At 64.8% G+C, this 110,173-nt stretch carries 106 protein-coding genes, 3 tRNA genes, 1 pseudogene and 1 riboswitch; of the genes and pseudogenes, 55 read left to right on the forward strand and 55 right to left on the reverse strand.

Annotation, left to right across the window (positions count from 1 at the left end; all coding sequences use genetic code 11):
* Window positions 1–345: 345 nt before the first annotated feature.
* Window positions 346–1,557, reverse strand: a complete 1,212-nt coding sequence (gene metZ, locus AC1DV8_RS19830; protein WP_477150359.1) for an O-succinylhomoserine sulfhydrylase — start codon at window positions 1,555–1,557, stop codon at window positions 346–348.
* Window positions 1,558–1,596: 39 nt separating this feature from the next.
* Window positions 1,597–1,675, reverse strand: a riboswitch (SAM riboswitch).
* A gap of 118 nt (window positions 1,676–1,793) precedes the next feature.
* On the opposite strand from metZ, the gene AC1DV8_RS19835 reads away from it, so the two are divergent.
* Entirely contained in the window at window positions 1,794–2,903 is a 1,110-nt protein-coding gene (locus AC1DV8_RS19835) for a 2'-deoxycytidine 5'-triphosphate deaminase (protein WP_477150360.1), read from the forward strand.
* On the opposite strand, the gene AC1DV8_RS19840 is transcribed toward AC1DV8_RS19835, so the two are convergent.
* The 5 genes and pseudogenes from AC1DV8_RS19840 to AC1DV8_RS19860 form a co-directional block, all read right to left on the reverse strand.
* Window positions 2,900–3,205 (reverse strand): UBP-type zinc finger domain-containing protein, encoded by a 306-nt coding sequence (locus tag AC1DV8_RS19840; RefSeq protein WP_477158634.1) that lies wholly within the window; start codon window positions 3,203–3,205, stop codon window positions 2,900–2,902. The two genes, AC1DV8_RS19835 and AC1DV8_RS19840, sit on opposite strands and share 4 nt — an antisense overlap.
* A complete protein-coding gene (locus AC1DV8_RS19845; RefSeq protein ID WP_477158635.1) occupies window positions 3,198–4,640 on the reverse strand; it encodes a sensor histidine kinase in 1,443 nt (480 codons plus the stop codon). Before AC1DV8_RS19845 ends, AC1DV8_RS19840 begins: the two co-directional genes overlap by 8 nt.
* Window positions 4,641–4,643: 3 nt before the next feature.
* Window positions 4,644–6,335: an FAD-dependent oxidoreductase gene (locus AC1DV8_RS19850; RefSeq protein WP_477158636.1), complete on the reverse strand. Its 1,692-nt coding sequence runs from the start codon at window positions 6,333–6,335 to the stop codon at window positions 4,644–4,646.
* 3 nt (window positions 6,336–6,338) lie between these two features.
* Complete coding sequence (locus AC1DV8_RS19855) at window positions 6,339–9,455, reverse strand: ATP-binding protein (protein WP_477150601.1); 3,117 nt, start codon at window positions 9,453–9,455, stop codon at window positions 6,339–6,341.
* Window positions 9,456–9,506: 51 nt separating this feature from the next.
* A pseudogene (locus AC1DV8_RS19860) lies at window positions 9,507–9,581 on the reverse strand (zinc-ribbon domain-containing protein); the annotation flags it as partial.
* A 364-nt stretch (window positions 9,582–9,945) separates the two neighbouring features.
* Here AC1DV8_RS19860 and AC1DV8_RS19865 point away from each other — a divergent pair.
* Genes AC1DV8_RS19865 through AC1DV8_RS19885 form a run of 5 tightly spaced genes read left to right on the forward strand, consistent with a single transcriptional unit; the run spans window position 9,946 to window position 14,424 of the window.
* Entirely contained in the window at window positions 9,946–10,767 is an 822-nt protein-coding gene (locus AC1DV8_RS19865; RefSeq protein ID WP_477150364.1) for a cytochrome c oxidase subunit II, read from the forward strand.
* Between the two features lie 55 nt (window positions 10,768–10,822).
* A complete protein-coding gene (locus AC1DV8_RS19870; RefSeq protein WP_477158637.1) occupies window positions 10,823–12,592 on the forward strand; it encodes a cytochrome c oxidase subunit I in 1,770 nt (589 codons plus the stop codon).
* Window positions 12,589–13,293 (forward strand): cytochrome c oxidase subunit 3, encoded by a 705-nt coding sequence (locus AC1DV8_RS19875; protein ID WP_477158638.1) that lies wholly within the window; start codon window positions 12,589–12,591, stop codon window positions 13,291–13,293. Before AC1DV8_RS19870 ends, AC1DV8_RS19875 begins: the two co-directional genes overlap by 4 nt.
* An 18-nt stretch (window positions 13,294–13,311) precedes the next feature.
* Window positions 13,312–14,025: a heme-copper oxidase subunit III family protein gene (locus tag AC1DV8_RS19880; RefSeq protein ID WP_477150367.1), complete on the forward strand. Its 714-nt coding sequence runs from the start codon at window positions 13,312–13,314 to the stop codon at window positions 14,023–14,025.
* Between the two features lie 9 nt (window positions 14,026–14,034).
* Entirely contained in the window at window positions 14,035–14,424 is a 390-nt protein-coding gene (locus AC1DV8_RS19885; RefSeq protein WP_477158639.1) for a cytochrome C oxidase subunit IV family protein, read from the forward strand.
* Window positions 14,425–14,440: 16 nt separating this feature from the next.
* Here AC1DV8_RS19885 and AC1DV8_RS19890 read toward each other — a convergent pair whose 3' ends face one another.
* Window positions 14,441–14,848 (reverse strand): c-type cytochrome, encoded by a 408-nt coding sequence (locus AC1DV8_RS19890; protein ID WP_477158640.1) that lies wholly within the window; start codon window positions 14,846–14,848, stop codon window positions 14,441–14,443.
* Window positions 14,849–15,039: 191 nt separating this feature from the next.
* Between AC1DV8_RS19890 and AC1DV8_RS19895 the strand changes: the two genes are divergently transcribed.
* A tRNA-Gly gene (locus AC1DV8_RS19895) sits at window positions 15,040–15,113 on the forward strand.
* Window positions 15,114–15,312: 199 nt separating this feature from the next.
* Entirely contained in the window at window positions 15,313–16,608 is a 1,296-nt protein-coding gene (locus tag AC1DV8_RS19900) for a glycosyltransferase (protein ID WP_477158641.1), read from the forward strand.
* Here AC1DV8_RS19900 and AC1DV8_RS19905 read toward each other — a convergent pair.
* The 3 genes from AC1DV8_RS19905 to AC1DV8_RS19915 all read right to left on the reverse strand — a co-directional run bounded on the left by AC1DV8_RS19905 (window position 16,605) and on the right by AC1DV8_RS19915 (window position 19,703).
* Window positions 16,605–17,696 carry a glycosyltransferase family 4 protein gene (locus AC1DV8_RS19905; RefSeq protein WP_477158642.1) on the reverse strand — a complete coding sequence of 364 codons (1,092 nt, stop codon included), beginning with the start codon at window positions 17,694–17,696 and terminating at the stop codon, window positions 16,605–16,607. The two genes, AC1DV8_RS19900 and AC1DV8_RS19905, sit on opposite strands and share 4 nt — an antisense overlap.
* A gap of 66 nt (window positions 17,697–17,762) precedes the next feature.
* Window positions 17,763–18,755 carry a GHMP family kinase ATP-binding protein gene (locus tag AC1DV8_RS19910; RefSeq protein WP_477158643.1) on the reverse strand — a complete coding sequence of 331 codons (993 nt, stop codon included), beginning with the start codon at window positions 18,753–18,755 and terminating at the stop codon, window positions 17,763–17,765.
* Window positions 18,756–18,764: 9 nt separating this feature from the next.
* On the reverse strand, window positions 18,765–19,703 hold the full coding sequence (locus AC1DV8_RS19915) for an NAD-dependent epimerase/dehydratase family protein (RefSeq protein ID WP_477150373.1): 939 nt from the start codon (window positions 19,701–19,703) through the stop codon (window positions 18,765–18,767).
* A 174-nt stretch (window positions 19,704–19,877) separates the two neighbouring features.
* On the opposite strand from AC1DV8_RS19915, the gene AC1DV8_RS19920 reads away from it, so the two are divergent.
* Window positions 19,878–20,450: a D-sedoheptulose-7-phosphate isomerase gene (locus AC1DV8_RS19920; RefSeq protein WP_477150374.1), complete on the forward strand. Its 573-nt coding sequence runs from the start codon at window positions 19,878–19,880 to the stop codon at window positions 20,448–20,450.
* Entirely contained in the window at window positions 20,447–21,169 is a 723-nt protein-coding gene (locus AC1DV8_RS19925) for a sugar phosphate nucleotidyltransferase (RefSeq protein WP_477158644.1), read from the forward strand. Before AC1DV8_RS19920 ends, AC1DV8_RS19925 begins: the two co-directional genes overlap by 4 nt.
* Here the strand turns inward: AC1DV8_RS19925 and AC1DV8_RS19930 are convergent.
* Window positions 21,153–21,818 (reverse strand): D-glycero-alpha-D-manno-heptose-1,7-bisphosphate 7-phosphatase, encoded by a 666-nt coding sequence (locus AC1DV8_RS19930; protein WP_477158645.1) that lies wholly within the window; start codon window positions 21,816–21,818, stop codon window positions 21,153–21,155. The two genes, AC1DV8_RS19925 and AC1DV8_RS19930, sit on opposite strands and share 17 nt — an antisense overlap.
* Entirely contained in the window at window positions 21,818–23,014 is a 1,197-nt protein-coding gene (gene lhgO / locus AC1DV8_RS19935; RefSeq protein ID WP_477158646.1) for an L-2-hydroxyglutarate oxidase, read from the reverse strand. The genes AC1DV8_RS19930 and lhgO overlap by 1 nt, the downstream gene beginning before the upstream one ends.
* A 121-nt stretch (window positions 23,015–23,135) precedes the next feature.
* Here lhgO and AC1DV8_RS19940 point away from each other — a divergent pair, with 121 nt between their 5' ends.
* Window positions 23,136–24,236, forward strand: a complete 1,101-nt coding sequence (locus tag AC1DV8_RS19940) for a glycosyltransferase family 4 protein (protein WP_477158647.1) — start codon at window positions 23,136–23,138, stop codon at window positions 24,234–24,236.
* 153 nt (window positions 24,237–24,389) lie between these two features.
* A complete protein-coding gene (locus AC1DV8_RS19945) occupies window positions 24,390–25,619 on the forward strand; it encodes an acyltransferase family protein (protein WP_477158648.1) in 1,230 nt (409 codons plus the stop codon).
* A 261-nt stretch (window positions 25,620–25,880) separates the two neighbouring features.
* Here AC1DV8_RS19945 and AC1DV8_RS19950 read toward each other — a convergent pair whose 3' ends face one another.
* The 6 genes from AC1DV8_RS19950 to AC1DV8_RS19975 all read right to left on the reverse strand — a co-directional run bounded on the left by AC1DV8_RS19950 (window position 25,881) and on the right by AC1DV8_RS19975 (window position 35,514).
* A complete protein-coding gene (locus AC1DV8_RS19950; protein ID WP_477158649.1) occupies window positions 25,881–27,050 on the reverse strand; it encodes a hypothetical protein in 1,170 nt (389 codons plus the stop codon).
* 50 nt (window positions 27,051–27,100) lie between these two features.
* On the reverse strand, window positions 27,101–28,078 hold the full coding sequence (locus AC1DV8_RS19955; protein WP_477158650.1) for a class I SAM-dependent methyltransferase: 978 nt from the start codon (window positions 28,076–28,078) through the stop codon (window positions 27,101–27,103).
* 110 nt (window positions 28,079–28,188) lie between these two features.
* Window positions 28,189–31,176: a glycosyltransferase gene (locus AC1DV8_RS19960; RefSeq protein WP_477158651.1), complete on the reverse strand. Its 2,988-nt coding sequence runs from the start codon at window positions 31,174–31,176 to the stop codon at window positions 28,189–28,191.
* On the reverse strand, window positions 31,173–32,087 hold the full coding sequence (locus AC1DV8_RS19965) for an NAD-dependent epimerase/dehydratase family protein (RefSeq protein WP_477158652.1): 915 nt from the start codon (window positions 32,085–32,087) through the stop codon (window positions 31,173–31,175). The genes AC1DV8_RS19960 and AC1DV8_RS19965 overlap by 4 nt, the downstream gene beginning before the upstream one ends.
* On the reverse strand, window positions 32,084–33,289 hold the full coding sequence (locus AC1DV8_RS19970) for a methyltransferase domain-containing protein (RefSeq protein WP_477158653.1): 1,206 nt from the start codon (window positions 33,287–33,289) through the stop codon (window positions 32,084–32,086). The genes AC1DV8_RS19965 and AC1DV8_RS19970 overlap by 4 nt, the downstream gene beginning before the upstream one ends.
* 692 nt (window positions 33,290–33,981) lie before the next feature.
* Window positions 33,982–35,514: a hypothetical protein gene (locus AC1DV8_RS19975; RefSeq protein WP_477158654.1), complete on the reverse strand. Its 1,533-nt coding sequence runs from the start codon at window positions 35,512–35,514 to the stop codon at window positions 33,982–33,984.
* Between the two features lie 147 nt (window positions 35,515–35,661).
* On the opposite strand from AC1DV8_RS19975, the gene AC1DV8_RS19980 reads away from it, so the two are divergent.
* On the forward strand, window positions 35,662–36,918 hold the full coding sequence (locus AC1DV8_RS19980; protein ID WP_477158655.1) for a D-amino acid dehydrogenase: 1,257 nt from the start codon (window positions 35,662–35,664) through the stop codon (window positions 36,916–36,918).
* On the opposite strand, the gene AC1DV8_RS19985 is transcribed toward AC1DV8_RS19980, so the two are convergent.
* The gene (locus AC1DV8_RS19985) at window positions 36,906–38,675 is read right to left on the reverse strand and encodes a glycosyltransferase family 2 protein (protein ID WP_477158656.1); all 1,770 of its coding nucleotides are present in this window, start codon (window positions 38,673–38,675) and stop codon (window positions 36,906–36,908) included. The genes AC1DV8_RS19980 and AC1DV8_RS19985 overlap by 13 nt on opposite strands.
* A 232-nt stretch (window positions 38,676–38,907) precedes the next feature.
* On the opposite strand from AC1DV8_RS19985, the gene AC1DV8_RS19990 reads away from it, so the two are divergent.
* A complete protein-coding gene (locus AC1DV8_RS19990) occupies window positions 38,908–39,720 on the forward strand; it encodes a transporter substrate-binding domain-containing protein (RefSeq protein WP_477158657.1) in 813 nt (270 codons plus the stop codon).
* Here AC1DV8_RS19990 and AC1DV8_RS19995 read toward each other — a convergent pair.
* The gene (locus AC1DV8_RS19995; RefSeq protein ID WP_477150389.1) at window positions 39,717–40,121 is read right to left on the reverse strand and encodes a tellurite resistance TerB family protein; all 405 of its coding nucleotides are present in this window, start codon (window positions 40,119–40,121) and stop codon (window positions 39,717–39,719) included. The genes AC1DV8_RS19990 and AC1DV8_RS19995 overlap by 4 nt on opposite strands.
* Window positions 40,122–40,322: 201 nt before the next feature.
* Here AC1DV8_RS19995 and AC1DV8_RS20000 point away from each other — a divergent pair, with 201 nt between their 5' ends.
* A complete protein-coding gene (locus AC1DV8_RS20000; protein WP_477158658.1) occupies window positions 40,323–41,933 on the forward strand; it encodes a lysine--tRNA ligase in 1,611 nt (536 codons plus the stop codon).
* Between the two features lie 61 nt (window positions 41,934–41,994).
* Here AC1DV8_RS20000 and AC1DV8_RS20005 read toward each other — a convergent pair whose 3' ends face one another.
* Window positions 41,995–42,639: a S24 family peptidase gene (locus AC1DV8_RS20005; RefSeq protein WP_477150391.1), complete on the reverse strand. Its 645-nt coding sequence runs from the start codon at window positions 42,637–42,639 to the stop codon at window positions 41,995–41,997.
* A gap of 111 nt (window positions 42,640–42,750) precedes the next feature.
* Between AC1DV8_RS20005 and AC1DV8_RS20010 the strand changes: the two genes are divergently transcribed.
* From AC1DV8_RS20010 to AC1DV8_RS20020, 3 genes are read left to right on the forward strand one after another with little or no spacing between them, the layout of a single operon-like run.
* Window positions 42,751–43,998, forward strand: a complete 1,248-nt coding sequence (locus tag AC1DV8_RS20010; RefSeq protein WP_477158659.1) for an MgtC/SapB family protein — start codon at window positions 42,751–42,753, stop codon at window positions 43,996–43,998.
* Between the two features lie 49 nt (window positions 43,999–44,047).
* Entirely contained in the window at window positions 44,048–44,401 is a 354-nt protein-coding gene (locus AC1DV8_RS20015; protein ID WP_477158660.1) for a DUF952 domain-containing protein, read from the forward strand.
* Window positions 44,402–44,430: 29 nt separating this feature from the next.
* Window positions 44,431–45,507: a quinone-dependent dihydroorotate dehydrogenase gene (locus AC1DV8_RS20020; protein WP_477158705.1), complete on the forward strand. Its 1,077-nt coding sequence runs from the start codon at window positions 44,431–44,433 to the stop codon at window positions 45,505–45,507.
* A gap of 148 nt (window positions 45,508–45,655) precedes the next feature.
* Here the strand turns inward: AC1DV8_RS20020 and AC1DV8_RS20025 are convergent, their stop codons facing one another.
* On the reverse strand, window positions 45,656–46,996 hold the full coding sequence (locus AC1DV8_RS20025; protein ID WP_477158661.1) for an MATE family efflux transporter: 1,341 nt from the start codon (window positions 46,994–46,996) through the stop codon (window positions 45,656–45,658).
* 2 nt (window positions 46,997–46,998) lie between these two features.
* Window positions 46,999–47,679, reverse strand: a complete 681-nt coding sequence (locus AC1DV8_RS20030) for a nucleoside/nucleotide kinase family protein (protein ID WP_477150395.1) — start codon at window positions 47,677–47,679, stop codon at window positions 46,999–47,001.
* Between the two features lie 80 nt (window positions 47,680–47,759).
* Between AC1DV8_RS20030 and AC1DV8_RS20035 the strand changes: the two genes are divergently transcribed.
* The 3 genes from AC1DV8_RS20035 (at window position 47,760) to AC1DV8_RS20045 (ending at window position 51,870) form a co-directional block, all read left to right on the forward strand.
* Window positions 47,760–50,294 carry a ligase-associated DNA damage response DEXH box helicase gene (locus AC1DV8_RS20035; RefSeq protein WP_477158706.1) on the forward strand — a complete coding sequence of 845 codons (2,535 nt, stop codon included), beginning with the start codon at window positions 47,760–47,762 and terminating at the stop codon, window positions 50,292–50,294.
* Window positions 50,291–51,022 (forward strand): ligase-associated DNA damage response endonuclease PdeM, encoded by a 732-nt coding sequence (gene pdeM, locus AC1DV8_RS20040; RefSeq protein ID WP_477150396.1) that lies wholly within the window; start codon window positions 50,291–50,293, stop codon window positions 51,020–51,022. Before AC1DV8_RS20035 ends, pdeM begins: the two co-directional genes overlap by 4 nt.
* A gap of 137 nt (window positions 51,023–51,159) precedes the next feature.
* Window positions 51,160–51,870 carry a head GIN domain-containing protein gene (locus AC1DV8_RS20045; protein WP_477158662.1) on the forward strand — a complete coding sequence of 237 codons (711 nt, stop codon included), beginning with the start codon at window positions 51,160–51,162 and terminating at the stop codon, window positions 51,868–51,870.
* Window positions 51,871–51,879: 9 nt separating this feature from the next.
* On the opposite strand, the gene AC1DV8_RS20050 is transcribed toward AC1DV8_RS20045, so the two are convergent.
* The 3 genes from AC1DV8_RS20050 to AC1DV8_RS20060 all read right to left on the reverse strand — a co-directional run bounded on the left by AC1DV8_RS20050 (window position 51,880) and on the right by AC1DV8_RS20060 (window position 54,696).
* Window positions 51,880–52,638 (reverse strand): TIGR02186 family protein, encoded by a 759-nt coding sequence (locus tag AC1DV8_RS20050; protein ID WP_477158663.1) that lies wholly within the window; start codon window positions 52,636–52,638, stop codon window positions 51,880–51,882.
* Window positions 52,638–53,570: a sulfite exporter TauE/SafE family protein gene (locus AC1DV8_RS20055; RefSeq protein WP_477150399.1), complete on the reverse strand. Its 933-nt coding sequence runs from the start codon at window positions 53,568–53,570 to the stop codon at window positions 52,638–52,640. The genes AC1DV8_RS20050 and AC1DV8_RS20055 overlap by 1 nt, the downstream gene beginning before the upstream one ends.
* A gap of 154 nt (window positions 53,571–53,724) precedes the next feature.
* Window positions 53,725–54,696: a GlxA family transcriptional regulator gene (locus AC1DV8_RS20060; RefSeq protein WP_477158664.1), complete on the reverse strand. Its 972-nt coding sequence runs from the start codon at window positions 54,694–54,696 to the stop codon at window positions 53,725–53,727.
* A gap of 120 nt (window positions 54,697–54,816) precedes the next feature.
* Between AC1DV8_RS20060 and AC1DV8_RS20065 the strand changes: the two genes are divergently transcribed.
* On the forward strand, window positions 54,817–55,614 hold the full coding sequence (locus AC1DV8_RS20065; RefSeq protein ID WP_477158665.1) for an alpha/beta hydrolase: 798 nt from the start codon (window positions 54,817–54,819) through the stop codon (window positions 55,612–55,614).
* 129 nt (window positions 55,615–55,743) lie between these two features.
* On the opposite strand, the gene AC1DV8_RS20070 is transcribed toward AC1DV8_RS20065, so the two are convergent.
* Window positions 55,744–59,559: a peptidoglycan-binding protein gene (locus tag AC1DV8_RS20070; RefSeq protein WP_477158666.1), complete on the reverse strand. Its 3,816-nt coding sequence runs from the start codon at window positions 59,557–59,559 to the stop codon at window positions 55,744–55,746.
* Window positions 59,560–59,821: 262 nt separating this feature from the next.
* Between AC1DV8_RS20070 and AC1DV8_RS20075 the strand changes: the two genes are divergently transcribed.
* Window positions 59,822–60,481, forward strand: a complete 660-nt coding sequence (locus tag AC1DV8_RS20075) for a response regulator (RefSeq protein WP_477150403.1) — start codon at window positions 59,822–59,824, stop codon at window positions 60,479–60,481.
* Here the strand turns inward: AC1DV8_RS20075 and AC1DV8_RS20080 are convergent.
* Entirely contained in the window at window positions 60,468–61,163 is a 696-nt protein-coding gene (locus AC1DV8_RS20080) for a TetR/AcrR family transcriptional regulator (protein WP_477158667.1), read from the reverse strand. The two genes, AC1DV8_RS20075 and AC1DV8_RS20080, sit on opposite strands and share 14 nt — an antisense overlap.
* A 192-nt stretch (window positions 61,164–61,355) precedes the next feature.
* On the opposite strand from AC1DV8_RS20080, the gene AC1DV8_RS20085 reads away from it, so the two are divergent.
* Entirely contained in the window at window positions 61,356–61,844 is a 489-nt protein-coding gene (locus AC1DV8_RS20085; RefSeq protein ID WP_477158668.1) for a RidA family protein, read from the forward strand.
* 88 nt (window positions 61,845–61,932) lie between these two features.
* On the opposite strand, the gene AC1DV8_RS20090 is transcribed toward AC1DV8_RS20085, so the two are convergent.
* Entirely contained in the window at window positions 61,933–63,549 is a 1,617-nt protein-coding gene (locus tag AC1DV8_RS20090) for a hybrid sensor histidine kinase/response regulator (RefSeq protein WP_477158669.1), read from the reverse strand.
* Window positions 63,550–63,964: 415 nt separating this feature from the next.
* On the opposite strand from AC1DV8_RS20090, the gene mscL reads away from it, so the two are divergent.
* Window positions 63,965–64,393, forward strand: coding sequence for a large conductance mechanosensitive channel protein MscL (mscL, locus tag AC1DV8_RS20095; protein WP_477150406.1), 429 nt, complete (start codon window positions 63,965–63,967; stop codon window positions 64,391–64,393).
* Between the two features lie 330 nt (window positions 64,394–64,723).
* Window positions 64,724–65,362, forward strand: coding sequence for a response regulator transcription factor (locus AC1DV8_RS20100; RefSeq protein WP_477150407.1), 639 nt, complete (start codon window positions 64,724–64,726; stop codon window positions 65,360–65,362).
* A 185-nt stretch (window positions 65,363–65,547) separates the two neighbouring features.
* Here AC1DV8_RS20100 and maiA read toward each other — a convergent pair whose 3' ends face one another.
* On the reverse strand, window positions 65,548–66,183 hold the full coding sequence (gene maiA / locus AC1DV8_RS20105) for a maleylacetoacetate isomerase (RefSeq protein ID WP_477158670.1): 636 nt from the start codon (window positions 66,181–66,183) through the stop codon (window positions 65,548–65,550).
* 213 nt (window positions 66,184–66,396) lie between these two features.
* Between maiA and AC1DV8_RS20110 the strand changes: the two genes are divergently transcribed.
* Together AC1DV8_RS20110 and AC1DV8_RS20115 are read left to right on the forward strand one after the other, a co-directional pair.
* Window positions 66,397–67,113 carry a glyoxalase superfamily protein gene (locus AC1DV8_RS20110; protein ID WP_477158671.1) on the forward strand — a complete coding sequence of 239 codons (717 nt, stop codon included), beginning with the start codon at window positions 66,397–66,399 and terminating at the stop codon, window positions 67,111–67,113.
* Window positions 67,114–67,288: 175 nt separating this feature from the next.
* Window positions 67,289–67,894, forward strand: coding sequence for a glyoxalase superfamily protein (locus AC1DV8_RS20115; RefSeq protein WP_477158672.1), 606 nt, complete (start codon window positions 67,289–67,291; stop codon window positions 67,892–67,894).
* Between the two features lie 45 nt (window positions 67,895–67,939).
* On the opposite strand, the gene hemA is transcribed toward AC1DV8_RS20115, so the two are convergent.
* Complete coding sequence (hemA, locus tag AC1DV8_RS20120; RefSeq protein WP_477158673.1) at window positions 67,940–69,220, reverse strand: 5-aminolevulinate synthase; 1,281 nt, start codon at window positions 69,218–69,220, stop codon at window positions 67,940–67,942.
* Between the two features lie 397 nt (window positions 69,221–69,617).
* Here hemA and AC1DV8_RS20125 point away from each other — a divergent pair, with 397 nt between their 5' ends.
* On the forward strand, window positions 69,618–70,943 hold the full coding sequence (locus AC1DV8_RS20125) for a WS/DGAT domain-containing protein (RefSeq protein ID WP_477158674.1): 1,326 nt from the start codon (window positions 69,618–69,620) through the stop codon (window positions 70,941–70,943).
* 214 nt (window positions 70,944–71,157) lie between these two features.
* Here the strand turns inward: AC1DV8_RS20125 and AC1DV8_RS20130 are convergent, their stop codons facing one another.
* Entirely contained in the window at window positions 71,158–72,165 is a 1,008-nt protein-coding gene (locus AC1DV8_RS20130) for an endonuclease/exonuclease/phosphatase family protein (protein ID WP_477158675.1), read from the reverse strand.
* Window positions 72,166–72,328: 163 nt separating this feature from the next.
* Here AC1DV8_RS20130 and AC1DV8_RS20135 point away from each other — a divergent pair, with 163 nt between their 5' ends.
* Together AC1DV8_RS20135 and AC1DV8_RS20140 are read left to right on the forward strand one after the other, a co-directional pair.
* Window positions 72,329–73,099, forward strand: coding sequence for an SDR family NAD(P)-dependent oxidoreductase (locus AC1DV8_RS20135; RefSeq protein WP_477158676.1), 771 nt, complete (start codon window positions 72,329–72,331; stop codon window positions 73,097–73,099).
* 131 nt (window positions 73,100–73,230) lie between these two features.
* Entirely contained in the window at window positions 73,231–73,896 is a 666-nt protein-coding gene (locus tag AC1DV8_RS20140) for a YiaD family glycine zipper/OmpA-like lipoprotein (protein ID WP_477150415.1), read from the forward strand.
* Between the two features lie 46 nt (window positions 73,897–73,942).
* Here the strand turns inward: AC1DV8_RS20140 and AC1DV8_RS20145 are convergent, their stop codons facing one another.
* Window positions 73,943–74,218, reverse strand: coding sequence for a hypothetical protein (locus AC1DV8_RS20145; protein WP_477150416.1), 276 nt, complete (start codon window positions 74,216–74,218; stop codon window positions 73,943–73,945).
* A 133-nt stretch (window positions 74,219–74,351) separates the two neighbouring features.
* On the opposite strand from AC1DV8_RS20145, the gene AC1DV8_RS20150 reads away from it, so the two are divergent.
* On the forward strand, window positions 74,352–74,576 hold the full coding sequence (locus tag AC1DV8_RS20150) for a hypothetical protein (protein WP_477150417.1): 225 nt from the start codon (window positions 74,352–74,354) through the stop codon (window positions 74,574–74,576).
* Here the strand turns inward: AC1DV8_RS20150 and AC1DV8_RS20155 are convergent, their stop codons facing one another.
* The 4 genes from AC1DV8_RS20155 to AC1DV8_RS20170 all read right to left on the reverse strand — a co-directional run bounded on the left by AC1DV8_RS20155 (window position 74,577) and on the right by AC1DV8_RS20170 (window position 77,746).
* A complete protein-coding gene (locus AC1DV8_RS20155; RefSeq protein ID WP_477150418.1) occupies window positions 74,577–75,272 on the reverse strand; it encodes a L,D-transpeptidase in 696 nt (231 codons plus the stop codon).
* 88 nt (window positions 75,273–75,360) lie between these two features.
* On the reverse strand, window positions 75,361–76,194 hold the full coding sequence (locus AC1DV8_RS20160) for a sugar phosphate isomerase/epimerase (protein WP_477158677.1): 834 nt from the start codon (window positions 76,192–76,194) through the stop codon (window positions 75,361–75,363).
* Window positions 76,195–76,205: 11 nt separating this feature from the next.
* Window positions 76,206–76,580 (reverse strand): cupin domain-containing protein, encoded by a 375-nt coding sequence (locus AC1DV8_RS20165; RefSeq protein ID WP_477150420.1) that lies wholly within the window; start codon window positions 76,578–76,580, stop codon window positions 76,206–76,208.
* 206 nt (window positions 76,581–76,786) lie between these two features.
* Window positions 76,787–77,746, reverse strand: a complete 960-nt coding sequence (locus AC1DV8_RS20170) for a S1C family serine protease (RefSeq protein ID WP_477150421.1) — start codon at window positions 77,744–77,746, stop codon at window positions 76,787–76,789.
* A 132-nt stretch (window positions 77,747–77,878) separates the two neighbouring features.
* Here AC1DV8_RS20170 and AC1DV8_RS20175 point away from each other — a divergent pair, with 132 nt between their 5' ends.
* Both AC1DV8_RS20175 and AC1DV8_RS20180 read left to right on the forward strand, forming a co-directional pair.
* Window positions 77,879–78,742, forward strand: coding sequence for a S1C family serine protease (locus AC1DV8_RS20175; protein ID WP_477150422.1), 864 nt, complete (start codon window positions 77,879–77,881; stop codon window positions 78,740–78,742).
* Window positions 78,690–79,295, forward strand: coding sequence for a helix-turn-helix transcriptional regulator (locus AC1DV8_RS20180; protein WP_477158678.1), 606 nt, complete (start codon window positions 78,690–78,692; stop codon window positions 79,293–79,295). The genes AC1DV8_RS20175 and AC1DV8_RS20180 overlap by 53 nt, the downstream gene beginning before the upstream one ends.
* 10 nt (window positions 79,296–79,305) lie before the next feature.
* Here the strand turns inward: AC1DV8_RS20180 and AC1DV8_RS20185 are convergent, their stop codons facing one another.
* The 3 genes from AC1DV8_RS20185 to coaBC all read right to left on the reverse strand — a co-directional run bounded on the left by AC1DV8_RS20185 (window position 79,306) and on the right by coaBC (window position 81,979).
* Window positions 79,306–79,752: a cyclic nucleotide-binding domain-containing protein gene (locus AC1DV8_RS20185; protein ID WP_477150424.1), complete on the reverse strand. Its 447-nt coding sequence runs from the start codon at window positions 79,750–79,752 to the stop codon at window positions 79,306–79,308.
* A 71-nt stretch (window positions 79,753–79,823) separates the two neighbouring features.
* Window positions 79,824–80,771 carry a type I pantothenate kinase gene (gene coaA, locus AC1DV8_RS20190; protein ID WP_477150425.1) on the reverse strand — a complete coding sequence of 316 codons (948 nt, stop codon included), beginning with the start codon at window positions 80,769–80,771 and terminating at the stop codon, window positions 79,824–79,826.
* Window positions 80,768–81,979 (reverse strand): bifunctional phosphopantothenoylcysteine decarboxylase/phosphopantothenate--cysteine ligase CoaBC, encoded by a 1,212-nt coding sequence (coaBC, locus tag AC1DV8_RS20195; protein ID WP_477158679.1) that lies wholly within the window; start codon window positions 81,977–81,979, stop codon window positions 80,768–80,770. Before coaBC ends, coaA begins: the two co-directional genes overlap by 4 nt.
* Before the next feature lie 215 nt (window positions 81,980–82,194).
* On the opposite strand from coaBC, the gene AC1DV8_RS20200 reads away from it, so the two are divergent.
* Complete coding sequence (locus AC1DV8_RS20200; protein WP_477150427.1) at window positions 82,195–82,395, forward strand: hypothetical protein; 201 nt, start codon at window positions 82,195–82,197, stop codon at window positions 82,393–82,395.
* 349 nt (window positions 82,396–82,744) lie between these two features.
* Here the strand turns inward: AC1DV8_RS20200 and AC1DV8_RS20205 are convergent, their stop codons facing one another.
* Together AC1DV8_RS20205 and AC1DV8_RS20210 are read right to left on the reverse strand one after the other, a co-directional pair.
* A complete protein-coding gene (locus tag AC1DV8_RS20205) occupies window positions 82,745–82,921 on the reverse strand; it encodes a hypothetical protein (RefSeq protein WP_477158680.1) in 177 nt (58 codons plus the stop codon).
* Between the two features lie 503 nt (window positions 82,922–83,424).
* Complete coding sequence (locus tag AC1DV8_RS20210) at window positions 83,425–83,805, reverse strand: hypothetical protein (RefSeq protein ID WP_477158681.1); 381 nt, start codon at window positions 83,803–83,805, stop codon at window positions 83,425–83,427.
* Window positions 83,806–83,931: 126 nt separating this feature from the next.
* On the opposite strand from AC1DV8_RS20210, the gene AC1DV8_RS20215 reads away from it, so the two are divergent.
* The 16 genes from AC1DV8_RS20215 (at window position 83,932) to AC1DV8_RS20290 (ending at window position 96,237) form a co-directional block, all read left to right on the forward strand.
* Window positions 83,932–84,993, forward strand: coding sequence for a DNA-methyltransferase (locus AC1DV8_RS20215; RefSeq protein WP_477158682.1), 1,062 nt, complete (start codon window positions 83,932–83,934; stop codon window positions 84,991–84,993).
* A 104-nt stretch (window positions 84,994–85,097) separates the two neighbouring features.
* On the forward strand, window positions 85,098–85,316 hold the full coding sequence (locus AC1DV8_RS20220) for a helix-turn-helix transcriptional regulator (protein ID WP_477158683.1): 219 nt from the start codon (window positions 85,098–85,100) through the stop codon (window positions 85,314–85,316).
* 100 nt (window positions 85,317–85,416) lie between these two features.
* On the forward strand, window positions 85,417–85,626 hold the full coding sequence (locus AC1DV8_RS20225) for a helix-turn-helix transcriptional regulator (protein ID WP_477158684.1): 210 nt from the start codon (window positions 85,417–85,419) through the stop codon (window positions 85,624–85,626).
* On the forward strand, window positions 85,623–86,516 hold the full coding sequence (locus AC1DV8_RS20230; RefSeq protein WP_477158685.1) for a hypothetical protein: 894 nt from the start codon (window positions 85,623–85,625) through the stop codon (window positions 86,514–86,516). Before AC1DV8_RS20225 ends, AC1DV8_RS20230 begins: the two co-directional genes overlap by 4 nt.
* Before the next feature lie 156 nt (window positions 86,517–86,672).
* The gene (locus AC1DV8_RS20235) at window positions 86,673–86,867 is read left to right on the forward strand and encodes a hypothetical protein (protein ID WP_477158686.1); all 195 of its coding nucleotides are present in this window, start codon (window positions 86,673–86,675) and stop codon (window positions 86,865–86,867) included.
* Window positions 86,864–87,259, forward strand: a complete 396-nt coding sequence (locus tag AC1DV8_RS20240; protein WP_477158687.1) for a hypothetical protein — start codon at window positions 86,864–86,866, stop codon at window positions 87,257–87,259. Before AC1DV8_RS20235 ends, AC1DV8_RS20240 begins: the two co-directional genes overlap by 4 nt.
* Complete coding sequence (locus AC1DV8_RS20245) at window positions 87,256–87,474, forward strand: hypothetical protein (protein WP_477158688.1); 219 nt, start codon at window positions 87,256–87,258, stop codon at window positions 87,472–87,474. Before AC1DV8_RS20240 ends, AC1DV8_RS20245 begins: the two co-directional genes overlap by 4 nt.
* Window positions 87,475–87,483: 9 nt before the next feature.
* On the forward strand, window positions 87,484–89,397 hold the full coding sequence (locus AC1DV8_RS20250) for an AAA family ATPase (RefSeq protein ID WP_477158689.1): 1,914 nt from the start codon (window positions 87,484–87,486) through the stop codon (window positions 89,395–89,397).
* Between the two features lie 344 nt (window positions 89,398–89,741).
* On the forward strand, window positions 89,742–90,260 hold the full coding sequence (locus AC1DV8_RS20255; protein ID WP_477158690.1) for a hypothetical protein: 519 nt from the start codon (window positions 89,742–89,744) through the stop codon (window positions 90,258–90,260).
* A 92-nt stretch (window positions 90,261–90,352) separates the two neighbouring features.
* Window positions 90,353–90,565, forward strand: a complete 213-nt coding sequence (locus AC1DV8_RS20260) for a hypothetical protein (protein WP_477158691.1) — start codon at window positions 90,353–90,355, stop codon at window positions 90,563–90,565.
* 452 nt (window positions 90,566–91,017) lie between these two features.
* Window positions 91,018–91,464, forward strand: coding sequence for a hypothetical protein (locus AC1DV8_RS20265; RefSeq protein WP_477158692.1), 447 nt, complete (start codon window positions 91,018–91,020; stop codon window positions 91,462–91,464).
* Window positions 91,465–91,696: 232 nt separating this feature from the next.
* Complete coding sequence (locus AC1DV8_RS20270) at window positions 91,697–92,866, forward strand: DNA cytosine methyltransferase (RefSeq protein WP_477158693.1); 1,170 nt, start codon at window positions 91,697–91,699, stop codon at window positions 92,864–92,866.
* Window positions 92,867–92,889: 23 nt separating this feature from the next.
* Entirely contained in the window at window positions 92,890–93,795 is a 906-nt protein-coding gene (locus AC1DV8_RS20275) for an Eco29kI family restriction endonuclease (RefSeq protein WP_477158694.1), read from the forward strand.
* Window positions 93,779–94,210, forward strand: a complete 432-nt coding sequence (locus AC1DV8_RS20280) for a very short patch repair endonuclease (protein WP_477158695.1) — start codon at window positions 93,779–93,781, stop codon at window positions 94,208–94,210. Before AC1DV8_RS20275 ends, AC1DV8_RS20280 begins: the two co-directional genes overlap by 17 nt.
* A gap of 169 nt (window positions 94,211–94,379) precedes the next feature.
* Complete coding sequence (locus AC1DV8_RS20285) at window positions 94,380–95,111, forward strand: hypothetical protein (protein WP_477158696.1); 732 nt, start codon at window positions 94,380–94,382, stop codon at window positions 95,109–95,111.
* 658 nt (window positions 95,112–95,769) lie between these two features.
* Window positions 95,770–96,237, forward strand: coding sequence for a hypothetical protein (locus AC1DV8_RS20290; protein ID WP_477158697.1), 468 nt, complete (start codon window positions 95,770–95,772; stop codon window positions 96,235–96,237).
* A gap of 6 nt (window positions 96,238–96,243) precedes the next feature.
* On the opposite strand, the gene AC1DV8_RS20295 is transcribed toward AC1DV8_RS20290, so the two are convergent.
* The 3 genes from AC1DV8_RS20295 to AC1DV8_RS20305 all read right to left on the reverse strand — a co-directional run bounded on the left by AC1DV8_RS20295 (window position 96,244) and on the right by AC1DV8_RS20305 (window position 99,716).
* Window positions 96,244–97,446: a tyrosine-type recombinase/integrase gene (locus tag AC1DV8_RS20295; protein ID WP_477158698.1), complete on the reverse strand. Its 1,203-nt coding sequence runs from the start codon at window positions 97,444–97,446 to the stop codon at window positions 96,244–96,246.
* Between the two features lie 226 nt (window positions 97,447–97,672).
* Window positions 97,673–97,748 (reverse strand) — tRNA-Phe (locus AC1DV8_RS20300).
* Between the two features lie 132 nt (window positions 97,749–97,880).
* Window positions 97,881–99,716 carry an MFS transporter gene (locus AC1DV8_RS20305; RefSeq protein WP_477158699.1) on the reverse strand — a complete coding sequence of 612 codons (1,836 nt, stop codon included), beginning with the start codon at window positions 99,714–99,716 and terminating at the stop codon, window positions 97,881–97,883.
* 192 nt (window positions 99,717–99,908) lie between these two features.
* Here AC1DV8_RS20305 and AC1DV8_RS20310 point away from each other — a divergent pair, with 192 nt between their 5' ends.
* Window positions 99,909–100,670, forward strand: coding sequence for an SDR family NAD(P)-dependent oxidoreductase (locus tag AC1DV8_RS20310; RefSeq protein ID WP_477158700.1), 762 nt, complete (start codon window positions 99,909–99,911; stop codon window positions 100,668–100,670).
* Between the two features lie 116 nt (window positions 100,671–100,786).
* Window positions 100,787–101,143, forward strand: a complete 357-nt coding sequence (locus AC1DV8_RS20315; protein WP_477158701.1) for an endonuclease domain-containing protein — start codon at window positions 100,787–100,789, stop codon at window positions 101,141–101,143.
* Window positions 101,144–101,336: 193 nt separating this feature from the next.
* Here AC1DV8_RS20315 and yacG read toward each other — a convergent pair whose 3' ends face one another.
* The 9 genes from yacG to murA form a co-directional block, all read right to left on the reverse strand.
* Complete coding sequence (gene yacG / locus AC1DV8_RS20320; protein ID WP_477150431.1) at window positions 101,337–101,549, reverse strand: DNA gyrase inhibitor YacG; 213 nt, start codon at window positions 101,547–101,549, stop codon at window positions 101,337–101,339.
* Window position 101,550: 1 nt separating this feature from the next.
* Window positions 101,551–102,189 (reverse strand): Maf-like protein, encoded by a 639-nt coding sequence (locus AC1DV8_RS20325; RefSeq protein ID WP_477150432.1) that lies wholly within the window; start codon window positions 102,187–102,189, stop codon window positions 101,551–101,553.
* 8 nt (window positions 102,190–102,197) lie between these two features.
* Window positions 102,198–102,416: a translation initiation factor IF-1 gene (infA, locus tag AC1DV8_RS20330; protein ID WP_035082742.1), complete on the reverse strand. Its 219-nt coding sequence runs from the start codon at window positions 102,414–102,416 to the stop codon at window positions 102,198–102,200.
* A 49-nt stretch (window positions 102,417–102,465) separates the two neighbouring features.
* On the reverse strand, window positions 102,466–102,684 hold the full coding sequence (infA, locus tag AC1DV8_RS20335) for a translation initiation factor IF-1 (RefSeq protein WP_055048078.1): 219 nt from the start codon (window positions 102,682–102,684) through the stop codon (window positions 102,466–102,468).
* A 200-nt stretch (window positions 102,685–102,884) separates the two neighbouring features.
* Entirely contained in the window at window positions 102,885–103,850 is a 966-nt protein-coding gene (locus AC1DV8_RS20340) for a UPF0262 family protein (RefSeq protein ID WP_477150433.1), read from the reverse strand.
* Entirely contained in the window at window positions 103,851–105,143 is a 1,293-nt protein-coding gene (gene hisD, locus AC1DV8_RS20345) for a histidinol dehydrogenase (protein WP_477150434.1), read from the reverse strand.
* A complete protein-coding gene (locus tag AC1DV8_RS20350) occupies window positions 105,143–105,571 on the reverse strand; it encodes a DUF2948 family protein (RefSeq protein WP_477150435.1) in 429 nt (142 codons plus the stop codon). The genes hisD and AC1DV8_RS20350 overlap by 1 nt, the downstream gene beginning before the upstream one ends.
* Window positions 105,572–105,675: 104 nt before the next feature.
* Entirely contained in the window at window positions 105,676–105,966 is a 291-nt protein-coding gene (locus AC1DV8_RS20355; RefSeq protein ID WP_477158702.1) for a hypothetical protein, read from the reverse strand.
* Between the two features lie 2 nt (window positions 105,967–105,968).
* Window positions 105,969–107,255 (reverse strand): UDP-N-acetylglucosamine 1-carboxyvinyltransferase, encoded by a 1,287-nt coding sequence (gene murA, locus AC1DV8_RS20360; RefSeq protein ID WP_477150436.1) that lies wholly within the window; start codon window positions 107,253–107,255, stop codon window positions 105,969–105,971.
* A gap of 428 nt (window positions 107,256–107,683) precedes the next feature.
* Here murA and AC1DV8_RS20365 point away from each other — a divergent pair.
* Window positions 107,684–107,758: transfer RNA gene (locus tag AC1DV8_RS20365), tRNA-Thr, on the forward strand.
* A 129-nt stretch (window positions 107,759–107,887) separates the two neighbouring features.
* On the opposite strand, the gene AC1DV8_RS20370 is transcribed toward AC1DV8_RS20365, so the two are convergent.
* Complete coding sequence (locus AC1DV8_RS20370) at window positions 107,888–108,856, reverse strand: response regulator (protein ID WP_477158703.1); 969 nt, start codon at window positions 108,854–108,856, stop codon at window positions 107,888–107,890.
* A 402-nt stretch (window positions 108,857–109,258) separates the two neighbouring features.
* Between AC1DV8_RS20370 and AC1DV8_RS20375 the strand changes: the two genes are divergently transcribed.
* A partial coding sequence (locus tag AC1DV8_RS20375; RefSeq protein WP_477158704.1) for a hypothetical protein occupies window positions 109,259–110,173 on the forward strand: 915 nt, incomplete at its 3' end.

Raw genomic sequence — 110,173 nt, forward strand, 5'->3', positions numbered from 1 at the left:
CTCCGCATCGAGCGACCCTCGCGTGATAGCGGCTTGACCGGCGAACCGGTCCTTGCCGTGATGGTTTCCGCCTGAACTGCAGCGACCCGCAGCCCACCCGGTCTCCTCCGCACCAACCACTCGTCATGATCTCGCTTCGGTGCAGCGGACGGGGGGAGAATCGCATGGGTGGGGAGTGGGGGGATAGCTCGGCGCAAGATTCTCGCAACGCCTTGCCCGGCCTCGCGATTGTGGCTCCGCTCACCCCCTCCCATCCTCCCCCGTCAGAGGGGGAGGTGCCGCATCGCGTTTGGGGCACCATCGAGCCCACCTCGGTGGGTGGGCACCATTCGTGCAGGGCCCCCGCTAGACCTGGCTGAGGCCGTAGTCCAGGTCTCTGATCAGGTCGTCCGCGTCCTCGAGACCGATCGACAGCCTGAGCAGCCCCGGCGTGATACCGGATTCCAGCCGCACTTCCTCGGTGAAGCGGGCATGTGTGGTCGTGCCCGGGTGGGTGATCAGCGATTTGGCGTCGCCGAGGTTGTTCGAGATCAGGATCACCGCCAGCGAATCCGACAGCGTGAATGCCGCATCGCGTCCGCCCTTCACGGTGAATGCGACCAGGGTCGAGCCGCTCTTCATCTGGCGCTTCGCCAGCTCATGCTGGGGATGCGACGGATGGAACGGATAGGAGATCTGCTCGATCTTGGGATGGTTGGCGAGGAAGTCGGCTACCTTGGCGGCGCTTTCGGTCATCTGCTTGACGCGGAGAGGCAGCGTTTCGATGCCTTTGAGCAGCACCCAGGCATTGAACGGCGACAGCGATGGGCCGGTCTGACGGAGCAGCGTGTGGACGTCCCCCTCGATCAACGCCTTGCTGCCGAGCACGATCCCACCAAGCGTGCGACCTTGTCCGTCGATGTGCTTGGTCGCCGAGTAGGTGACGAGGTCGGCCCCGAGCTGCAGCGGCTTCTGGAACATGGGCGTGGCGAACACGTTATCGACGATCAGCTTGGCGCCATGCGCCTTGGCGATCTTGGCCACCGCCGCGATATCGACCAGCTCGAGCGTCGGGTTCGTCGGCGTCTCGATGAACACCACCTTGGTGTTCTTCTGCATCGCCCGCTCGAAATTCTCGGGGTCGCGGCCATCGACCAGCGTCGAAGGCACGCCGAACCGTGGCATCAGATCCTCGACCACATAACGGCAGCCGCCGAACAGCGCCCGCGCTGCGACGATATGGTCACCGGCCCGCACTTGGCTCATCACTGCATTGGTGACTGCCGACATGCCGGTGGAAAACGCGCGAGCCGCCTCGGCGCCTTCGAGCAGCGCCATCCGGTCCTGGAACATCTCCATGGTCGGGTTGGAGAAGCGCGAGTAGTTGTGCGCCGGCTTGTTGATCTTGTTGAGGAACAGGTCCTCGGCATATTGCGAGCTCGGGTAGGAGTAACCCGAGTTCATGAAGATCGCTTCCGAGGTCTCGTTGAACTGGCTGCGCTGCGTGCCGCCATGAACGAGCATCGTAGCCGCCGCGCGGCTCTTGGGGTCATTCAGCGGGTTCTTCGATTTCGACATATCTCGCCTCGAAAACAACAAAGCCGGCACGCGTTCGGGCGGCCGGCTCAACGGGTCTCTTTAGCGACTTGTTTTAGGTGGCTGCAATCAGACCGGCCAAATCACCACCATGTGCCTGAGCGTCACCGCAAAGGCGCATAGCGTCGATATACGACCCGAAGGTAGCGTGCGTCAATTCGGCTTGGCGTCAATCGCTGAGGTTGATAGGGGATGTGCCTAGGGTACGGGGTAGACCATTGGATAGCGAGCTTTGGGCCAAGGGCGTGTTTCCCGCCCGTTTCATCGAGCGACTGGCGGCACGCGGCGGCATCGTCAGCGATCGCCCGTTCGACGCTGACCAGGTCCAGCCGGCGAGTCTCGACCTGCGCCTCGGTAAGGTCGCCTACCGCATTCGCTCGAGCTTCTTGCCCGGTCCCGAGCACACCGTCGCCGAGCGCATCGAGACGCTGAAGCTGCATGAGCTCGACCTGACCAACAGCGCCGTGCTCGAGCGCGGCTGCGTCTACCTGGTTCCGCTGCAGGAAAGCCTCAGCCTCCCCGACACCGTCTCCGCCGGCGCCAACCCCAAGAGCTCCACCGGCCGCCTCGACGTCTTCACCCGTGTCATCGGCGACCATGCTCGCGGCTTCGACACGCTGCCGCACGGCTACAAGGGCCCGCTCTATCTCGAGATCAGCCCGCGCACCTTCCCGGTCCGCGTACGCACCGGCTCGCGCCTGAGCCAGATGCGGTTCCGCGTCGGCGACAGCCGGCTGACCGTGTTCGAGCACAAGTCGCTGCACAATGTCGAAACCCTGGTGTTCGACGCCAATGCTGAAGTCGGAGAGGGCGTGCTGCTGTCGATCGACCTGAAGGGCGAGGATCGTAACGGCCTCATCGGCTTCCGCTCGAAGCGCCATACGCCGGTCATCGACATGGACATCAAGGACAACCTCGATGTGCTCGATTACTGGGAGCCGCTGGTCAAGCGCGGCACCGACGAGTTCATCCTCGATCCCGATGAGTTCTACATCCTCGTGAGCCGCGAGAGCGTCCACGTGCCGCCCGCTTATGCCGCCGAGATGGTGCCGTTCGATCCGCTGGTCGGCGAGTTCCGCGTCCACTATGCCGGCTTCTTCGACCCCGGCTTCGGCCACTCCGCCGCCGGCGGCACGGGCAGCCGCGCCGTGCTCGAAGTCCGCAGCCGCGAAGTGCCGTTCCTGCTCGGCCACGGCCAGACCATCGGCCGGCTGATCTACGAGCGCCTCGCCGAGTCGCCCGATCGGCTTTACGGAACGGGCCTCGGTTCGAACTACCAGGCCCAGACGCTGAAGCTGAGCAAGCACTTCAAGCCCTTCGCGCTCTAGCGCAGGCGCATCAGCTTGCCGGGCGGCAACTCGGTGTCGTCGATGAAGCAGTAGCGCCAGTTCTCGCCGATCTCGTAGGACTGGATCACCGGGTGTCCCGTCGCATGGAAGTGGCGGCGGGCGTGGCGGTTTGGCGATTCGTCGCAGCAGCCGACATGACCGCAGACGAGGCAGACGCGCAGGTGCACCCAGCCGTCGCCGCGCGCGACGCATTCGGGGCAGCTGTCGCGGGAGCTCGGCACGATGTCGCGGATCAGGCTGGCGTGAGCGCAGCCCCAGCTTTCATCGACGCTGTCACTCATAGTGGGCAGGCTCCGTCACTGCCGGGCGGCTGAGCCGCAGCGGCAGCACGATGCGGAACTCCGTCCGCCCGGGCCGCGAAACGTAGCTGATGCGGCCGTGGTGGCGGTTGACCACGATGTTATGCGCGATGTGGAGGCCCAGCCCGGTGCCGACGCCCTGCGCCTTGGTGGTGAAGAACGGCTCGAAGATGCGCCGCCCGACGTCGTCGGGGATGCCCGGTCCGCTATCGGCGATAAGCACTTCGACCTCCTCGCCCAGCCGCTTGGCGCCCACCTCCAGCCGGCCCTCGCCGCCCATCGCCTGCACCGCGTTGTCGATGAGGTTGGTCCACACCTGGTTGAGCTCGCCGGCATAGGCCTCGATGCGGGGCAGGGCCGGCTCGTACATCCTCGTGACCGCAACGCCGTGCTTCAGCTTGTGGTTGAGGATCATCAGCGTGTCGTCGAGGCTCATGGCGAGGTCGACGTCCTGCACCGGCGCCTGGTCGAGATAGGCGTAGGATTTCACCGAGCGCACGATGCCGGAAATGGCCTTGGAGGCGACTTCGATCTCCTCCATCAGCAGTTGTGCGGCGAGGCCCGACCCCAGCCATTGCAGCACCGGGGCCGCATGCGGCTGGGTGAAGGTGGCAAGCAGCGGCTCCAGCCGCTCGACCGACCAGCCATAGGCCGCCATCGCCGGCGCGATCTCCCAGGCGTCGGCGATATCAAGCGCCTCGAGCCGGTGGCTGAGCCGGGACTCCTGCTTCCGCGCTTCGGCGTCGGAACAGCGCGTCGCACGGCAATCGGCGATGCTCCCCTCGAGTTCGACCAGCCCCTGCCGCTCTTCCGGCGTCATCTCCAGCATGGAGAGCTCGACCGTGCGGCGGCGCCACGCCTCGAACGCCTCGCTGAGATATCCGGTCGAGCGCTGGATCGCGGCCGCTGGATTGTTGAGCTCATGCGCCAGCCCGGCGGCAAGGGTGCCGAGCGCGGCTAGCTTGTCCGACTGCACCAGCGAGGCCTCGGTGCTCCGCAGCCGCGATGTGACGGTGCGCAGCAGCGTCGCCGCCGCCTCGGGCCGGCGCGCCAGGAGCTGGCGAAAGGCCTCCCGGCCGATGGCCAAGAGCTCGCTCGGTTCGGTGGCGCGCACCGATGCCGTGCGCGGCGCCTGTTCGAGCAGCGACATCTCCCCCAGGAACTCTCCTGGTCCACGCGTCGCCAGGGTAACGTCGTGTTCGCCCTCGCGCTTGGTCACCTCCACGGCGCCCTTGAGGATGATGAACAGCGTGTCCCCATACGCGCCTTCCTCGATGAACACCTCACCGGGCCCCACGCCGACGCGGTGCCCCGCGTTCCAAAGTTCGCCCGCTTCGGCGTCGGTCAGCTCCGCGAACAGTGGCACCTGCCGGATCAGGTCGTTGGAACGCTCCGCGGTGGCGGCATCGGCGGGCATCGGTCAGCCGCCTTTCGGTCGCTGCGCCGGGGCAGGGCCGCGCAGATGCTGGTGCACGAAGGTCACCGCCATGGCGCCTTCGCCGACCGCCGAAGCGATGCGCTTGGTCGATTGCCGCCGCACGTCGCCGGCCACGAAGATGCCGGGCACGCTGGTCTCGAGCCAGAACGGTTCGCGCTCCGCCAGCCAGCCATTCGGTTTGCGGCCGGGTTCGCGCATCAGGTCCGCTCCGGAGAGGATGAAGCCCTGCTGGTCGAGCTGCAGCTTGTCCTTCAGCCAGTCGGTGCGCGGCGAGGCGCCGATGAACACGAATACGGCCCGCGCCGGCACCTCGGTCACCGCGCCGCTCGCACTATCGAGGACGGCCACTGCCTCGAGGCTCTCCTCTCCGATCAGCGCGTTGATCGAGGCGCCGGTCTGCACCGCCACGTTCTCGGCCTCGTCGATGCGCTCGACCAGGTATTGCGACATGCTCTCGGCCAGCGATTTGCCGCGCACCAGCAGCGTCACCGACCGGGCGTAGCGCGCGAGGTGCAGCGCCGCCTGGCCGGCGGAGTTGCCGGCCCCGACCACGAACACGTCCTGGTCCTTCACCCCCATCGCCTCAGTCATCGCCGCGCCATAGTAGAGCCCCGCGCCCGAGAGGCGCTCCGCACCCGGGACGTCGAGCAGCCGGTACGAGACGCCGGTCGCGACAATCAGCGCCTGTGCGGCGACCTTGCTGCCGTCGCTCAGCGTCAGGATGTGGTAGCCGTCCTGCGTTTCGAGGTTGACCGCCTCCACCGGGGTCAGGATTTCCGCCCCGAAGCGGCGGGCCTGTTGCACCCCGCGACGCGTCAGGTCGGCGCCGCTGAGCCCGACCGGAAAGCCGAGATAGTTCTCGATCCGCGAGCTGGTCCCCGCCTGGCCGCCCGGAGCCTCGCGCTCGATCAGCAGCGTCCGCAACCCTTCCGACGCGCCATACACGGCTGCCGCCAACCCAGCCGGCCCGGTGCCGACCACCACCAGATCGTACGTCTCGGACACCGCATGGGTGTGCAGCCCGACCTTCTCGGCAAGTGCGGCGATGGTCGGCCGCGACAGCGCTGTGCCGTCTGCGAGGATCACCAGCGGCAAAGGCTCCGCCGCGGCGCCCGCGAGTTCGCGCAGCGTCGTCGCTTCCGCGTCGGTCTCGATATCGAGCCAGCGATAGGGGATAAGGTTGCGGGCAAGGAAATCGCGCACCCGGTGTCCGTCCGCCAGCCAGCGGTGGCCCACCACGCGCACCCCCTCGAACACCGGCTGGTAGTTGGCGCGCCAGTCGTCGAGCAGGTCGTCGAGCACGGGATAGAGCTGATCCTCCGGCGGGTGCCACGGTTTCATCAGGTAGTGGTCAAGCTTCACCTCGTTGATGGCCTTGATCGCTGCGTCGGTGTCGGCATAGGCGGTGAGCAGCACTCGCCGCGCGTCGGGGTAGAGCTCCATCGCCTTGGCGAGGAACTCGACGCCGCTCATTTCCGGCATCCGCTGGTCGGCCACGAACAGCGCCACCACCCGGTTGGCGAGCTTCAGTTCGCCGAGCAACTCTATCGCCTCGGCCCCGGATGCGGCGCGCTCCACGTCATAGGTCGCGGCGTAGTGCCGCCGCAGGTCACGCGTCACCGCGGCGAGAACCGAAGGCTCGTCGTCGACTGCAAGGATCACCGGTTTTTCCATCGGCTACGCCTGCATGACGTGCGGCTGGGGCGCAGTGGGCGGTGGTAGCCGGATCTCGTCGCGCAGGCTCGCCGCCTCTTCGCGTGCCTCCGCTGCTGCAGCTTGGTCGTGCAGCGCCTCGGCGATGTCGCCGAGAACGCTCAGCGCGTTGGCGAGGTAAGGCTTGAGATCCATGCGGCGGAAATAGACGATCGCGGCGTCGATCGCCTCGCGCGCCTCTTGCGGCCGGTCGAGCCGCAGCAGCGCCCGGCCGAACGGCATGGCGAGGGCCGCTACGACGAAATCGTCGTCGGTCAACCGGGCATTGTCGATCGCGTTGCGGATCTTGTCGACGGACTCCGCTGAACTGCCCTTCTCGAACTCGGCCTCGGCGACGCCGGCGCGGATCAGGTTGATGTAGTAGTCCATGCCCACGGCGTCGGCGATCTTCAGCGAGCGGCGGAACTGCGTCAGCGCATCGTCGATCCGGTGCTTGTCGAGTTCGCCGCGGCCGACCCCGAAATAGCCGGCGCAGGCGCATTCGAGCCCGTTGGCCGACATCGCCAGGTCCGCCCCGATCTTGGCGTGCTCGAGCCCCTTCTCGACCTCGCCCATGTCGTAGTAGGCCATGCTTGCGCCGATATGGACGTCCGCCCGCTTCACCGGCGAGCCGATAGTCGACACCATCGCCAGCGCCTCGTCGATCAGTGCGTTGGCTTCGTCGAACTCTCCCAGCCGCGCCAGCGCCATCGCCCGATAGGTGAGAGCGTGGCCCAGCACGTCCGGCGCATCCTGCTTGCGCGCCATGTCGATTACCTCGGCAAGCTTCTCCTCGCCCGACCGGGCGTCGCGCTCGACCAGCGACCACGTGGCGATGAACAGCGGCAACAGCAGCACCTGGTCGTCGCCGGTCTCCGCTGCCAGGTCCTGTGCCTCCTGCAGGTACGGAAAGCCCTTGGACGGGAAGCCCGTGACCATGTGGACGTTGCCGTTCCAGGCCAGCGCCAGTCCCAGCCGCCGCTTGTCGCCCAGTTCCCGGGCGATCTGCACGGCCTGTTCGATCTTTTCCAGCACCCCCTCGAACTGGCCGCGCCGATTGCGCACCCAGGCCCATTCGAGGATCGCGTCGACGATGTCGGCCGGCATGGCGCCCGGCATCTTTTCGAGGGTGGCGAGAATCCGGTCGCGATGCTCCAGCTCCTCTCGCACGGCATATAGGCGCCGGGCTGTTTCCGCGGCGATCCGCGCGTATTTCAGCGTTCGCTCGAGATCGCCCGCCTCTTCGAAATGGTGCGCCAGCATCGCGGCGAACTCATCGCGCCGCTCGGCAAACAGCAATTCCAGCGCGCCGCCGCAGCGCGCGTGCAGGTCCTTCCGGCGCGACCGCAACAGCAGATCGTAGGCCGCCTCGCAGGTCAGCGCGTGCTTGAAGATGTACTCCCGCTCGGGCTCGCGCGCCTTCTCGCGCACCAGTTGCTCGTAGGAGAGGGTGGCGAGGTGCGGCTCGACATGCTCGATCCGCTCCGCTTCCGGACCGCCATGCAGCACCGTCTCCAGCACCCGGTGCTGGAACACCCTGCCGATCACCGCCGCTGTCTGCGCCACCCGCTTGGTGGCATCGGGCAGCCGGTCGATGCGCGAGCTGAGCACACCCGCGAGCGTGTCCGGGATCGTCGCCTCGAGGATCGCCCGCGTCGCCCGCCAGTGCTCGCCCTCGTGCACCACCTGACCGCCGTCGATCAGCGAGCGCAGCACCTCCTCGAGATAGAAGGGGTTCCCCTCCGACCGCTCGAGGATCTGCAGCCGGATGCTCTCCGGAAGGTCTTCGATATGGAGGAGGTTCCCCAGCAGTTCGCCCGACGCCGAGGCATCGAGCGGTTCGAGGTCGATGCGCGCAAAGCTCGAGCCCAGGCTCCCCTGCAGCCGGTCGACCAATTGCCAGCTCGCCGCCTTTCGGTCGGGCCGGAGGATGACGACGAGCAGCATCGGCTCGAACGCGGTGAGCGTTGCCACCTGCGCGATCAGTTCCAGCGTCGCGCTGTCCGACCAGTGGAGGTCGTCCAGCACCATGATGTAGGGGTGCATGCCGCCATCGGCGCGCATCACCGTTTTGATGGCGTTGACGATCGCCGCGGCCACCCCGTTCACCACCTGGTCGCCACTCATCGCCGAGAGTGCGATACGGCTCGCCTCGCTTTCGACCGCCAGCATGGTCTCGTAGAACGGCACATCGCTCTGCCGGAGCCCCAGTCGCTCGGCCCAGCCGGCGATCTTCTCGCGCACCTTGGGCGCTGCATCCATGTCGTCCGCGCCAACGATCTGACGACCCAGCTGTCGCCAAGGGTAATAGGGGATCGACTGCCCGTAGGAGATCGCGCGGGTTTCGCGCCAGATCGGCTGCGGCTCGGGCTTGGCGTCACGCAAATGCCTGAGCTCGGCGATGAGCCGCGATTTGCCGAGCCCCGCCTCGCCCAGCACTGCGACGACCCCGCCGATGCCCCTGTCCAGGTCATCCAGCTTGTCCTTGAGCAACCCGAGCTCGTGCTCGCGTCCCACCAGCGGTGAGCTCAGGCCCTCGAGCCCGCGCGTCGGCCCCGGCGCTGCCTTTACGCCCGTTACCTCGAAGCTCTCGACCGCCGCGGTCTTCCCCTTCATCTCGATCAGCCCGCGCGGACGGAAATCGAACAGAGCATGCACCAGCTTGTGCGTATCGACGCTGATCAGCACCGTGCCCGGCTCGGCTGCCGATTGCAGGCGCGCCGCGACATTCGCCGCGTCGCCCAGCGCCGTGTACTCGGTCTTGATCGCATCGCCGACAAAGGCCAGCACCGCCATGCCGGTATTGATCCCGACGCGCAGGTCGAAGTCGATGCCGTAGCGCTGCTTGATCCCCTCCGCGTAGCTCATCGCCGCATTCTGGATTTCGAGCCCGGCCCGCACGGCGCGCTCGGCATCGTCCTCATGCGCAACGGGAGCGCCGAACAGCGCCAGCACGGCATCGCCCATCAGTCGCGAGACCGTGCCGCCATAGCGCGAGACCGCCGCGTTCATGAAGCCGAAGGCGCCGTTCATGATCTGCGCCCAGTCTTCCGGGTCGAGCTGTTCGGCGATCGAAGTCGAGCGCGCCACGTCGGCGAACAACACTGTCGCAAAGCGGCGCTCGCCTTCAATCGGCCGCGCCGCCTCCAGGGGGGATCCACAGTTGCTGCAGAAGCGTGCGCCTTCGGGATTACCGAATCCGCATTTCGAGCAAGTCAGCATTGCCATCTCGTTTCGGGCTCGAGATGTGTCACAGCGGCCGGAATTCTCGAGCGCAACCGGCCGAGATACTTGCGAGCATGATGCTAGCGCTCAACACCGGGCGGCACAAGCGGTGCGGGAATTCGCCGCAATTGACAAGACCGTGTTCGGGTGTATCGTTGCAGGCTAAGTATCGGTGGCTAAAGCAAATATGCCGCCGAATCGCGCTGACGTCTGACTATTCGGGCTGTATTCGGTCCTGCGGAATGCAGGGCGTGTGGCCGGAGACGGACAAGACACACGCCGCCGCATCTCTCGGTACATGGCCCGGACACATGGGTTGTTGCCTTCTGTTTCATCGACGACCCAACCGGGTGAGGATGAACAAGAGATGGTCATAGCAGTCGTTCTCGTCCTGATCGTCGTCGGCTCGGTGGTGTTCCACTTCCTGAGCCCCTGGTGGTGGACGCCGATCGCCTCGAACTGGGGCTACATCGACAACACCATCATCATCACCTTCTGGATCACCGGCGCAGTGTTCGCCGCCGTCGTTCTGTTCGTTGCCTATTGTGTCTGGCGCTTCCGCCACAAGGAAGGGCAGAAGGCGGATTACGAACCCGAGAACAAGCGGCTCGAGAACTGGCTGATGGGCCTGACTGCAGTCGGCGTCGCGGCCATGCTGATCCCCGGCCTCTTCGTTTGGGGCCAGTTCATCAGCGTGCCCAAGGACGCCACCGAGGCCGAGGTGATGGGCGCACAATGGCAGTGGGCCTATCGCCTGCCGGGTGCCGACGGCAAGCTGGGGCTCTCCGATACCCGCCTGGTCGCTGCCGACAATCCCTATGGCATCAAGCCCGACGATCCCAACGGGCAGGACGACGTGCTGATCGAGGCCGACTACCTGCATCTGCCGATCGACAAGCCGGTGAAGATCCTGCTGCGCTCGGTCGATACCCTGCACGATTTCTACGTCGCCGAGTTCCGCTCCAAGATGGACATGATCCCCGGCGCCGTCACCTATTTCTGGTTCACCCCCACCCGCACCGGCCAGTTCGAAGTGCTCTGCGCCGAGCTCTGCGGCACGGGCCATCCCTACATGCGCGGCGGCGTGGTGGTCGACACCCAGGAAGACTACGACGCCTGGCTCGCCGGCCAGCAGACCTACGCCCAACTTTACGCTCCGGAGGTGCTCAAGACGGCCAATCTAGACTAAGGCCGCCGGCCTCCCGGGCGTTCCCCACATCAGACAAGTGCGAGGAGGCACTCTGATGGTCGACGCCACTCACGGGCCCGATGCCCACGCTGCCGAGTTTCCGGATGTCGAACTCTATCATCCGCGAAGCTGGTGGACGAAGTACGTCTTCTCGCAGGACGCCAAGATCATCGCGATCCAGTATGCGAGCACCGCGCTGGCCATCGGCATGCTGGCGCTGGTGCTGTCCTGGCTGATGCGGATGCAGCTGGCCTTCCCCGGCTTCCTCGAGTTCATCGACGCCGCGGCCTACTACCAGTTCATCACCATGCACGGCATGATCATGGTGATCTACCTGATCACCGCGCTGTTCCTCGGTGGCTTCGGCAACTACCTGATCCCGCTGATGCTGGGCGCCCGGGATATGGTGTTCCCCTACGTCAACATGCTGAGCTACTGGACCTACCTGCTCGCAGTGCTGGTGCTGGTGGCCAGCTGGTTCGCCCCCGGCGGACCGACCGGGGCAGGCTGGACGCTCTATCCACCGCAGGCAATCCTCTCCAACACGCCGGGGCAGGAGGCGGGCATCGTCCTGATGCTGGTGTCGCTCATCCTGTTCGTCATCGGCTTCACCATGGGTGGGCTCAACTACATCGTCACCGTGCTGCAGGGCCGCACCCGCGGCATGACGCTGATGCGCATGCCGCTGACGGTCTGGGGCATTTTCGTCGCCACCGTGATGGCCATGCTGGCCTTTCCGGCGCTGTTCGTTGCCTGCGTGATGATGCTGTTCGACAAGCTGCTCGGCACCAGCTTCTTCATGCCCGCGCTGGTCGAGATGGGCGCGCTGCTGCCGCACAATGGCGGCAGTCCGATCCTCTTCCAGCACCTGTTCTGGTTCTTCGGCCATCCCGAGGTCTACATCGTGGCGCTGCCCGCCTTCGGCATCGTCTCCGACCTGATCAGCACCCATGCGCGCAAGAACATCTTCGGCTATCGCATGATGGTCTGGGCCATCGTCATCATCGGTGCGCTGAGCTTTGTGGTCTGGGCCCACCACATGTATGTGAGCGGCATGAACCCCTATTTCGGGTTCTTCTTCGCCATCACCACGCTGATCATCGCGGTGCCCACCGCCATCAAGGTCTACAACTGGGTGCTGACCCTGTGGCGCGGTGACATCCACCTCAATCCGCCCATGCTGTTCGCGCTGGCCTTCATCGTCACCTTCGTCAATGGCGGGCTCACCGGGCTGTTCCTCGGCAACGTGGTGGTCGATGTGCCGCTGTCGGACACTATGTTCGTTGTGGCGCACTTCCACATGGTGATGGGCGTCGCGCCGATCCTCGTGATCTTTGGCGCCATCTACCACTGGTACCCCAAGATCACCGGCCGCATGCTCGACGACACGCTGGCCAAGCTTCATTTCTGGGTCACCTTCCTCGGCGCCTACCTGATCTTCTTCCCCATGCACTATCTGGGCATCATGGGCGTGCCGCGGCGCTACTTCGAGTCGGGCGACATCTCCTTCCAGCCGCCATCGGCGCACGACCTCAACGTTTTCATCACGGTGATGGCGCTGATCGTCGGGGCGGCGCAGTTGGTCTTCGTCTTCAACCTGATTTGGTCGATCCGGCACGGCAAACCCGCCGGCAGCAACCCCTGGCGGGCCACGACACTCGAGTGGCAGACGGCCGAGACGCCTCCGACCCACGGCAATTTCGGCCGCGAACTGCCGGTGGTCTATCGCTGGGCCTATGACTACAGCGTGCCCGGCGCGCCCGAGGATTTTATCCCGCAGAACCAGCCCGGCCCGACGCCCGCGCATCACGAGGGCAACAAATGACCGTGGTCATCATGCTGTTCGCAGGGTTTGCCGCGTTCGCCGGCTGGTGGCTGGCGCGGCAGCGGCTCACCGCCAAACCCTGGCTGGAGCATGGCGTCCTCGAAGGCGTGCCCGATTTCGCGGCCTCGCACGATCCGGCCAAGCGCGCCGGCCTCGGCTTCTTCCTCGCGATCGTGGGCTCGCTGTTCGCACTGCTGACTGGCGCTTACTTCATGCGCCGCGAGCTCGGCGACTGGCAGCCGCTGCCGGTGCCGGGCATCCTGTGGTTCAACACCGGGGCGCTGGTGCTGTCGAGCCTCGCGCTCGAATGGTGCCAGCGGGCGGTGCGTCGCGGCGATCAGACCCAGCTTCGCGCCGGCCTCGCCGTGGCGGCGACCTTTGCCGTGCTCTTCCTCGGTGGCCAGCTCATTGCGTGGCAGGAGCTTACCGCCGCTGGCTACTACGTGTCCGGCAACCCCGCCAACAGCTTCTTCTACCTCGTCACTGGCCTCCACGGCCTCCACATCGTCGGTGGGCTGGTGGCGCTCGGCTTGGCCACGTTCAAGGCCTGGGGCAGGAGCCCTATCGCCAGCGTTCGCCTCAACGTCGAACTCTGCGCCACCTACTGGCTGTTCATGCTGTTCGTCTGGATGGTGCTGTTCAGCCTGCTGGCCGGTTGGGCCAGCGATTTCATCGAACTATGCCGCCAGCTGCTGAGCTGATCGAGGGGAATGTCGACCATGTCTGATCCAGCCCTGACCCAACACCCCGACCCGCAGCCCGGGCTCGCCGGCTTCGTCTCCGATTGGTCGTCGGACAAGACCGCCTTCAAGACCGCGTCTTGGGGCAAGGCGATGATCTGGATATTCCTGCTCTCGGACACCTTCATCTTCAGCTGTTTTCTCCTCGCCTACATGACCGTTCGCATGTCGACGGCGGAGCCGTGGCCCAATCCCAGCGAGGTGTTCGCGCTCGAGATCTTCGGGGTGCATATCCCGCTGATCCTGATCGCCATCATGACCTTCGTCCTCATCTCCTCGAGCGGCACCATGGCGATGGCGGTCAACTTCGCCTATCGCCGCGATCGCAAGAAGACCGCCATCCTGATGCTGGTGACCGCCGCCTTCGGCGCCACCTTCGTCGGCATGCAGGCCTTCGAGTGGACCAAGCTGATCAGCGAGGGCGTTCGGCCCTGGGAGAACCCGTGGGGGGCGCCGCAGTTCGGCTCGGTGTTCTTCATGATCACCGGCTTTCACGGCACCCACGTCACCATCGGCGTGATCTTCCTCCTGATCATCGCGCGAAAAGTCTGGCGCGGCGATTTCGACACCGAGAAGAAGGGCTTCTTCACCTCGCGCAAGGGCCGCTACGAGATCGTCGAGATCACCGGCCTCTACTGGCACTTCGTCGATCTGGTCTGGGTGTTCATCTTCGCGCTGTTCTATCTGTGGTGAGATCCAATCATGGCTGAAGCACACATGAGCTCGGAAACCCTCGCTGTCCCCGCGGCCCATGCCGAGGGCCAGCAGCATCCCATCCGCCTCTATCTCATCGTCTGGTTCTGGCTGTTCGTCCTCAGCGCCTGCTCGTACCTGGTCGACCTGCTGCAGTTCCAGGGCTATCTGCGCTGGGGCCTGATCCTGATGCTGATGCTGGGCAAGGCCGGGTTGATCATCGCGGTGTTCATGCACATGGCCTGGGAGCGACTGGCGCTCATGTACGCCATCCTGGTCCCGCCAGTGCTGGTGCTGATCTTCGTGGTGATGATGGCCTTCGAGGCCGACTACACCTTCTTCACGCGCGCCGAGTTCTTCGGCGCGGGCCCATCTGTGCCCGCGCATGTTGTCGAGTGATGCTGGTGTGGACCGCCTACTGGGCGGGCGGCGCCGGCTTGAAGTCGGGCGAGAACGTCTGCAGATAGGCGATGACGTTGGCGATATCCTCGGGCTTGGCCAACCCCATGAAGCTCATCTTCGTGCCTTTGACGAAATCCTTGGGCTTGACCAGGAACTGTCCTACCGTTTCCGGCGTCCACACCAGTCCACCGGCTCCGGCATCCTTCATCGCCTGCGAGTAGTTGAAGCCTTCGAACGTCCCGGCGGTCCGCCCGAACACCCCATTGAGCACAGGGCCAACCTTGCTCTTGGCGCCTTCGCCAACCGAGTGGCACACGGTGCACTTCTTGAACACCTGCTCGCCGGCCGCCATGTCGCCCTGGGCCAAAGCCCCGCCGGCGCTCAGCATGAGAGCGGCAATTGCAATCGCAGTCCGAACCATCTCACGACCTCCCTGCCTGTCCCCGCGAAGCGAGATCAGCTCCCGGATCGTCGGTCAGCGCGAGGAGTATAGCGCAAGCCGGTGTCCGACGCCAAAACACTGGAGCACGCCGGCATAACGGCTCCCGCAGTGGACGTGGCATAGGCCGCACCTTGACGACGCCATTCGCTTTCGGCACATACAACCCCGTCGCGGGTGTAGCTCAATGGTAGAGCAGAAGCTTCCCAAGCTTACGACGAGGGTTCGATTCCCTTCACCCGCTCCAGCTTCCTCTGGCAAATTAGACCACCAGCGCATCAGGATGCGGAGATCTCTGCTCCCATGCCCGGCATGCGCCTCGCCCCGCGGATAGCGGCTCGCCCTTTGCAGGAGGACGGTGGCCCTGTTTGTGGTGAAAGGGCGACTGCAAGCACCTTTACCGTGCCCTCTTCCAACGGCGCCGATCTATCAGGCATAAGCAACGGATGAACCGATATTCCCGGCGGCTGCTGATCGCCGACCAGTCACTACGCGACCTCGATGGCCACCACTTCGAGTACGATTTCGCTGTCGCGGAGGCGGCCAAAACCCTTGGCCTTGAGCCCGTCATTCTCGCCAACCTTGGCTATCGGGCTGGCGATGCGCTTGGGGCGCCGGTTGTGCCGTGGTTCCGACAGGACTGGCTAGCCGCACGGCGGAGCCCAGCCACGCGTTATGTGCTCTATCTGCTTGCCCGGCTGCCGGTCGGCCTTCGTCGTCCGCTGATCGGAATCGGCGGCGGTGCCAAGCGCCTATTGGCGCGAAACAGCAGCCTTCGAAAGGCTCCGGCGCTGCCGTCATTTGGGCGAGAGCTTCACGCGGGGCTCACTGCACAGGCAGCCGGCGCGGACGATCATGTCCTGGTCCACACCGTCGCCATCAGTGAATTGCACGCCATGGTCGAGGCGCTCGAGGGGCAGTCGGTGCTTCCTCATGTCCACGTCGTGCTGCGCCGCGATGCCGACGAGCCATTCGTGCGAGACGATCCGTGGGGCGGTGTCCGCGCAGCAATCCACCGTGCCAGGGCAACGCCAGAGTTGCGGCGCAAGATCCGTTTCTATTCCGACACGCAACAGCTTGCAGACCAGTACAATGACATCATCGGCGACAGCGACGTCGCCGTGTTGCCGGTTCCGCATGCCCTACCGCACTCGCCAGTTCCAGAACGGACCGCCCAGCCGCCGCTTCGCCTGGTCTACTTGGGCAACGCGCGGACCGAAAAGGGATTCCACCTGCTTGCCGCGGCAATGGACGAGCTGCGGGACACGCACCTCCGGTCGGGACGTATTCGGCTGATCGCCCAGGCAAATTCGCCCTCCAGCCTTGACCAAGAGCTGATCCTCAGCGCGCGGCGGCGATTGTCTTCGTACACCGACGAGCAGGTCCAACTGGTTGATGCGCAGCTTTCCATCGCGGATTTCCAGAATCTGCTGTTCAGCGCGGATATCGTTCTGCTCCCCTATGACGCGCAGCTCTACCGGCGGCGCAGCTCGGGCATCCTGGTCCAGGCGATGGTTGCAGGAAAGCCGGTCGTCGTACCGGCCGACAGCTGGCTGGCCTCGGAGGCGGGCCCGGCGGTGAGCACGCAATTCTCGCCTTCTGTCCCCCTTTCGGCTGCCATTGCCGAAGCGGTGGAAACGTTTGCCGAGCGTAGTGCGATGGCGCAGCGCGGGGCTGCGCAGGCCCGGGTGAAACATAGTGCGGAGGCTTTGGTGACGCAGCTAATCAGGGCCGCGCGCTAGCCTGAAAGGCGGTCGACAATCCGTCGGAGCAGCGTGCGCATCGAGCGCGACTCGGCAGTGGCGATGAGCCGCTCGCGGATCCCTTCGAGCAACTCGGGGTCGCGGGCCAGCCGTTCGATCGCCGTGGCGAGGGCGTGCACATCCTGCCCCGGCGCGAGAACACCCGTCTCGCCGTCTGTCACCTGCTCGACGATCCCCCCGACGGGAAACGCGATAACCGGCAGGCCTGCCGCAAATGCGAGCGCTGCAACGCCCGATTGGCTTGCTTCGCGATAGGGCAGCACGATCGCGTCATGGGTATCGAGGAGTTCAGTGATCTCGGTTTCGCTGAGCCATCTGTCGATGAGGCGCGTTCCGGTTGCTGCCACCAGGGAGGCGAGCGGTTTCGCATCACCTTGTCCCGCAATGGTAAGGCGCGCCACCGGGTCGCTCGTGCCGAGTGACAGCATGGCCTCGAGCAGGGTGTCGACGCCCTTGTAGGCGTGGATACGGCCCAGAAAGAGCAGCGCGAGGGGGCCGCTGCGAGGCGGCCGCTGACGTTTGCCCGATCTTGGCAGCACCTCCATGTCCGGATGGAAGAGCGCCAGAACCCGGTCGCGGGGCGCCCCGGCAGCAACCAGCGTGTCGGCCACGCTCCGGGACAAAGTGATCGTCAGATCTGCTGCGAAGGCCTCGGAACGAAGCCAGCGCGTCAGGCGAGCCGCCGGATCGCCAGGGTGCGGGGCCGCGTCGTGGATGATGGTCGCATAGCGGATGCCAAGCGCGCGGATCGGAGCGATGAGCAGGGGCGTCCAGACATGCGGCATGACCGTGAGCACGACGTCAGGTTTCTCTCGGCGAAGGTAAGCCAGCAGCTTCCGTCGAGCCGCCCAGAAATTGAGAATGGCGCCGATTGGCGCCTGTCGGCTGAACGTCCCGATCGTCTCAACCTTGGCGGCGAAGGGATCGAAGGCGTTGGGCAGTTCGTTCTGGGACGACAGCACCAGACGAACATCGAGGTCGTGCATGTCAGCAGCGGCCCGCAGCAAGCCAAGGCTGAGGTGCAGGGACGCTCCCCGTTTGCCGAGATTGAGGAGCACGAGTTTCACGACATCCTCCGCCTCACGCCTGAGCCCACCTGTGCCGTCACCTGCCTCCCGCCGTTCCCGCCGAACTCAGGCGTTGAGTACGACCGAACCCTGCGTGTCGAGGCCCAATCGGATGACCGAGTGGCCGCGTAGCGCCTCGGTAAAGCTGTCGAGGCGTTCTGCCGGCACAAGCATCAGCAGAAAACCGCCACCTCCGGCGCCACAGAGCTTGCCGCCGAGGGCGCCGGCCGCCCGGGCCGCGGCGTAGAGCTCGTCGATCTGTGGATTCGATACCTTGCTCGAGAGCTTCTTCTTGGTCTCCCAGCCGTCGTGCAGCATCTCGCCAAGATCGATGAGCATGCGGTAGGAACTGTCGCACTCGAGGACGTCCACTGCCTGGCTCGTGAGTGTCAGGAGGTGGCTGAGCTCGCGCTCCACCTTGTTCTCGCGGGTGGCCTTCAGCTGTTCGTTTACGGTGTCGGAGGCCGAGCGCTGCACGCCGGTGTAGACCAGGACCAGCGACGACATCAGACTCGCCTGGCAGTCCGAAGTCATTTGGATCGGAGAGATGCGGATGCGGTTGTCAGCGAAGTCGAAGCGATTGATGCCACCAAACGCCGCGTGCAATTGATCCTGCACGCCGACGTTCTCCTGAAGGATCTCGCGCTCCACCTTGATCGCCATCTTGCCAAGGTCGAGACGGGTCAGCGAGAGCTTCTTCAGTGCCGCAATCACGTTGATGAGGCCGACCGTGAAGCTCGACGAGCTGCCCAGGCCGCTACGCGCGGGCAAATCGGCCATGACGTTGATATCAAGCGGCTCGGTAACGCCGAAATACTCAAGCGTACTGCGGACCACCGGGTGCTGGATCTCCGAAATGGAGTGCACCGTCTCAAGCCGGCTGTAGCTCACCCGGTAGTGGTAGTCGATCAGGTTGCCCAGCCTAAGCGCGCTGACATAGATGTACTTATCTATCGCCATGCCGACGACTGCGCCGGGATGCCGCTCAAAATATTCTGGATAGTCGGTACCGCCGCCAAACAGACTGACCCGGAGCGGCGTACGCGAAGTGAGGAGCATGGGCGCTGGTCAGACGTTGCCGAACTTGGCGTTTCGGATCATCCGATAGCCGCGTATCAGTTCCTGGATGCCGGCATCCAGCGAATGGTCCGGCCTGAAGCCAGTGGCTTCGATCTTGGCGTTGGAGACGATGTAGTCGCGCTTGTCCGGATCCTCGCCGATCGGCGCCTCGATCGGCACGAACTCCGGCACGTACTTCTGGATGCGCTGGCAAAGTTCGTTTTTGGAGAGGTTCGCGTCGGACAGTCCCACATTGTAGGCGTTGCCTCGCATCGTCTCGAAATTCGCGATGGTGTGAAGAAAGGCCTTCGTGACGTCGCGAACGTGGATGTAGTTGCGCTTGAAGTGACCTTCGAAGATCACCACGGCGCGGTCGGTGACGGCGCGATAGGTGAAATCGTTGACCAGCAGGTCGAGCCGCATCCGCGGCGCCATGCCGAAGACGGTGGCGAGGCGCAGGCTTGCGCCGTTCTCGCGCCCGAGCACGGCCTTCTCGGCCTCGACCTTGGTGACGCCATAGAGCGAGATCGGGTTGAGCGGCGTCTCCTCGGTGCAGTACTCGCCCTGCGTGCCGATGCCATAGCCCGAGTTGGTGGTCGGATAGAGGATCCGCTGCGCCGGGCTCATCATGCCGATGATGTCGACGATGGCGTCCTGGTTGATGGTCTGGGCGTTGAGCGGATCCTGCTTGCAGAGCGGCGCACCGACGAGGGCCGCCAGGGGGATCACGATATCTGCCTTGGCGACGAGGCGCTCGACCAGCGGCTTGTCGCGCGTGTCCCCGCGAATCGGTTCGAACGCCGGGTGGGCCGCGACCGCGTTCAGCGCGCCGTCATTGCGAGCAAATGTATCAAGGGCGGTGACGGAAAAGCCTTGCGCCAGCAGTTCCGGCACGAGGATGGAGCCAAGATAGCCCGCCGCGCCGGTGACCAATACCCTATCGCTCATTATGTGCTTGCCCGCCCCGAGGTTAGTAACCGGCGCATGCCTACAGAAAAAGCCTATGGGAGGCAACGTGGCCGATATGTTCGCTTGCCAGCTTCCGATGATGCGTGGCAATGCGATCACGCCTCTACGGCGATGTGACCTTGGCGTCCCGGGAGGGCGCTCGCGGGAGATCAAATGAGCATTTCCGACTATCTTGCGGGTTCGGCGAAGATACTCGACGAAGCTGCCAACTACGCTGGTTCGCGGCGGGTCGACGAGGCCGTGGCGGCGATGGTTGCTGCCGTTCGGGCCGGCGCACCGATCCTGGTTTGCGGCAATGGCGGCTCGGCCAGCGATGCCATGCACATCAGCGGCGAGCTGGTTGGGCGCTTCCTCAGGGAACGCCGCGCCATCAACTGCATCTGCCTGTCGTCAAACACGGCTGTGCTCACGGCCTGGTCGAACGACTACGCCTTCGAAACCGTCTTCGCGCGCCAGGTCGAGGCCTACGGCGCCGCGGGCGGCGTGCTGATCGGGTTGAGCACCTCGGGCAACTCAAGCAACATCATCGCGGCCTTCGAGGCGGCGTCCGCCGCCGGGATGACCACCGTTGCGTTCACCGGCCAGGGCGGCGGCAAGCTTGCGGCAGCTGCCGACGTGCTGATCGACGTTCCGTCGCGTTCCACACCGATGATCCAGCAGGTGCACATCTGCCTTTATCACTACCTGTGCGAGCAGGTCGAAGCCGCGTTGTTTCCAGACGCATGACCGTTGGCGCAAACCTTGATGTTTCGGTCCTTGTCCTCGCCGGGGGCAGGGGGACGCGCATCCAGGCGATCCATCCCGAGACGCCCAAACCGATGATAGCTGTGGCCGGCAAGCCATTTCTCCACTGGCTGACGATGTTTCTCGGCGGCTTCGGCCTCAGCCATTTCGTCTATTCCACCGGCTATCGCTCGGAAGCGATTGAGGCCTGGTGCGCCGATGGTTCCCTCCCCGGGATCGACCGTGTCGCCTGCCGCGAGCCGGCCCCGCTCGGCACCGGGGGCGGCGTGCTCAACTGCCTGCACCTCTGCCGGGATTGGGTGCTGGTCGCCAACGGCGACGGGCTCTGCATTGGCGGCATTCCGGAGCTATTGGCTCTGCGCGTGAAGCCGGGCCTTGCCGGGGGCATTATCGGCGTCGAAGTGCCGGATGCAGGCCGCTATGGCAGCCTGGCCTTCGACGGCACAAATAGGCTGACCGCGTTCCGCGAGAAGGTGCCCGGGCACGGCTACATCAACAGTGGGCTCTACCTGTTCAGGCGGACGGCACTCGAGGCGCTGCGGCGTGACGGAGCCTGCAGCATGGAGCAGGATCTGGTGCCCGAATTGATCGCTGCCGGCGCCGACCTTCGTGTCGTGCCCCTCGGTGAGGCCGCCTTCATCGACATTGGCACGCCGGAAACGCTGGCCCAGGCGGAAGCTTTCGTCAGGCAGAACCTCTAGGCCGCTGGGCAGCAAGCCAATCGCCAATAGCCGTTGCGGCATCGGCGCGAACCGTAGCCTCCGGCCAAGCCGCGAGCGCGCTTCCATGCTCCACCAGGTGTTGCGCACCATGGCCGGTCGTAACCAGCGTCACGAGGCCAAGGCCAGCCCGTCTGCCAGCCTCGAGATCGGTAATGGTATCGCCGATCAGGCAGGAGGCTGCGAGGTCGACGCCCAGCATGCCGGCGGCCGCGACCAGCATGCCGGCCTGCGGCTTGCGCCATGCGTGACCGCTAATTCGGTAGGGCTCGTGGCCCTCGCCGTGATAGGCGCAGGCGAACACGGCATCGAGGTGCGCCCCGCTGGCCGCGAGGTGGCGGGAGATCTCCGCCTGGACCGCTGCAAAGCCGCTCCAGTCATAGTAGCCGCGCGCGATTCCCGCCTGATTGGTCACCAGCACCACAGCGATGTGCCGGCGGTTGACCTCGGCAATGGCTTCGGCAACTCCCGGGATCATGACGACATCCTCGGCCCGGCCCAGGTAGTGCGATTCCTCGACCACCACCCCATCGCGATCGAGGAACAATGCAGGAGCACCAGCATAGTCGATGGCCGACAGCCGCTCTGCCCAACAGCCCGGATCAATCAGTGGGTACGCGCGCTCCACCATCAGGCCACCCGCGCCGTCACCTTCTCGGCGATCATCTGGCCGATCGGCAAAGCCGAGGTCGCGGCCGGCGACGGTGCGTTGCAGACGTGTAGCATCCGGTCGGTCTCCTTGATCAGGAAATCATGGAAGGCCTTGCCGTCCCTGGTGACGATCTGCGCCCTGATCCCCGCCTGATACGGCAGCAGGTCCTCGAGCTCGAGCGACGGGCAGTACTTGCGGCATTCCTCGAGGTAGGCGCGCTTCGAGAGCGAGCCCTTGAGCTCGTGCAAGGCATGCTTGCGGTTGGCAAAGATCAGCTTCCAGAAACCAGGGAAGCTGGCGATGCTCCAGGCGTCGGACGGGTCGACCGAAAACTTCGGGTAGCCCTCGCGCGCCAGCCCGAGCACCGCGTTGGGACCCACCGTCACACTGCCATCGATCATCCGCGTCAGGTGGATGCCGAGGAACGGCAGCTCGGGATCGGGGGCCGGATAGATCAGGTGCTTGATGATCTCGCTCTTTTCCGGTTTGAGCCGGAAGTACTCGCCGCGGAACGGCACGATCCGGAAGTCGATATCGAGGCCCGCGACGGTGGCCAGTCGATCAGCCTGGAGGCCGCCGCAGACGACCAGCCTGCGAGCAATCCAGAGGTCCCCACCGGCACCGATTTCAACGCTGCCTGGACCTTCCTTGATATGGTCGACTGCAACGCCGAAGCGTATTTCCGCACCGGCCAACCGTGCGGTCTCGGCCAGCTTCTCGCAGACCCGCGTATAGTCGACGATGCCGGTTTCGGGGCTGAGCAGCGCGGCGATGCCGGTGATATGCGGCTCGCGGTCGCGCAACTCGGCCTGGTCGATGCGGGTGATCGCAAGGCCGTTGGCCGCGGCGCGCGCGTATAGCGCGTCGATGCGCGCGACCTCGGCGGCATTGGTTGCGACGATCAGCTTGCCGCATTGCTCGAAGGGGATCTGATGCTCGGTGCAGAACGCTCGCGTCATATGCGCGCCGGCACGGCAGAGCTTGGCCTTCAGGCTTCCCGGCTCGTAGTAAATTCCGGCATGGATGACGCCACTATTGTGCCCGGTCTGGTGGACTGCAACCCGCTCCTCCTTGTCGAGCAGGAGCAGGCTGGCGCCTGGATTGGCCTCGAGGATCTTGTTGGCGGAGGCGAGGCCAACAATCCCTGCGCCGATGACGCAGTAGTCGAACCGCATGTGCGTGCATCCAGTTAGGTAGACTCGTCGGCCCGTCTACGCTATCCGAACCCACCGGTCTATCATCGTCGTGGTCGGCCTGAGGGAGTCAGAACCGATCGTGACGGCGCGGAAGAAGCTGGTGTTCCTGCTCACCGAGGACTGGTTCTTCTTGTCGCATTTCCTCGATCGGGCTCACGCCGCGCGCGGTGCCGGCTATGAGGTTGTGGTTGCGGCGCGAGACAATGGCGACGGCGCCACCATTCGGGAGCACGGCTACCGGTTCGTCGAGGTTCCCTTCCGCCGTGGCGGGCTCAATCCGCTGCGCGAGCTGCGAACGCTGCTGGCCATCTGGCGCCTCTATCGCTCCGAGCGCCCGGATATTGTCCATCACGTCGCCCTGAAGCCGATCATTTACGGTTCGCTCGCGGCCGGCAACACCGCGGTGGTGAATGCGCCGGTCGGCATGGGCTTCGTGTTTTCGTCGCAGGCGCCGCTCGCTCGGCTGCTCCGCCCCCTCATCCGCGCCGTGCTGCGCCGGCTGCTGAATCCTCCCCGCAGCCGGGTGGTGTTCGAGAACCCCGACGATCTGGCGATCTCAACAGCGGACGGTTCGGTCGACCCGGCCGAAGCCGTGCTGATCCGCGGGGCAGGGGTCGACATCGAAGCGATCAGGCCGTCGCCTGAGCCGCCGGCGCCGGTCCGGGTGGTCCTCGTCGCCCGCATGTTGAAGGACAAGGGCGTTGGCGAGTTCATCGAGGCGGCACGTCTGCTCGGTGACCGGGGGTACGGCATCCGCTTTACCCTGGTCGGCGCCCCCGATCCGCAGAATCCCTCCTCCATGACCGAAGCCGAGCTCAGGGCGCTCGACCAGGCGGGCATCGTCGAATGGCTCGGCTTTCGCCGCGATGTCCCGGACATCCTGGCCCAGAGCCATATCGTGGCGCTGCCCTCATATCGGGAAGGTCTGCCCAAGACCCTGCTCGAGGCCATGGCAGCGGAACGCGCCATCGTCACCACTGATGTCCCGGGCTGCCGTGAGGTGGTGACCGACGAGGTAACCGGCCTGCTCGTTCCGGCCCGCGACGCCGAGGCGCTTGCCGCCGCCATCGTAAGGCTGGCTGAGGATCAACCGCTACGCCGAGCAATTGCGCGGGCGGGAAGACGCAAGGCGGAGGCCGAATTCCGAACCACCGCGGTCGCCGCCGCAACCATCGCAGTCTATCGCAGCCTGGTTCCTTAGGAGGGGGCGGTTGCCGGTCGGGCAGGAGCTGGGTCCCGGTCCGGGTGCCGCAGGCCCTGCGCACCGGTCGAACGCGCAATTGGGGTGTACCTAAGAGCAACTGGCAGGAGAGCCGATTTGCTGCTAGCAGGATGCTCAAGTGGGGGCACTACTGTGACAGAGCAAGTGACTGAGCCGGCAAGCAACAAGGTTGCTGATATACAGGTTTTGCGCGGTCTGGCGATTCTGCTCGTTTTGGCGCAGCACCTCAGTCTCACTCGAACGTTGCGCGATGCGCTGCCAACACATGTCCAAATGCCGTTCTGGTTGGGCGTTGAGCTATTCTTCTTAATTAGCGGCGTCGTCGTAACGCAAAGTGTGCTGTCCACCTCCCGCTCGCCAATCGAGTTCCTGGTGCGCCGCCTCTTCCGACTTATCCCGGCGATACTGGTCTTCTTGGTGATTAGTGCAGCAGTTTTCTGGATTGCTAGTGCCCTCCCCGCCGACAATTGGGGGCGGCAGAATTTCTCTGGCAGCTGGATCGACTGGCTTCAGCAGGCGGCCGGCGTGGCCGGTGGCTTCTTTATCAATCTCTCCGGCAGCGCACATTACCTCAATGGAGCAATGTGGTCGCTGAGCGTCGAGTTCCAGTTCTATCTTGCGTTCGCTGCGCTGCTTGCACTGTGTACGCGCCTCTCGGTTCTAGCCACGCGGCGAGTGCTGCTGATCAGTGCAACGGCGATCTACGTTCTCTGCTTAGCGCAACGCGTAGGCCTGCTATTCGACTATCCGATACTGTCGGACAGCCCTTTGACCTACCTTCGTCAGTGGCGCTTCGATTTCATGGCGCTCGGGGTGATCGTCGCTTGCCTGCCAACGAGGCAAGTGTCGAAGGGCGGCTCTTTCTCTCCCTACCTGATCCTGATCCCATTGATCATCACGTCCCTTTCAGAGGACATCTTCTCGCCCGAGGCGCCCTTTCTCCATGGCTTCGCAGCGCCGCTTACAGCTATCTGCTTTGCCGCCCTACTGTTTCTTGCGCGGAGCGGATCCGCGTTCCCAAATTCGACCGGATGGCTCTATCGATCGCTCACCTGGATCGGCAACCGGAGTTTTTCGCTGTATCTTCTGCATTTCCCGGTGATGGCGGTCGTTTGGGTTGCCTTCGACCGGCTGGCGCCATGGGCGTTCAGCTCCGGCTGGGCCTACGGCGTAAGCCAGGCCGTGGCTACACTTGCTCTGGCCTTGCCCTGTGCCGATCTTTGCTTTCGTTACGTTGAACTTCCAGGCCAGCGCTTTGGAAAAAGGCTTGCGGCCCGGGGGCGGCTCTTGCAGCCTCGAGTCAGTGCAGACGACGGCGTAGTGGTGCGGCCCTCACCCACACGAGGAGCTTCGTCAGTATGACGGTTGTGGCTACCGCCGCTTCTTCGCGCTCCAAAAGGGCGGCCTGGCCACTGGAGCCGCCGCTGTCGACCCGCTCCGGCCTCCAGAGAGGCACTTTTTCCTAGATTGGGTCATTGCCCCAAAAAAAGGCTCAAAGGCCTGACCCCTGCGACGACGGTGAGACCATTCCTGAACCACAAAGTGGATCCCTCGCTTTGCCACCACTCGACTGGCGCGAGAGGCCCTTGCGGAAAGTTGGCTTCTCACTGCTGCTAGTCTGGCTCAGGCGGATAGTTCCGAGATCAGATGCTCCGCTCGCGCCCATACTTGACCGATGGGCTGAGGCGCCAAGGAGATGCCGGCATTGGAGTCGGTCCTGGTGTCGTTCAGTGTAAGGGACCGCTTTTGATCCGCCTGCCAAAGTACCGGATCAGCATCGACCGTTGCCTGAATATCGGCATAGACGGCCGACAACTCGCCCTCAATGGCGCGAAGCGTCGTGAACGAGTCGGGCACTGTATGCCTCCGACGCTCTGACTGATCTAGTAGGCGATCGGCACCGGTCAAATCGAGGGCGAGGAATTCAGCGAGCCTGGTGATAGTAGCGGGGCTCAGTGGATCGGCGACGGTGAGTGTGTTGGGGAAGGTTCGGACGCAGTCGGCCCAGAGTTGAGCCGTCTTTAGCCAGCCCACGATGTAGGGGCGCAGGGTAGCGTCCTCAGATATCCGGAACAGGCGTGCTGTCGACAGCAAAGTCTGGACGGGATCACGAAAAGTGAAGATGTGGCGGGCGGCAAAGAAGCGAGCCTCGAAGAAGGCTCTTATCTGGTCGGTGGGCATCACAGCGAACTGGTGGTTCGTGAACGCCATCTTGTCGCCAACGCGTTCATAGAACTGAGATGCCGCCTGGAGCCACTCCAGCCAGCCGCCGTCGTTGAAATGGGGCGCGTACGTCGACTTTGAGACTTGGTTGTGGAAGGACCGATGCTGGGTGTTGTACCAAGTGCTGAAGCCATCCTCGTGTTTCGGGGCGTACAGGTTTGCCTCGGCGAGCAGCAGAGCGTCCTTCGAAGTGTTGATGATCTCCGTCAGGATGGTCGTGTTCGACCGTGCTGGTCCCCAGATGAAGATGCAGCGATCAGCGATGGCGCGGCATGCAGTGATCTCGACTGCCGTAGCCCTCTCGACATCGTCCTCCGGCGTAGGCTTGGCGAGGTCGTGCACGGCGGCAATTTGCTCGCGCTGTCGGGACAACACATCGAGAGTTTCGCTTTGAGTTCTCTCTATACCCTCCATGCGAGCCTTGACGAGATCGTGCACGGCGGCGATTTGCTCGTGCTGTCGGGACAGCACATCGAGAGTCTCGCTTTGAGCTCTCTCCAGGCCCTCCATGCGAGACCGCAGCTGGTAAAAACCGGTTGCCCGGCGATAGAGTTCGAGTAATCCGGCCAATGCGAAAAAGCCTCACCTAGCGCCTAGAATGACTTGCGGATCCGGGCTCCCTACGCGGTGTGGGTAAACCACATCGCGCCGCCGCCGCGCCAATCTGCCGGGTCCACGGGTACATCTACAAGCGGGCGCGCTATCTCGCTGCCGAATTGCGGATCATTGCAAATGTATGCTGTGGGAAGGAGCGGGCTGATCCGGTGCCGGTTTCCCATGAGGTATACGGCGAGCATGTACTGCTCGTTCCAGTACCAGTGCTTGAAACTGTCGGGGTAGTCGTACGGCAGCATTATGTCGTGGACGTGGACAATGACCCCGGGCTTGATACGAGGCAGTACCTCAAGGAAGAAAACAGTAACATCGGAATTCATGAATGACCGGTGCGACCCATCCATGAACAGGACATCGCCGGGCTGAAGCTCGTCGAAGATTGCGAGGTCGCAAGTTTCAAGGCCGCCCCGGATAACCTCATCGCAAATCGCGTCAATGCGCGCGCGAGGCTCCGGATCGATGGAGATAATCTTGGTCGACAGTTTGGCATTCTTTACCGCCAAGTGTGCCCAACAAGTCGTAATTCCAGAGCCGATTTCGAGGTATACGGCTGGCTTGTGGCGCTGGATCATGGCGTACAGCGCCACGGCGTCAAAGGCGCAGTAGGGCACTCCGGTCCAGGCGGGCATCGGCAGATTTGCCGGATCAAATGCCATCGGAACGTTGGTCAGTTGCCCGCCGAGACGTCGCATCTCATGCAGGAAGGCGTGGTAGCTGTCGCTATTGGACTCGAACCACGTGTTCAGGCCGCGGATCGGATTCGCTACGTCCCACCGCGGGCGAAAGTCTCGCGATGGTGGATAGTCGACGGGAATGGCGTACCGGCTGTAGGGGGTGCCTTCCAGCGTCTGCAAGGTTGAGCGTCCGTCGCCCAACTCAGCGAGTCTTGCACGAAGCTCGGCATTCTCCTTCGCAACTCGCTGAGCCGCAGGAGAACCGAACGCCAATCGATCAAGAAATTTTCCAACGGCCTGCGTGAGCAACTCTCATCCCCCTTGCTGCAATCTAGCGACGGCGTTCGGCCACGTTACCTAGGCGCCGGCAGACGACGGGCATCCCGTATTTCTGTCTACCTCCGCGCACCAGCGGGCGCTCATACCGACTTCCACAGCCACGAATGCTGTTCGTATCGATTGTCGTTCGACAGTTTGTAGTGCGAGGTACCAACGCCAAGCTCCGGCGGCGTGCGTTCGTGCTCTTTCTGCCAGGAGCGCGCGGTGCGCCACGCACCCGTCATGCGACCGATGGCGTCTCGTCGCGACGTCGAGTGAGGAGAAAATTCGAGACGGCGCAACTGCTCGACCAAGGCGTGCAGCCCAGGCGCAAGAGCTGACGCCAGTGCAGAGTCGGGTTCGCGCGACAAAATATAGTCGGCCAGCAGAGAACCGTACTCAACATCCGTGCTGATGTGACGATAGTAGGACTTGCGATACCCTGTGCATAGGCGAAGCAGCGCCTCCGCGTCCTCGACGGACCGACTATCGAAGGCATAGCGAATACCGCCCGCCGTACGATGGAGGTACCACGCGCGGTTGTCCTCGATCTCAGCCATTGGACTGGCTGTCGTTTGGCCGTCGGGATAGTTGAGAAACAGGCCAAGCATGCGATCGACGAAGCGCACGTTGATATGGGGCAGCAGCCGGCTCTTGAACTCGGTGTCGCCCGCGCCCCGGAAAGTCTCGTCATAGTAGCCGAAGCGATCGTGGATCGACTTGCGGTACATGCCGCCAACCCAGGACAGGTAGCATGTCTCGAGATACACGTTGTCCTTGGTGGCCCCGCTCCGGTCGTAGGGCATGATGTCGTTCTTGTGCAGCCCGTGCTCGTCGACGGCGGTGACCAGCGAATTCGCCATTACCCAATCGGTTTCGGGATGATTGTCGAGTTCGTCCGTCAGGACCTCCAGGGCCTCGGGATACAGCGTTTCATCGACGCCCAGGAACACAAGATGGGGCGCCGTCGCCAGCCTAATTCCTCGGTTCCACGCGGCCTGGATCGTTTCCCGTCCGGCGGAGCGGGCATAGACTATGCTCAAGGGATGTTCGGCATGGAAGCCCTCGAACGCTGCCCTCTCGTCGGTCGGCGAGCCGCTGTCCACCAGGATGATCTCGACCTCACCGCGTTGGATCAGAGACTGCCGGGACAGCGCAGTCAGGAAGAAGCGCAGCTTGTCCGCGGCCTTGTACAGAGAGACGATCACTGCGACCCGAGCTGCGCCGGTCCGGCGGTCATCAACGACCGCCCAAGGCTTCTCGTTGTAGTGGCGCAACTGGTCGAAGCGCTCTTTCAACAGCGCATGCACCCGCTCCGGCGCGGCGGCAGGATCAGCGTATTGAGCTAGCACCCCTTCCGCCTCGCGGGTGAAGCCGTGTTTTTCCAGGGTTTCAACCAGGCGCGGCAGAAGCCCGAGCCGGTCCTCACCGAGGAGCCGCAGCAAGCGAAGCTCGTAGGTCGCGGCCATCAGGTCTTGACCGCGCAGGCGCTCTACGCGCGCGATGTCGAGCCAGAAATTGCAGCGAAACAGAAGGTTTGAGGCGTCATGATATATCCCCCTCAGCTTGTCCTTCAGTTCATTCTGGCTCCGCTCTGACCGCTTGCCCAGGTTGCGCAATCGGTGTGGTACCCTGTGTGCGTCGGCAAGCATGGCGAAGTACTTAGCGTCACCAAAATACCCGGTCCCGCGCAATCGGTCGATCAGGAAGTGCCGCGGCGCGCGAATGAGCGGACGGAGGCGATTTTTCCATTCGGTTGGCGTCGCATGGCGGACCAACTGCACGACGCGATGCCCCAAAGCCGGAGCTTCCTCCTCTTCGTAGCTGGTGCCGACTAAGGCGGGCGCCGTATCCCGTTCTTCCGAGGGGCTCGACCGCCCCGCGAGGCGCAGCTCAAGCCGCCTCGATGACGGCTGAGGGGTGCGCGCCGAGGCGTCTAGAATGCCCTGATAGACACCCTCCATGTCGAGCGGTGTCGCAGGCAAAGGAGGATGCTCTAGGAGGGCCTCATGCAGAGCTCGGCGATGACTGTCATAGTTCTCGACAAGATCTTGCATGGCACCAACGTTGCCATAGAAATCACCCAGATCGAGTTTCAAGTAGGGTAGGTGTGGATGTGCGTCGTCCAGATAGTCGCAAACGCCGGCCTTGGAGGAGACCGCGACGGGGCAGCCGGAGAACAGTGCCTCCAGCGCCACTAAGTTGAGCGTATCATAGCGAGTGGGAAGGACGATGATCGAGGGTGCTGCGTAGATCGCCGAGAGTTCATCGACTGAAAGCGTGGGCTGATACGAAACGTCCAGACCGCGCATCCTGCTGATATTCGCCAGATGATAGGCGGAACTCACGCCATTGGAGACATCGATAGGCCCAACATGCTGTGCCTTGGCGTACGTTGCCGGGTCGAGCCAGCGAACGAGCTCGATGAACAGATCATTGCCCTTCAGCCGCTCGGAGCGACCTATACAGAACAGCGAAGGCGGCGCGGAGTCACTCAAGGGCCCACGTGGCAACCGCGAGCGTACGAAATGGGCCGGATCGATGTACTGGACCTCTCGGTCCACCCGGGCCTGCCACTCACGGATGTAACTGCGAGAGATGCCGTAAACGCCGTCGGCAGCGGCAAACTGCCGTTGCTCGAGGACCGCGTATTCCAGCACCTTGTCGCCGGCCGAACCCCAGTTGAGCTCGATCGAGGTCGAAATATTGCCGTGCATCGACAGCACGAAGCGGCCGACCTTCACGCCACGGTAGGCACACGCCTCCCGCAGGGCGGCACCAAAGGTGAGAAAATCCGGCGTCTCGACGATGTCAAAAGACTGCCCGGCAACCGACCGGGCGATAGCATCCGCTTCCTCGAGGGCATTTCTTTCGTAGTCGAGATGCGGCGGTGGCGTGTTCAGCCGCAGGGTGTTGCGAGACAGCAGCGGGAACGTGCGCGTGTTGGGCGGGCGTTGCTCGTGCTCTGCCTCGGCTTCCCGAAGATAGCAGAACTCTATGTTCGGCGCCGTTTCGATGATCTTGCGGTATACGGTCTGCCCGCCACCTGTATTCCTGTACAGGTCGGACAGCGCCAGAAGAACTCTCATAGATCATGCGCTCCGGCACCGTAGAACCAGCGGATCGTGCTCTCGAGACCTTCGTGCAGCGCCGTCAGTTCATACGGAACGGCCGCTTTGGCCTTGTCGACATTGAGGCATTTCGAGGTCGCGCCGACATAGCGGCTGGTATCATACTGGATCTTGCCGGCGTCGTAGCCGACGATAGTGGAGATCTGTTCGGCGAAAGTGCGGATCGAAAACTCCTGGCCGGCGCCGATGTTGAAGATGTCGTTGTCGAACTTGTCCGTCAGGGCCCAGAGAATGCGCACAAAATCGTCTACCAGCACGATCTCGCGCTTCTGGTGGCCATCACCCCACAGGACGACCGGTTCCCCGAACTCCTTGCCACGGATGATCTTGCGGATCAGATCGAAGATGAAGTGCATCTGCCGTCCGTCCGTATGGTATCCCGGCCCATAGAGGGTGGAGGGAACGGCGCAGAGGTAGCGCAGGCCAAACTGGCGGTGCAACGCGCGAGCGCCCTGGTAGAGCATGCGCTTGGTCATGGCGTAGGTGTAGAGGCTGTCGATCGGCTCACCCGCCATGTAGTCCGCTTCGCGCAGGTCCGATCCCGGCGCGTAGGCGCAACTGGTGCCCATAAAGACCAGCTTGGCCTGCGGCTGCTGGCTGGCCCAGAAATCCAGCACGTGCGTGTTGATCTTCTGGTTGATGATCCACTGCTCACCCGGATGCCGGAGGCAGAAGTCGCCGGCCTGCGTCCAGGCGGCGAGATGAAAGATCAAGTCGTAGCGGTCCGGCGCCGCCGCCGGCAGGCTGTCAGGTTGCGTCAGGTCGCAGTTGCGCGAATTGAGCCGCGTCAGCACCGCGCCCTGCCGCTCGAGGAAGGAGCAAAGCGCCGTTCCCAGGAATCCTGAGGCGCCCGTGACCAGAATATTCATGCACTTACCTTCGGGTCGACCGGAAAGTAGAACTCGACGCCGCTTTCAATCAGGTCACGGTTGTTGGCCAGGATCTCTTTTTTGAAGTTCCATGCCAGCACATAGTAGATGTCGGGCTGCTGCTCGAGCTCGCCTTCGATCTCGATCGGGATGTGCATGCCCGGCGAGTAGAGACCGCGCCGTAGCGTGTTCTTTTCCACCAGACACTGGATGCGCTCGGGCCCCACGCCGAAGTAGTTGAGCATGGTGTTGCCTTTCACTGGGGCGCCCATGCCGAAGACGCGCTTGCCGGCGGCGTGCGCGGTGTCGAGATAGGCAACGTTCTCCAGCTTCATGCGCTTGATGCGCTCGTCGAGGAGCCGATAGGCCCCGATTGTGTTGCACTCGGACGTCTCTTCCTCCGCCCGCATCTGGGCGAGTCGCTCCGAAACGGGGCGTCCGCCGGCATGACCTATGAAGCCGATGATCGAGCCGCCGTGGATGGGGGCGAGACGCGCATCGAACATGGCCAAACCGTGCCGGTTCAACAGCGTCTCGATCGTCTTGAGGGTGTAGTAGAGCAGGTGCTCGTGGTAGATCTGGTCGAACGCCAGATTTTCCATGATGCTCTTCATGTAGAGGAACTGGACGACGAACACCCCATCGTCCTTCAGCCCCTGTTTGATCGCCTCACAGACCGAATGCAGTTCTTCAAGGTGGAAGAACACCCCCGAGGCGTTGAACGCATCGAACTTGTGGCCGATGCCGGCCATCGTCTCGCTGTTGAAAAAGGCATTGAGGGTCGGAACGCCTGCGTCGTTGGCGGCCTTCGCGGTCCCCTTGGATGATTCGACGCCGAGCACCTCATAGCCGAGCTTCTGGAAATGCTTGAGCTGAGTGCCGTCGTTGGAGCCGATATCAAGGATCGACTTTTCCGTCCGGCCCTGGAAGAAGCGCTCGTCCACTTCGCTCGCCACGCTAGCGAAGTGATCGGACAGGGCTTTCGTCACACCTGAAAGATAGGTGTGATCCCCGAACATGATTTCCTTCTTGACGGTGAAGTCGAGCTGCGCCGTCGAGCAGTCATGGCAATAGACGACACGCAGCGGATAGAAAGGTTCGGTGCCAACCTCTTCCTTGCGGAGGAAGTGATTGCACCAGGGCTGCTCACCCAGATCGACCACCGGCTCGAGCCGAAGTCCATCGCACACACGGCACTTCATGCCACTATCCTTCGACGCCATTGGGTCGTATCGCCTTGCTCAAATGTATCGAGCCGCCGCGACGCGCATACCGCGTGCCAGCAGCGCTGGAACAGGATCCTTGCTCGTGACAGACAGCCGGCCCGAAAGTATAGGGCCGATCCGCGGACATCCCCTTTACCTAGCCTAAGCCGCAATGGCAATATGCCTATCCAGCCGGCGGCGCCAAGTTCCGATCAGCACAACTTAGACAACATCTTTGCGAATACACACATAGGTGGTGAATCTTGGTAGTAACACCAATGCGGATATCAATAGATATCAACGAAACGGACGCGATGGATCAAAGATCAGTTCTGATCTATTGAGATAGCGGGAGCTGTCGGGGTTCATGCTCGATTTGGCACAGGCAAACCGCGAGCAGGCGACCTCGGTCTATTGCGCGCAGCAATAAGCTATATGAAGTTCTTGCCGGAGAATTCGATAACTGGCTGATTGCAGCAGATATGTTCACCGCGTCCGCGGCACATTGACCTGTGCCTGGCGTATCCGTTGTTCCGCCTTCGATCGCAGTCACGACACGAGGGGTTACGGCCGTTGTCGACCTGATGCCCACGTCTGGATGCAGACCGTCTGCCGGCAGTGCGAGGTTCTCGCGGCGGGGCGAGCGATGCTCGAAATCCACTTCGAGGCGCCCCTCCGTCATCGCGAACCTAGCCTGCCGGCGCGGCTTCCGTGTCGGGCACCGTGACCCATGCGCGTGGTACGAAGCCGCGCTCGTCGACTGGCCAACGGGCGTCGGTAGGGAGCTGCGGTTGCCCGTCGGCGCATGACCAGGTGCCGCTGGGTGCCATCAGCTGGTCGACATTGGGGTTCCGTTCGCAGAACTCGCGCATTTCGAGCACCGTGGGCGCCATGTCGCAGATCGGCCCGAGATAGGACGTGCAAGCGAGCACCGTGCCGTTGAAGCAGCGCCAGTGGACGCGGTCGCGGGCCGAGCCCAGCGGGATCAGTAAGGTGCGGGTCATCGCCTCGGTAAAGGCGGGGCCCGCGTAGCGATAGTCGACATAGTCGATCGTTCCGACCGCCCGGCAATAGCTCGATGGGTCGTCGTAGAGTTCGGGTGCTGGGGCGGCCGCGACGCGCAGCGGCACGGAGGAGGGGTCGGCGACCACGGCAGCCGGTGCCGCTGCTCCCGATGTGGCGGCCGGCGTTGCGGGTGGCGAGGCGGGAAGGCCGACTTTAGCCGGCTCCGTCGCCGACGCGGCTGCCGCCGCCGGGACGGCCGGCTTCGGCGTCGGCTCTGTTGCAGCCTCCTTGGCGACGGCGCTCGGGGCGGACGGTGATGCACTCGGTAGCGCTGCGAGATTTCCGTCGCGATAGAACAGATAGGCGCCCGCGCCCAGCACCAGGCCGAGCACCAGCACCGCGGCCACCGCTGCCATGGCGGCGATCAGCCCGCTGCCACGGCGTTCGCGCCGGGTTGGGGGCGCCCGCCGGGGACGGGGTTCGGGTTCAGGCTCAAGCTCGGGTTCGGCCCATGTTTCGGCTCGCCGCGCCTCGATCACCGGTTCGGGCTCGCGGCGAGGTCGGGGCGCATCCACTGCCGGCGGTGCCGGCTCGCGCCGGGCTTCGGCCCAGATATCAGGATCGCGGCCGCGTGGTCCCGGCGGCGCGTCGAGATCCTGCCAGCGCGGCGGCTCGGCAGCGGGTCGCGAGGTCACCGTCACGTCGCTGAGCGTCAGCGGGATCCCCCGCTTGGGCGTCGGCAGATCCTGCCGCGGCATCAGCAGTGGATCCGCCCGGTACGCCGCCTCGCGCTCGATCTCGTCATTGGCCGGTGCTGCCTCGACCGCAAGCCTGCGGCTGCGCCTTGCCACGCGTCGACGCCGGATCTGGAGCTCGCCGGCAAGGAACGCCACCGCCGCCGCCACCGCGGCAGCACCCGCCGGAGCGAGCAGGTGGTAGGTGAACAATTGCGGCACCGAAATGCCGATTCCGAGCCAGCCAACCGCAGCGCCTAGCAGCAGCAGCGCCGCAAAGCCCGGCGTTACCGTGGCCAGCAGGCCGCCCAGCATCGCCGCGCCGGCCAGTGCATACCAGCCGATCGTGCCGAGCAATCGTTCGCTGGTGCTGTTGGCCCAGAAATCGAGAAATGGCGATATCAGGTCGATGCGCAGCGCACTGGGCACCAGCAACACAAACAACCCGGCAATCAGCCCCAAGAACAGTGCCGCAATTCTCACCGTTGTTCCCCGACGGTCTATTCGCGCCCCGTGCCGATGAACATGCCCAGCGCCGGGCCGGAGTGCAAGTCACGTGTCAGCCGATCGCCGCAGTGCCATGCTGCTGTCCCGGCTTGCCTTTCGGCGCGCGCTCATGAACATGAGCGCATGAAAGTCCTCATCCTTGGTTCGGGTGTCATCGGTACCACCTCCGCCTACTACCTGGCGCGGGCGGGTCACGAGGTGACGGTGGTCGATCGCCAGCCGGGGGCAGGGCTCGAAACCAGCTATGCCAATGCCGGCGAGCTCTCCTACGGTTACGCCTCGCCCTGGGCCGGCCCGGGCATCCCGGTCAAGGCCATCAAGTGGCTGCTGATGACCGACGGCCCGCTGGTGCTCCGCCCCAAGCTCGATCCGCGCATGTGGATCTGGGGCCTGCAGCTGCTGATGAATTGCACCGAGCGTGCCTACGCGGTGAACAAGGGCCGCATGGTACGGCTGGCCGAATACTCGCGCGACATGATGATCGCGCTGCGCGCCGAGACCGGCCTCGCTTTCGACGGCCGGCAGCAGGGCACCGTGCAGCTGTTCCGCGAGCAGAAGCAGCTGGATCACGCCGCTGACGATATCGCGGTGCTCAAGCAGTATGGCGTGCCCTACGAGGTGCTCGACCCGAAAGGCTGCGTCGCTGCCGAACCCGGGCTGGCCACCGCCACCGTGCCCTTCGTCGGCGGGTTGCGCCTCGCCAATGACGACACCGGCGACTGCAAGATGTTCACCGAGGGGCTTGCTGCCCTCGCCGCCAGCCAGGGCGTCGGCTTCCGCTACGGCACCGGCATCGACCACATCATCACCTCGGGTGGTGTCGTGACCGGGGTGGCGACCGACAAGGGCGTGCTCACCGCCGATGCCTATATCGTGGCGCTCGGCAGCTACTCGCCAATGTTGCTGCGCCCGCTCGGCATCGGCCTGCCGGTCTATCCGATCAAGGGCTACTCGCTCACCGTGCCGATCACCGACGCTTCGGTGGCGCCGGTGTCCACCGTGATGGACGAGACCTACAAGGTGGCGACCACCCGCCTGGGCAATCGCATCCGCGTCGGCGGCACTGCCGAAATCGCCGGCTACGATACGAACCTCCACGCGTCGCGCCGCGGCCCGCTCGATCGTTCGCTGCGCGAGCTGTTCCCCGATGCCGGCGATGCCAGCAAGGCCAGCTTCTGGTGCGGTTTGCGCCCGATGACCCCCGATGGCACTCCGGTGCTCGGCCGCTCGAAGCTGCCCAACCTCTATCTGAACACCGGCCACGGCACGCTCGGCTGGACCATGGCGGCCGGTTCCGGCCGGGTGTTGGCCGACATCATCTCCGGCAGGTCACCGGACATCGAGGTCGGCGATTTGGGTCTGAGCCGCTACGCTTCCTGATCGCGCCGCTGCTCCACGGTCGCCCGGCGCAGCCGCGTTTTGCCGTGGGCAGTCTTGGCCCAGAAATGCGGCTGGCGAACCAGCTCGACCAACGCCAGCGCCACTGCTACCGAATGCAGCATCCAGTAGATCGGCAGCGCCAGTTGCTGCAGCATCAGGTCGTAGCGGCCGAGCCGCTTCAGGCCCATGAACACCAGCATCGCCGGCCCGGCATAGCCAACAACGAAGATGAAACCGGCGAGCCCGTCCCACGCGTCGAACGATGGCGCGCGGTATCCGGCGATGGCAGTCCACAACAGCGACAGCAGGAACATCGAGTGCAGCGGCGCCGATAGCACCATGCTGCCCACATAGATCTGGAACCCGAGGAAACCGCGCCAGCCGAGGTCGCGCAACAGCCCGCGGGGATCGCTGTTGTGGACGATCAGGGTTTGCATCCAGCCTTTCATCCATCGCGTTCGCTGCTTCAGCCAGGCGTCCGCAGTCAGCGGCGCCTCCTCGCCCGTCTGGCTGGCGATCGTCGCCGTCCCAAGTCCGCTGCGCGCCAGCCGCACGCCCAGATCGGCGTCCTCGGTGACGTTGAACGAGTCCCAGCCGCCCAGTTGCCGGAGCGTCTCGGTACGAAAGTGATTGCTGGTGCCACCGAGCGGCATCGGCAGGCCGAGCCGCGCCAAGAGCGGCAGCATCAGCCCGAACTGGCCGGCGTACTCGCCGGCGAATTGTGCAGCGAGCAGGCTTTCACGGGCATTGTCGATCACCAGTTCGGCCTGCAGGCACTCGAGCTCAGGGTGCGCGGCAAAGGTGCTCGCGGCCAGCCGAAGCTGGCCCGGATCGGGAATGTCCTCGGCGTCGTACACCACGACGAACTGGCCGCTCACCAGCGGCATCGCGTAGTTCATCGCCTTGGGCTTGGTGCGGGGCAGGGCGTCCGGCACCACCAGGAGCTCGAAGCGCGGATCATAGAGCTCGTGCTGCACCGCGGTGATGGTCGCGGGGCTGCGCGATTCAACCACGAACCGCACATCCAGCTTTTCCGGCGGATAGTCGAGCGCCCGCATCGCCCGCGCCAGCTGTCCCACCATCTGTGCCTCGTCGCGTAGCGGCACCAGCACGGTGTAGACCGGCAGTTCGGCGTCGCTCAGCAGCCGCGGCGCCACCGGCATGCCGGCCGGCCTGACCGACGCCCATAGCCGCAGCAGGGCGGGAATGATCAGGATAGCGCCGACAATCGGCAGGAACACCGGCCGCGAGATGCTCGGCGCTGCCACGGCAAACAGCATCAGCAGCGCCACCCCGACGGCGAACACGATCCGCACCGGTTTAGGCGTGCCGAGGCTGACGCTGGCCCGCGGCCAGCTGCGCGCCAGCCGCTGCCGTGCTTCGACCAGCAGCGCCTCCGCGCTGGCCGCCGCCAGCTCGGCGCGCAGCGCCACCAAAGGCACGATGCAGAGGTTCCGCCGGATTTCCGGATGCCGCGCCGCATAGCGCCTGAGCTTGAGGAACGCCGCGAACCGCGGCGCGCAGTAGATCACCTCGCGCTCGAACAGCTTTGCGCGCACCGCGCGGACTTCGCCGAGCCGCTCGATGCGGGCGATGATCGGGCTGCCCGGCAGTGTGTTGGGGATGCGCTCTGAGAACACAAGGCCGGCCCACGCGGCGGCGCGCTCCATCACCATCGCCTCGCCGAGCCCGAAGCGATGCGCGCAATAGTCGAGCGGATCCACCTCGAGCGCCAGCGCGGCCTCCAGGTGAATCAAGGCTTCAGCCTCGCCGTTTACATGCCCGGCAAGTATTGCGTGAAGAAGCGCCCCCGCCTCCGACACTGCGCCCACCAAATGACGTGCAATAGAATTTAAGTCTGAGCCCGGGATTAGTTATCACGGCGGCGTTATCGTCAATCGAAATCGAGGCTTGGGAAGTCGGCCGGACAGGCCTCGCCTTTGCCCGCGAATTGGGCCATAAGCCGGGGAACGCCCGCCCCGGAACGCCATGCGCGCCTTACTGTTCGCCCTCGCTCTGCTGCTCGCCCCGTCGGCGCCGGTGATGGCGCAGGCCCTGCCGTATCATATCGATCCCGGCGCCCGCGAAATCGTCCCCAGCCTCGCCGCCGTGCCGTCGATCCGGTTCCTCACCACCGCGGATTTCCCGCCCTTCAACTTCCGCGACGACAAGGGCGAACTGGTCGGCTTCAACGTCGACTTGGCGCGGGCGCTGTGCGCCGATCTCGGCATCACCTGCACGGTGCAGGCCTGGCCCTGGGACCAGGCGGCCAAGGCGCTCGAGGACAAGCAGGGCGACGCGCTGATCGCCGGCCTGGCGCTCACTCCTGCCAATGGCGCGCTGTTCGATTTCTCGCAGATCTACCTGATGCTGCCGGGCCGCTTCGTTACGCCCGTTGCGGCGGCTCCCGGTTTCGATCCGGCGTCGCTGAACAGCAAGCGCGTCGCCGTGCGCCGGGGCTCCACTCATGCCGAGTTCATCCGCCGCTACCTGCCGGCTGCAGGACTGATCCAGTTCGACAGCGAGATCCTGGCGCTCGACGCGCTCTCGAAGGGGGAGGCCGATGCCTATTTCGGCGACGCCATGCGCGCCTCGTTCTGGCTCAACGAGAATGTCGGCTGCTGCGATTTCGCCGGCGAGCCGTATTTCCGTCCGGACCTGTTCGGCGATGGTCTCGCCGTAGCGGTCCCCGCCGGCCACGACGCGGTGCGGCAGGCGATCGACTATGGCCTCGCCCGGCTAAAGCGCTCGGGCGTCTACGACGAACTCTACCTCAGGTGGTTCCCAGTCAGCTTCTACTAGGCCGCGCGCATCCGGGCCCGGGCGCTGGCCTCGATCGCCGCCGTGACCAGCCGATCGACATCCAGCCGGTCGCGCACCATCTCGAGCAGCCGCAGCTCTTCCTGCGGTAGCTGTACGTCCACTACCGCGACCTCCACTGCCAGCGCATAGGCCGTGTCATGCAGCCGCTTCGGCACTGCCGCCACGGCATCGTCGAGCACGCTGTCGAGGCCGCTGCTGTTGGTCTTGTCGACGGCTTCATTGGCGACGGTCGAGAGCCGGTCCAGGTCGAAATCGGCGAACACCGGCGAGCGCACCACGAGGCCGGCGATCACGTCCAGTTCATGGTCCGAGATGCCCTCGTCGGACGAGGCGGTGACCACCATGATGTGGATGAGAGCGTCCTGCAGGGAGATGGCCATCGGGTCCTCTGGAGCGTGATCAGGAAAAGTTGCAGACTTTTCCGGTTCGATCTCGCGACAAGCAAGACCGGATACGAAAGTCCCGCATAACTAGGCACCGCGCCGCCGCTTGGCAAGGCGGAGCAGGGGCCGTTCCCATTGACGCCCGTGGCAGGCTGGTGCAATTGAGCGCCTTCTCCCATCCAGCATCTGAGGCCTGCCGTGCCCGCGCCGCTTCCGACCCTCGACCCCGCCTTCTTCGACGCCGCCCAGACGGCGCGTGCCTGGCCGTTCGAGGAAGCGCGGAAACTTGTCGCGCGGGTCGAGAAGCGCGGCCTCACCGAAGTGCTGTTCGAGACCGGCTACGGTCCCTCGGGCCTGCCGCATATCGGCACGTTCGGCGAAGTGGCGCGCACCACCATGGTTCGCACGGCCTTCCGGCTGCTCACGCGTGACGAGATTCCGACCCGGCTGCTCTGCTTCTCCGACGACATGGACGGGATGCGGAAGATCCCCGAGAACGTTCCGGACCGCGCCGCGCTCGAGCCCTACGTGCAAATGCCGCTGACGTCAGTGCCGAACCCATTCGGCGGCGACTACAAGAGTTTTGGCGACCACAACAACACCATGCTGCGGCGCTTCCTCGATACCTTCGAGTTCAACTACGAGTTCGCCAGCGCTACCGAATACTACAAGGCCGGCAAGTTCGACGAAGTGCTGCTGCGCGCCGCCGAGCGCTACGACGACATCATGAAGGTGATGCTGCCCTCGCTCGGCGAAGAGCGTCAGGCGACCTACTCGCCCTTCCTGCCGATCTCGCCGCAGTCGGGCCGCGTGCTCTATGTGCCGATGAAGCACGTCGATGCGAAGGCCGGCACCGTCACCTTCAACGACGAGGATGGCACCGAGACCACGCTGCCGGTCACCGGCGGCCATGTGAAGCTGCAGTGGAAGCCGGATTTCGGCATGCGCTGGGCCGCGCTCGGCGTCGACTACGAGATGTTCGGCAAGGACCACCAGACCAACCAGGGGATTTACGACCGTATCTGCGCCATCCTCGGCGGCATCCCGCCCGAGCATTATACATTCGAGCTGTTCCTCGACGAAAACGGTCAGAAGATCTCGAAGTCGAAGGGCAACGGGCTGACCATCGACGAGTGGCTGACCTATGCAGGTACCGAGAGTCTCGCGCTCTACATGTTCCAGAAGCCGCGGGTGGCCAAGCGCCTCTACTTCGACGTGATCCCGCGCGCCGTCGACGAGTACTACCAGTATGTCGCGGCCTATAACGGACAGGACGCTGCTGCGGCGCTCGAGAACCCGGCCTTCCACATCCATTCGGGCAAGGTGCCGGTGGTCGACATGCCGGTCACCTTCGGCCTGTTGCTCAACCTCGCCTCGGCCGCCAACGCCCACGAGAAGTCGGCGCTGTGGAACTACATCTCCCGCCGTCTGCCCGGCGAGACGCCGATGACTAACCCCGAGCTCGACCGGCTCGCGGGCTATGCGGTGCGCTACTTCAACGACGAGGTAAAGCCCACCAAGACGTTCCGCGCCCCGACCGACAAGGAGCGCGCGGCGCTGGCCGACCTCGCCGAGCAACTCGCCGGCAAGGACACGCTAGACGCCAAGGAGCTGCAGGACATCGTCTATGCGGTTGGCAACGCTCACACGTTCGACCCGCTGCGCGACTGGTTCGGCGCCATCTACCAGGTACTCCTTGGCGCCGACCAGGGCCCCCGCTTCGGCTCGTTCATTGCGCTGTACGGCATAGAAGAGACGCGGAAGCTCATCGCCGATGCGCTGGCAGGGAAACTGGTGACGGCCGCCTGAGATCCATCAGTCGGTGCCTTCTCCCATTGTGGGAGAAGGTGAGTTGAGAGAGCAGGCCAGCCTACTGGCTCGCCCACACGATCCGGCCCATGCCCTCGACGTCCTTCATCTCGACCACCCTCGGGCCGTGCGCGGGGTTGAGCGAGTGCAGCTCCAAGAGTTTCGGTGTTTGGCGGTGCAGGATCTTCACCAGCACTTCGCCATCCTTGGTCCTGACCACCACGCGATCACCGCGCCGCATCTGCACGGTGGGCGAAACCACGATGATGTCCCCATCGCGATAGAGCGGCTGCATCGAGTCGCCCGCCACTTCCAGCGCGTAGCTTCCATCCTCGGGCGCCGAGGGGAACGCTACCTCGTCCCAGCCTTGTCCCTGCGGGAATCCAGCCGAGTCGAAAAACCCACCCGAGCCGGCCTGCCCGAGGCCCAGCAGCGGCACGAACGAGCGCACCACGTTCGTTGCCTGCATCTGCACATAAGCGCCGCCGCCGCTGAGGAACGCGTCGAAACTCTCGTTCGTCGCCTCGAGGATCTTCGCAACGCTCTCGGTCGACGGCCAGCGCTCGCGCCCGTCCTTGCTCACCCGCTTCGATTTGTTGAACGCCGTCGCATCCAGCCCGGCAAGCCGAGCCAGCCCGGACGCCGAGAGTCCGTGCCGTTCAGCAATCGCATCGATCGCGTTCCAGATGTCGCCGTGTGACAGCACGTGCCCAGCCGCTTACGAGGAAACTTGTCCCATGAGGAAACTAGTCCTATTGTACGGATCGCCGTCCGGCTTGTAAAGCCGGAGCGCCAGTGGGAGGGGAGTGCGACGGGCATGATGGATCTCGTGACTCGCCTCGCCGTCTCCCTGGCCATCGGTCTGCTTGTCGGGCTGGAGCGGGGCTGGAAAACCCGCGAGGAGGAGGGCGGCCTGCGTGCCGCGGGATTTCGCACCTTCGCGCTGTCGGGGCTTTTGGGCGGCATCGCCGCAGCCCTCTCTGCGGTCAGCGATCCGATCGTCCTCGCTGCGATCTTTCTCGGCTATCTGGCCGTCTTCGCCGCCTTCCACTGGCTGGAGGCGAAAGCCGAGAAGAGCTTCAGCGTCACCTCCGTCGTCGCCGGTGCGCTCACTTTCGCGCTTGGCGCCTATGCCGTGCTCGGCGAGTTGACCGTGGCGATTGGCGCCGCCGTGGCCATGACCCTGCTGCTGGCGCTGCGCACCCAGCTGCACGAGTGGGTCGCTTCCCTCAAGTGGGAGGAGTTGCGCTCCGTCCTGATCCTCTTGGCCATGACCTTCCTGCTGCTGCCATTCCTGCCGCAGAAGCCGGTCGATCCCTGGGGCGTGCTCAACCTGTTCGAAATCTGGCTGTTCGCCATCATGATCGCCGCCATCTCGTTCGGCGGCTACATCGCGGTGCGCATTTTCGGCGATCGGCTCGGCGTGCTGATGGCGGCCGCCGCCGGCGGACTTGCTTCGTCTACCGCGGCGACGCTCTCGCTCGCCCGGCTCGGCAAGGCGCATCCGGAATCCGCCAAGCTCCTCTCGTCTGGCATCCTCATTGCCGGGCTGGTCATGGCGCTGCGCGTCGGCGTCCTCGCGGCACTGCTCAACCCGGCGCTGGTCGTGCCGCTCGCCGCTCCCATTGGCGCGCTGGCCCTCGGTCTTGGCGCTGCCGCAGCGTTCCTGCTGCTCACCGGCAACCGCGAGAAGCGCTCGCCAAAACTCGAGATCACCAACCCCCTCGAGATCGGCACGGCCCTGAAGCTCGCGGCGTTCATCGCCATCGTCACCATCGCCGCCGAGTTCGCCCGCCGGTTGATCGGCGCCGGTGCGGTGCTCGCCGTGGCGGCGATCTCGGGCATAGCCGATGTCGATGCGGTCACCGTGTCGATGGCGCGCCAGGCAGGCAATCTGGGGCTCGACGTCGCGACCCTCGCCATCATTATTGCGGTAGGGGTCAACACGATCTCCAAGGCCGTCATCGCCGCCGTGACGGGCGGCCGCGCCATCGGGCTTTACGTCGGCGCCGCCAGCGCAGTGGGCCTTATTGCAGCTGGGCTCGGCTGGTTTTTCTTCCGCTGAGCTTGCCATCGCCGCCTCGCTCGCCCAAAAGGCTGGCATGATGAGCCCGATGCAAACCCCCGAATTCATCTACAAGGTCGCGAGCCGCGAGATCTATGACGCCTCGCTCGCCGCCGGCCATTTCGTCGGCCAGCCGATCGACCTGAAGGACGGCTACATCCACTTTTCCAGCGCCCCGCAGCTGGCCGAAACCATCCGGCTCTACTTCGCCGGTCTCAGCGACCAGGTGTTGTTCCAGGTCCCGTGCGCGCCACTCGGCGACGCGCTGAAATGGGAAGCCTCGCGGGGCGGCGACCTGTTCCCGCATCTCTTCGCCACGCTGGCGATGTCCGCTGTCTCCAACATGACGCCCCTCGACGTTCCCGCCGATGGTCGCGTCAAGCTGCCGGATTGGGTCAAATGATCTTCACGCGCCTCTCGCCGCTGCTCCGCATGCCGCTGCTCGCGGGCCTCACCCGCGACGCGCTGCTGAAGATGGACCCCGAGATCGCCCACGGCGCCACCATCAGCGCCCTGCGCCTCGGCCTCGCGCCCGAGCAGGAGGGCGTCGATCCGCCGGAACTCCGCATCACCCTTTGCGGTCTCGATCTCAAGAACCCGGTCGGCATGGCCGCCGGCTTCGACAAGAACGCCGAGGTCCCCAAGCCGCTCGCCCGCATGGGCTTCGGCATGGTCGAAGTCGGCACCGTCACCCCGCGCCCGCAGGTCGGCAACCCGAAGCCCCGGCTGTTCCGCGTCGGCCCCGCCGAAGGCGTGATCAACCGCATGGGCTTCAACAACGAGGGGCATGAGGCCGCCTTCGCGCGCCTCAAGGGCGCCCATGTCGGCGCCATCCTCGGGGTGAACATCGGGGCCAACAAGGACAGCGAGGATTTCGTCGCCGACTACGTCAAGGGCGTCACCCGCTTCGCCGAAGTCGCCGATTACCTGACGGTCAACATCTCGTCGCCCAACACGCCGGGGCTGCGGAACCTGCAGGCCGATGAAGCCCTGACCCGCCTGTTGGCGGCGGTGCTGAAGGCCCGCTCCAAGGCCTCGGTCCGCGTCCCGGTGCTGCTGAAGATCGCCCCCGATCTGGACGAGAAGGCCCTCGACGGCATCGCCAAGGTGGTGCTCGCCACCGATCTCGACGGCCTCATCGTCTCCAACACCACGCTGTCGCGCGACCCGGTCCTCGGGATGGAAAACGCCACCGAGACCGGCGGGCTGAGCGGCAAACCGCTGTTCAACCTCTCCACGCAGAAGCTGGCGCAGGTCCGCCAGCGCGTCGGCAAGCTGCCGATCATCGGAGTGGGGGGAATACACTCGCCCGAGAGCGCGGTGGCGAAGTTCGAGGCAGGGGCGGATGCGATCCAGCTTTACTCGGCGCTGGTGTTTGGCGGGTTGGACATGCTGGACCGGCTGAAGCGCGGGCTGAGCGCCGCTGTGCGTAGCCGCGGGCTGAAGTCGGTGTCGGAACTGACCGGGCGGACGACTGCGGAATGGGCTTCGGGGAAGGCTAGCCTCTAGCATCGAGCATCGAAGATACCCCCACCCTGTCCCTCCCTCGCAAGGGGGGACGAGACGCCCTCACCGACGTCAGTGTTTTGGTCTCCCTCCCCCTTGCGGGGAGGGGGATAGGGGTGGGGGTGCGTTTCCCGCACCAGCCTTTGGCAAGCTAGGCCGAAAACAACCCCGCCTTCTTACGATCCAGCGCCCACCAGTAGAACCCGGCGCGGAACAGGAAGAACAGGTGGATCGACGCCCACAGCCCGGTATTCCCGAACGCCCCCTGCAGCACCACCGCCGCGACGAGGAACAGCGCCAGCGCCAGCACCATGCCGTTGCGCATCACCGTGTTGAGTGTCACGCCCACCAGGATCCCGTCGAACACGAAAGCCGGCATCCCGGTCAGCGATGACAGCGCCGCGATCCACAGGAACATGCGGGCATATTCCCGCACCGGTTCGCTCGTCGTCATGAAGTCGATCAGGTACCAGCCGCCCGTGAACCACACGACCGCGAGGCCTACCGCGATCAGCGTCCCCCACCGGAACCCGAGCGCGTAGGCCCGGTCGAACGCCGGCCGCCAGTTCGCCCCCACCGCCTTGCCGCACAGCTGCTCCGCCGCCTGCGCGATGCCGTCGAGGAAAAAGCCCGAGATCATCAGGAAGTTGAGGAGGATCGCATTGGCCGCGAGCGGCACCTCGCCCAGCCGCGAGCCCTGCGCCGCGAAATAGCCATAGGCCCCCATCAGCGCGATCGAGCGGATCATCAGGTCGCGGCTCAGCCCGAACATCCGCTTGAGCGCGTGGCCATGAAACAGATCGTCGGGCACGATCAGCGCCATGACCTTGGCGAACCCGCCGAAATGCCGGATCATCAGCACCAGCCCGAGCAGGCACGCCACGGCCTGCCCGATCACCGTCGCCAGGGCCGCCCCGTGGGGTCCCCAGCCGAGGCTCATGACGAAGATGATCGACAGCGGGATATCGAGCCCGTGGATCACCATTTGCAGCATCATGCCGGTCTTGGCCCGCGCCCGTCCGTAGAACCAGCCGAGCAGCGCGTAGTTGATCAGCGAGAATGGCGCGGCCCAGATGCGCACCTCGAAATACTGCCGCATCGCATCGGCCACACCCGGCGTCGGCGCCATCGCCAGGTTGGCGAGACCCAGCAGCGGCACCTGCAGCGCAATCATCAGCGCCGCCGCGATCACCCCGATGCCGATCGCCCGCGCCAAGTGCAGCAAGCCGTCGCGCGGATCGCGCGCGCCGATCGCCTGCGCCGTCAGCCCGGCCGTGCCGGTCCGCAGGAAATACGCCATCGAGAAGATGAAATCGAACACCAGCGCGCCCAGCACCACGCCGCCAAGCATCGCCGCGTCGCCCTGCCGGCCGATCACCGTGATGTCGACCAGCCCGGCCAGCGGCTCGGTGATGAAGGCGAGGGAAGCGGGTAGCGCGATGGCCCAGACGTCGCGCGAGCGCACGTCGAAAGGATAGCTCGGTCGGGTCAAGTTCAGTGCTCGGTGAGAAGGTCTATCGCGATATCGGCACGGCCACGCGACCGTTTCACCAGGTCGTAATTGGCGAGGTCCACACGCTCGACATGCTGGCGGTTGCGCTCTGCGGTGAACAACCCGTGTTCCGCATGCCGCGCCAGCAGCCGCGCCTTCACCGTAGCGCGCGGCAGGTCGATGAACACAGCGAGATCGAGCAGCGGCCGCACCTGCCACCACGGCGCGTTGGCGAGCAGGAGGTAATTGCCCTCGACCACCAGCACCCGCACGCCGGCAGGCACGATGAACGCATCGATCACCACGTCCTCGATCTCGCGCGAATAGCCCGGCCCGCTCACCTGCATCGTAGCCGCCTTCACCCCGGCGAGAAACTCGGCAAATGCCGCCCCCTCGAAGGTGTGCGGCGCACCCTTGTCCTTCACGGTGCCGAGGCTTTCGAGCTTGGCGTGGCGCATGTGGAAGCCGTCCATCGGCACATAGGCGGCAAGGCCGGGAGTGCCTGCGTTCAGCGCCTCCACCAGCTTCACCGCCAGCGTCGATTTGCCGACGCCCGGCCCACCGGCAAGCCCGATGGCGATGCGCCCGTCATAGGTCGACAGCATCCGCTGCGCCCGTTCCACAAGCAACGCGAGCGCCGCCTCCGGCTTCAGCTGCAACACCTGCTGTTCGTTGTCGTTCACGGCGAGTCCTCCCGGCGGCACCTTCACTATCGGATTCCGCGGCTGGCAGACACCCCTTGCCGCCCAAACGGCACGCCCCCATACTGTGCACAAACCGGGAACGTCCCTTGCCCCTCCACCGTGAGATCACCGACTGGTTCGCCGGCAAGGGCTGGGCCCCGCGCGCCCATCAGCTGAGCGTGCTGGAGGCCACCGAGGCTGGCGACTCCGCGCTGCTGATCGCCCCCACCGGCGCCGGCAAGACGCTGGCCGGGTTCCTCCCCACCATCAACGACCTGATCGAGAACCCGCGCCCCGGCCTCCACACGCTCTACCTCTCGCCGCTGAAGGCGCTGGCGGTCGACGTGCAGCGCAACCTGATGACGCCGATCAGCGAGATGGGCTTGCCGATCAAGGTCGAGGCCCGCACCGGCGATACCCCTTCGCACCGGCGCCAGCGCCAGCGCTACGACCCGCCGCAGATCCTCCTCACCACGCCCGAGCAGTTGGCCCTACTGCTCAGCCACGGCGACGCCGACAAGATGTTTGGCAGCCTGAAGCGCGTCGTGCTCGACGAGTTGCACGCGATGGTCACCAACAAGCGCGGCGAGCTGATGTCGCTCGGCATCGCTCGCCTCGGCAGTATCGCCCCGCAGCTGCGGATCACCGCGCTCAGCGCCACCGTCGCCCGTCCGGACCTGCTGCGCGATTGGATCGCCAGCCCCGTGCCCGGCGCCGATGCGCGGCTGCTGATGGGGCAGGGCGGGGCCAAGCCGCACATCGAAATCCTCAAGTCCGAGCAGGTGATCCCCTGGGCGGGGCACTCCTCGCTTTACGCCATTCCCGACCTCTACCGCACCATCAAGGATCACAAGACGACGCTTCTGTTCGTCAACACGCGCAGCCAGGCCGAGATGCTGTTCCAGGAGCTGTGGCAGGCCAACGAGGACATGCTGCCCATCGCCATGCACCACGGCTCGCTCGCCGTCGAACAGCGCCGGAAGGTCGAGGCGGCGATGTCGGAGGGGCGGCTGCGGGCGGTGGTGTGCACCTCCACCCTCGATCTCGGCATCGACTGGGGCGATGTCGATCTGGTGGTGCAGGTCGGCGCCCCCAAGGGCTCGTCCCGCATGCTGCAGCGCATCGGCCGCGCCAACCACCGGCTCGATGAGCCCAGTAAGGCCCTGTTCGTCCCCTCCAACCGCTTCGAGGTGCTGGAGTGCGAGGCTGCACTTGAAGCAGTCGAGAACAATCATCAGGACAGCGAAGACCCGGTATCGGGCGGCCTCGATGTCCTCGCCCAGCACATCCTCGGCACCGCCTGCGCCAACCCCTTCGATCCGGTCGAGCTCCATGCCGAGATCCGCCGCGCCTGGCCCTATCGCGATCTCAGCTGGGAGCAGTTCGAGCGCACCGTCGATTTCGTCGCCACCGGCGGCTATGCGCTGCGCGCCTACGAGCGCTATGCCAAGCTCAGGAAGACCGCCGACGGCAAGTTCCGCATCTCCAACCCCGGCATCGCCCAGCAGTACCGGCTCAACGTCGGCACCATCGTCGAGGAGCCAATGGTGAAAGTGCGGCTGGTCAAGGGCCGCGGCTTCACCCGTGGCGCTACCACCGGCCCGATCGGCCGCTTCGGCAGGGTGCTAGGGGAGATGGAGGAGTATTTCTTCACCACCCTCACCAGGGGCGACACCTTCCTTTTCGGCTCCGAGATCGTCGCCTATGAGGGCATGTTCGAGAGCGAGGCCTATGTCTCCCGCTCGCAGGGCAAGGACCCGAAAATCCCGTCCTACATGGGTGGCAAGTTCCCGCTCTCCACCTTCCTCGCCGATGGCGTGCGAAAACTCCTCGCCCATCCCGATGAGTGGCACCTGCTGCCCGACCAGGTCAGCGACTGGCTCCGCCTGCAGCAGGAGGCCTCGATCCTCCCCGCCGCCGATAGTCTCCTGGTCGAGACCTTCCCGCGCGGCGCCCAGAACTACCTCGTCTGCTACCCGTTCGAGGGCCGCCTGGCGCACCAGACCCTCGGCATGCTGCTGACCCGCCGGCTGGAGCGCGCTCGTGCCCGCCCGCTCGGCTTCGTCGCCTCCGACTATTCCCTCGCCGTCTGGGGCCTTGGCGATTTCTCCGGCCTGATCCGTACCGGCCGCCTCTCGCTCGACGAGCTGTTCGATGAAGACATGCTGGGCGACGACCTCGAGGAGTGGCTCGACGAGAGCCAGCTGATGCGCCGTACCTTCCGCAACTGCGCCATCATCGCCGGGCTGATCGAGCGCCGGCATCCGGGCCAGAAGGAAAAGACCGGCCGCCAGATCACCGTCTCCTCCGACATCATCTACGACGTGCTCTATCAGCACGAGCCCGACCACATCCTGATCCAGGCCACCCGCCGCGACGCCGCGCGCGGCCTGCTCGATATAGAGCGGCTCGGCCACATGCTTGCCCGCATCAAGCGTCACATCGTCCACAAGCCGCTCGACCGAATCTCGCCATTGGCGGTACCGGTATTGCTCGATATCGGCAAAGTTCCCGTCGTCGGCGAGGCCCGCGAGAGCACCATGGCCGAAGCCGCTGAGGAACTGATCGCCGAGGCCATGGGCGTGAGCCCGGAAATGAGGAAGCGGGCGAATTGACTTCAGCCTGGGCGGCGCGCACCGCCCCGATCGACGACAAAGGCGACCCCGTGCACCTGCACTTCGCCGGTCATAGCTTTGAACCGCTCCCCTCTGGCGCCCTCTGGTGGGCCGCCGAGAACGCGCTGCTGGTCGCCGATCTGCACCTCGAAAAGCTGTCGTCCTACGCCAAGCGCGGCAGTCTTCTCCCGCCCTACGACACTGGCCTCACCCTCCGCCGTCTGGAAGCCGACCTCGCCCAGACCGGCGCCACCGAAGTCATCGCGCTGGGCGACAGCTTCCACCGCGACGAAGGCAGCTCGACCCTGCTCGATGCCGACCGCCTTCGCCTAGCCAGCCTCATGGGCAAGGCCCGCTGGACCTGGATCTCCGGCAACCACGATCCCGCCCCGCACAGCCTCGGCGGCACCTGCGTCACCGGCCTTACCCGCGCCGGCCTGACGCTGACGCACGAACCGAAGCCGGGGCAGGGCCTCATCGCCGGCCACCTCCACCCGGCCGCGCACGTCGCGATGAACGGCCGCTCCGTCCGACGCCCGTGCTTCGTCCACGATGGCCGCCTGATGGTGCTCCCCGCCTACGGCTCCGCCACCGGCAGCCTCAACATCCTCAGCCCGGCGTTTGTCGGGCTGCTGCACTGGCCGACGCTGGAGGTGGCGATGATCGGGCGTGGGAGGGTATATCCGGTGAGCCCGAGGCGGCTGGTGCCGGGGTACGACGCCTGGTGAGGGCGCCGGCCTCTCGGACTCGTGGAGGGGGCCGTCTGCTTCAGTCATCCCCCCGAAAATATTCCGCTCCCGAGCCCTTGTTCTGCATGTAACACACCACCCACGTGTCAGCCTCAAACGGGAATGGGAACCTCGACATGCATGGGATCACGAAGCTCGCCGCCGCCTCCGCGGCTCTGCTGCTCCTCGCGGCGCCGGCCCTCGCCGAAACGCGCACCATCGAGCTGCCGGCCTTCACGGCACTCGACATCTCATCGGGCATCGATGCGGTCGTCACCGTCGGCGGCACGCAGTCGATCACCGCCGAGGCCACCGACAAGCGCCTGCTCGATGATCTGAAGCTCAAGGTCGAGGGCAACACTCTCAAGGCCTATTACGACTGGAGCTTCTTCGACCTTTTCGCCTTCGGCAACCGCGACCAGATCAAGCTCACCATCGCCGTCCCGGCCCTCACCAAGGTCGAAGCCAGCGCCGGCTCCGATGTCGAGGCGACCGGCGTCACCGGTGACGCGCTAGAGTTCAACTCGTCGAGCGGCGCCGATCTCTCGCTGAAGGCTGTCGCCGGCAAGTCGATCGACCTCAACGCCTCGTCTGGTGCCGGCCTGGAGATCGAAGGCACCTGCGAGACCGGCACAGCCAATGCCTCCTCCGGCTCCGACCTCGAAGCCGACGACCTGCTCTGCGTCACGATGGACGCAAACGCATCGAGCGGCTCGGACCTCGACGCCTATGCCAGCAAATCGGTCAAGGCAAACGCCTCCTCCGGGTCCGACCTCACCATCCACGGGAACCCCGCCGAAGTGGAGCAGGAATCGAGCAGCGGCAGCGACGTCAAGATCGAGAAGTGATCGAGGCGCCTACCGCTTGAACACCACGCCGCCGAGCCACCCGGTGAACAGCGCCAGCGCCACGCAGACCAACCCGTAAAGCAGCGGCTGCGTTCGCGCCGATTGCCCCAGGAACCGCTCGAAGCCGATCTTGCGCACTGAGAACCCGTCCGATTTCTCGGCGATGACGGCGCCATTCTTGAACAGATAGGTGTGCGCCAGATACGGCCCCGGCGGGGCATCGGACGGCAGCGCCACCTGTGCGAAGTAGAACGTGTCAGAGCGGAACACCACGCCATTTTCGTTGAGCTTGAACAGGCCCTTGTCCTGCATCAGCCGGGTCAGTTCGCCGCCAAACACCGTCGCATCCCACCAGCCGGCTTTCGCGGTGTAGCGCGCCTGGCTGTCGAGCGGGATTTCCTTCTCGGCAAGCGTGATCGGGTCGGTGATGTTGCTCAACTGCGCGTCGCTCAGCACCTGGTAGAACGACGGAAACCGCTCGAACTCGGCCTGCGCGGAGTTGAGCCAGATGCCGAACTGGTTGGTCTTCCTGCGTGCCACCCGGTTCTGCAACGGCCCGGTGATGGTGATGATGATGTGATACGGCCCCTCGACGAAGCGCTGCTCTGCCCCGGCCTCGGGCTCGACCGAGCCGAACAGCGTCAGGGTCTGGCCCGCGAAGCTCGAGGTGATAGACACCTCGTCCTGGCTCACCTGCGTAACCAGCCGCTCCGCCCCCGCGGGCGAGGCCGCGAGGATCAGCGCCAGCGCGAGCAGCAGCCGGCGCATCAGATCACCCCCGACGCGCCGATCACGGCGGTCGAATAGACGTCGTTGGGCGCCATAATCAGGCTGATGCCGAAGCGGATGGCGACCGCGAGGACGAGGATGGCAAGCAGCGCGCGCAGCTGTTCGCCGCGCAGGTATTTGCCCGCCGAAGCGCCGAACTGCGCCCCCACCGTGCCGCCCACCATCAGGCAGAAGGCGAGGAGGATATCGACGCTCTGGCTCGAGACGGCATGGAGGATGGTGGTAGCCGCCATCATCGCCACCACCTGCAGCAGCGAGGTGCCGATCACCATGTTGCCCGGCATGCGGAGGATATAAACCAATGCCGGCACGAGGATGAACCCGCCGCCGATACCCAGCAGCGAGCCGACAAAGCCGATGGCGACGCCCAGCGCCAGCACCGGGATCACCGAGATATAGAGCCGCGATTTCTTGAACCGCACGCGCCACGGCAACCCGTGGAACCAGTTGTGCTGGTTGGGCAGCTTCTCGCGGACGACGATACCCGCACGCCGCTTCATGATCGCCCGCGCCGCCTCGAACAGCATCAGCGTGCCGACGAAGCCTAGGAGGATCAGGAACCCGAGCGAGATGACGAGATCGAGCTGCCCTGCCGCCCGCAGCACCTGGAACGTCGCGACGCCGCCGAACGCCCCGAGCACGCCCGACAACACCAGGTACATCGCCATGTGCAGGTCGATCTGCCCGCGCCGGTAGTAGCTCAACGCTCCTGAGGTCGAAGCCGCCACCACCTGTCCGGTGACCGAAGCCACGGCAACGGAGGAGGGGACGCCGGAAAAGATCAGCAGCGGCGTCAACAGGAACCCGCCGCCCACCCCGAACAGCCCGGAGAGGAACCCGACCGCGCCCCCGATCCCCACAAGGAAGAACAGGTTCATCGAAAGCTCGGCGATCGGCAGATAGACCTGCACGGGAGGGCGTCCAATAGCTCTAGGGCATTCCCGAGGCTCTAGCGTGAGGCCGCGACGGAAATGCGACGACTTTTCGCGAAATGCTACCGAGCACTAGCAGCAAAATACGAAGGCGAGGTTAGCCTACCGGACGGGTCGGGAATATGGACGGAGACTACGCTCGCACCGCGGCGCCAAAGCGGTCCCGGTAGGCACTGGCGGAAAGGCCGGTCACCTTCTGGAATACGCGCCGGAAGGCGGACGGATCCTTGTAGCCGACGTTCCAGGCGATCCGCTCGACCGTGTCGCGGCTGAACTCGAGCCGCTCGCGGGCGAGTGCGATCCGCAACGCCTGCACGTATTCCGTCGGCCTTAACCCTGTGGCCCGGTGGAAGCGCCGGAGGAACGTGCGCGTCTCGAGCCCCGCTCGCTCGGCCAGATCCGGGACATTGATCTCCTCACTGCGATGCGCCTGGAGCCAGTGCTGCACTTTCAGCACGGCGTCGTCGCCGTGCGACAGGCGCGGCGCGAAGGTCGAGTAGTTCCGCTGCTCTCGCCCCGCCGGATCGACCAGCAGGAATTTCGCCGTGTCGGCCATCACCGTGGGGCCGAGCACGCGGTGGACGAGGCGAAGGCCGAGATCGGTCCAGGCCAGCATGCCGCCCGCAGTGATGATGTCGCCGTCCTCCACGATGATGTCGCCGGCAGTAACGTCGACATCGGGAAAGGCGGCCCCGAACGCATCGGCATAGAGCCAGTGCGTCGTCGCGCGCCGGCCGGACAGCAGTCCGGCATGCCCGAGCATGAAGGCGCCGCCGCAGATCGAGGCGATCGTGGCGCCAGTGCCGTGGCGCTGGCGCAGCCAGCCGACGAAATCGGCTGCCTCGTCCGAAGTCAGAGGATCGGCCAGCCGGCCGGGGATGACGATGTACTCGGGCTGCCCGGCGCCATCGGGAGCGCTGTCGTAGCTGCGCTCGAAGCCGTTCTCACCAACTCGCCAGTGGCTGGTCCGGATGCGATCCGCGCCGCCGTGCTGGCGCGCATAGTCGTTCGCCACCTGGAACGCATCGGTGAGGCCATGCACCGATGCCATCGCGCAGCCGGGATACATGAGCAGGCCGATTTCGGTGTGTCTGAGTGCGTCCATCGTCTTTGTCACTTCTGGCCCCGACAATGTCAGTTGCGGCAATCGTCGCCCCTCGGGGCTCAGCTTAGGGTCATCACATCGCGGCGGACAAGGGTTCGCCCAAACAAGGAGAGACCCAAAATGACCAAGACAATCGTTCTGATCCACGGCGCCTGGCTCAACAGCCTGTCCTGGGAAAACGTGAAGGCTCGCTACGAAGCTAAGGGCTACACCGTGATCGCGCCCGACTGGCCGTTCGATGATCACGCCCCGTCGGTCCTCCGGGCCAACCCGGCTCCGGAACTGGCGAAGATCGGCCAGCGCGGCATTGTCGACCACTTCGACAAGATCATCCGCGCCCTGCCGGAACAGCCGATCCTGATCGGGCACTCGTTCGGCGGCGTCATCGTGCAGCAGCTGCTGGCCCGCGGCCTCGGTGTTTCTGGTGCAGCCATCAACCCCGCCCCGACCCCCGGCGTACCGCTTGGGCCTCAGGCCATCGTCTCGGCGCTGCCGGTGTTCGGCGACCTGTTCAGCTGGAAGAAGGCCAAGACCATGTCGCTCAAGTTCTTCTCGACGCGTTTTGCTCAGACGGAACCCAATCCGGAAGCCAAGTATGACCGCTACGTCATCCCGACCGCCGGCAAGGTCTATTGGGACGGCGTGATCAACCCGATGCTGATCGACTGGGCCAAGCAGAACCGCTCTCCGCTGCTCTTGATCGGTGGTGGCAAGGATCTGATCGCCGACGCCTCGATGACCGAAGCGATCTACCGCCAGCAGAAGAAGGCCGCCTCGACCACCGAGCTGAAGATTTTCGACGATCGCTCGCACTGGACGCTGATGGACAAGGGCTGGGAAGCCGTCGCCGACTTGGCTCTGAACTGGGCCGTCGAGCACGCCACCGACAAGCGGCCCGCGTTGCGGCTCGCGGCATGAATGGCCGGTCCGCCGGTCCCGACCGCAAGGCCGCGACCGGGATCGGCTGCTCCGGCTGCATCGCCTGCGAAGAAGGTCTACATTCACAAAGTCCGCTTCAGCTCGAAGCGGACTTTGCTGTTGCAGGGGCTAGACCGGCTGGCTCCCCAGCACCGCTAGCAGCCGCGGGTTGATCTCGCCGCTTTCGCTCATCCCCGTCGAGCGCTCGAAGCTCTTGATCGCTTCGGCGGTCTTCGGGCCGGCGACGCCGTCGGGCGTGCCGATGTCGAAGCCGAGCTGGGTCAGCGCCCGCTGCACGCCGGTCACCACCTTGATGTTGGTGATCGCCGCGCCAGGGTCGAACTTGGCGCTCCAAGTGCCGATGGGGGCGAAGTTGGCGACGAAGTCGATCGGCTCCGGCTTGAACGCTGCAACCTCGGCGATCACCTTCTGCACCGTCGCCGCGTCGAGCGAGGCCGCGATGTCGTCGCGCGACTTGGCCGCGTCTTTGTCGCCCTTGTTGGCGGCCAGCGAGAACCACTTGAACGAAGCCGCGAGATCCTGCTTCACGCCCAGTCCGCGGGCATAGAGCATGCCCAGGTTGAACTGGCTGTCCTTCATGCCGCGGCTCGCCGCTTCCTCGAACCACTTGGCCGCCGCGTCGAACTGCTGGTTGCCCAACCCGCCGCCGGCATAGAGCGCCGCGAGATTGTGCATCGCCATGCGGTTGCCGGCTTCCGCCGCCTGCTGGTACCAGAGCCGCGCCTGGGCGAGATCCTTTTCCACCCCGCGGCCGTTCTCGTAGAGGTTGCCGAGCCGGTACTGCGCCGGGGCAAAGCCCTGGCCCGCCGCCCGCTCGTACCACATCGCCGCGGCCTTCAGGTCTTCCGGCACGGCACGGCCTTCGGTGTAGATCGCCGCCACCTCGAACTGTGCCCGCGCATCGCCATCGCCGGCAGCCGCCAGCAGCGGCTCGGGGCCGACTTCGGCCGGCGGCCGGTCGACCTTCACCGGGCTTTCCATCTTGTCGAGCAGCGGCTCGACCTTGGAACTTAGGCTCGCGACCTCGGTCGCATCACCGGCAGCGGCGGCGCTGGCGGCTTCGAAGGCCGCCGGCATCTTCGGCATTTCGGCCGAGGCGACGAACTTCTGCGGCGTCGCTCCGCCGATCGAGGCGGTGGTCAGCTTGTCGACCGTCGGGATCACCCGTGGCGCGGCCTTGGCATCCGTGCGCGCTTCAAACCCCTGCTGGGCCAGCGGCACCGGCGTCAGTGCGGCATCGCCGACATTCTGTGCCGCCGTGGTCGAAGTCTCGGCCGGCTTCGTCCTCTGGTTGATCAGGTTGATGGTCAGGCACGCCAATGCCACGACGCTCGCTGCGAGCAGGATCGGCTGCTTGTGGCGCAGCAGGAAGCTCTGCCGCTTGGGCGCAGCATCGTCGGCCGGCGGGCTGGTTTCCTCGGCGCCAAGCGCCACGAGGCTCGGCTCGGGCGCCACCGGCAGCACGCGCGGCGCGGGCTCGTCCGGTTGCCACTGGCTCGCCGGCTCCTTGTCGCCCGCCAACTGGCGCGGCGCCTTCGATTTGAACAGCCCGAACGGCCCGGACTTGGCGCTTTCGTCCTTTGCCGGCTTCGCGGGCCTCGCTTCTTTGACGATCATCTCGGCCTTCACCGGCTTCTGTTTTTCCACCGCCGGCTTGACCGGCAACGATACCGATGGAGCTTCGGCCACGGCAGCGGCCTCATTGCGCGTCGCCTGGAAGCGAGCGAATGCCTTGCCGATCAGCGAGCCGCTGGCGGCCGAGATCGGCTCGGCCCTGCCGGCAGCGGCCTGGCGCGCCGCGCGGCGATGCGCCTCGATGAAGGTATTGCGGCTCGGCATTGGCGGCTCGTCGGCCATCGGCGCGACAGCCGTGACTTCGGGCCCTGGCGTTGCGACGAACACATCCTCGGCGGGCATGTCGAGCGTCGATTTGGGCTGCGGCGGGCGCTCGGCTAGGCTGGGGTCGAATACCGGCCTCGTCGGCGCTTCGGGGATTTCGAACGCCGATGTCGGCGCCGGCGGTAGCTCCGGCTCGGCGGCCGATGCACGCCGGCGCGGCCCGTTCTTGGCCTCGAGCGCCGTCCGCAGCGGGTTGGGATCGTCGCCGAACGGCTTGTCGACTAGCGGCGCCTCGGCGCTCGGGTCGCTCGGCATGCTGTCGCCGAGCTCGACGCGCTGCGGCCGAGACACCGGCTCGTCCTCGAACGACAGCTCCTCGATCAACGGCGCGACAGGGCTGCTCTTCGGTTCCACCGCCGGGGGCGGGGTAAGCTTCGCCTCCGGCTGCGGCGCTGGCGTCTCGGGTATCACGGCAAAGCTGATCGGCGTGGCCAACGGCGCCGGCTCGGCCTTCTGCTCCAGCGACATCTCGAGTCGCTTCAGCCGCTCGTTCACTTCGCGGATCGTCGCGTCGAGCGCCGTGGTGTCCTCGGCCGGCTTGTCCTTCGCGGCCGCCTTCATCACCTTGCTGACGCGCTTTTCGATTTCGGCATAACCGGCCTCATCGAGCCCGGCCTTGCCCGGCGCATCGAGTTGCCGCATCGCATCGGACGTGCGGGCCGCCACCATTTCCGCCAGCTGATCGAAATCCGGCGCCTCGGCTGCGGCCGGCGTCGAGTACATCTTGGCGAGGCCGGTCAGTTGCTCGCCGGTCTGGTCCATCCGCGCCACCAGCTGGCGCACCTGCGCCTCGAGCTGGCTGACGCTGAGGTCCGCCGGGCGATCGCTCACCTTGTCGCTCAGCACCTCGAGCTGCTGCTCCAGCGCCGCAAAGCGCGGCTCCAGCGCGCTCACCACCGTGCTGCGCAGCGCTTCCATGTCGAGCTTCAGCCCACCGACTTCGGCACTCCGCCCCTCGACATCCGAAATCCGATCGTTGAGAGCGTCGATCAGCTCGATCAGCCCCTGCGGCTGCTGCGGCGATTTCATCGCCTGCGCCACGCGGCCCAGTTCAGCCGTGATCTTCTCGAGCTCGGCCGGCGGCATCGCCATGGCCCGCTCGATCGAGTCGACCCGGTCATAGATGTTGCGAACGCCGTCCTCGATCGCCGCCATGGCCTCCTTGAGGCCATCCTTCGGGCTCTCGACCCGGTTGGCATACTGCACCTGGAGGTCGGCGAGCCGCCCCACCGTCGCGCTCACATCGTCGAGCCGCGCCGTCATGCCGCTCATGTCGGAGCGGTCGGCATAGTGCTTCTGGAGCTCCGCGAGCTTTCCCACCGTGAGCGCCACGTCGTCGAGCCGCTTATTCAGCGCCGCCATATCGACCTTCGGGCCCTCGGCGATCAGCTTGGCGAGGCCAGCGATATGGCCCTCGAGCCGCTTGACCTGTCCGGTCTCGCCCACCGCGCCGGCCAAGAGCTCCACCACATGGCTGAGCTGGCTCACCTGTTCGGCGATCTCGCGCACATTGGTGGTCTGGCCCTTGGCCTGCACCCTGAGCTCGCCCTCGAGCCGCTCGAGGCGCGTGGAGATGCCGCCCACGGCTTCCGCCAGCTCATCGAAATGCGGCGAGGCCTGCAGCGGCATTTGCTGCTGCGGCATCTGCATTTGCATCTGCGGGGCAGGGGCGGCCGCGGCCCCGAAATGCCGCGAGCGAATCTGCTGGATCGCCGCCTCGAGCGTATCGCGCGGGTTGGCGTGCTGGAGCGGCTCGTCGCGATCGGAGAATTTCTCGATCGCCCGCTGTACCGAGCGCAGCGCTTCGCGATGGCGCGTGTCGGGCTCGGCTTCCGTCACCTGGTGGCGCAGGTCGCGCATCCGCTCGGCGAGGCCCTGATAGGTCGGCTCGGGCCGCGCTGTGCGCGCCACCTGGGTTTCCACCTGGTCGAGCAGGGCCACCAGTTCGCCACGCAGCTCCTGCCATTCGCCGGAGGCTGGCTGGCCGTAGTCTTGCGGTTGGAACGTGGAAGTCGCGCGGGCCATCGGTCGATCCCAAGCACCTGTAACGGAACACCTCAGACCCAGTTCGGGCCATGAGCATCCGGTTACTCTTCGGAAAACATGGTAAAGATCGCGTTAAGCTTCGTCGCATTTTGCGAATCGAACGCGACTGAGCTGTGGAAGAAAACCGTCGGGCTTCAGGCCTTCGATCCCCGCGCGAAATCAGAATCCCACGCCCACCTTAAGTGGGATACAAAAGCCTGATCTCGCTTGCTAGTTAGGGCCCCCAGGAGTCCGCGCGTTCATGACCACCCGTCGCATCATCATCGTCGACGACCATCCGCTGTTCCGCGCCGCGCTGCGCCAGACGCTGGCCGGCGGCGATCCCTCGATCTCGGTCGAGGAGGCGGGCGACCTCCCGGCCCTCAGCGCCGCGCTCGAAGCCGACCGCGATTGCGACCTGGTGCTGCTCGATCTCAACATGCCCGGCGTGCGCGGCTTTTCCGGCCTCTTGCTGCTGCGCGCCCAGTATCCCGAGATCCCGGTGATGATCGTCACCGCCGTCGAGGATGGCGGTATCGTCCGCCGCGCTTTCGAACTCGGCGCCTCGGGTTACCTCCACAAGTCGGTCGGTCCCGCCGACATCCGCCGCGCCATCGAAACGGTGCTGTCGGGCGAAGTGTACGTGCCGGAGGGCATGGAGTTCCCCGCCGAGGATTCCCAGTCAGCCCTGATGCGGCGTCTCGCAACGCTGACCCCGCAGCAGGTCCGCGTGCTGATGATGCTCAGCGATGGCCTGATGAACAAGCAGATCGCCTATGAGCTGTCGATCTCCGAAGCGACGGTGAAGGCGCACGTCTCGGCGATCCTCCAGAAGCTCGACGTCGACAGCCGCACCCAGGCGGTGATCGCAGCCAGTAAGATCGAGGATGGCCAGTTCGACGAGTTGCTCAGCGGCGCGTAGGCGCAAGGCCGTCGAGCAGGAAGTCGAGGCCTTTCCTGAAGGCCCCGTCCCAATCGTTATCCAGTAGCAGGCGAGTGCGTTCGATTGTCGGATAGCGCTCGCTGAGATCTGTGAGGCGCTGCTGCGCGGCAGCCCTGTCCTCGTCCGAACGCTCAAAACTCCCGCGGGTGACGGTCGCGCCCATCACATAGTTCCACAGCGACCAGATCGCGACATTGAGATCTGCCTCCACCACGCCGGCGTTGGACAAGGCCTCGCTTAGCCGTTCCAGGCGGCTGAGGATGTTCGCGCCGAGCGCCCGGCGCGGCAACAGTGCTGCCGACCAGGGGTGCCGCAGCATCGCGGCGCGCCAGTCTTCGAGCAGATGAACGACTTCCCCCCGCCAATCCTCGGAGCCAGCCGTTTGCGGCGGCTCGCGATACTCGAGCACTGCGTTGAGCGCCAGGTCGAAGACCTCCTCCTTGTTGCCGACATGCCAGTAGAGGCTCATCGCGCCCGAGCCGAGGCCATCGGCCAGCCCGCGCATCGTCAATCCGTTGACCCCGTGGGCATCCAGCAGTTCCACCGCAGTCGCCACGATGCGCTCGAGCGAGAGCGGTGGCTCACCGCGCTTCTCCTGTACGGGCTGGACGCCCGTCCGCTGAGCTCCCTTTCTCCCAGCACCGCTCCGTTTGCCGACCATCCGTCTTCCTCGCTGCTCCGAGCACCGATCTAGGCCGGCAGCGCGACCGCTGTCGATCCCCAACCGATTGACTCGTACGTGGTACGATGTCATCACTCGTACACCGTACGAGCTCTATCGTAAGGACGAGTCGAAGTTCAACCTCGAGGCCGCAAGGCACGCTGCTTGCGGTCTTCGGAGCCGAGAGAAATCATGTCACGCACAATCAGGCAGCTGCTTGCCGGAGGACTAATCATCATGACCATGGGCGTTCCCACTGCGACGACGGCCGGCGAGAGCGATCTCAAGCTGACCATCGTCAATCCGCCAAACCTCGGCGACCCCTCGGCCAATGGCTACAGCACGGCAGTGATCGCGCCCGCCAATGCCCGCGTGGCCTATATCTCGGGGCAGGGCGGCCAGGACAGCACGGGCGGCCTGTCGCCCGACTTCGCCGCGCAGGTCAAGCAGGCCTACGCGAACCTGCGCACCGCCCTCGACGCGCTCGGCGCAAAGCCGGATCAAGTCGCCAAGCTGACGACCTACGTGGTCGATCACGACATGTCCAAGCTCGGGGTGCTGACAAGGAACGTCGTAGAAATGTTTGGCGAGGCGCTCCCGGCGCAGACCCTGGTCCCCGTCCCCAGGCTGGCCGTCGACCCCATGCTGTTCGAGGTCGAAGCGATCGTTATCCTGGACTAGGGAGCGCCGCGAGAAATTCGTGCGCTCGCTGCCAGGCGAGCGCACTGGCATCCCGGTCAAGGGCCGTAGCGCCCGAGCCGTGCCGGCCCTAGGCCTCCACCCGCTTCCGCCCGCGCTGCCCGGCAAGCTGGCTGATCGTGGCCCTGAGCGCCGCCGGCTTCACCGGTTTCGTCACCACCGTGATGCCGCGATCCTCGGCGAGCGCCCGCACTGCCGGGCTGCGGTCGGCCGTCACCAGTGCCGCCGGCAGGTGCCCGCCCACATTGTGCCGCAGCCACTCGATCGCATCGAGGCCGGAGGTCTGGTCGAGGTGGTAGTCCATCAGCACCAGGTCGGGCAGCCAGCCGAGCAGCAGCCCGTCCTTGTCGATATCCTTGAGCGAGCGCGCCGAGCGCACATCGCACCCCCAGCCGCCAAGCAGCCCCTCCATCGCATCGAGGATCGCCCGCTCATTGTCGACGCAGAGGATCCTCAACCCGCTGAGGTTCGATGTCGGCTCGCGTTCCGGGCTCGCCTCCGGCACCACCTTGGGCGAGCGGTGGTGCGGCAGGTAAAGCGAGAAGCGTGAACCACGGGCTTCCTTGCTCTCTAGCTCCATCGTCAGCCCCAGCGCCGTCACCAGCCGCTTGACGATCGATAGCCCCAGCCCCAGCCCCTGCGCCATCCGCGCGCCGTGCTCCAGCCGGCTGAACTCAGCGAAGATCAGCGCATGCTGGTCCTTGTTGAACCCGATGCCGGTATCGATCACGTCGAACCGCACGCGTCCGCCCTTGAGCCGCGCCCCCACCAGCACCCGGCCGCCAGGCCGCGTGTACTTGATGGCGTTGGAAACGAGGTTCTGGATGACGCGCGCCGTCAGCGCCCGATCGCCAACCACCGCGAGCGACGTATCGACCAGCCTGAGGTCGATCTCCTTTTTCAGCGCCAGCGGCGCGAACTCGACATCGACCTTCTTGAGCAGGTCGCGCACCTGGAACGGCGTCGCCGCCGGCTTCACGGCGCCCGCATCGATCCGCGAGATATCGAGCAGCGCCGCCATGATCTCCTCGACCGCCGTCAGCGAGGCCTCGATCGAGTGCGCCAGCTCGTCGAGCCCGGTGCCGCCGGCCCGTTCCACCAGCGTCGAGGTGTAGAGCCGCGCCGCGTTCAGCGGCTGCAGCAGGTCGTGGCTCGCCGCCGCGAAGAACCGCGTCTTGTCGCGATTGGCCGCATCCGCCTTGGCCCGCGCCACTTCGAGCTCGGAGTTCACCCGGATCAGCGCCGCGGTGCGTTCCTCGACGCGCCCCTCGAGGGTCTGGTTCATGCCCGCGAGTTCGGTCTCCGCATCCACCCGCGCCGTCACGTCGGCAAAACTGATCACCAGCCCGCCATCCGGCAGCCGCGCCGAGTGGAACTCCAGCACCTGGCCCTTGGCCCCGAGCCGCTGGCTCACCGTGGTGTGCGATTGCGTCAGCGTCTGCACGCGCTGCACCGCCAGCGAGATGGCATCGCCGGCCCCCAGGTCGCCGCGCCGCGCCACGAACAGCGCCATGTCGTAAAGCGGTATCCCCGGCCGCAGCAACTCCTGCGGCACCGCCAGCAATTCGCCATAGCGCGCGTTGCAGGTGACCAGCCGCAGGTCGCGGTCGAACACCGCCACACCCTGCGGGATGTAGTCGATCGCCTGTCGCAGCGAATCCTGTAGGTCGGTCAGCGTCTCGATCATCTCTTTTTTTCGCCCGTCCCAAGTATCTGCCCCGCGTCATCCCCTCGCAAGGCCGCACAAAGTCGTGGCTGTTGAAGGACACCGGCGGCGCGAGTGCCTTCTCCCCTTGTGGAAGGTGCCCGAAGGGCGGATGAGGGGTTGCCTCCACGCCCTCCGACGCCCGTCGCTCACGCTCCGATCGCGCAAGCTGCGGTTGCGGACCCCTCATCCGGCGCTTCGCGCCACCTTCTCCCACAAGGGGAGAAGGCAAGGGCGGTGGTTGCCGCTGCCGCCCCCGTCCCCCACAGCGCCACCTCCAACTCAACAGTTGAGTTGCTTTGTCGACAAGAAGCGGAAAAACTCCGGCGAGGGCGCGGCCTGGGGTCATTTGCCGCAACGGGAGGGCCGGTCGGCGCCGCCAACCAAGGGGACTGACATGTTCAAGGAATTTCGCGATTTTGCCTTGAAGGGCAACGTCATGGATCTGGCCATCGGCGTGATCATCGGCGCGGCGTTCGGTGCCATCGTCTCGTCCATCGTCGATGACCTGTTCATGCCGATCATTGGCCTGATCCTGAACGGGATCGATTTCTCGAACCTGTTCTTCGTCATCTCCAACCCCAACAACCTGCCCGTGCCCTCTGTCGCCGCCGCCAAGGCGGCCGGCGTCGCCACCATCAACTACGGCCTGTTCATCAACGCTGTGGTGAAGTTCACCATCATCGCCTTCGTCCTGTTCCTCGTGGTCAAGGGCATCAACCGCCTCCGCCGGCAGGAAGCCGCCGCCCCCGCCGCCCCACCGGCCCCGACGACGGAAGAAAAGCTGCTGACCGAGATCCGCGACGCGATCAAGGCGCAGAAGTAAGCGCCAGCTCGCCCGCCAGTTCGAACGCACGTCCGGCTGTCAGCCGGACGTGCGTTCTGCTATCAGATAGGACAATAGTCCTTGACATGCGCCACACAGGCATTTATCCCTATCGTCATTAAGGGCTCCCGCATACGTAGTTCTTCTAATCGGAGTGCGCGGGCAGTTGTTGCATGGTGCGCGACGATAGTTCGTTGCGTTGGTGTGGGCTGAATACTCGTAAGAACAGCGTCTTGTATCGTGCGTCCCGGCGTCCACGCAGAGCTTCCGGCTCGCGTTGAGCCAGAGCGCGCAATCTCGTCTTTACGTCGTTTGTTGCCGGAGGACGTCGTGACTGAGTCATTTTACTATCCGTCATTTCTGCACCGGGATCGCTTGATCCACATCCTCGATGCCGACGCCTCCACCTGTGAGGCGTTGAGCGTCCTGTTCCGGCTCGAGGGCTTCCAGACCGCATTTTCGGTCGATGCCGCGCATTTCCTGAGCGGCGTGGAACGCCGCCGGCCCGACGTCGCCATCATCAATATCCGCATCGGCAACGAGGACGGTTTGGCGATCCTCAAGCGCGTCAAAACCCTGCGCACGGGGACGCCGGTGTTCATCCTGGAGGATCGGCCGGAGGTCGATTCCGCCGTGCTCGCGATGAAAGCCGGCGCCACCGATGTCTTCACCAAGCCGATCGATTCCGAGCGCCTGGTCCGCGCCGTGCGCGAGGCGCTGAGGCAGGACATCCAGCTCGGCGCCGTCGTTGCGGGCGGCCGCCGCCACATCGAGGTGCGCGGCTTCGATCAGCTTACTCCGCGCGAGCGCGAAGTGCTTCAGCTCATCACCAACGGCCAGTCCAACAAGGAAGCCGGCCGCGAACTCGGCATCTCCCCCCGCACCATCGAGGTGCACCGCGCCCGCGTCATGGAAAAGCTCGGCGCCCGCAACACGGCTGATCTGATGCGCATCGTGCTGACGAGCTGAGGCGCCGGCGGGTGCAGGGCTTCGGCCGGCGGTAGCCGACCCCCACCCCTGTCCCCTCCCCTGAACAGGGGGAGGGAGCCGATAACCTCGATGTCAGTGCCAGGCGTCTCCTTCCCCATACTTAGGGAGAAGGGGACAGAGGGGCGGTTCGCGCCAGGCGTTCGGGTCCGCCGAGATCGTGGCGCCTACCCAGGAAAGTCCACCTGTGTCTCCGGGCGCGCGGCCACGAACTCGGGCAGATCGCGACAAGTCGCATCGAGCGCCTGGAGCAGCGGATACGGCGCCAGATCACACCCAAACCGCCGGGCATTGGCCATCTGCGGTACGAGGCAGGCCTCAGCCAACCCGGGCGCATCGGTGAACCCATAGCGCGTCGACCGTGTCCGCCGCGCCAGTGCCGTCTCGAGGCTCTCGAACGCCGTCGCCACCCAGTGCCGATACCAGCCGTCCACCTGCGCCTCGCTCGCGCCCATCGGTCCGGCCAGGTACTTCCGCACCCGGTTATTGTTGATCGGATGCAGATCCGCTGCGATCAGCAGCGCAAAGGCCCGTGCCTCCGCCCGCTCGATCGGATCGTTCGGTAGCAATGGGGGCTCCGGATAGAGCTCCTCCAGCAGCCCGATGATCGCCATCGACTGCGCCACGATCCGCCCGTCGATCTCCAGCGCCGGCATCAGCCCCTGCGGGTTGATGGCGCGATATTCGGGCGAACTGGCGGAAGGCACCGGCACGTACTCGTAGCCGATGCCCTTGAGGTTCAGCACGATACGAACGCGCTGTCCGGCGGAATTCTGATAGCGGGAGTGGAGGCGCAATTGCATACCGGCACCTTGGCGCGTGGCCTTGTCACAATCCAGCCTTTGACAGACTCGCAGCCGCGACTATCGTGGCTATCGGGCTGGTGCAGCCCGCCGCTCGCGCCCTCAGGGGAGAGGTGAATGCACCGTCTGAAATGCCGGGTTTGAGCCCTCAACGGACGGCCCGTCGGCAATGCGAGCACTGACCTTGCGTGCTGTCCGCCAGAGGATCAGACCATGCATAGCTTTCTCGACTCGAAGGTTATGGCTAAGGCCTTGCGCCAGGCCCTCGCCGAACGCGGCCAGGAGATTTCGCACTCCGACGCGCTCGAACTCGTCGCCCGCCAGTTCGGCTTCGCCAACTGGAACATGCTTTCGGCGCGCATCGAGGCCGCCCAACTCGCCCCGCTCGAGCTGCCGCCCGGCTGGCACGTCGCCAGCCATACCGACCAGCGGAACTACCGTCTCGGCATCGATCCGAAGGCCCTGGGCACCGCGCTGATCGAAAGCCGCCCCGACCGCGACGAGGCGATCGGCCGTGTTGCCGGTGAAACTGCCGTGCTGATGCAGTCGGTGCTGGTCGACAACTTCCGCGGCAAGCGGGTCCGTCTCGCCGCCGAGCTTCGTACCGAGTACGCCGATCTCGCCACCATCTGGCTACGCGCCGACTCGACGACTGGCCAACCGCTCTGTTTCGACAACATGCTGAAGCGCCGGACCGATGGCCCGCTCACCGGCACGACCGGCTGGTCCGAACGCCACATCGTGCTCTACATTCCGGTAGCCGCCAGCAGTCTCCATTTCGGCTTCTTCCTGAAAGGCGCTGGCAAAGCTTGGGCTCGCGGCTTCAGCCTCGAAACGGTTGGCGAGCACGTGCGGACCACCGAGCCGGAGCCCCGCTACCTGAGCCGTCCCACAAACCTCGATTTCGGCGGTGAGCGGCCCACCGCGTGACGCCGTTGACTCCGAGCGCGCGAAGGTGACATTGAGCTGCAGGCCCGTGCAGCCTGCCGCTCGCACCCCTCGGGGACGGTGAACCGCGCGACTTCATCTTTGTGGTTTGACCTCGGGCAAGCCGTCAGCAACGCGAGCACTGACCCTCATCGCTGCCCGGTGAAAGGTTCAGACCATGCAGACCTTCCTTGATGCCAAGCAGATGGCCCGCGCGCTCCGCCAGGGCCTCGCTGATAAGAAGCTCGAGCTCGGCCACTCCGATTGCCTCGAACTGGTGGCGCTGCAGTTCGGCTTTGCCGACTGGAACACGCTCGCCGCCCGCATCCGCCTCGAAGAGTCCCCACCGACCCTGCCGGCCGGCTGGACCCTCACCGGCATCGGCCGCGGCAACGCCTATCGCGCCGGCCTCGATCCCGACATTCCGGACGCCATGCGCGTCGCCTCTACCAGCCCCAACGGCATCGTCGATGTCGACGAGTTCGGCGGCCTAATGCGAACCATCCCGGCCGACGCCTGGCGCGGCAAGACAGTGCGGCTCGGCGCCGAACTGATGGGCAAGGCGGTCGAGCGAGGCGCCATTTGGCTGAAGCTCGACGCCGCTGACGGCCGCCCGATCAACGTGGCGAACACGCCGGCACGGGGCGATTTCGGCTGGACCGGGCGGGAGGTGGTGATGGCGGTGCCGGAAACCGCGGCGCTGATCCGCTATGGGCTGCAACTGGCAGGGAGCGGGGAGATCTGGGCGCGGGGGTTCAGGCTGGAAGAGGCGGTCCAGGCGTAATGGTTCGGTGATCGCCTTCTCCCACAAGGGGAGAAGGCGATTATCTCAGCCGCCAGCGCCCGTCAGCGTCAGATCCCCACCCATCAGCTTGTTCGAGCTGACCTTCTCGGTCGGCCGCTCGCGCGGCAGCTCGAGGCTGGCCCAGACGCTCACCAGCGCGTGGCGCAGCTCGATGATCATCTCGTCGGTGTGCAGCGGCGTCGGCGTGATGCGCAGCCGCTCGGTGCCCTTGGGCACAGTGGGGTAGTTGATCGGCTGGATGTAGATATTGTGCTTTTCCAGCAGCATGTCGCTCGCCGCTTTGCACAGCCGCGCATCGCCGACAATGATCGGCACGATATGCGTGTCGGTCTTCAGCACCGGCAGGCCGGCATCGCCGAGAATGTCCTTGGTCAGCTGCGCCTGGCGCTGCTGGCCATCGCGCTCCACCGTTGAGCTCTTGAGGTGCTCGATCGAGGCGCGCGCCGCCGCGCACAAAGCCGGGGGCAGGGCGGTGGTGAAGATGAACTCCGGTGCATAGGAGCGCACTGCGTCGATGATCGCCTGGTTGGCGGCGATATAGCCGCCCATCACGCCGAAGCCCTTGGCCAGCGTGCCCTCGACGATGTCGATCCGGCCCATCAGCCCGTCGCGCTCAGCCACGCCGCCGCCGCGCGGGCCGTACATGCCCACCGCGTGCACTTCGTCGATATAGGTCAGCGCGCCGAATTCCTCGGCCAGGTCGCAGATCTCGGCGATCGGCGCCACATCGCCGTCCATCGAGTAGATCGACTCGAAGACGATCAGCTTGGGCCGCTTCTTGTCGACCGAGGCGAGCAACTCGCGCAGATGGCCCGCGTCGTTGTGCCGGAAGATCTTCTTTTCCATGCCCGACTGGCGCACGCCCTGGATCATCGAGGCGTGGTTGAGCTGGTCGGAAAAGATCACGCAATCCGGCAAGAGCCGCGCAATGGTGGCGATCGCGGCTTCGTTCGAAACGAAGCCGGAGGTGAAGACCAGGGCGCCTTCCTTGCGGTGGAGGTCGGCGAGCGAACGCTCCAGCTCGACCAGCGGACGGTTGGTGCCTGAGATGTTGCGCGTGCCGCCGGCGCCGACGCCGAGCTTGGCGGCGGTCTCCTGCATCGCGGCGATGGTCACCGGGTGCTGGCCCATGCCCAGATAGTCGTTGGAGCACCAGATGGTGATCTCGCGCTGGTTATCGGCATTGTCCCGGAAGATGGCTCGGGGGAAACGCCCGGCAATTCGTTCGAGGTCGGCGAAAACGCGGTAGCGTTTTTCCTGCCGCAAGGTGTCGACGGCGTCCTCGAAAAACCCGCGATAGTCCATTGTCCCACTCTCGTAGTGCAGATCTCGTAGCGCAGAGCCACGCGCCTGCTGGCGACCCCACCTGCGAACCGATAGCTAGCCCCGTCGCATCGGCATTGACATAGGTCAATTCGCCGCGCGGCGACCAATACAAGTCATTGGCCGGACTGAGCCTTGCCGACGAACCTTGGAACCATCCTAAACAATGGGGGGCCGACTGCCAATCAAACAGATGTGCGCGGGGCGTCACAGGTGGCTCTCGAAGCGGGTGCTATGATCCGTTCAGAATGGGTTCAGCGCCGTCGTGTCAGTTGCGCCCTAACAGCCGTTCCAACCGGATTAACGGCCCTGATGCCTTTCCGTTGACCCGGCTTTGGCGTCCGATAGTATCAACCGCACGGAAACAGGGGGATCCGCCATGAAGAGCTTCTCTTCGTCCAGCTTCGCCAACGACCACGCCGAAGTTCTCGATCTGGCGCTGGCCGCCGTCAACAAGCATCCGCAGGCCCTGTTCACCGATTTCCAGTGGTTCCTCTACGAGGCGCGCGACACGGTGTTCTTCACCGCCGCCTCGAAGTCCCATTTCACCAAGGAATCTCTCGGCAACCTAGTCGCCGACATGGTGGCGCTGGCCCCGCAGCTGAGCCACGGCTTCGTCGGTGCGCGCCCGGGCCAGCCGTTCCCCAAGCACCTGCTCGATGCCATCACCCATGTCGAGGAAGTCGACGAGTTCGATGGCTATCCGGACAAGTGGGTGTCGAAGTCGCCCGATATCTTCGAGCGTGACGACCTGCCGCTGTTCCGCGTCTCCGCCGTCGTCCGCCGCGGCGGTCCCGACGCCGATGGCCGCGCCTCGATGATCCAAGTCCGCTCGAGCCACGCGCTGCTCGAGGGCTCCGACTCGGCGCTGCTCACCCGCTCGGCCTCCGCCGGCCACGGCGTCATGTCCGACAAGTCCAACAAGGTCGGCCTCGGCGCCCGCATCAAGGGCACGCTCCGCGGCTGGGGCATGACCTTCATGTACATCACCCTCGCCAACATTCTCGCTCCGGCCGAAAAGCCGTGGGGCTTCAAGACCCTGGCGCTGAAGCGTCATCGTCTGCGGCTGCTTGCCAACAAGCTCGGCGTGCGCCAGCGCTCGCTGATGTTCGCGCTCGTCACCCACGCCCTCAACGGCGAGGGCGAGGATCGGCACATGTCGAAAAAGGTGATCGGCGCCGCCTACACCATGCTCGATGGCAAGCGCCACGACGCCGATGACGATTTCTTCCGCGTCCGTGCGCTCGAGGCCAAGTTCGAGGTGATCGACGATTTCGTCGAGTACGTCCGCAAGGTCGACGACACCATCGACAAGATCGAGAAGAAAGACATCACCAAGTTCCAGGTGATGATGAACTCGATGTTCAAGTCGCTGCGCACGCTGAACCGGCTGGTGCCGGCGCTGCCCAACAAGCGCTTCTGGCGCTTCAACGGCGGCATCCACATTGTGCTCACCCTGGTCCCGCCGCACCGCACTTACGGTCCGATGACTCACGGCATGATGGAGCCGATCTATTGCGGCGCCTGGCACCCGGCGGCCAACATCTGCACCTTCTGTCCCGGCCGCGAGTACATCACGCTGAACTTCTCGATGGAGACGCGGCATATCGCCAATGTCGAGAAGATCGAGCAGCTGCTGCAGAAGGTCGAGGCCATGGACGTGGCGCCGACCGGCAAGGTGATCGTCGAGGACGACTCGGTCTGATTGAGGGCCACCGGCCTCATCTCCCCCTTGGCGGGGGAGAAAGCGAAAACTTGGGCTTAGCGTTTGCTAAGCCCAAGTTTTCGCAAGAGGGGGGGCGCGGAGCCATCGTGCCTCCCATGATCCCCGCTCTTGAGATTTCTACGACTTAGCAAACGCTAAGCCCAAGAAATCGCTTTCTCTCCCACAAGGGGAGAGATGGCCGAGACATCCAGTCTCAGCGAACGAACCCCGCCACCGTCCCCACGACCATATCGTGATCCGACAGCACCTCGCCATCGGGCGCCACCGACGGCACGATGCGGCTCTCCTCCACCACCAGCCCGCGCGTCAGGAACCAGTCGAGCTTCCACGTTCCGCGCGGGCTGCGGCTCACCCGGCTCGGCCGCGTCGTCGATTGCCCGATCGGCCCACCGTGCCGCTCGAAGCCGCGCCCATAGGCGTGGGCGAACAGCGTCTCCTTCTCGAAGTCGCCGCCATCCGCGAGCCCGGTATTGAGATCGCCGCCGATAATCACCGGGGCGTCCCCAGCCAGCCTGTCGATCGCATCGATCAGCCCGCGCACCTGCGCCTCGCGGTAGCCAGCGTCGCCGCGGTTCTCGAGATGCACCGACACCGCATGGAGCGGACCCTCGGTGGTCATCACGCTCGCCGCGATGGCACACCGCGTGCCCACCCGCCGCGCCGGGCTCTCGGGCGTGAACCAGTGCCCATGCGCTTCCAGCCGGATCATCACCGGCGCCTGCAGTGCCGTCCGGGCCAACAGCGCGTTGCCGTGAAAACCATGCCGGTTGAAGTTGTCCTTGCAGAACTCGAGTTCCACTTCGGCGCCAAGCTCCAGTTCCAGGAATTCCACCCCGAACGCGTAAGCCATATCCAGCTCCCCGGCGACATCGCGCGACGTGTGCCGCTGACCGGTCCGCGCCATGCCGTTGTCGACCTCCGACAGCAGCGCGATGTCGGCGCCCTCGCGCTTCAGCATCGCCGCGGATTGCTCCACCGCATAGCAGCGCTCGAGGTTCCAGGCAGCGACGGTCAGCGGAAACGCCAGCACCTCGCTACGGCCCGTCGCCGGTGCCTCCACCCGCTGCAGGCATTCGAGCCCGGCCATCGCCGCGGCATGGTTGGCCTCGGTGCGCTCCAGCGCATCGAGTCGATCCCGCTCCGCCTGCGGCGGACCATTGAGCAGGGCAATCTGGGCGGGCTTGACGAGATCGAGGGACATGGCGCGCGGACTTCGTGAGGGGAGGGAAGTGCTCCCTAGCCAGCGGATATGTCTTCCCGGTGACAAATCGTGCGTCCGCGTACCCTCGCGTACGGGTCTCCCTTGCCGCGCGCCGTCCCTCACGCTAAATCCCCCGCCAACAACAGTTCCCCGGGGGGTTTCCGTGTCCGACTACGCCATCTATCCCAGCCTCAAAGGCACGCCCGTCGTCGTCTCCGGCGGCGCCTCCGGTATCGGCGAGGGCGTGGTCCGCGCCTTTGCCGAGCAGGGTTCGAAGGTCGGTTTCGTCGACATCGCCGAGGAGGCCGGCAACAAGCTCGCCGCTGAACTGAACGCCGCCGGTGCCACGGTGAAGTTCACCCGCTGCGATATCACCGATATCGCCGCCTACCAGGCCGCTATCCGTGATTTCGAGGCGGTGCACGGCCCGGCCCTGGCGCTGGTCAACAACGCGGCCAACGACACGCGGCACACCATTGCCGAGATGACGCCCGAGGCGTGGGACCGCAACATGGCCGTCAACCTCAAGCACGCGTTCTTTGCCACGCAGGCGGTGGCACCGGGGATGATTGCAGCGGGCAGGGGCTCGATCATCAATTTCGGTTCGGTCAGCTGGATGACCAACACCCCCGAGTTGACCGTCTACACCTCGGCCAAGGCCGGCGCCCACGGCATGTCGCGCTCGATGGCGCGCGAATACGGCAAGCACGGGATCCGCGCCAACACGCTCGTTCCGGGCTGGATCATGACCGAACGGCAGCTCAAGCTCTGGGCCACGCCCGAGGCCTTTGCCATGCTGGAGCAGGTCCAGCCGGTGAAGGGCCGGCTGTACCCCGAGGACATTGCCCGCATGGTGCTGTTCCTCGCTGCCGACGATTCGAAGATGATCTCCGGCCAGGATTTCCTCGTCGATGGCGGCTGGGCGCACGGCTGATCGCCGGTAAAACGACCGCTTCAACACAACGCGATCCTGATCTAACGTCGGCGCGGGCAAATGGCAGAAGGCGAACACCTTGCTGCCGCAATCGGTGGCGAGAACCAGCGCCACACCTACGGGGGACGTCCATGAAATCCAAGATTCTGATCGCCGGCCTCGCGGCCCTGTCGCTGAGCGCCTGTACTTCGATCAATCCCTATACCGGCCAGAGCCAGCTCTCGAACACCACCGGCGGCGCCCTGATCGGCGCGGGCGGCGGCGCAGTCGTCGGCGGCATCATCGGTGCTGCTACCGGCAATGACCCGCGCGTTGCGGCGCTGATCGGCGCGGGCGTCGGCGGCCTCACCGGCGCGGCCATCGGCAGCTACATGGATCAGCAGGAAGCCGAGCTTCGCGCTCAGCTGCAGGGCACGGGCGTGTCGGTCACCCGCGTCGGCCAGCAGATCATCCTCAACATGCCGTCCAACATCACCTTCGCCACCGACTCGGCGACGGTGCAGCCGCAGTTCAGCGAAACCCTGGTTTCGGTCGGCCTCGTGCTGAAGAAGTTCAACAAGACCGTCATCGACGTCTACGGCCACACCGACTCGCAGGGTTCGGACAGCTACAACCAGGAGCTGAGCCAGCGCCGCGCCACCGCGGTCGCGACCATCCTCGCCAGCCAGGGCGTCGACCAGCGCCGCTTCTATATCACCGGCAAGGGCGAAGAGGATCCGATCGCCTCGAACGGCACTGAGTCCGGCCGCGCGCAGAACCGCCGCGTCGAAATCCAGCTCTCGCCCATCCAGGGCTGAGTTTCAGAACATCGAGATCAAGGCCCGGGCACGTCCCGGGCCTTTTTCATTGCGCGGTCGTCGTTGCCGCGGGTGCGGTCACCGGCGCGCGGGTATTGCTGGCGAGCAGCTGGAACCCGAGCAGGATCACCACGACGATCCCCACCCCGATCAGCCCCATTTGCCACCAGTTGGTCGGCCCGGTCGCGCCGATCGTCTCCTCGACATCGCGGGTGACCTGCAGCGACGAGTCCTCGGGCAGCGAAATCGGCATCCCGTTCTCGTCGATGACCTGGTCGACTTGCGCCGCCTTCGGCGTCCCTTTCGTCCTTACAGCAGCCATTCCATTCCCTCCCATGGCTAGCGTTCAATGGCCGTCCCGGCGCTTTGGTTCCGGCTGAATACCGCGCTCAGCCGACGTTCAGGCGTCGCGTCCCAGCATCACCGGCATAGAACTAGCCGAGAGGATCACGACCATGCTCCGCATCGTTCTGCTTTCCGCCGTTCTCGCTGCCACCCTGGGTGCCGGCCCCGCTTCCGCCGGGCGGAACAACAGCGACAGCATCCCGCCAAACTGCACCCTCGATCCGTTCACCGGCAAGATGACCTGTCACATCTGGCCGACCTGTACGCTCGATCCCTTCACCGGCAAGATGAACTGCCCGGTCCCCAAGGCGACGATGACGCGCCAAAGGGACTAGCTAGCCGTTGACGATGATCGGCGTGCCGACGGAAACCCGCGAGTAGAGATCGATCACGTCCTGGTTGATCAGCCGCACGCAGCCCGACGACACCGCCTTGCCGATGCTCCAGTACTCGCGCGTGCCGTGGATGCGGTAGATCGTGTCCACCCCGCCGCGATAGATGTACATCGCCCGTGCCCCCAGCGGGTTGTTCAGCCCGCCAGGCATGCCGCCCGCAAACTCCCGCGTCTCGGGCTGACGCTGCATCATCGACGATGGCGGATACCACGTCGGCCACTGCGCCTTGCGCCCAATGCTGCCGCGCCCCGACCAAGTGAACCCGTCGCGCCCGATCCCGACGCCATAGCGGATGGCACGGCCACCGTCCTGCACCAGGTAGAGGTAGCGCTGCGAGGTCTCGACGACGATGGTGCCCGGCCGCTCGCCCGTCGGGTCGTCCACCTCGGTCCGCAGGAATGCCTGATCCACCTTGTTGAGGTTGACCGCCGGCACCGGGTACCGCTCCTCCGGCATCGCGCCGTAGATCTGCAGATAGTAGGGCGAGATCACCGCCGGCAGCAGGTTGGGCAGCGTCATCTGCCGGCTGCCCACCATCGCCGAGCAGCCGCTCAGCGCGAGCCCGCCGAAACTCGCCGCACCCAGAAGAAACGCCCGCCGCGACGGGCCGTTATTGCCGATCGTCTTTGTCTGCACGGAACCCGCCCCCGTAAAAGGCCGCCCACCAGAACGTTCTACTACTTCAGCTTGCGCACCATTATGGCGCCGCGAAGTTGGCTGTCGATCAATTTATCGTTCGGCCCCACGCCGCCCGCGCCAGGTCGCGCAGCTGCAGCGATTCCGCCCAACGGTCGGTCAGGTCCGCCCCGTCCGCCCCGGCAATGGCGTAAGGCTGCGGTCCCAGCTCGCACACGAAGCTCAGCGCATCGTCCGGGCCAGCCCGGTTCTTCCAGTCGGCAAAGCCGTTCCGCCACCAAGTACCGAACTGCTCGAGCCATGGCGCGTGCTGCGGGAACGACAGCGGCAGCTGCACCTGCTCGCTGCTCGCCACCCGGCCGTGGAAGGCCCAGCAATGCTCCAGCACCGTCGCGATCTGTGCCTCGATCTCGTCGGACACGGGGAGGACGATCTCCCGACCGACCACATAGTGAGAGAGGTCGCCGAGCAGCTTCAGCTCGGGCAGGGCGGCGATCAGGTCGAGCGTGAAATGGAGGTCGTTGGTCATCCGATCGCGATGCGTCTCGACATAGACCGGGAACGGCACTTGTTCGCTGATCTTCAGCCAGCCCTCGGCAATCCGCACCGCCTCGGCCAGCGTACGCGGCCGAAGGTTGGGCTGGATGTTGATATGGTGCACGCCGAACGCCGCGCCCCATTCCAGCGCCGGCAACAGACTCTCGACATCGGTGGGAAAGCACAGCCCCTCGACCACCAGCCCAGCCGATTTCGCCAGCCGCGCGGCCCGCTGCGCCTCGTCCGGGTCGACCCACAGCGTGCCGAACCCGTCGAACCCGGCATTGGCGATCATCTCGACATTGACCTCGAGCGACCGCTCGGGCGGCGCGCCCTTGAGGCCGAGCATGGACCAGAGCGACTGGAGGATGAGCAGCTTCTGCATCGCGAGCGCTCCTAGATCAGCACCACGCTTTCCTGCTCGTTGGGGTCGGTTCGCGCGATCAGCGCTCGCGCCATCTTGCTGGTCGGGTTGAACGGCTGGTGCGGCACGCCGGCGGGGATGTAGACGTAGTCGCCCTCGTTGACCACATCGGTGAACTCGAGGTTCGGCCCATGCCGGAACGACGTCGAGCCCTCGATCTGGAAGATCGCTGTCTCATGCGCCTCGTGATAGTGCGGCTTCGCCTCGGCCCCCGGCGGGAGCACGGCCATGTGCATGCAAATGCCCTTGGCGCCCGCCGACTCCGCCGAAACGCCGGCGAAGTAATCGAGCCCCTGCTTGCCGTGAAAGCCCAGGCCGCCACGAATAACCTTGCACTCAGCCGCCATTCTACTGTCCTCCGCCACTCCGCCACCGTATTGAACGGTAGTCACAGCAGCAAGACGGTCGGGCTGGCGCTTGGTTCTTCCATCCCCACCCACCGCCGTCATCCCCGCGAAGGCGGGGACCCAGTGGGACGCCTCAGCTTCCACGGTTGTTGAGAGATCGCACTAGGTTCCCGCCTTCGCGGGAATGACGCCGGTGGAGGGGGCCCCTACCGCGCCTCCGGCCCACTCGGCCGCTGCGTCAGCACGGCATCCAGTTCCAGCAGCCGCCCCTGCCGCAGCACCTGCAGCCGCACCCGCCGCCCGATAGCGTCCGCCGTCAGCATCCGCAGCAGCGGCCCCGGGCCTTCCACTGGCCGCCCATCGAGGCTCAAGAGCACATCGCCCTCGCGCACTCCGGCCCGCGCCGCCGGCCCGCCCTCGACAATCGAGTGCAGCACCGCGCCGGTGCGGCTGCCGACATGCGCCGCATCCGCAACTCGCCGCGGCAGGTTCACCGTATCGGCGGCAACGCCCAGATAAGCCCGCCGCACTTCGCCGTGCTGCAGCACTTCGCCTAGCACCAGCTTCACCGTGTTGCTCGCCACCGCAAAGCAGATGCCCTGCGCGCCAGCGATCATCGCAGTGCTGATGCCAACCACCTCGCCAAGGCTCGAGACCAGCGCGCCACCCGAGTTCCCCGGGTTCAGCGCCGCATCCGTCTGAATCACATCCTCGATCGGCCTCCCCGAGGGCGACCTCAAGCTCCGCCCCAGCGCCGAGATCACCCCCGCGGTCACCGTCGACTCGAACCCCAGCGGATTGCCGATGGCGATCGCGATGTGCCCGCGCTTCAGGCTGCCGCTGTCGCCCAGCGCCGCGATCGGCAGCGCGCTGCCATCGACTTTGAGGATGGCGAGATCGGTATCCGGATCCGCCCCCAGCACTCGCCCGGCCAGCCGGTGACCATCGGGCAGCGCGACGTGCACGTCCTTGTGGTTGCCCACCACGTGCGAGTTGGTCACCACCAGCCCGTCCTGCGACAGCACTACGCCCGAGCCATGTCCCTTGCCGTCGGTCGTCACCATGCCCACTGCCGGTCCGACCGCCTCGGCGACTTCGGACACAGTGAGCGAATAGACATCGAGCAGGCGCTGGTCGGGGGTGGGAAAGGGCAGGGCTTGCGGCATCGGAATACTCCGGATTTCGTCCCGCTAATGTGGGTTTCGCGAGCCAGCGCGGCGATCCTGCCCATATGGGGAGCTTTCGAGCCGGCCGGTCCGGGCGCAGATTTTCGGCAACATCGCAACAAGGCCACTCACATGTCCTTCCCCGAACTCCAGGCGCTTTCCGCCTCCCTCGCAGCTCTCACTGCGTCAATCGCTCCCCGTATCATCGCCATCCAGGGCCGCGATGGCCGCGAACTCTCGGGCTTCATCTGGCGCACCGGCCTCGCCATCACCGCCGACGAGGCGCTGGAAGCCGAGGACGAAGTCGCCGTTCTGAAGGCCGACGGCAGCGTCGTCTCGGCCCAGATCGCCGGCCGCGACGCCACCACCGACGTGGTGCTGCTGAAGTTCGAGACCGGTGAATTCCCCGACTGGACGCAGGCTGCGCAGCCCGAGCCCGGCTCGCTCGCCGTGCTCGTCGGCCGTGGCGAACACTCCGTCCTCTCGGGCCTTGCTTCCGTCACTGAGGTTGGCCCCGCCTGGCGCAGCATGCGCGGTGGCGACATCGATGCGCGCATCACTCTCGGTCTCCGCCTTTCGACCCGCAGCGAGGGCGGCGCGGTCGTCGCGCCGGATGGCAGCCTCATCGGCATGGCGGTCACCGGCGCCCGCCGCCGCACCCTTGCCATCCCCGCCGCGACCATCGCCCGTGCCGTCGCCACCCTCAGCGAAAAGGGCTATATCCCGCGCGGCTGGCTCGGCGTCAGCCTCCATCCGCTCGGCAAGGACGGCGGCGCCATCGTCGTCGGCCTCGAGCCGGATAGTCCTGCTGCACGCGGGGGCTTCCTTGTTGGCGACATAATCACCACATGGGGTGGTGACCAGGTGCATTCCGTCGGCGACGTCGCCGATCGTTTGAGCACCGGCACCGTCGGGACGAATATCAGCTTGGGAGTGCTACGCGGTGGCAGTGCATTGGAACTCGAGATCAACATCGGCGAGCGCCCTCGAAACTGAGGGCCCGGTCGCCCAGTCCGTCCTTGGCGGACTGGTCCTCGGCGTCGCGTTCGATCTCACCGATCCGGCCCTCGAACAGGTGCTTCGCACGCTGATCGCCGGTCGCCACGACCTATACGAAGCGGACGCGGAAGAGGCGGCCGTCACCATTACCGATCGCCCGACGTCGCTGGGCGGCGTCACCGGCCCGCACCGCGTGCTGCGGATCGGCGCAGACGAAGCGCGCCGCAACGCCATCGATAGCCTGGATCCCGGCCTGATCCTCGCCGCTGCAACCCTCATCGGGGCCGGCTACGCGCTGGAGCGCGAAACCGTCGAGCGTGCCGACAACCAGCGCCTTCCCGCCTCGCTGCTGCCGCGCCTCAGCCAGCGCGAGCGCCAGGTCGCTGAACTGCTGGTCGATGGCGCCTCGAACAAGGTCATCGCGCGCGCGCTCGATATCTCGGTGCACACGGCCAAGTTCCACGTCACCGCGATCCTTGAAAAGCTCCACGCCCGCAACCGCGCCGACGCGGTCTCGATCATCCTGCGCGAAGGCCTGGTCGCGATCTAGCGACCGGCCGTCAGTGCGGCTTGGGCGGCGCCATCAGCGTCGAGAAGATCCGCCCGATCAAGGTCTGTTCGCTCGGCTTGTCCGCGGTTTCGCCGTTGAGCTGCACCAGCAGTGCCGAAGTGGCATCGAGCCGCTGGCTCTGCAGCATGGCGATCCGCAGCGCCAGCTCAGGGTGCTTCTCGAGAATGCGCATCGCATCCCGCACCACCCGCACCTTGCTGTCGCGTTCGGCCCGCACCGTGGCGCTGTGGGGCCTACCGAGCAGCACCGACATCTCGCCGATCATCGCATCCGAGTGCTCGATCGTCGCGATCTCGACACCATCGCGCTCGACCACGAACTTGCCGCTTTCCAGTACATAGAGATCGCGCCCGGGCATGCCCTGGGTGACGAGCTCTTCACCGCGGGCAACATCGAGCGTCGGCGAGGAATAGGTGAGGGTAAGCAGGCTGGCCATTGTCATCCCCACGTGATCAGGCAGCGGGAAGCCTAGCGCGTCCCGCTCGCGCCATGAAGTGCCATTGTGAGCTAGACCAACCGCAACCGCACGTCCTCCACCAGATGATCGCTGCCCTTGCGGAGGATCAGGTCGGCGCGCGATCGGGTCGGCTCGATATTCTCGACGAGGTTGGGCAGGTTGATCGAGCGCCAGTTGTCGAGCCCGAACTTGCCCGCTTCCTCTTCGCTCATGTCGGCATAGCGCTTGAAGAACGACGCCGGGTTGCGGAACGCGGTCTCCCTGAGCCGGAAGAACCGCTCAAGATACCAGGCCTCGAGGTCACCCGCGTCGGCGTCGATGTAGATCGAGAAATCTAGGAAATCCGATGCGTAGAGGATCGGCGCGCCGGCCTTTCCGGGCAGCCCCGGCTGCAGGATGTTGAGTCCCTCGACGATCAGGATATCGGGCTGGTCCACCACGATGTGCTCGCCCGGCACAACGTCATAGACGAGGTGCGAGTAGATCGGCACCTCGAGCGCCGGCGCACCGGATTTCACCTCCGCCAGGAAGGAGACCAGCCGTCCCCGATCGAAGCTCTCGGGAAACCCCTTGCGACGCATCAAGCCGCGTTCGTTCAGCACCGCATTGGGGTGCAGGAACCCGTCGGTGGTGACGAGATCAACCTTGGGGCTCGACGGCCAGCGCTGCAGCAGCGCGCGGAGGATGCGCGCCGTCGTCGATTTCCCCACCGCCACCGATCCGGCGACGCCGATGATGAACGGCACTTTGCGACCGTCCGTGTTGAGAAAGCGCGAGGATACTCGGTGCAGCCCCTGGATCGCCTCGACGTATAGCGACAGCAGTCGCGTCAGCGGCAGGTAGACCTGCTCTGCTTCCGCCAGCGAGATCGGGTCGGACAGCGCCCTGAGCCGCACCACGTCGTCGGCGCTCAGCGTCATCGGCTCGCCGTCTCGCAGCGCCACCCATTCCGCCTTGGTGAAGTGATGATAGGGCGAGAGCTCGGCGGACTTGGTCATGCGCCCTTGAGCCGTTCGGCGATCACCTCTGCCAGGCGCTCCGCTACCTGCTGCTTGTCCATCTCCGGCCACGCCTCCGCGCCGTCGCTCGTCAGCAGCGTTACCCGGTTCCGGTCCCCGCCCATCGCGCCGCCGGCCGCCGAAACATCATTGGCAACGATGATGTCGGCGCCCTTGCGGCCGAGCTTCGCCAGTCCGTTCGCCACCACATCCTGCGTCTCGGCGGCAAACCCCACGACAACCGCCGGCCGGCGCACATGATGCCCGATCGTCGCGAGGATATCGGGGTTTTCCACCATGCTGAGGCTCGGCGCCCCACCGCCGCCCGGCTGCTTCTTGATCTTGTCCGTCGCAACGCTGTCGACCCGCCAGTCCGCCACCGCCGCAACGAACACCGCGCCATCGGCGGGCAGGGCGCTCTCCACCGCCGCCAGCATCTCGCGCGCCGTCTCGACATGCGTCGTGCTCACTCCGGCCGGATCAGCCACGGCCACCGGCCCGCTCACCAGCCGCACCTCGGCCCCCAGCTTCGCCAGCGCCGCGGCAATCGCATGCCCCTGCTTCCCCGACGAGCGATTGGCGATGTAGCGCACCGGATCGATCGGCTCATGCGTCGGCCCCGACGTCACGATGAATTTCCTGCCCGCCAAGGGCCCCACACCCCCGAGCCGCGCCACCACGGCGGCGACGATCTCGTGCGGTTCAGCCATCCGCCCCTCGCCAGCTTCGCCGGCCTCCGCCATCGCCCCCGCGTTAGGCCCGACAAACTCCACCCCATCCGCCAGCAGCGTCGCCCGGTTCCGCCGCGTCGCCGGATGCGCCCACATCCGCGGGTTCATCGCCGGCGCCATCAACACCGGCTTGTCCGACGCCAGCAGCACCGCGCTCGCCAGATCGCTCGCCGCGCCCGTCGCCAGCTTCGCCATCAGGTCCGCCGTCGCCGGTGCCACCACGATCAGGTCGGCCTCGCGCGACAACCGGATATGGCCGACATCGTGCTCGTCATTGCGGTCGAACAGATTGGAAAACACCCGGTCCGCGCTCAGCGTCCCCACCGACAGCGGCGTCACGAACTCGGCCGCCGCCGCGGTCATCACGCAGCGCACCCGCGCGCCCTCATCCCGCAACCGCCGGATGACCTCCAGCGCCTTGTAGGCCGCGATCCCGCCGCCGATGATCAGCAGCACCCGTCGATTCTGAAGCTTCATGGCCAAGCCACCGCATCATGAGACCGCTAGCCGTCTACACGATGTGACAGCGAACTCCTACCCGTCAAAGGACGAGGCTGGCATGCTTGCTTCAGGGGCGACCGGGCAATAAGAGCGGGAGTTCCACCGCGCCTTTCAACGGGCGCTATTCCGTGCTTTGATCCGGCCATTGGAGGCTCAGGACATGCTGCAAGGACGCTATAGGTGCGCTTAGAATGAAGATTATTATGGTTGTTTGCCTGACGGCGCTGGTCGCCGGCTGCGCGAGCACAGGCCAGGTCCTAACCAAGGAAGTCGCCTACCTCGATAAAGACGGCAAGGTGAAGACCAAGACCGTCGAGTACACCGTGCCGGCACCCAAGAAGGTGCCCATGGTTACCACGTACGGTAACCAGTCCCTCGCATTCGGCGGCTGACCCGGACGAGCCCGCTCGAGCGGTGGTCCTCTACTCATCCGCTCCACGATCGGCAGCACCTCGGTGCCAAGCCTAGAGCGGACCCGCGTTCGCCGCTCGACCGGCTGTCTGTTTCCACATGGTGTGCGTCGGCACGGACAGTGCCCGGCCGCTTGCGATGTAGCTCGCCGGGTCGCGAGCCTTCGCTGCGGGCATCCCGCTGGAACGACAGAAATGGAATGGAAAAGTGGTGCCCGGGACCGGAATCGAACCAGCGGCTGTTTGGCCCGGATTTCCGGGCGTAAGCGCCGGTCGGGTTTAGGCGCTACCGTGCTCCTCACCGACTCCTAGCCTGTCGGACACCGGCCGGTCAGCCTCGGACCATCGCCTGATAGTAGTACGGGTCCCCGGCGGCGGTGATTGGAGTAGCTTTGGCCTTGACGGCCACGGCGATGCCACCCTGCGGGCGCCAGCCTGTGATGATTTTCTCATTCACCTTGGCCACTAAGACCCGAATGTCGGAATCGGCGAGCACTTCGTATTCCATAGAAACCTCCGGGTGTTCGCGGAGTCTAATGGCGCCGGTAGAAATCGTCACCCCCGCACTGCCGGGCGTTAGCCCGTGCTAGGAGCCAGCTTCACCTAGCCGAGCCCAGGCCTCTCGAAACTCGTCGCGGTCGTATCGCGGAGGTTCCAGCCATTGTGAGGCGCCACTCTGGGATGCGAGCGATTGGACTTCCGCTAGACTGAGAATGAACGAGACTGGACTGTCGGTTCGGGCGTGTATGGTGATGACCCACCAGTCAGACCTCAAGAGACCCAGGTCCAACCCGAGAGGAACCGCAACACGCTTGCTGAGCGCCTTCGACTGAACACCGAAGAAGACCGTCTCCTCGGCGTTGGTGACTATCAAGTCTGAACCGCGCGCATTCCTCACCGTGGGCATCACGTGCCAGCCGCGTCGAGTTAGCTGCCAAGCTGCATGATAGAGTCCCGCGTTGCCGGTTATCTGGCTCGCATTTCCTGATTGCATCGCTCGTCTCCAGTAGCCTACGGCAGGGGCTTATCAGCGGGCCAATAGCCCTCCGGCAACTTGGTGATGTGTTCCTTCTCGCGCCATAACGCTGTCGCCAGCACCTCAATCGGTCGCGCGCCTTCAATCGTTAGTCCAGCCTGCGTGACGGCCGCTAGCGCCTCCTGGCGTGAAATCGGACGGCCCGCCTTCACCGCAGCCTCCCCCACGATGGAGACCAGCTGCGCGCGTGGCGGGTTGGTCGGACGCCTTCGTGCGGTCTCATTGGCGGGGCGTTGCTCTTCCAGCGCCAGCGCCTGGTCGAGCAAGTCGAGCTGCTTCCGGAGCACCTCAGCCTCGGTCTCAATGGCGTGTAGGCGCTTCAGGATGCGCGTGCGGGCATCACTCAGGTCGGGCATTCCTGTTCTCCGTGTTGCATACCATCGAAGCATTCTAAGCGCCGAATGTTAACCAGTCACTAGCATTCCAGTTTACGTACGAAGCAGCATTCAGTATCCATTCCGTGTCAATAACGGAGCGGATACATGACCATCACCTTGGAAGCATTCGAAGCGCAGGACCGCGTTCAGTTCCTTCTTGCTCAACTGAGCCCCCGCGTCTCATACGTTGAGCGGGTGCGATTGGTTCGCGAGCTGCAGAGCGCCTTCGCTGCGGCCCATCTGGACAAATTGTCCACCTTCAAGTGCTGGGCGAGCGAGAAGACCGAACTCAGCGAGAAGTCCATTCAGAGGGCCGTCAATGAGGGAGGGGAGGTAAGCGACCTCGTGCTGCTGGCGGTACTGGAGAAGGGCATTCCTCACCACGGGCAGGAAACCTTCATCAAGCGGAATGTCATTGGTCGCCCCACCGAGGAGCAGCTCGCGGCTATTGAGGCCTACGGGAATGACAATGACGACCCGCCGCCCGAGCCGACCGGTGCGGTTTTCCAACATGGTGAAATCCGCTCCGAGAATGTCGCCAGCGAGCAGCGGCTGCCTGAACTGGTCGCCGAGGGAGTCAAGGCACAGCTGGTATTCTGCGACCCGCCCTTCGGCATCGATTACGAATCCCAGACAGGGCAGCGTGTCGCTGGTGACAAGGAGCCGCCGTTCTGGTGCATCGAGTACCTGAGGCAACTGGTGATGCCCGGAGGGTACATCGCCCTCTGGCTCGGAGCCGAGACGCTATATGAGTGGCTCGACCACCTCTCGAGCGCTGGGCTGACCTTCGCATTCAAGCGCTGGGACAAGGTCAACAACGTGATGAGGGGCAGGGAATGCGTGGTCGTCTGCAGCCTCGACGGTTGGCTCCCGCGCCTCGACTTCGACCTTATTCATCACTCGTACCACGGACAGCATTACCTGCAGAAGGCGCACCCGACGCCGAAGCCTCCTGAAGTCATGCTTCCCTTCGTTGAATTGCTGACGAAGCCCGGCGACCTGATTATCGACCCGTTTGCTGGTACTGCGCCCATCGGTGTTGCTGCCATCCAGTCCGGCCGCAGATACGTGGGACTCGAGTTGGTGCCCGACCACTTCGACACTGGACGTGGCGAGCTGGAAAAGGCCATCGCGGCACTCCGTGACGACTTCCGTGAGGCCGCTTGAACCATTGGACTTGTGTCGGGGGCGTATGGCAACGTCCGTGCCGGTCCAACCAGGACCATGAAGGGAGATAGCCGTCTGACCACTTCGTAACCGGAATGCTTCCGATGGTCACACCGCTTCTCCGCCGCCCCGAGGTCCAATCGCTGACCTCGCTCTCTCGCAGTTCCCTGTTCGCGCTCGTCGCCGCTGGCCGGTTCCCGCGTCCCGTGCGGGTCTCTTCGCGCAGGGTTGCTTGGCTGCAAACCGACATTGAAGCCTGGCTCGCTGAGAAGGTGTCGGCACGTGACGCCGGGAACTCTAAGGCATTGGTGCAACAGCGATAATTCTGCCGGGTGATGTCTCGTCTTCTGTTGGTTTCCATGGAGCTAATGCGGTCAGTCGGACCCAACGGAAGTGTCCCACGGGAACACGACGGAGACGAAGATGACTGACGTAACGCTGCTGCGCCTTAAGGCTGTCCTGGCCCGTACTGGTCTCTCCCGGTCGGCGATTTACCGCCTCATCGACGCAGGCAGCTTCCCCCGACCCATCCCCTTGGCAGGCACGGCCGTGAAGGCCTGGCCGAGCGACCAGGTCGCGGATTGGGTCGCCCATCAGATTGCCACCGCCGGTGGCATGGAGAGCTTGAAATGACTGAGACAATTGAACTCGAAGCTGAGGTGGCCAAACGTCGCTACCGGCTGGAGAGCACTGAGGAAATGGAGCGGGCGGGCATCTACCCTGCCCTCGAGTACGAAAGCGATATTCGCTGGCAGATTGGTCGCCTTAAGACCAGCATGCTCGCGATGGAATCCGCGTACAACCGCGCGGGGCGGCGGCCGGATGAAGCCTTTGAGCTTCACCAGAAGGAAACCGACGAAAGCATCGCCGACCTGAAGCGCAAAATCTCCGACAGCCAGGTCCGCAACAAGGGCCGTTCGGAGCTTGTCGGTAGTCTCGCCACGGTCATCAAGAACATCGACATGCTGGTGGCACAGCGTGGACTCAACCTGCGTCCGTTGCGGCACGAACCCTACTTGGGCAGTGACCCTGTCGGCGACTACAACAGTAAGCAGGCCAAGCGAAAGGCCTTCCTGTCGGAGGACAAGGCGCTCGAGAAGCGTCCCATCCCCTTGACTGACTTTGCTGCAGGTGCGGTCGCCAAGGCAAAGGCACGCGCCGCAGATGGCAAGCCCACGGTGAGCCGGAGCGGTGACCTTCGCTGGCCCGTCAAGGCGCTCAGCCTTACGGCCGACCTTCCCGGCGACGTCATCCCGGCCGTCTCTGACCTCGAAGGCTTCGTCATCGCCCTCCACTTCGATGCTGTAGTGGACCTCATTCAGTCCGAGGCCAAGCGCATCTATGCGGACCTGCCGGAGCCTATCAGCGACCAGCTGCGGGCAGCCGAACACGAGCGCATCGCAAAAGAGCTGAAGGCGCTCGAAGTCGAGGAGGCGGTTGCGTTCTGGGCCGCATGGGACCGGGGGTTCGTCATCGCTCCTCGCCCTGACATCCATCCGGCGGCGTTGCTGCTCGTGGAGTGACCGAATAGCGCGCTGCGTCTCCACTTCCGGGAACCGGCGCGCAATCGAGGTCGGGGGACATCACCCGACCTCCCCCTCGGTGGCGGCTCACTCCTCGACGGCCACCGAGGGAACCATCACCCCGCGCCACGGAGGCGCACAACCGACGAGTACACCATGAGAAACGAACGACGCTTCATCATCTCGGCAGCCGCTGGTCCTCGGACTTTCTACTCGCTGGCCGAGTTGGACCGGATGGCAGACGAGATGCTCGCCACGGCAGCGTGGCAGGCCGCTCTCCCGAAGACCATTTCGGACCTTGACCACAACGCAATCTGGAAGGCCTGGAACGCCCCCAAGGGGGCGAGATGAGCGCACCTTCCCGCTCCGTCTCAGATGGTGCTCTCGAAGAGGGCGTTGACCTCGGCCTCTCGTTTGACTGGGGCGTGACGGCCGACGGTCGTGGGGTGCGTGTCGCCACCATCGCGGGCAGGCCGGTTCGGTTCGTCATCGTGCAGGTTGAACATCGAATCGATGTGGCTCGCGCGGTCGATAGCGCGGTCGCGGGGCCCCTCAACGCTGATGAAGTCAGTGAGCTGTCCAGCTGGCGACGGGAGGGGAGTACCTCGGTCCGCCACATCGACTCGCTCGGACTTCAGACGAGCTTCCTCGGCGTCGATGAGGACGCCGAAATCGCTGTCGATGCCGCCATCGACGCGGTGCTCGCGGCGGTCCAGGACCCCTCAGTTGGAGACAATCGATGACCGACGTCTATGTAATCAATCCCATCATCCCTGCCGCGCCGGGCACCAAGCTGCTGCGTGAGGGGAAGGCGCCGCTCCCGATTGTCGCATGGCGAGTCGTCGAGAAGCAGTGGGCCATGCCCATCGCTGCCCGCGCCCCCAACGGCTACACCATTATGGTGCCTGGCCCTGATGGCGAGGGGACCTCCATCAGCACTCCCCAGGATGCGACCTAGGAGAGTCCAGTGACCGTTGGTCATCCGGTCCCCAACGTCGACGACGCCGTGGCTCAACTGCAGCCGTTCGTCGACGCGGGCTACATTATCTTTCCGTTGCAGCCCGCCTCGAAGGTGCCATCCCACGAAGGATGGCGCACGGCGGATTACAGCAACTTCGACTTCGTCCAGCACCTGCAGCGCGAGGGCAATCTTGGTATCCGCCTCGGCCCCGATGACGTAGTGCTGGACGTCGACCCGCGCAACGGCGGCGACGAGTCCTTCAAGAGCTTGTCGTGGCTGTTGGACGAGGAGTCGCCCCGCGTGCACTCGGGCGGCGGAGGGACGCACATCTACCTGAAGAAGCCCGCCGGCGTCCGGCTGCGCGGCAAGCTGCCCGGCTTTCCAGGCATCGATATCAAGGCGGAGGGCGGCTACGTCGTTGCCCCGGGCTCCATCCACCCGGATACCGGCAAGCCATATGCGGTGGACGCCGCCTACCCGCACTTTGAGCACGTCCCGGCAATCCCCCAGGCTCTGTTGAACGACGCCCGCCGTCCTGACCTGGCCGAGCGGTCCGGCGAGGGTGGTGAACTAACGGTCGAGCAGTTGCGTGTCCTGCTCGATGCCCTCGACCCCAAATCCTACGCTGAGTACGACGACTGGCTACGCATCTCGGCCGCGTGCCACGATGCGGTGGGTGGAGACCCGGAGGGGATGGCCGTTTGGCTGGACTGGTGCGCGCGCGACGATGGCTACGACGCCGGTGACGCTGCCATCAACGAGGCCAAGTGGAGCACCTTCACACCGGGTCGGCCTGATGGCGTCACCTACCGCTCGTTGCTCAAGGCTGTGACCGACGTCGGACGTGGAGACTTGGTGCACGCACTGTCGGGCAACGATTGGGACGACGATGTAGGAGGCCCACGCGAGGAGACCCAGACGTCGAACCGGCCTGCCCGGTTCAAGCGCTTATCCCTCGGCGACTTGATGACGCTGCCACCCCCGGCTTGGCTCGTCGCCAACATGGTGCCGCAGGGCGCACTGGTACAGGTCTACGGACGGCGGAAGAGCAACAAGACGTTCGTGACGCTCGACCTGTGCCTGTGCGTGGCCATTGGCCGCCCATTCCACGGTGTTGAGGTGAAGCGGGGCCGGGTGACCTACGTCATCGGCGAGGGCGGCGGTGCCCGGTTCGGCGACCGCGTGCTGGCTTGGTGCCGCCATAACAAGGTCGACCCCAAGGAGCTGCAGGGTCGGTTCGCCGTCGTGCCGATGCGTGTAGCGGTCGATGCCAAGGAGGACCTCAAGGACTTCCTCGCAGCGGATGTGGAGCCCTGCGACCTCATTGTGTTCGACACGGTAGCGCGGTCGATGGATGGCGACGAGAACTCCACGGCCGACATGAACCGCTTCGTGAAGGGGCTGGACCGGGTGCGCGAGCACTACTGCGGCACCGTGCTCGTTGTGCATCACAGCGGCAAGGATGAGGGCAAGCAGGGCCGAGGGAGCACAGCGCTACCCGGAGCCGTCGACTCCACTATTAAGGTCGGCAAGAACGCCGCTGGCCAGACCGTGGTGGAGGTCGAGGAAATCCGCGATGCGGCTCCAGGCACCAGCTTCACGTTCGAGCCGGTGCACGTCATCGTCGGCGACGACCTTCGCACCAGCTTGGCAATGAAGCACGTGGGCGCGCGGGCCGTGGCGTCGGAGCCGAAGTCGGCCAAGGACCTGGTGCTGGTGCGCATCGCCGAGGCCGGGATGGTCGCCAAGCGGTCGGACCTCTTCGACCCAGCGACGCAGGGTATGAGCAAAGCGAATGTGAACAAGGCAATCGCGGCGCTGCTCGATGACGACATGCTGTTGGAGGACACGGGCGGTATCCGCGCTACCGAGACCGGCGAGGACGCGGCGCTTCTGCTCGGTGCGGTGGTGCCCGAATAGGCCTCAAAGCCCCGTAGCTCTAAGCAGGCGCATAGGCGCAACGGACTAGGCGAAAATCGCCGGGTTTTGGGCGGCGCGCGCCCGCCTTTGCGCCTGCGCCTGTCGTTGCGCCAAGTTCACCAAATGCCCGGTTCTCGGGCGTCCCCCGGCGGCGCGCGTGCGCCAGACCATGCGCAAGAGGCTGCAGGCGCGCCCACGTCCCCCCTTAAGGGGACAGGGCGTTGCGCCCTCATCAGAACTAACGCGCCGATGGAAAGAATCCTATCGGCGGTGGTGAATCGCTCTTGACGCGGATGCAGTTCATACTTACATCGCTGGTAATGCATCCCAACAGGAGAGCTTCCATGGATGACCCGAAGACCATCAAGCAGACCGTCCCGTTCGCGGCACCGCTTTACCACGCTTTGATGAGTGAGGCCTCGGCCCAACGTCGCGAGTTCACGGAACATGTTCAGCGTGTCTTGTATGAGCATGCCTTCGGCGCGGGCTACCTTAATGACGAGGACAAGGCGCGGGTGAAGCTCATGTGGGAGCTGGTCGACGAAGTCGTCGAGGTCGCGAAGCAGCTCTGCCGTGACGGCAAGTTCACACGCGCCATCACGAACGACGCCATCGAGGTCTGCGTGCAGAACCCCAAGTGGGCGAGCAAATACAAGGACTACGTGAAGGATGACATCTTCAAGAGCGGCAATCCGCTGAAGGGCACTATCAACCGGGAGATTGGATACCGCGTGCGCCAGGGCATCGGTGGGACGGTCGAAACCACTCCGGATGGCAAGGCAACCAACGCGAAGGTTACAGGCTCTATCATCCAGAGCTACACGCCGATGGTAAAATTCGACCCCGAGGCCGTTGCCATCTAAGGTAGTTGGGGCGCGCAGGTAAGCGTTGTGCGCCCCCTATTCGCCCTCGGCGGCTAGGATGGGCAATATGGTGCAGTTTGAGTGAGGGCTTCATGCCGACCTACAAGCAGGTGCAGGACGATGTGCGGGCCAACGAGGGCTTCGTGCCCAAGAGCTGCTGGATAGCCCACGTGCTGGCCGACAGCGGCAAGGTGATGCGGGCCGCGCCTAACCGGATTGACCCGAGCAGCCGCACCAATCCTTGTCCGCCGCATCGCCGCCAAGCCATCGAAGCGTCGCTGCGCCGATTGGGCGCGGGCTTTTAGCCGATACGTGGCATTTGAATCGAACGGGTCCTTGCTATGGTTAACGCCCCACGGGGCGGCTTGGGCGCAGGAGCGGAGCAGCTACAACTATTTTGGCCGACTTACTCCTCGCTCCGGCTCGGCATAATCACATTGTTGCGAATCGTTCGCAACAACAGGATAGCGGCAGGCTGACCGTCGACGCCTAGGTAGCCTTGACCGGCCCAGCCGGTGACGGCCGCGTTCCGGGCATCCCGACGTAAAGGCCGAACCTACTCGCCAGGCCGACCGCGAAATATCGATAGTTGACGATTTCGGACTCGGCTGCTTGAGCATCGGCCCGAATATGGCCGCACACGCCGCCAACGTGCCGCCTGGTGGCAAGCGCCAGCATGGGTGGCCCCAGAACTCGCCGAAGCCCGCGTACGGCCGCGTGCGCGGCTTTGTGGCACTTTCGGCGCGGTGGAGTGACGGTGACGACGGCTCTCTGTATTCTCTTTCGAAGTATGGGGGTGGTGATGCCGAACCTTGAGGAAGAGCGACTGCTGGCACAGCAGAACGTTCAGCGCGTCAAGCACGTTGGGCGCGCGCTGGGCGGAACGGCCAGCTTGGTGGGGCTGAAGGCCTTCAATGCAATGTTCCGCCCCAGGATACTTGTTATCGCTGTTGTGCTGGTTGGTGCGGCGGTCTGGGGCGCAAGCGCGTACTTTGATTTCCAGGAGCGACAGGCTTCCCAGCAACGTTACCGGGACCAGATGGCCGACCAGTTCGCTTATGTCGTGCGCTCATTCGAAGACCGCACGGCGGCATGGTTGACTGAAGCCGACATTCGCAACGGTCGATGCACCTACGGCAAGTTGGTCGTCGAGTGCGTGTACGGCACCTTCGTGGCTTTGGATGGGAAGCTGCAAAAGCAGTAGCGGTGACAGCCAGCATCGGACCGTTAGAGGAGCGGATGCTGGAGCGGCGCCTGGCATCTTGACGCCCGCCACTCCGGTCGGTTATTGTGAACGAATAGAGAACATTGTCCCCGAAAATCATTCTGGGGCAATACTCTGTTAACGCCTCGTTCACTAAGAATTCCATGCTAGGACTGGCGAAATAGGGAGTCGCTGGCGTGCTTCGGCTCGCCGCGATGAAGAGGGTCAGGGTATGCGGTGCGTCGAGCTCTTCACCGGCTGTGGTGGACTTGCCATGGGGCTGTCCCGGTCTGGTGCGAAGCCGTTGCGGATGTCCGAGTGGGATAAACACTCGGTTGCAAACGTCCTGCACAACAAGAAGCGCAAGCTGACGCACGTCGCGAAGTGGCCCATCAATCAAGAGGACGTTAGGCTCGTCAACTGGGCGGACTATAGCGGGGTCGACCTGGTCGCAGGCGGGCCTCCGTGCCAGCCGTTCAGTGTCGGTGGTCGCCACGCTGGTCATCGCGACGAACGAGACATGTGGCCCGAGGCGGTGCGGGCCGTCAGAGAAACTGGCCCGGACGGTTTCCTGTTCGAGAACGTTCGCGGTCTCACCCGCCACGCTTTTGCCGAATACCTTGAATGGGTCGTTCTGTCCTTGAGCATGCCCAATATCCAGCAGGGCGGGGACGACGACTGGATTGACCACCTTGTGAAGCTGCGTCAGGCACCACGTGTGGCGAGGCAGTATGAGGTTCGCGTTCAGAAGGTGAACGCGGCCGACTATGGCGCGGCGCAACAACGCCACCGGGTTCTCATCACCGGTATTAGCGCCGACCTGGATGCCTCTCCCCCGAGCATCGTTCCGACGCATTCGCGGGAACGGCTCCTATGGGACCAGTGGGTTTCCGGCGCGTATTGGAAGCGGCACGGCATTAAGGCCATCGGCCAACCATCCTCGACCGATGCGGCGCTCGTTCGACGGATGAAGGACGACCTGGTCGAGCCGCCTCTGCTGGCTTGGCGCACCGTCAGGGATGCAATCGCGGACCTCGGCGAGCCGGGAGCCCGCAAGGACCTTTCGAACCACGTTGCTCAGCCCGGCGCTCGCTCGTATCCTGGCCATACAGGCAGCCCCATTGACCTTCCCGCGAAGGCCCTCAAAGCCGGGGTACACGGGGTGCCTGGCGGCGAGAATATGGTGGCGATGCCCAACGGCTCTGTCCGGTATTTTACGGTCAGAGAGGCGGCTAGGCTCCAGGGGATGCCCGATGACTACGAGTTCGTCGGGTCGTGGTCTGAGAACATGCGGCAGTGCGGGAACGCCGTGCCGGTACAGCTGGCCGAAGTCGCCGCGAAGGCGGTAATCGGCACACTGAAGCGGGCGAAGTCTGCACCGAAACAATCGAAAGCCGCCTAATGGCGAAACGACCTCCACGGCAAGTGGAAATCATTGATGGGCTCCGGGCCGCCGTCGACGAAATGGAGTCGATGGCGGCCTCGCTTTCACCGCCAGCATCCAAGCGGACGCGCGAGGTATTGGTCACCATCGCGGCCGACCTCCATAGGGTTGCCGGGACGATGGACCCCGTGAAGGTCCCCTCCAAGTGGTTCGACCCAGCTGACACGGCTCAAGCGGGTCGCTTGGTAGCCGCCGCGCTATTGGCGCAACCGCGAGTGCCGTTGCAGCTCATCCAGAAGACATACGGGGCAGGTGTCTATGCCATCTATTATCATGGCGACCATCCAGCCTACGCGCCGCTGAGCGGAACTGAGACGCCGATATACGTTGGCAAAGCAGACCCAGCGCTCACTGCCGCCCAGACGCTCCTGCAACAAGGCACCAAGCTCTACGACCGATTGAGTGAGCACCGGCGAGGTATCAGGACCGCGAGCAAATTCGAGTTGGACAACTCGTTGCAGTATCCACTCCGCCCGGAGGATTTCACCTGCCGCCGCCTGGTGACCGCAACCCACGCGCAGAGAACTGCCGAGCCGCATCTCATCGATATGTTCCGGCCCGTTTGGAACAAGGAAACGGACATCTGCTGGGGACTGTCGATGCATGGCGACAGAGCCGCGCGCAAGAACTCGAGGCCACCCTGGCACGTCATGCATCCGGGGGTCGAATGGGCCATGGACCCGGACAAGGCTGATGCGCGCCCGAGAGCCCGTATCGAGAGCGACCTCGCCCAGCACTTTGTGGACCACCCACCCTTCACCGACCGCGATACCATAATCGAAGGGTTCCTAGCGGCGTTTGCGCAGGACGCCATGGTAGCCGCAGCACCCGTGCCGGACACAGACGAGCCTCTCGCCGAGGACGAACCGGATGACGGCGACGAGTAGTCCGCCGGTCGACCCGTCACGCAGCCGACAGATGGCTCTGGTTCGGGCCAAAGACACCGCGCCCGAGATGATAGTGCGCCGACTGGCCCACTCACTTGGAAAGCGCTACCGCCTGCATCGCAGAGACCTGCCGGGGACGCCGGACCTCGTGTTCCCCTCACTCCGCAAAGTCATCCTTGTCCACGGGTGCTTTTGGCATCGCCATGATGACCCGACTTGCTGGCGGTCGCGGCTACCCAAGACCCGCGTCGACTTCTGGACGGACAAGCTCTCGGGCAACGCGGAGCGGGACCAGCGGCAGCTTCGGGAATTGGACGCGCTGGGGTGGCAGGTGATGGTGGTCTGGGAGTGCCAGACGACAAAGACGATGCGCACGGAGCTTCGGGCGCGCCTTGGGGCGTTCCTAGAGGTCTAGAGGAGCGAGGCAAATCCTTGAGAGGGTCGTTTGGATACTCGCACACCTTCGCCGAAGTCACCCCTCGATATCTCCAGAGTCGCAAAGTCAGTGCTTGATACCCATTTCCTCTCCAGGCGATTGATGTTGAGACAATCTTCAGGCTACCTAGCAGCACTGGGGGACAGGCATGCAGTGGGAAATATCTGGTATTCAGCTGGTTTCATTCGGGCCGATTATTGAGGTCCAGAAGCCGGAGCTGCTGTATGAACGCATCTTCGGAGAGCGTCCTCCAAATTTCGGGCAAGAAACTACACCAGTGGGAACCGTCGCCAAGGCGTCAGGAATCATTGGCGGGAACGCTTGCGAGATTACTTACCAGTCGCAGAGACTAGACGTGTTGGTGCGACCACAAATCCCCCCAGATGCGATTGTCGACGCGGAGAAAATGTTGGCACTTGTGTCAGAAGGAATGGCCTCTCCAAGCTTGGTTCACGAGAGGTCGACCCGTCTCTCAGTTGTGCTTGCAAGCTTTCAGCGCTGCACTTCGCTGCAGGAGGCCGTAAAGAAGGCGGCGGACAGTATCGGCATTGAGCTTCCGTTTGACGACGGGTCCGACTTTCGCTTTCAACTTAACCGTCGCGCAAAATTGCCTTCGATGGACCGCGATATTAATAGGGTCATTGCGCTAAGCATTCTTGGCATACGCAATTTCAACCTCCATGCCGGTGCTAATCCAACATTTGAGGATTTGGGCGGGGAGGAGTTCCTTTTCAGCGCTCAGGCCGACGTGAATACCGCATTGCCTGCATCTCCAATCGTCGGTCTGGAAATACCCGAGGTTCTAAAGGAGCTGGCGAAGGAAGCCTGGCGCTTGGCGACCGCCCCAAGCATTTCGGCTCTTAGCCACTTGGGAACATGATGAGCGCTCGAACTTCCAATCTTCGCCTTGTGGATAATACTGGGCGTGACTTTCCTTCAACGGCGGCGACTCAAATCGAGCGGAACGTTTGGATGGTCGAACCGAGCGGAGCAACTGGCCCCACCGGTGCTTCCAACCAAGCTGGCTCGACACTCGGAATGTCAGTCGGAAACTACCATTATGCCCCTTGGGAATCTGGGGGTGGCATCTGGGCCGGTCTTGGCACGTTCAATCCCTACAGCAGCCTCATTAGCTTCTACGGTCAGGGCGACCCAATGCCATCGGGCCGAACGGTATATCTTGACCCACTACAGCGCTCGCAGGTCCTGGACCGGTTGCAGGCCCTAGCTGTTGAAGCAAGCGAGGATGAATCGCCGTTCAACAGCGTGTCGCGCGACCAGCTCCTGAACTTTTTGGACTTGCACGCCGTCCGCACGCCGTCGCTCTTCTTGTTGTCTAGCGGAAACCTTCAGGCTCTCTGGGAGAGAGAGGGTGGTCTACGCTTCTCGGTGGAATTTCTGGGGGGCGATGAGGTCCGGTTCGTCGCTCTAGGAAGGAGCACCGCTCATGGTCACGTGCGGGGTGTCGGCTTGACAACACCCACCGGAATACTGGGTCTCGCACTAGGATTTGACATGCGGCCGCTGGTTGCAATCGAATGAAAGATTTGACGGCGTCCGATGACGTCCTTCGACATGTGAAGGGTACGCTCATCACGGACAAGGGAAGCATATCCGGCGAGGCATTTGAGCGGCGCGCGGGCGAAGACGCACCATCTTACGACCACAAGCAGTCCTTAGGGACGACGGTCGAGGAGCAGGTTGCCGAGCTGCGCCGGGCATTCCGAAAGAAACTGTCCTCAACACACCGTTTCGCTGAGCTGAACGTCGGAGAGGTTGTTCAAGCGCTGCTCGCGGACCGGAAACTGGGAACCCGATTTGTTCTCGACGGTTTGCCCGAGGAGCAGGGTCCTGATGGCACAAAATATGTCGCCCAGCCCTCGCACACGCTTCATTGGGGCATGCCTGAGTTTGGTACAGATGAGTCTCGATTGGCGGGAGAGGTGATTGCGTCTCAGGTGCGTGCCCTGTTCCTCGCCAAAGAGCCTGCAAAAGAGCCCGAATAGACTTAGTCAGGCACCCGCGCTGTTCGTAGGGTCGCCTCCGCTGAGAAGATGTGCCGACCACACCTTCATCAGCTCGACGCGCTTGTCGAAGAACGTGGTGCGGGCATAGGCGCGCTCCACCTCTGTGCCAACTTGATGGCCTAGCGCGGCCTCCGATATCTCCCACGGAAAGTCCGTCTGCTCGCTTGCCCACGTCTTGAATGCCGCGCGCATCCCGTGGACGGTCTCCTTGCCTCCGGTCAGCTTGCGTAGGGCTTTGAGCGCTGTGGCGTCCGACATGGGCTTGCCGGGCCATAGGACGCTCGGGAACACCAGCCGGTAGGGCTTTCGCACCTCGCCCAGTAGCGCGATGGCCTCGTCGGTCAATGGCACGAGGTGAGGCTGGCCGGTCTTGGTACGCTCGGCCGGGATACACCACACCTTATTCTGCAGGTCGAACTCGCGCCACCGAGCTAGCCTCGCCTCTCCGCTGCGCACGGCCGTGACGATGGTCAGGGCCAGCATCTGGGTAGCCGCCGAGCCGACCGAGGTGATGCGGGCATAGAGCTTGGGGAGGGCCTGATATGGGACGCTCTCATGGTGTTCGGTCCGGTCGGTGCGGGAGACCTGTGGCAGGAGCTTGCCCAGCGGGCCGGTGATGTCTGCAGGGTTCGGGCCGTGCTCCCGGTAGCCCTTCGCCATCGCGTAGTCGAGCACGGCTTTGACGCGGCTGCGCACCCGCCCTGCGGTCTCCGCTTGCTTAGTCCAAATGGGCTTGCAGCAGGCCAGCACGTCATCGAGCACGACCTCTGCCACGGGCATCTGCCAAATGGGCTTGGCATGGGTGCGTAGACTGGCCTTCCATTGTTCGGGGCGGCGCTTGTCGCGCCAACCGGACTTCCGGACCTCGATGAGTTCGAGCGCCACCGTTTCGAAGGTCGGGCTGGCACCGGAGGCCGTCAGGGCCCGGCGCTCGGCTCGCCGGGCCCGTAGCGGGTCAATGCCGTCATCGAGCTGCTTGCGGGCCGCTGTGGCCTTCCTGCGGGCCTCCGTGGCGGTGTAGTCCCCAGCATTGCCGAGGCCCATGCGATGCAGTCGGCCGTGGCGGCGGTAGCGGAATAACCAGGAGCGGCTCAGGCCCTTAATCTGCATGAAGCAGTTCGGGCCAATCCGGTACTCGCCGTCCTTGGTCAGCTTGGCCAGCTGGGGGCCGGTGTAGGTCTTGGGCACGGGGGCGTCCTCCAGGGCGGGGACGCCTTACAACGCTCTTGTCGCGGCGGCAGTCAACCGTGCTCCTGACCGACCTCCACTCGTTGGAACCGCGTGGAGTCCGTTGGTCCTCGTTGGACCAACACGGAGCATTGCCTTATTGCCGAGAAGCCCGCGTAGCCGGGCGATTAGCCCGCGCAGACGCCCAGCCTTGCGGCTGTTGTTGCTGACTGTAGGGGATGGGTGGTGGTGCCCGGGACCGGAATCGAACCAGTGACACGCGGATTTTCAATCCGCTGCTCTACCAACTGAGCTACCCGGGCAACCATGGCGCCCGAGGGCGCTAAGTCGGGCGGTTTATAGGGGGCATTGCCGGGGTGTGCAAGCGGGTTTTGCCGGTTGCCCCGCAGCTTGTGGAAGGGCCCGCGCGGGGCCCTTCCGGATTGGCCTTGCCGCTACTCGGCGAGGTCGCGTCCCTTGGTGTCGCGGAGGAAAATCCCGCCCACCACCACCGTCATCAGCGCCACGACGATCGGGAACCACAGGCCGAAATAGATGTTGCCTGCGGCCGCCACCATCGCCGTTGCCACCAGCGGCAGCAGCCCGCCGAACCAGCCATTGCCGATGTGGTACGGCAGCGACATCGAGGTGTAGCGGATCTTGGTCGGGAACAGCTCTACCAGGTATGCGGCGATCGGCCCGTACACCATGGTCACGAAGATCACCATGATCCACAGCACCCCGATGGCCATCCACCAGTTGATGCGCGACGTATCCGCCGGCACCGTCGTGTACTCGATCACATCCACCGAGGTCGCAGCGGCGTCCACCGCCGGCACGGCCGTCACCGTGGCCAGCTTCTTGGCCGCCGGATCCGCCGCCACCCGTGCCGCATTGAGCGCGGCGATCGCATCGGCCGGCTTCTTGTCGGCCTGCGCCTGGGCAATGGCCGCTGCCTGCTCGGGCGAGATCGCTATCGTCGACGGTGTCGCCTTGAGGTTCGGATAGCCCGAGTCGATCAGCGCCTGGTTCCAGCTCGGCGCCGTGAACCCGGTCACCGTGGTGCCGTTGATCGTCAGCGTCGCCGGCGACCCTGCCGGCAGCGCCACGGAGTTGAAGCTCAGTCCACCCTTGGTGAGCAGGTCCTTGCCGCGGTCGCAATCGCCGAACACCGTGCCCGGGAACACGAACACGTTGAAGTGGCACTGCGCCGGATCGGCCGCCACTTCGATCGTGGTCTTCTGCTGGTATTCGTAGAGCGCCGGGTTCACCGCCTGCGCCAGCCACCCGAACAGGGTGAAATAGCTCAGCGCCGCAATCAGGCACCCCGCGAGGATGATGTAGAGCCGCCCGATCCGATCGCTCAGCGAGCCGAAGAACACGAAGAACGGCGTGCCGAGCAGCAGCGCGAGGCCGACCAGCATGTAGGTCGTGAGGTAGTCGACCTGCTGGGTGATGTTGATGAAGAACAGCGCGTAGAACTGCCCCGTGTACCACACCACGCCCTGGCCGGCGGTTGCCCCCAGGAGCGCCAGCAGCACCAGCTTGTTGTTGGGATATTTGAGGAAGCTGTCGGTCAGCGGCGACTTCGAGCCTTTGCCCTCTTCCTTCATCTTCTTGAAGATCGGGGATTCGTTGAGCTTCAGCCGCACCCACACCGAATAGCCGAGCAGCACCACCGAAACGAGGAACGGGATACGCCAGCCCCAGTCTGCGAATACCGCAGTGGGCATCGAGGTGCGCGACAGCCCGATCACCAGCAGCGACAGGAAGAAGCCCAGCGTCGCCGTGGTCTGGATCCAGCTGGTCGCATAGCCGCGCCGGCCGGGCTGCGAGTGCTCGGCCACATAGGTCGCCGCCCCGCCATACTCGCCGCCAAGCGCCAGACCCTGCAGCAGCCGCAATAGCACGAGCAGGATCGGCGCTGCCCATCCAATGGTCGCGTAGGTGGGCAACAGGCCGACCGCGAAGGTGGAAATACCCATCACCAGCACGGTGATGAGGAACGTGTACTTGCGGCCGACCAGGTCGCCGATCCGGCCGAAGAACAGCGCCCCGAACGGCCGGACCAGGAAGCCCGCCGCATAGGTTGCGAACGCCGACAGCAGCGCTGCCGTTTCGTTGCCGGGTGGGAAGAACAGCGCCGCGAAGAACGGCGCCAGCGTGGCGTAGAGATAGAAGTCGTACCACTCGAAAATCGTGCCGGTCGACGACGCGACGATGACGAATCGTTCGTCCTTCGTCAGGCCGGACCCTCGGCCTGACGTTACGGCCGTGTCTGCAGTAGCCATTGGTTCCCCCTCAGGACCAGCAGGCCGGCCCCCCACGGACCGGTGCAGAGCGACTGTTGCGACGATTTGATGACAGTTACAGCAGCATCGCTGACGTGCCTGCGGTTTGGTGATGCGCAATGCACCGTTGTTTGCGGCCTTGCACTCCGGCCGGTGATGCTTAGTCTCTCGCGACGTTTTTGGAGGAAGAAGATGCTTGAGGATCTCAAGGGGAAGCGCGTGCTGGTGACCGGCTCGTCGACGGGTATCGGCGCCGCGGTGGCGCGTGAGCTCGGCCGGCTGGGCGTCGCGGTGGCAGTGCATGGCAACAAGAACGCCGAAGCCGCCGAGGCCGTCGCCGCCGAAATCCGCGCTGCGGGCGGCAAGGCCGTGGTGGTCATCGGCGACGTCAGCAACTCCGCCTCCGCCGCAAAGATCGTCACCGATGCGGTCGCCGGGCTTGGCGGGCTCGATATCCTCGTCAACAATGCAGGCGCCATCCTCGATCGCGTCACCAATGCCGGGTTCGATGAGGCCATGTACGAGCAGGTGTATAACCTCAACGTGCGCTCGGTGCTGGCCGTGACCAAGGCGGCCTACCCGCATCTGAAGGCAGCCGGCGGCGGCTCCATCATCAACACCGGCTCGATCGCCGGCCGCTTCGGCGGCTTCGCCGGCTCGTCGGTCTATGCCTCGGCCAAGGCCGCCGTGCACTCCATCGCCCGCAACGCCGCCCGCGAATTCGCCCCCGACCACATCCGCGTCAACGTCGTCGCCCCGGGCTTCATCATCACCCCGTTCCACGACAAGACCCCGCAATCGGTGAAAGACACCGCCGCCGCCCAAATCCCGATGCAACGGCTGGGCACCGCTGAGGACTGTGTGGGCGCGTACGTGTTCCTGGCCTCGGACTCGATGTCTGGCTACATCACGGGGCAGATCATCGACGTGAACGGCGGGCAACTGATGCCATAGGGCAGGACGCGCCGAACCATCAGTCGTCATCTCCCCCTTGGCGGGGGAGAAAGCGATTTCTTAGGTTTAGCCGTTTGGCTAAGCCTTAGAAATCGCAAGAGAGGGGGTCGTGAAGCATGCGCCAGCCAGTCCCACCTCCGCACCGCGCCTTCGCCAAATCGCTCCGCACCAACGGCACCGATGCCGAGCGCAAGCTCTGGTCGCTCCTCCGCGCCGGCCAACTCGATGGCCTCAAGTTCAAACGCCAGGTCCCCCTCGACGGCTACATCCTCGATTTCGTCTGTTTCGAGGCGCGCCTGATCATTGAACTCGACGGCAGCCAGCACGCCGGCTCCGCAACAGATCAACTCCGCGACGAACACTTCCGGACAACCGGCTTCCGGACCCTTCGCATCTGGAACAATGAAGTCCTGCAGAACCCCGAGGGCGTCTTCGAGAAACTGAGAATCGTGCTCGAGACGAGAGACCGCTGACCCCCTCTCTTGCGAAAACTAAGGACTTAGCTGCGCTAAGCCCAAGTTTTCGCTTTCTCCCCCGCCAAGGGGGAGAGTCCCGACTGATACTCCAACGCAGATGGAGGGCACTGTTCATCTCCCCCCTTTGCGGGGGAGAAAGCGATTTCTTGGGCTAATCGCAAGAGAGGTGTCGAGGCCAGGCACCCAGCGCCTACTCCTCATCCCCATCATCCTGCGTCACCACCCCGTCCTCCTCATCCACCTCAACCGGCTCCGCCGGAATCACATAGCTCCCGCTGAGCCAGCGATTGAGGTCGATATCCTGGCAGCGCCCGGAACAGAACGGATGGTGCTGCTGGCTCGACGGTTTGCCGCAGATCGGGCAGGGCCGAGTCGGCTTCAGCTTGATGATTTCGGCGGTCATCTCAGACCGCCGTCAGGCTCGACTGGTTGAGCCAGTTGAAGTGCACCGGATAGCCCTCGCCCGCCAGCAGCCCCACCGTCTCGTTCAGCGGCAGCCCGACTACGGCCGAGTACGACCCCTGCAGCTTCAGCACGAACGCCCCGGCAATACCCTGGATGGCGTACCCACCCGCCTTGTCGCGCCATTCGGCGCTGGCGAGGTAGCTTTCGATTTCGCGCGCCGAAAGCCGCTTGAAGCGGATGCGCGTTTCGACCAGGCGCTTCCGCATCTGGCCCGACGGCGTCAGCATGGTGACGGCGGTGAACACCCGGTGCGAGCGGCCCGAAAGCACGCGCAGGCACTCGGAGGCTTCTTCCATCGTCTCGGCCTTGGGCAGGATACGGCGGCCCACGGCCACCACCGTGTCGGCAGCCAGCACCAGCGCATTGCCGGCGATTCCGGTGCTCTTGGCCTTATGCTGCGCGGTGATCGCCTTCTGGTCGGCGAGACGCTGCGCCAGCTTGCGGGGCAGCTCGCCCTTTTCGGGCGTCTCGTCGATATGCGCCGGCACCAGATGCTCGGGCTCGATGCCGATCTGGTTCAGCAACGCCAGGCGTCGCGGCGATGCGGACGCGAGAATGAGCTCGGGACGGCTGGCCATGGAGTGCCCTATTTGAAGCGGTACGTGATCCGGCCCTTGGTCAGATCGTAAGGTGTCATTTCGCACAACACCTTGTCGCCCGCCAGCACGCGGATACGATTCTTGCGCATGCGGCCGGCAGTATGGGCGATGATCTCGTGCTCGTTTTCGAGTTTTACCCGAAAGGTCGCGTTGGGCAGCAGTTCCGTTACCACCCCCGGAAACTCGAGCACTTCTTCCTTGGCCATACTGTCTCCATCCGAGGCGCGCGATGGCTCTGCCGCCGCGCTCCCGAACTTACCTGAAGCGGTAGTTGATCCGGCCCTTGGTCAGGTCGTAGGGGGTCATTTCAACCAGCACTTTGTCGCCGGCAAGCACGCGGATGCGGTTCTTGCGCAGCCGCCCGGCCGTATGGGCGATGATCTCGTGCTCGTTCTCCAGCTTCACCCGAAAGGTCGCGTTGGGCAGCAGTTCCGTGATCACGCCCGGAAATTCGAGCACTTCTTCCTTAGCCATTCTCTCTCCTGAGACGGCCCCGCGAAACACGATACTGACAATGTCGGGGGCTCGAATTGGGCGCCACCTATACTGGATGCCGCCCGGTTTGTGAACCACCCGTGGGTGGCGATGCTATGTTCATATGGTGCAGCGCGCTGGATTTGAGAAGTAGGCCACCTCCTACCTTCTCCCACAAGGGGAGAGGGCAAGGGCAGAGCTCAAGCCGCCTTGGTCGGCGCTGCCACCAGCTTCTCCAGCCGCTCCCGCACCCGCTGCTGTAGCGTATCCCTCAACGTGCGATACGCACTCAGCACCGCCTCACGGTTCCCCTCCGTCTCCGTGGGGTCCGGCATCGGCCAATGCTCGATCGCACCCATCTCCAGCCCACGCCGCTCCACCGCTTCCGGCGCATCGTTGGACAGCGTGATCACCAGGTCGAAGTGGTTGGCCACCAGCTCGTCCATGGTGTGCGGGGTGTGGACGCTCATATCGACGCCGATCTCTTCCATCACCTCGTGCACGAACCCATCTGCCTTGCCCGAGCGAACGCCAGCTGAGCGCACGATCAGCCGCCCGGGGAAGAACCGGCGCGCCAGCGCCGCGGCGATTGGCGAGCGCACCGAGTTCATCGAGCAGACGAACAGCACCGTCGGCAGCGTCGACTCGCGCTCATCGATCCGGCTGGCAAACGGCTGCACCGCGCAGATCAGCGTGAAGAGGCGCCTTGCCGTGTTGAGGTCCATCTCCAGCTTGTTGTCGAGCCGGGTGCGCAGCAGCTCCGCCGCATCGTTGTGCAGTCCGCGCCGCGCCATGTCGACGGTTTCGATCTGGTAGGTCGATCCGGTCTTGATCGCGTCGTAATAGCTCTCGCGGATGCGGAAATAGTCACGGATCAGCCGCCGGAACGGCGTCAGCGACAAATAGTGCGCGGCGATCGGCTCATAGGTGTCCGGGTTGCGCACATCGAGCACGATATAGTTGCTGACGATCGAGACGTGCAGCGCATATGGCCCCGTCGCCTTCACCCGCGCCGGGGCGAAGACGTTCTCCTCGACTAGGTCGTAGATGGCGATGCGCCATTCATGCACCTCGTCGGGATCGACCGAGGTGATCGTGTTGGGATCGAGGGTCACGGCGACGATACGATCGCTCTTGGGATCGAACTGTCGCGGCGAGAGCGCCATCTACCGATTGAGCCTTATCGATATCGAGCGCGCATGCGCCTCGAGCCCCTCCGTCTGGGCCAGGGTCCGCGCCGCCGGCGCCAGTTCCGCCAACGAGGCCGGGTCGCATTGCAGCACCGACGTACGCTTCATGAAATCCAGCACCCCCAGCCCCGACGCATAGCGCGCCGAGCGGGCCGTCGGCAGCACGTGGTTCGAACCGCCCACATAATCGCCGATCGCCTCGGGCGTGTGATGCCCGAGAAAAATCGCACCAGCATTGCGAATCTTGGGCAGCAGCGCCTGCGGATCGTCGACCGCGAGCTCGACGTGCTCCGAGGCGATGCGGTTCGCCAGCTCCACCGCTTCCGCCATCGAGGCCACGGTGATCACCGCACCGAACTCTTCCCAGCCCGCGCGCGTGATCTCGGCTCGCGGTAGCAGTTCGATCTGGCGCCATACCTCGTCCTCGACCAGGTCCGCCAACTTGTGGTCGGTGGTAATAAGGATCGCCTGCGCCCCGCCGCCGTGTTCGGCCTGCGCCAGCATGTCCGCCGCCACCCAGGCCGGGTTGGCCGACGAGTCGGCAATGACCAGCACTTCCGAGGGCCCGGCGATCATGTCGATGCCCACCGTGCCGAACACCTGGCGCTTTGCCGCCGCGACATACGCATTGCCCGGCCCGACGATCTTCGAGACCGCCGGGATCGTCTCCGTGCCATACGCCAGTGCCCCGATCGCCTGCGCCCCGCCGATCCGGTAGATCTCGGTCACCCCGGCAATCTTCGCCGCCGCGAGCACCGCGTCGTTCGCCTCGCCGCCCGGCATCGGCACCACCATGGCGATGCGGCTCGCGCCGGCGACCTTGGCCGGCACCGCGTTCATCAGCACCGAGGACGGATAGGCCGCCGTGCCGCCCGGCACATAGATGCCCACCGCCTCGACCGGCGTCCAGATCGTCCCCAGCGTCACCCCAAGGTGATCCTGGTAGATGTGGTCGAGTGGCTTCTGCTTTTCGTGGTGCGCGCGGATGCGCTCATGCGCCACCGTCAGCGCCGACAGAACATCGGCAGAAGTTCGTGCACTAGCGTTGGCTATTTCCTCGTCCGTGACGCGGATAGACCATAGATTTGCAGCCGGTTTGTCGAACCGCTCGGTGTATTCGATCACCGCCGCATCGCCCCGCGCCTTCACATCGGCAAGGATCGCGGCAACCGCGCTACCCACTTCCTCCGAAGCTTCCCGCTTCGAATTCAGCAGCGTTTCAAAGGATTTAGCAAAGCCGGCATCGCGGCTATCAAGCCTTACCGGCATCAGGAAGCGTGCTCTGGCTTGGCCTTCGCCGCCCAGGCCGACCCCAGGTCCTGCAGCCGCGCCTCCAGCACCTCCACCTCCAGCCGAACCGTCCCGCCACCGGCAAAAGCCAAGTCAACCCAACCACTTGGCGCTTCGCTTTCGGTGAACCGGATGGTCAGCAATTCCAGCGCGCCCTCGACCGAATTGGTATCGATCCCCGCCACCTTCACCCCGGTCACCCGGTCGAAATGCAGCGCCGCGCGCTTCCGCACCCCGGCCTTGGCACCAGCGCCATCTTCCCAGGCGTAGCGGTTCATCAGCAGCGCGAAACGCTTGTCGGCCTTGGCGTAACCCATGTCGCCGACGCGCACGATGGCGTCCTGCGTGGTCGCCGAAATCACGTCGAGGTCTTCGCTATCAAGCGCCAGAAGCTTGAGATCGGTCATATCTAGGGGGTCCGGAAACGGTGAAGTTGACCAGCAAGTGGGGGCCCGGAAGACGATCTACAAGTTTGGGGGCAGGGGAGCAATCGGTGCGTTAGGAAAAGCCGCTACCAGCTGTTGGCCCGCCAGCGTATTCCAAGAACCCAGCCCAACGTGACGCTGAGCAACGCCCCCGTCAGCGCCGATCCCTCAAGCCTGTTGTGCGACTGCTCGGCGGTGCGATCCAGCATCCAGAGCCAATCCGTAACGCAGGCGAACCAGGCCGCGCCAAGCACCAGAACACATAGCCCGATCCACAACCGCGACGGCAGGCCATGGGGCAAAAATCGACCAACGACTAAAAGTAGAGCAGCCAGAACGAGACCAATGAGCAGGCCTACTCCCAGCCACTCGATCATCGTCAGCCGGTAACCCGCTCGATCTCCGCGCCCACGGCGCTCAGCTTGTCCTCGAGCCGCTCGAACCCGCGATCGAGGTGGTAGATCCGGTTCACCACCGTCTCGCCGCGCGCCGCCAGCCCCGCGATCACCAGCGACACCGAGGCGCGAAGGTCCGTCGCCATCACCTGAGCGCCCTTGAGCCGCGGCACGCCGGTCACCGTCGCCACCTGGCCATCGACCTTGATATCGGCGCCGAACCGCGCCAGCTCTGCCACATGCATGTAGCGGTTCTCGAAGATCGTCTCGCGGATCTGCGAGGTGCCGTCCGCCATGGTCATCAGCGCCATGAACTGCGCCTGGAGGTCAGTCGGAAAGCCCGGGAACGGCTGGGTCTCGGCATGCACCGCCTGGATCCCGTTGCCGTTGCGACGCACGCGGATGCCGTTCGCCTCTGATGAAATGTGCACCCCGGCCTGGCCCAGCGTATCGAGCGCTGCCTGCAGATGCTCCGCCCGCGCATGCTTCAGCAGCACGTCGCCGCCGGTCATCGCGGCCGCCATTGCATAGGTGCCGGTCTCGATCCGGTCTGCCACAACGGCGTGGGTCGCGCCATGGAGCTCACCCACGCCCTCGATGGTCAGCGTGCGCGTGCCGATCCCGGAAATCTTGGCGCCCATCTTCACGAGGCACTCGGCGAGATCGCTGATCTCAGGCTCCATCGCCGCGTTCTCGAGCACCGTCGTGCCCTTGGCCAGCGTCGCCGCCATCAGCAGCACGTGCGTTGCGCCCACAGTCACCTTGGGGAACACCACGCGCGCCCCGCGCAACCCGCCCTTCGGCGCCCGCGCGACGACGTAACCCTCGTCGATATCGATCTCGGCCCCGAGCTCCTTGAGCCCCTGCAGGAACAGGTCCACCGGCCGCGTGCCAATGGCGCAACCACCCGGCAGCGACACCCGCGCCTCGTGCGCCCGCGCCAGCAGCGGCCCGATCACCCAGAAGCTCGCCCGCATGGTCGAAACCAGCTCGTACGGGGCGGTGGTGTCGACGATCTCGGCGGCCTGCAGCGTCATCCGCTGGCCATCCAGCGTCGGCGCCTTGCGGCCGTGCACGGCGATATCGACGCCGTGGTTTTCGAGGATCTTCTCAAGCTGGTTGACGTCCGCCAGCCGCGGCACGTTCTCGAGTACCAGCGGGTCCTTGGTCAGCAGCGAGGCGATCATCAGCGGCAGGGCCGCGTTCTTTGCGCCCGAGATAGGGATTTCGCCCCTCAGCTCGTTGCCCCCGACCAGACGAATGCGATCCATGTGTACTTCCCGACTGCGAGGCGTTCTGCCCCTTGCCCTAGCTATCCGAGTCACGCCCCGGCTTCAACGCGTCCCCCACCTCCGCGTCCTCAGGCGATGTCCTGACCGATTCCTGTTTACCGGCAGTTGCCGACCGAGCCCGCGCCTGTTCCTTCCGCCGCTTCAGGTTCTCCCGAAGCTTGGCGGCCGATCTCTGCTCCCGCCCGGTCCTGCTCTCCGACATGCAAGTCCTTGTTTCGTCGGCGCCCATATCCACCATCGGCGCGGCGAACCAGAAACGCCGTGCCGCACGGTGCACCAAATCTACCAGCAACCACCGATCAAGGCTGTACCCCGTTTGCAAGCTTTTTTGCGCTTGCGCGGTGCCAAGCCCTGTGGCAGTAACCGCCCCACGCCGCCGGGGGCCTCGCCACCCGGCCTCCGCGTTAGCTGCAGTAGCTCAGTGGTAGAGCACTCCCTTGGTAAGGGAGAGGTCGAGAGTTCAATCCTCTCTTGCAGCACCATTTTCCAAGCAGATCAGTAGCACACCACTACGTCCGCTCTCCGGGGTTGTGCCTGCATCTGCGGCACCCTGTGCGGGGAGCGATGCGCAACGGTGAATTGGCCGCGCCCCGCCCAAGCTCAGCTTCCGACTAGCCGTGCGGGTGGTCGTTTCCTTTGCCGGCCTGTCCGCCGGCGAGGCTCAGTAGCTCGGAGCGCGAGCCGACGCCGAGCTTGCGGAAGATATTGTGGAGGTGAACCTTGGCGGTTCCTTCCGAGACCTTGAGTCGGAACGCCAGGTTCTTGTTGCTTTCACCCGACAACACCAACTGGACGATCTCCATTTCGCGCGACGTCAGCAGCAGTGAGAGCTCTTTCCATACCTTTCGGCGCGTCGCTTCGCGAAGTGCCGCGGCGTCCGTACGCTCGACCGGCAGCCATCGGCCGCCGGCGGTAACGACATGAAGGCAGTGGAGCAGGCTTTCCGTTGCGCTTTCCTTGAAAACAAGGCCGGCGGCGCCGGCGGCCAACAGATCGTAGATTTCGGCATCACTCGCAGATGCCGCGAGGATCACTGCGCGGGTGGGCAATGCCCGCTCGCGCAACTCCTGGAGAACCTCGAGGCCCGAGCGCCCGGGCATGTTGAGATCCAGGACAGCGATATCGGGTGCGCTCGCGCCGATGGCTTCGAGCGCCAGCGCGCCGTCCGCGCAGGTTGCAACTACGCGAAAGTCAGCGTCCCCATCGATGAGTGCCGACAGGCCCTTGAGTACGATTGGGTGGTCGTCGGCGATCACCACCGTCGCTATCTTCGCGCCTGTTTCCGCGCCTGGTGGATCTGGTCCCTCGCGGAGGCTGGTGACATAGTGGCGGAGCAAACCGTGTTGTTCGCGAAGAATGCCACGTGCGCGCTCGATCGCCGGCTTCGCGCCCGGCTCGGCGGCATCAAGCAGCACCTTCAACGCAAAGTCGGCAGCTGTAAGCTCCTGAAGGATGCCGTCATGCAGCTCCGCGGCAATACGAAACCGCTCGGCGCGCGCCGACTTGTCTCGCGCAACCGCAGCGTGTTCCTGCCGCACCGGACTACGCTTGGCCCCACTCTGAAGGTCAAGACTAGTCAATATTACCTATCCACTCGTTCTACTTCTTGCAGTTGGCGCACCAAATGGGTGCCTGCTGGAGACCAAGGTAGCCTATCCGGCTACAGACGGAAACGTGGCCGTCGTCGAATAGTAAAGTTGTGATCAAGCTGCCGGTCAATCCCGCCGCCAGGGCCTCGGATGACTTGTCCCGTCTTGGGGTGAGGGAGGGCTCTGCTGTCAGGGTCCTGATGGTTAACGGTTCGTATACCTGCAGGTATATGGATAACGCTTGGTGGATGCGCCATTCATAGCGGACCGACTAGACCCGCCCCGGCCGTGCGGCGGAGGCGGAAGGGTCTTCGGCACAACATGTTCGACAGTGGAGGGCCGCGCGCGGGGGCGCTGCGCACATCCACCGTCCTGAACGATGGGGAGTGTGCGATGACCGACCTGACCAGCCCTGGTTCTTCCGTGACGCTTGCGACCGTGAGCGGCGGCAATGCAATCTTCCAATATGACGTTCCCGTTGGTTCGGGAACCGGCATTTACAACACCTTCCTGGCGACGCAGTCGACCGACGGCACCGCTGAGGGCTACAATTCCAATGCTGGTGGCAACTATCTCGACACCAACTCGGCCAAGACCGAGAGCATCCAGCTCAGCAGCCTGCAGACGAGTGTAGTGGATGGTGTGACCTACTACATCTTCAGGCTCGACCTGAATGAGTCGCCCGATCTCGTGCAGCTCAACAAGCTCAAGGTGTTTGTTTCTCCGAACCAGGCGGCTGCCGGCGACTTCAACAACACCACCGACACGTTCGCCAACACCTCGCAGATCTATACGCCGATCTTCGACCTCGATCAGACCACCGACCAGACCCTGATCCTCACCGAACATTCGAGCGGCAGCGGCACGGACGACTATGCGCTGCTGATCCCGGTCGATGCGTTTCCTGCATCGGGTTACGTCACGATCTACACCAACTTCGGCGCACCCAGCCACGGCAACGTGAATGACCCCAACGCCGAGGACGGCGGCTTCGACGAATGGGCCGCCTTCAGCAAGCCCAGCACCGATGACGGCGCCCCCGACATCAAGGTCGTGAAGACCCCGGACATCACCACGATTGCCGAGGGGACGACGAGCGACATCGTCTACACCTATGAAGTGACCAACGAGAGCACCTCGGACACCGATCCACTGACTATCACCTCGCTGGTCGACGATGTGCTCGGTGACATCAGCGCCAACTACGTGAGCGGCGACGATGGCGACAATCTGCTGGAGAAGGGCGAGACCTGGATCTACACGGCGACCGCCAAGGACCAGACCGGCAATGTCGGCGACGACATCACC

The sequence above is a fragment of the Devosia sp. P3_B2 genome (assembly GCF_056402875.1).

Bases quoted from the DNA above. Each gene is read 5' to 3' on its own strand.
- mscL (WP_477150406.1), top strand. From the start codon at position 63,965: ATGTTCAAGGAATTTCGCGATTTTGCCTTGAAGGGCAACGTCATGGAT.
- AC1DV8_RS20260 (WP_477158691.1), top strand. From the start codon at position 90,353: ATGCCGACCTACAAGCAGGTGCAGGACGATGTGCGGGCCAACGAGGGC.
- AC1DV8_RS19870 (WP_477158637.1), top strand. From the start codon at position 10,823: ATGGTCGACGCCACTCACGGGCCCGATGCCCACGCTGCCGAGTTTCCG.
- AC1DV8_RS20060 (WP_477158664.1), bottom strand. From the start codon at position 54,696: ATGGACGCACTCAGACACACCGAAATCGGCCTGCTCATGTATCCCGGC.
- yacG (WP_477150431.1), bottom strand. From the start codon at position 101,549: ATGACCGCCGAAATCATCAAGCTGAAGCCGACTCGGCCCTGCCCGATC.
- AC1DV8_RS19915 (WP_477150373.1), bottom strand. From the start codon at position 19,703: ATGAGCGATAGGGTATTGGTCACCGGCGCGGCGGGCTATCTTGGCTCC.
- AC1DV8_RS20065 (WP_477158665.1), top strand. From the start codon at position 54,817: ATGACCAAGACAATCGTTCTGATCCACGGCGCCTGGCTCAACAGCCTG.
- AC1DV8_RS20185 (WP_477150424.1), bottom strand. From the start codon at position 79,752: ATGGCCAGCCTGCTTACCCTCACCTATTCCTCGCCGACGCTCGATGTT.
- AC1DV8_RS19980 (WP_477158655.1), top strand. From the start codon at position 35,662: ATGAAAGTCCTCATCCTTGGTTCGGGTGTCATCGGTACCACCTCCGCC.
- AC1DV8_RS19925 (WP_477158644.1), top strand. From the start codon at position 20,447: ATGACCGTTGGCGCAAACCTTGATGTTTCGGTCCTTGTCCTCGCCGGG.
- AC1DV8_RS20125 (WP_477158674.1), top strand. From the start codon at position 69,618: ATGAAGAGCTTCTCTTCGTCCAGCTTCGCCAACGACCACGCCGAAGTT.
- AC1DV8_RS20255 (WP_477158690.1), top strand. From the start codon at position 89,742: ATGGATGACCCGAAGACCATCAAGCAGACCGTCCCGTTCGCGGCACCG.
- hisD (WP_477150434.1), bottom strand. From the start codon at position 105,143: ATGCCGGTAAGGCTTGATAGCCGCGATGCCGGCTTTGCTAAATCCTTT.
- AC1DV8_RS20130 (WP_477158675.1), bottom strand. From the start codon at position 72,165: ATGTCCCTCGATCTCGTCAAGCCCGCCCAGATTGCCCTGCTCAATGGT.
- AC1DV8_RS20110 (WP_477158671.1), top strand. From the start codon at position 66,397: ATGCATAGCTTTCTCGACTCGAAGGTTATGGCTAAGGCCTTGCGCCAG.
- AC1DV8_RS19850 (WP_477158636.1), bottom strand. From the start codon at position 6,335: ATGGAAAAACCGGTGATCCTTGCAGTCGACGACGAGCCTTCGGTTCTC.
- AC1DV8_RS20015 (WP_477158660.1), top strand. From the start codon at position 44,048: ATGCAAACCCCCGAATTCATCTACAAGGTCGCGAGCCGCGAGATCTAT.
- AC1DV8_RS20350 (WP_477150435.1), bottom strand. From the start codon at position 105,571: ATGACCGATCTCAAGCTTCTGGCGCTTGATAGCGAAGACCTCGACGTG.
- AC1DV8_RS19865 (WP_477150364.1), top strand. From the start codon at position 9,946: ATGGTCATAGCAGTCGTTCTCGTCCTGATCGTCGTCGGCTCGGTGGTG.
- AC1DV8_RS20240 (WP_477158687.1), top strand. From the start codon at position 86,864: ATGAGCGCACCTTCCCGCTCCGTCTCAGATGGTGCTCTCGAAGAGGGC.
- AC1DV8_RS19990 (WP_477158657.1), top strand. From the start codon at position 38,908: ATGCGCGCCTTACTGTTCGCCCTCGCTCTGCTGCTCGCCCCGTCGGCG.
- AC1DV8_RS20070 (WP_477158666.1), bottom strand. From the start codon at position 59,559: ATGGCCCGCGCGACTTCCACGTTCCAACCGCAAGACTACGGCCAGCCA.
- AC1DV8_RS19840 (WP_477158634.1), bottom strand. From the start codon at position 3,205: ATGAGTGACAGCGTCGATGAAAGCTGGGGCTGCGCTCACGCCAGCCTG.
- AC1DV8_RS20050 (WP_477158663.1), bottom strand. From the start codon at position 52,638: ATGCGCCGGCTGCTGCTCGCGCTGGCGCTGATCCTCGCGGCCTCGCCC.
- AC1DV8_RS19965 (WP_477158652.1), bottom strand. From the start codon at position 32,087: ATGAATATTCTGGTCACGGGCGCCTCAGGATTCCTGGGAACGGCGCTT.
- AC1DV8_RS20270 (WP_477158693.1), top strand. From the start codon at position 91,697: ATGCGGTGCGTCGAGCTCTTCACCGGCTGTGGTGGACTTGCCATGGGG.
- AC1DV8_RS20115 (WP_477158672.1), top strand. From the start codon at position 67,289: ATGCAGACCTTCCTTGATGCCAAGCAGATGGCCCGCGCGCTCCGCCAG.
- infA (WP_055048078.1), bottom strand. From the start codon at position 102,684: ATGGCTAAGGAAGAAGTGCTCGAATTTCCGGGCGTGATCACGGAACTG.
- AC1DV8_RS20325 (WP_477150432.1), bottom strand. From the start codon at position 102,189: ATGGCCAGCCGTCCCGAGCTCATTCTCGCGTCCGCATCGCCGCGACGC.
- AC1DV8_RS20145 (WP_477150416.1), bottom strand. From the start codon at position 74,218: ATGGCTGCTGTAAGGACGAAAGGGACGCCGAAGGCGGCGCAAGTCGAC.
- AC1DV8_RS20140 (WP_477150415.1), top strand. From the start codon at position 73,231: ATGAAATCCAAGATTCTGATCGCCGGCCTCGCGGCCCTGTCGCTGAGC.
- AC1DV8_RS20225 (WP_477158684.1), top strand. From the start codon at position 85,417: ATGACTGACGTAACGCTGCTGCGCCTTAAGGCTGTCCTGGCCCGTACT.
- coaA (WP_477150425.1), bottom strand. From the start codon at position 80,771: ATGACCAAGTCCGCCGAGCTCTCGCCCTATCATCACTTCACCAAGGCG.
- coaBC (WP_477158679.1), bottom strand. From the start codon at position 81,979: ATGAAGCTTCAGAATCGACGGGTGCTGCTGATCATCGGCGGCGGGATC.
- AC1DV8_RS20205 (WP_477158680.1), bottom strand. From the start codon at position 82,921: ATGGAATACGAAGTGCTCGCCGATTCCGACATTCGGGTCTTAGTGGCC.
- AC1DV8_RS19900 (WP_477158641.1), top strand. From the start codon at position 15,313: ATGAACCGATATTCCCGGCGGCTGCTGATCGCCGACCAGTCACTACGC.
- AC1DV8_RS20165 (WP_477150420.1), bottom strand. From the start codon at position 76,580: ATGGCGGCTGAGTGCAAGGTTATTCGTGGCGGCCTGGGCTTTCACGGC.
- AC1DV8_RS20315 (WP_477158701.1), top strand. From the start codon at position 100,787: ATGCGCCAGCCAGTCCCACCTCCGCACCGCGCCTTCGCCAAATCGCTC.
- AC1DV8_RS20305 (WP_477158699.1), bottom strand. From the start codon at position 99,716: ATGGCTACTGCAGACACGGCCGTAACGTCAGGCCGAGGGTCCGGCCTG.
- AC1DV8_RS20310 (WP_477158700.1), top strand. From the start codon at position 99,909: ATGCTTGAGGATCTCAAGGGGAAGCGCGTGCTGGTGACCGGCTCGTCG.
- metZ (WP_477150359.1), bottom strand. From the start codon at position 1,557: ATGTCGAAATCGAAGAACCCGCTGAATGACCCCAAGAGCCGCGCGGCG.
- AC1DV8_RS19880 (WP_477150367.1), top strand. From the start codon at position 13,312: ATGTCTGATCCAGCCCTGACCCAACACCCCGACCCGCAGCCCGGGCTC.
- AC1DV8_RS19960 (WP_477158651.1), bottom strand. From the start codon at position 31,176: ATGAGAGTTCTTCTGGCGCTGTCCGACCTGTACAGGAATACAGGTGGC.
- AC1DV8_RS20175 (WP_477150422.1), top strand. From the start codon at position 77,879: ATGTCCTTCCCCGAACTCCAGGCGCTTTCCGCCTCCCTCGCAGCTCTC.
- AC1DV8_RS19875 (WP_477158638.1), top strand. From the start codon at position 12,589: ATGACCGTGGTCATCATGCTGTTCGCAGGGTTTGCCGCGTTCGCCGGC.
- AC1DV8_RS20150 (WP_477150417.1), top strand. From the start codon at position 74,352: ATGCTCCGCATCGTTCTGCTTTCCGCCGTTCTCGCTGCCACCCTGGGT.
- AC1DV8_RS19930 (WP_477158645.1), bottom strand. From the start codon at position 21,818: ATGGTGGAGCGCGCGTACCCACTGATTGATCCGGGCTGTTGGGCAGAG.
- AC1DV8_RS20355 (WP_477158702.1), bottom strand. From the start codon at position 105,966: ATGATCGAGTGGCTGGGAGTAGGCCTGCTCATTGGTCTCGTTCTGGCT.
- AC1DV8_RS20010 (WP_477158659.1), top strand. From the start codon at position 42,751: ATGATGGATCTCGTGACTCGCCTCGCCGTCTCCCTGGCCATCGGTCTG.
- AC1DV8_RS20230 (WP_477158685.1), top strand. From the start codon at position 85,623: ATGACTGAGACAATTGAACTCGAAGCTGAGGTGGCCAAACGTCGCTAC.
- AC1DV8_RS20080 (WP_477158667.1), bottom strand. From the start codon at position 61,163: ATGGTCGGCAAACGGAGCGGTGCTGGGAGAAAGGGAGCTCAGCGGACG.
- AC1DV8_RS20210 (WP_477158681.1), bottom strand. From the start codon at position 83,805: ATGCCCGACCTGAGTGATGCCCGCACGCGCATCCTGAAGCGCCTACAC.
- AC1DV8_RS20020 (WP_477158705.1), top strand. From the start codon at position 44,431: ATGCCGCTGCTCGCGGGCCTCACCCGCGACGCGCTGCTGAAGATGGAC.
- AC1DV8_RS19885 (WP_477158639.1), top strand. From the start codon at position 14,035: ATGGCTGAAGCACACATGAGCTCGGAAACCCTCGCTGTCCCCGCGGCC.
- AC1DV8_RS19845 (WP_477158635.1), bottom strand. From the start codon at position 4,640: ATGCCCGCCGATGCCGCCACCGCGGAGCGTTCCAACGACCTGATCCGG.
- maiA (WP_477158670.1), bottom strand. From the start codon at position 66,183: ATGCAATTGCGCCTCCACTCCCGCTATCAGAATTCCGCCGGACAGCGC.
- AC1DV8_RS20290 (WP_477158697.1), top strand. From the start codon at position 95,770: ATGAAAGATTTGACGGCGTCCGATGACGTCCTTCGACATGTGAAGGGT.
- AC1DV8_RS19995 (WP_477150389.1), bottom strand. From the start codon at position 40,121: ATGGCCATCTCCCTGCAGGACGCTCTCATCCACATCATGGTGGTCACC.
- AC1DV8_RS20280 (WP_477158695.1), top strand. From the start codon at position 93,779: ATGACGGCGACGAGTAGTCCGCCGGTCGACCCGTCACGCAGCCGACAG.
- AC1DV8_RS19910 (WP_477158643.1), bottom strand. From the start codon at position 18,755: ATGCTCCTCACTTCGCGTACGCCGCTCCGGGTCAGTCTGTTTGGCGGC.
- AC1DV8_RS20160 (WP_477158677.1), bottom strand. From the start codon at position 76,194: ATGCAGAAGCTGCTCATCCTCCAGTCGCTCTGGTCCATGCTCGGCCTC.
- AC1DV8_RS20285 (WP_477158696.1), top strand. From the start codon at position 94,380: ATGCAGTGGGAAATATCTGGTATTCAGCTGGTTTCATTCGGGCCGATT.
- AC1DV8_RS19970 (WP_477158653.1), bottom strand. From the start codon at position 33,289: ATGAAGTGCCGTGTGTGCGATGGACTTCGGCTCGAGCCGGTGGTCGAT.
- AC1DV8_RS20170 (WP_477150421.1), bottom strand. From the start codon at position 77,746: ATGCCGCAAGCCCTGCCCTTTCCCACCCCCGACCAGCGCCTGCTCGAT.
- AC1DV8_RS20200 (WP_477150427.1), top strand. From the start codon at position 82,195: ATGAAGATTATTATGGTTGTTTGCCTGACGGCGCTGGTCGCCGGCTGC.
- AC1DV8_RS20245 (WP_477158688.1), top strand. From the start codon at position 87,256: ATGACCGACGTCTATGTAATCAATCCCATCATCCCTGCCGCGCCGGGC.
- AC1DV8_RS20220 (WP_477158683.1), top strand. From the start codon at position 85,098: ATGGTCACACCGCTTCTCCGCCGCCCCGAGGTCCAATCGCTGACCTCG.
- AC1DV8_RS20085 (WP_477158668.1), top strand. From the start codon at position 61,356: ATGTCACGCACAATCAGGCAGCTGCTTGCCGGAGGACTAATCATCATG.
- AC1DV8_RS20215 (WP_477158682.1), top strand. From the start codon at position 83,932: ATGACCATCACCTTGGAAGCATTCGAAGCGCAGGACCGCGTTCAGTTC.
- murA (WP_477150436.1), bottom strand. From the start codon at position 107,255: ATGGATCGCATTCGTCTGGTCGGGGGCAACGAGCTGAGGGGCGAAATC.
- infA (WP_035082742.1), bottom strand. From the start codon at position 102,416: ATGGCCAAGGAAGAAGTGCTCGAGTTTCCGGGGGTGGTAACGGAACTG.
- AC1DV8_RS19890 (WP_477158640.1), bottom strand. From the start codon at position 14,848: ATGGTTCGGACTGCGATTGCAATTGCCGCTCTCATGCTGAGCGCCGGC.
- AC1DV8_RS20045 (WP_477158662.1), top strand. From the start codon at position 51,160: ATGCATGGGATCACGAAGCTCGCCGCCGCCTCCGCGGCTCTGCTGCTC.
- AC1DV8_RS20340 (WP_477150433.1), bottom strand. From the start codon at position 103,850: ATGGCGCTCTCGCCGCGACAGTTCGATCCCAAGAGCGATCGTATCGTC.
- AC1DV8_RS20075 (WP_477150403.1), top strand. From the start codon at position 59,822: ATGACCACCCGTCGCATCATCATCGTCGACGACCATCCGCTGTTCCGC.
- lhgO (WP_477158646.1), bottom strand. From the start codon at position 23,014: ATGCGGTTCGACTACTGCGTCATCGGCGCAGGGATTGTTGGCCTCGCC.
- AC1DV8_RS20235 (WP_477158686.1), top strand. From the start codon at position 86,673: ATGAGAAACGAACGACGCTTCATCATCTCGGCAGCCGCTGGTCCTCGG.
- hemA (WP_477158673.1), bottom strand. From the start codon at position 69,220: ATGGACTATCGCGGGTTTTTCGAGGACGCCGTCGACACCTTGCGGCAG.
- AC1DV8_RS20090 (WP_477158669.1), bottom strand. From the start codon at position 63,549: ATGATCGAGACGCTGACCGACCTACAGGATTCGCTGCGACAGGCGATC.
- AC1DV8_RS19920 (WP_477150374.1), top strand. From the start codon at position 19,878: ATGAGCATTTCCGACTATCTTGCGGGTTCGGCGAAGATACTCGACGAA.